Genomic DNA, 115,343 nt, shown 5'->3' on the forward strand with positions numbered 1-115,343 from the left:
TAACTGTCAAAACAACAGTTTGCCCAGGTAACAAGCCAGAAACCGTAAAACTAGTTGGTGCAGTTTGCGAACTAATAAAAGGCCCTAAACCATCAACGGTATAACTTAAATCAAATCTTGATTGTCCTACATTAGCAAAATCAAAACTTACTGAATTTTCAGTTGTATCATCACAAAACAACTGGAATTGTTTATTTACATTGACTGTAATTGCTCTACGAGGAGTACTTTCTATCCCTCCAACAGTTTGTGTTACATAATAAGTAGTAGTTCCTGCAGCTGAAGTAGAAGGTGTAGGAGCTGTTGCAGAACCTGCAGGACCTGCAGTTGCTGTAGTGTACCATAACAAATTTGTACCTCCAGCAGTTAGTGGACTTGCTGAATCACCAATGCAATAATAATATGTTGTATTACCCGTTGGTTGAGGAGTTTGTGCATAAACACTAAAGCTAAATAACAAATTAGCCAGGCAAACAAAGACAAGTAAAAGTAAACTTTTTTTCATTGTTTTAAATTTAAATAGATTGAGATTTGGGGAAATCTTATTACGAAGTAAATGTATTAAAAAACCAAGTTTATTTAAAATTTATTGCGAAATATAAAGCAATTTATAAAAATCAACGAATTAATTCTAAAAAAAAAGACCCAACAAAAGTTGGGTCTCAGTGATATAGAAAAAAGCTAAATTATGCTTCTTCGTGTGCTTTTTCAATAGCCGTTTTTTCTTCTCTAGAAATGGTGTCAACCAATACTGGTGTTGCAATAAACAATGAAGAATAAGTACCAACTACAATACCTACAAGCATTGCAAATATAAATCCTCTGATTGATTCTCCTCCAAAAAGGAACATCGTCAATAATACGATAATCATCGTGAATGAAGTATTCAATGTTCTTGATAAAGTAGTATTAATAGAAGCATTTACAATTTGTTCAAAACTTCCTTTACGTTTTCCTTGGATAAACTCTCTAATCCTGTCAAATACAATTACGGTATCATTCATAGAGTATCCAATAACGGTAAGAATAGCAGCAATAAAGTGCTGATCCATTTCCATGTGGAAAGGCATAAATTTATAACATAAAGAGTAAATTCCTAGTACAAAAATAACGTCATGCGCCACAGCAGCAACAGCTCCTAATGAATATTGCCATTTGCGGAATGAAATCATTAAGTATAAGAAAATAACAGCCATTGCTCCAATTACTGCCCAATATGAATTGGTTTTAATATCTTCAGAAATAGAAGCTCCAACTTTAGAAGCTTGCAATACTCCTACTTTTTTACCATCAAAAGTGTTGGTAAACTTATCATAAGAAGTATTTGGATAATATTTCGCTAAAGCGTTATATAACTTCTCATTTACCTCTTTATCAACCTCAATACCATCTTCTTTGATTTTGTATTTTGTTGTAATTTTCAGTTGATCATTATCTCCTAAAACTTTAGCCTCAACTGGAGTTCCAAAAGCAGCTGACAATTCTTCAGAAATAACAGCAGCATCAACTGGTTTTTCAAATTTTACCTGAAAAGTTCTTCCTCCAACAAAATCCACACCTTGATCCAATCCGTTAACAAAGAAAATTGAAATTAAACTTACAACAACAATAATTCCAGACAAACCATAAGTATATTTTTTGATTTTAATGAAATCATAGTTAAAATTAGTAAACCAATTTTTTGTAATGTTTGTACAGAAAGACAAATCTGCTTTTCCTAAGATGTTTTTATCGATAAAAATTCTAGCAATAAAAATAGATGTAAATAATGAAGTTGCAATACCAATAAGCAATGTTAAAGCAAAACCTTTAATAGGTCCTGTTCCAAAAATAAATAAGATTGCTCCAGTTAAAACGTGTGTTACGTTAGCATCAATAATAGAACGCATAGCACCTTGCCATCCGTAAGAAGATGCAACCGCTTCAGAAAGTGATTTACCGTCACGCAATTCTTCTTTTGCTCTTTCGAAAATAATAATATTTGCATCTACCGCTGTACCTAATGTCAATACGATACCCGCAATACCTGGTAATGTTAATACAAAACCAAAACTTGCCATAATACCAAATAAGAAAAGTAAGTTTAATAACAAGGCTAAGTTAGCATACCAACCTGCTTTACCATAATAGAATATCATCCATAAACATACTAATAAGAATCCCACGATAGAAGAAGTCATCCCTGCATCAATTGAAGCCTGACCCAATGATGGACCAACCACAGTGGATTGAACAATATCAGCAGAAGCTGGTAATTTACCTGCATTCAATACGTTTGCTAAATCTACAGTTTCAGTCACATCAAATGCGCCTGATATTTCTGATCTTCCTCCAGAAATAGGACCGCTAGAAACACCTGGTGCTGAATAAACTACATTATCTAAAACAATAGCTATGTTTGTTTTTTGAGTATAAGCTCTTCCTGTTAATTCTTCCCAAACTTTTGCTCCTTGACCACTCATTTGCATAGAAACAGAAGGCTTTCCTAATTGGTCAAAAGTATCTTTTGCATCAGTAACAACACTTCCTAACATATCAGGAGTATTATCTCTATTGCCTCTTAAAGCATATAATTCAACTACTTCAATTTCCTTTTGCTTGTCATCAGTTATTTTTGATGGTTTACCCCAAACAAATTTAACATAACGCAATTCTGCTGGTAATAAGATTTTAATATCAGCTCTTTTGAAATATCCGTTTATTGTAGCAGTATCTTTTGGAGAGAAAAGACCTAAAACAGGTCCACCACCTTGACCAACCATTTTGTCTAACAAAGGATTATTTCCTTTTTTAGAAGTAGCAGAATCTTTTGTATCTGTTAAAAGAGCACTCAATGAATCCTTAACTACAGCTTTTGTTTCTGTCTTTGCAACTTCTGTTTTCTTTAAAGCTTCGTTAGCAGCCATTAAATAATTACCCACTTCTTCAATTTTGTACGTTTCCCAAAATTCAAGTTGTGCCTTACCTCCTAATAACTTTTTAATTCTATCTACATCTTTAGCTCCTGGAAGTTCTACAAGAATTCTTCCAGTCTCTCCTAATTTTTGAATATTAGGTTGAGTAACACCAAATTTGTCAATACGCTCTCTAATTACTTTGTAAGCACTTTCAATAGACTCATCAACTTTTCTTTTGATTACTTTTTGAACATCAGCATCTGACATTTGAAAATCAACACCACCTTCACCTTGCAAAGATCGGTTTGCAAAAATATCTGGAGAAGCTAATTTTACAGTTCCTTTTGAATTCGCTTCAAAAGCATCAAAAAACTTATTAAGGTAGGTTTTATTACCTTCTAAGTTTGCAGAAGCATCAGCCAATGACTTATTAAAAACCGGGTTTTTTGAGTGGTTTGACAAGCCTTTTAAAACGTCTTTAATAGAAATTTGAAGAATTACGTTAATTCCACCTTCTAAATCAAGACCTTTATTAATTTGTTTGTTTTTTACTTCATCATAAGTAAAATCAGTAAAACCAAGATTCAATATCTTTTCTTTACCAATTGAGTCTAAATATTTCAGCTCTTTATCAGGATTATCTCCTGCAAAAACTTTAGCATCACTTTTAACGTTGTTTGCCACAAAAGTGAAAGAAAGTTGGTAAATACTTACCAATGCAAATAGAATTGCAAAAAATTTAATAAGTCCTTTATTCTGCATTATTACTAAAAATTAATTATTTTAAATTTATTATTTTATGTTAAATCCTTATATACAAGAAATTAGCCATCATTTATCTAAAAAACAGAAAAACAGATTAAGCCAACTATTTTTTAAACCGAGCAAATATATAATTCTGGTTAAGATTAACCAATTTATTTATTAATTAATCTCAAAAAAAAGACTGCAAAATTGCAGTCTCCAATTTATATGTAAAAAAAGTTAAGCTAAAATCGTTTTTAAAGCATCATTCATTATTCTAACTGCATCAGCACTTTTAGCAAATAATGCTTTTTCATTATCATCTAACCCGATCTCTAGAATTTCTTCTACTCCGTCCTTACCAATAATACACGGTACACCAATACAAATGTCATTTTGACCGTATTCGCCTTCTAAGTAAACAGAACAAGCAATCATTTTCTTTTGATCGTTTAAAATACTATCCACCATATAAGCTACCGAAGCTCCGGGTGCATACCATGCAGAAGTCCCTAAAAGACCCGTTAATGTAGCTCCACCAACCATAGTATCGGCAGCTACTTTTTGTAAAACATCTTCAGATAAAAACTGATTAACAGGAATACCATTATAAGACGCCAAACGTGTTAACGGAATCATCGTGGTATCACCATGACCACCAATTACCATTGCTGAAATATCATTTGCAGGTTTATCCATAGCCAATGATAAATAGGTTCTAAAACGAGAACTATCTAAAGCACCTCCCATACCTATTAATTTATTCTTTGGAATCCCTAACGATTTCAATGCTAAATAAGTCATTGTATCCATTGGGTTTGAAACCATCAAAATAATTGCTTCAGGAGAATATTTCAAAACATTTTCTACAACCGATTTAACGATTCCTGCATTAATCCCAATCAACTCTTCGCGTGTCATTCCTGGTTTTCTAGGAATTCCAGAAGTCACAACTACTACTTGACTGTTAGCTGTTTTTGAATAATCATTGGTAACTCCAGACACCTTCGTATTAAAACCAGTATTAGTAGCACATTGCATAATATCTAATGCTTTACCTTCGGCAAAACCTTCTTTAATATCTAACAAAACTACTTCACTAGCTATTCCTCGATAAGAAATAACGTCTGCACAGGTTGCTCCAACATTTCCTGCTCCTACAATAGTAACTTTCATATTTTAATGTTTATTCAGGTTTATAAAACGGGTTAACTCCTGCTAATCTACAATTTATTGCTCAAATTAACCACCCTATAAACTATTTTTTACGCATCAATATTAGCATAAACTGCATTTTTCTCGATAAACTCTCTTCTTGGTGGCACTTCATCCCCCATCAACATAGAAAAAACTCTATCGGCTTCTGCCAAACTATCAATCGTTACCTGACGTAAAGTTCTAAAACTAGGATCCATTGTAGTTTCCCACAATTGCTCTGCATTCATCTCTCCAAGACCTTTATAACGTTGAATTCCGGCACTTCCACCCATTCTTTCATTTGCCTGATCACGTTGCACGTCATTCCAGGCATATTCTTTCTTATTTCCTTTTTTAACTAAATATAAAGGCGGAGCAGCAATATAAACATGTCCTTCTTCAATTAATTCTTTCATAAATCGGAAGAAGAATGTCAAAATCAAAGTAGAAATGTGACTACCATCAACATCGGCATCACACATAATAATTACTTTATGGTAACGCAATTTCGAAATATTCAATGCTTTACTATCTTCCTCTGTTCCAATAGTTACACCAAGTGCTGTAAATATATTTCGAATCTCTTCGTTTTCAAAAACCTTGTGGTGCATGGCTTTTTCCACGTTCAAAATCTTACCACGCAATGGCAAAATAGCCTGAAAATTTCTATCACGACCCTGTTTTGCCGTTCCACCTGCCGAATCTCCCTCGACAAGATAAACCTCACATTTTGCCGGATCTTGTTCCGAACAATCAGACAGTTTTCCTGGCAATCCACCGCCACCCATTACGGTTTTACGTTGCACCATTTCACGCGCTTTTTTAGCCGCATGACGTGCCTGAGCTGCCAAGATTACTTTTTGAACAATGATTTTAGCATCATTTGGATTTTCTTCCAAATAATTCTCTACCATTTCACTTACCGCCTGACTTACAGGAGAAACTACCTCTCTGTTTCCAAGTTTGGTTTTAGTTTGTCCTTCAAATTGTGGTTCAGCCACTTTTACCGAAATAATCGCTGTTAAACCCTCACGGAAGTCATCTCCAGAAATATCGAATTTTAATTTATCCAACATTCCAGAAGCATCCGCATATTTCTTCAACGACCTGGTAAGACCCGTTCTAAAACCTTGTAAGTGTGTTCCTCCTTCGTGTGTATTGATATTATTTACATAAGAAAAAATATTCTCAGAATAACTTGTATTATAAATCAAAGCTACCTCAACTGGAATCTCTCCTTTTTCGTGATCCATAGAAATTACGTGCCCAATAATTGGCTCACGATTTCCATCTAAATAACGAATGTATTCTTTTAAACCTTCAGTTGAATGAAAAACTTCCGAAAGGAAATTTCCATCTTTATCTATTTCTCTTTTATCTGTAAAAGTGATTGTAATTCCTTTATTCAAAAAAGACAACTCACGCATACGAGCCGACAAAGTATCGTAAGAATACTCCGTGGTTTGCGTAAAAATAGTTGGATCAGGATAAAAAGTTACAATAGTACCTCTTTTAGTCGTCTCGCCTATTTGTTTTACTGGATAAAGTGCTTTTCCTTTTTCATACTCTTGTTGGTACACTTTTCCGTCACTACTATGAACTGTTGCAGTTAGGTGATTTGACAAAGCATTTACACAAGAAACACCTACACCGTGTAAACCTCCTGAAACCTTATAAGAATCTTTATCAAATTTTCCTCCGGCACCAATTTTAGTCATTACAACTTCCAATGCCGAAACGCCTTCTTTTTTGTGAATCCCTACAGGAATACCACGACCATTATCTTCTACTGTAATAGATCCATCTTCATTGATTGCAACACCTATAGTATCACAATGACCTCCCATAGCCTCATCAATGGAGTTGTCAACAACCTCATAAACTAAATGATGCAATCCACGAACACCAACATCTCCTATATACATGGAAGGACGCATTCTTACATGCTCCATTCCTTCTAATGCCTGAATACTATCTGCTGAATAATTTCCCTTATTGATTTCTTCGCTCATATATTTTATTCTAAAATGTAATTTTTTGTCTAACGAACAAATATATAAAAACTCAAACTATATACCGTTAAAAATAACCTCCTAAGCCTTTAAGTTATCAACAAAAAATGTGAATTACAACAATAAAAACAGCAGCAAAGATCCATTTCAAAAGGAATTAAAAAAACAAAGAAACAGCCATTTTATAATTTCTTAGTAAACCCAGTTGGGTCCTTATAATTAAACAAAGTAAAAACTTGACATTACTACTAACAGTTAGTATTTTTGCGACATGAATGATAATTTTACAACTGAATTTTTCGGTATAGGCATACAAAACGGGAAAACACCTGAAAACTTGGGGGTTTTATGGCGTTCGGCACAAAATCTGGGTGCTAGTTATATTTTTACTATTGGAAACCGCTATGCTAAACAAGCTTGCGACACCCACAATGCTGTAAAATCAATGCCCTATTTTCATTACGAAACCTTTGAGGATTTCTTTAAAAATCTACCTAAAGGCGCACGCTTAGTGGGAGTGGAATTAGACGAAAGAGCAGAAGATTTAGAAACATTCGAACACCCAAGACGTTGTGTTTACTTACTTGGCGCCGAAGACAACGGACTTTCAAAAAAAGCAATTGAAAAATGCCATCATTTAGTAAAATTCAAATCCGAGAAAAGTTTGAATGTATCGGTTGCAGGAACTATTGTTCTTTATGATAGAGGGCTTAATAAACCGAGATCTTGATGTAATAGCAATAGCAATTTCAAAAATCAATTTCAAAAATCAATTTCAATATCAATATCAATTTCAACGACAAAATTGAATTACAAGCCAAAAGGAATTTACAAATACAAACTAATCTAAAAACAAAAAATCCAAAACAAACATTTGAAATGCTGTTTTGGAAATTTAAAAATTGAATCATTTCAATTACCTCAATTAATCATTGCCATTGAAATTGATTTTTGAAATTGACATTGATATTACTATTTAATTATTCTAACATTCATTTCTTCCACTTTTTTATCGGATAAAAGTGACGGTGCACCAAATAATAAATCTTCGCTTGAACCTGTTTTCGGAAAAGCCATTACCTCTCTAATAGATGCTTTTTTCTCCAAAATCATCATCAAACGGTCAATTCCCCAAGCAATTCCTCCATGTGGCGGTGCGCCGTATTGGAAAGCTTTGTGCATCGTTCCAACGCTTTTTATCATTTCTTCTTTATTGTAACCCATATTTCTATAAGTCGCTTCCAGAATCTCTGATTTATGTGCACGAACAGATCCTCCACCAATTTCGTAACCGTTCAAGATAATATCATATTGCTGAGCGATAATTGTTCCAATTTCATTATCATCCCCTTTCATGTGCTTCTCTAAATCATAAATGGCAGGCATAGAGAACGGATTGTGTGTAAAAGTCCATCTTCCCTCATCTGTCCTTTCAAACATAGGAAAATCAACTACCCAAGCCGGACGTAATTCTTTTGGATTAATCAAGTTCAGCATTCGACCCATTTCCTGACGAACAGCATCCAAGGCTTTATTAGCCGTAGCATAATCTGCCGCGGAGAAGAATACAATATCCCCTACTTGTGCATCAGTCGCTTTTATAATTCCCGCTGCAATTTCTTCACCCAAAAACTTAATAATTGGCGATTGCAAATCTTCATCATTCACAATAATATAAGCCAATCCACCCAAACCGTGTTGTTGTGCAACAGCCGTTAAAGTTTCGATTTGACCTTTAGACATACGCTTGTTTCCTTGCTCTTGAGCCGAAACTTTGATGCATTTTACAATTCCGCCTTCTTCTATTGGTTTAGAAAACACCTGAAAAGTAGTATCTTTTACAATTTCGGTAATGTCTTGCATTTTCAAGCCGTAACGCAAATCTGGTCGGTCACAACCGTAGAAATCCATAGCGTTTTTATAGGTAATAACTTCAAACGGATGCAAAATCCATTTTTTACCGTATATTTTAGTTACTATTTCATTGAACATTTTGGTATTCAAATCAATAATTTGCTGCATACTGGCGTAAGCCATTTCGATATCCAATTGCGTAAATTCCGGCTGACGATCTCCACGAGAATCTTCATCCCTGAAACAACGTGCAATTTGGAAATACTTCTCATAACCACTAACCATCAACATCTGTTTGAACTGCTGAGGCGCTTGTGGCAAGGTATAAAACAACCCTGAGCCTTTGCGTGTTGGGACAATAAATTCACGTGCTCCTTCATCAGTTCCAGCACTTAAAATTGGCGTTTCTATTTCCAAGAATTCTTCTTCATCCAATATGTCACGCAATAACTTAATTACTTTATGACGGTTTACGATGGCTCGTCTAACCTCTTCGTTTCTGTGATCCAAAAACTTATATTGAAAACGAGTCGCTTCATTTGTTTTAGCCGCTCTCTTAATTTCGAAAGGCAGTGTTTTAGACAAGTTTAATATCTCTAAAACCGAAGTCTCTAATTCTATTTTACCCGTACGCAAACCTGCATTATAATCATCTTCATTACGTCCAACAACAATACCTTTTACCGAAATAACCGATTCCGGTTTCAATTTTACCAACTCATCGATATTTGGGAAAGACTCTCTACTGATACGAATTTGGAAAATCTCGTAACTTGAATCACGCAAATCGATAAACATTAATTCACCGTGGTCACGAACACTCGCAACCCAACCAGACAACAACACTTCTTCGCTTATGTTTGCTTCTGATAATTGTGAAATTTTATGTGTTCGATACGTATCCTTTATAATAATTGGAATTACAGGAAGTACTTCTTCTTGACTTTCTTTATTTTCTGCAACTGTTACTGCTGCAATTTTTTCTTGTGATGCTGCCTTTTCTAAAATAGCGTCAGCACCTAATTTGTCCAAAATAATTTGACGAATTACTTTTCCGTTCGCTCCTTTTCCAATAACACCTAAAACTTTTCCAACAAGAATACCAGCTTTTCCTTGGTCACCCCCTTTAATATCTTTGGCAACAGCCTCATTTTCTGAAATTACAGTCGCAATAACTTCTTGGATTTTATCTTCCGAAATAGTATTATCAGCGAAATATTTATTGTAATCAAAATTTTGATCTTTTAAATAACCTGCAATCGCATTTTGAACTAAAACTGCCGTGATTTTTTCCGCTTTAAATAACACAAAAATGGTAACTAAATCCTCAATGTTATGGATTTTAGCATAATCTTCAGCCTTAATATTATTCGCCAAAGTTTTAGCAACAAACGAAGGATCTTTAATTTCGTTATTTAAAGTCACAAATGTTCTCGAACGCAAAGCATCTGCCGTGAAAAATTTAGCATCTTGTGGCAAAACACCTCCGTTAATCAAAATAGATTCCACCGCATAAGGCAATGCACTTGTGTCTACTGTAATCGCTTCAATTTCTGCTTTGATATTTACAAAAGGCAAATCCGGTTCCGAAATAAAACGGTAATCCGCTTCAAATTCTTTTTTACGCATGGTTTTGGTTTGCTTCAAATCAGCATCCCATAGCACCGTGGTTTGATCCGGTCTAAACGCTTTATTTTCGATAAAATAATTGAATTGCTTCTCTACTTCTTCTTTCAAAGCTTCCACCATAAACTTAAACGAGTTCAAGTTTTTGATTTCTGTTCTTGGATTTAAAACATCCGAATTGATTTTACGTAAAGAAACCGAAACATCCGATTTGAATTCTCCTTTTTCCAAATTCGCTTCAGAGATTCCTAAATTTTGAACAATACGCTGAATGTATTGCGCGTAAGTAGAAGCGTCTTCAATATTACGAACACATGGTTCTGTAACAATTTCAATCAACGGAACCCCCGCTTTGTTAAAATCGACTAACGAAATTTTCTTTTCGTGCATCAATTTAGCAGCATCTTCTTCAATATGAACCTGAGTTAGATTCACCGTAAATTGAGAACCGTCATTACGATAACAAGAAACCTGACCGTCAGGAATTATTGGATTATGAAATTGCGTAATCTGAATATTTTTTGGATTATCAGGATATTCGTAATGCTTTCTATCCCAAGAAATCACTTCATTGCTAAATGTCGAATTGACCGCTTTTCCAAAATAAATCGCTTTAGTGATGGCTTCTCTGTTCAAAGCAGGCAAAACACCCATTTGTCCCGTACAAACCGAACATATATTTTGGTTCGCTGTTTCTATTTCTTGATTGGGACAAGAACAAAACAACTTGGTTTTGGTATTCAATCGAACGTGCGTTTCCAGTCCAATTACCAATTCTAAATCGTGGGCTTTTAAAGCCGCCGTTAATTGTTCCAATTCCATTATAGTGTATCTTTTAAGAAATTAGCAAATTGCATTACTAACTCATCATTATTTTTTGCTGCAGTAATTTGCAATCCAGTACTTGTTCCTTGCGGTACGGTTAAAGTTGGCAATTGCCCTAAACTAAAACCAACCGTATAGGCATCCGACAAATACATTGCCAACGGATCTTTTAAACTGTCTCCAATTTTAGGTGGCGTACTTGGTGTAACTGGTGATAAAATAACATCTACTTCTTCAAAATCCTTACTGAAGTTTTCCGAAATTTGATCTCTTACAGCCAATCCTTTTAAATAGATTTCATCAGAGAAACCTTGTGACAACACTTGGTTTCCACCTACGATTCTGCGTTTTGTCTCTTCTGAAAAATTTTCAGAACGGGTCACCGCATAGGTTTCAATTAGATTCTCCGCTTCAATACGATTCCCATAATTGGTTCCGTCTAAACGAGATAAATTCGAAGCCGTTTCTGCCATTGCCAAAGTATAATAAGTCGAAACTAAAACATCAGATTCAAAGAAATCCAATTCTTTTACTGCAATTCCTTTGGCTTTTATTTTTTCAATACTAGCCAAAAAATCTGCTTTTACTTGTGGATCAATAGCATCACTTTCGATAAAGTTTTTAAAATAACCGATTGTTTTTATAGTTGAAGTTGCAATTGCATCTTCACTAATTTCTGATGAAGGAATTGAGGTTTGATCTTTTGGATCTTTTCCACTCATTACATTCAGTACAATTCGGATATCTTCGATTGATTTTGCCAATGGACCAACACAATCTGTAGAAGATGCGTAAGCCATTAATCCAAATCGAGATATTCTCCCGTAAGTTGGTTTAAAACCATAAATATGATTGTATCCGGCAGGCTGACGAATTGAACCTCCCGTATCTCCACCAATAGAAAACACAGTGTAATCTTTAGCAACATTCACCGCAGATCCACCACTGGAACCTCCAGCAACTAATGCAGGATCGATAGCGTTTTTCACAGCGCCAAAAATCGTGTTTTCGCTTGAAGAACCATGACCAAAACTATCGCAATTTTCTTTCACCAATGGAATAGCACCCGCATCCAATAATTTTTGAATAGCAGTAGCTGTGTAAGGCGATTTATAATTTTTCAACAAATCAGAACTTGCAGTAGTGTAAGTTCCCTGCAACATATAGACATCTTTAATCCCAAACGGAATTCCTTCTAGCAAACCGATTGTTTCTCCGTTTGCAATTTTAGCATCCACTTTAGAAGCCAATTCCAAAGCCAAAGTATCCAATAATGAATTGACAGAGTTATACGTATTTTGTTTTAGCAAGTCTAATTTCTCTTGTACTAAAGCCGTACAAGTAATTTGTTTTGACACCAATTGTTGGTGTATTTTTTTTATCTGAGAATCCATGTTTATCCTTCTATAACTTTAGCAACAACTAAAAAACCATTTTTTTTGTTCGGGAAATTTTCTAAAATGAGTTGTTTCTCCATAGCCGAACTCTCTACCACAACATCTTCTCTTAAATCACTTACAGACACACAATTATGATTGACAGTATTTGCAGTATTATTATTTGATGGATGTGCATTCTTAATTACATCAAATAATTTGTTCACGCTCTCTGAAGGCTGTGCTCCTTTAATACTCGACAAGATGTCGACTGTCATTATTTTACTCATAATTTTAATTCGTTTTAAAGTCAAACTTTTAAGCTGGCGAATTTACGAAAGTTTTTTTTAGGGAATTCGATTTTTTTAAATGATTTCAATTGCATAAAAACCAAAGTCTATCTAAAGACAAGGCTAGCTTTTTTTTTATATATTTTTAATTATATTTGATTGAAATAGTAAAAAAAATCGTCTAAATAAAATCACAAGAAATTGATTTTTTTAGCTTTTTAGTTTTGAGTTCTATCCAGAATTAAACATTCTCAATAAATAATAACGTAACTATTTAATTTCAACAACTCGTATGAAAAAAGAAAAAGAAAGATTATTAGCATTAGATAAAATTTATCATAACATAAATCTTATTAGAAATCTTGAAGAACCTATTGATGAACGTCATTTAGGAAGTATAAGCTCCGTAATCATAGACTATTTAGACTCATACGAATATAACTCCAGAGGTTTATTGCTTTGGCTGTTAGGATATTTACACGGATTGGATTCCAGTTCAAAAACCATAAAAGAACAATTAGTATATGTCAAGCAACTACTTCATGATATAGATAATGATAGATTCCCACTAAAAGATATAAATGGAAATGATGACGATTTTACCAAGTATAACTACAAAAGCAGTGAAAATTTTAATCAACAAAATAATAGATATGACAACGATAAATATTATAATGAAAATTTAGATTTGGATCAACAAGACCCAGATTTTTATTCTTGAATTTATTAAAAAAAAGATTAAAAAATTAATACTATAAAGATGGATATTTCAATAGCAGTAATACTATTCCAAATAGGGATATTCTTGATTATGAGCTATGCTGGCTCAAAAGGGATTTGGTATTTGAATATATTGACGATAATAATTATTGTTTTTACATTGACCAATATTAAAACCTCTCCTTTAATGATTTTGCAATTTTTTACTATAATTATAAGTTATGTTTTTTGTTTAAACAGAATTGAAGCGAATAAATATCCAAAAACTCCACGAAAGAAGCACACTATCGAATTAATTTTGATCATATTACTTAATATCGCAATATTATGTCTAATGATATACGGATGGGGATGGTTTACTATTTCATATTTTAAAAATTACGGAAGTTGGAGTGAAGAATGGTTTTTAAATTCATTAGGTACAATTTCATATATTATAATGCTGGGTTTTGCATTTATGATTTCAGGTCTTCGTTATTTTAGTTTAAAGAAAAATTTTAAGGAATTTATTAATAGATTTTAAAGTAAAAAAATATGGGTTTAATAGTTTCAATAATTGTATTTGCCGTGATTTTCTATTTGCTTAAAAATACTAAAAACATTCTTGGCAAAATACTCACTTTTATAATAATTGTGATAGTATTAGCTGTTTTTATGGCAATGCTTAAAGGATAATTATTCTCAAAATCTTAAAACAACGATTATTACGGATTCTTATTCAACACTCTCAATCAAATATTTCGTTCCATTAATTTCGAAAGTAAAACCCACTGAATTTCCCATTAACTTACTTCCCAATGGCGATTGCGGAGACAAAGCAATTACATTTATCCCGTCAATAGCTATTTTTGGCAAAGCCAAAGACAGATACAAATAAATCCCATTGGCTTTTACCAAACTTCCTAAAACGATAGTTTTTGCAATTACCGAAACATCGATTTTGTCCAAAACTGCTTTTTGCTCTAAAACTTCTCTAAGTTTCGTATTGAATTTTTCCTGTTCCAAATGCATCATCGATAAAGCCGTTTCATGTTTATCGCCCGCTGAACCTTTTGCGTCATTTTTAGAATCCTCGGTTAAAGCGGAAATCATATCTCGGAAAGCATCGATCCGATCTTCTACTAATCGGGAATAATACTGATATATTTTTTGTTTAAAAGTCATTTTATTGAAGTACTCGTTTCTTAGATTACAAAGATGTTGTTTTTTTGAAGTGTAAAAAAGTAAATCTACTTTATTCTCTCAATCTCGCACTATTTTATAGGTATTTGAAATTATTAAGGCACAAACAACTATTTTTTTTTTAACTTCGTGAAGAATCATTACTAATCTTATTCTTTTAAAAATTATTATGAAAAAATTAAAATTCATTTCCGCAATTGCTTTTGGTTTACTGATGTTATTAGCTACCGACGTAAAAGCTCAAAAATTTTCTGGTTTAGACAAAAGTCCATTAGACCAAGCCTTTTTTCCTGCCGACTATAAAATTCCGGTTAAAGCAGCAAAAGTGGTTTACAGCCGTCCACAGCTTAAAGGACGCACATTAAGCGAACTAGCTCCTGCTGGAAAAGTATGGAGAACTGGAGCTAATGAAGCTACTGAAATCACTTTTTACAGTGATGTAAAATTAGGTAAAACTAAAATCCAAGCTGGAACTTATTCACTATACACCATTCCTGAAAAAGACAATTATACCGTTATTATCAACAGAAGCATCAACGTTTGGGGCGCTTATAATTATAAAGCTGAAAATGATGTTGCCAGATTAAGTGTTCCTGTTACACAAGATGAAGAATCTCTTGAAGCCCTTTCCATGGTTTTTACTCCAGCTGATAAAGGTATGGTGCTAAACATTGGATGGGATAAAACTCGTATTGCGATTCCTTTTACTGAATAAAGCTTTCTTAACCGCAAAGGGCGCTAAGATTTCGCAAGGAAACGCAAAGAATTATAAAACTCTGCGAACTTAGCGTAAAACTTAGCGCCCTTTGCGGTAAAAAACCTACCTCCTAAAAATCAAATTTATAATTAGCTCCTACCAACACCTGAAAACCTTGAACTGGATAATTCATCCATTTTTGGTAGGATTTACCCGTCATATTATTTAACTTAATAAATCCTGTAAGCTGCGAATTGTGCTTGTAACCTAGATGCGAATTGACATCAAAATAACTCCCTAACTTCACTGGAGAACCCACTGGCATTAAATCAGTATTGGTTTTTAAATCTTTCCGTTCACCCACATAAAACGCCTTTGCTCCAGCAAACCATTTCGGTGTAATATTAAAATCAATGGAAGAATTAACTTCTACAGCAGGCAAATTCCAAGCTTCTTGTTCGAAGCTATTTTTGTAACTACTAAAAGTTCCACCTATTGCAAAACTTACATTTTCTGAAAAATCAGCTTTCAAATCTCCCGAAAAACGAAAGGTTCGTACATCATCATAAACCACTTGAAATGAGTTTCCAAAAGCATAATTTTCATTTGCCGTATTTTCTGTGTAATCATTACTTCTAAATAAAGCTTTGTTTCGCTCATTGTTATAAGAACCACGAAGATTATAACTTACACTGGAAGCTAACTTTCCTTTTAATCCAGCAAAAATATCATATTGTCTATCTGTAGGCGCAATCAATAATGTAGGAGACAAAAACGGATTTTCTTTTACAAAATCCATATACGAATTTTGCTCCAAAGCTCCTTCGGCTCCTGCGTAGAAAATCATTAAATCGTCTACCACTGGATAAGAAACATTGATATTTGGATAAATTAAAAACTGATTATTGCTTCCTTCTCTATCGATACTATAAAACAACGAAGCTCCCAATTTTACATTCCAACCATTTTCCTGAATAACGAAACTTGGCGAAATTCCCAAATTAGTAAAACCGTATTTTACAGCTTCGGTATTTGTATTGGTATAATTTTTATCAAAACTACCATCTACATAATCCACAATAAAATCTGTTTTTACAAATTGATTTGCAACATCAAATTGTAATGATGGTTTAACATAAAACCTATTTTCAGAAGAACCATAACTATCAGAAAAATGACTAAATTTCATTGCTGCTTCTTTAAAAGCACCTTCATTAAAACGCATTTTTCCTCCTAATGAAATTCCGCTGTAGGCATGTTTTGTATCGATACCTGCAATCAATGAATTTCTATCTGAAGCACTCAATGTACTTCCAAAATCAGTTGGTAAACCAAACCAATTATAGACTTGGTTTTGATAGCCTAAATCAACATTCCATGACATCGTATCATAGTTCGCACCATAAGTAGCATCTAAAGACGTATCGTAAAACCAGCTATCCAACGGTACATCATTCACTCCTCCACTAGAAGAAAAATGCCTAAACATTCCACCTACATAATCATTGCTTCCTAATTCCTTATTAACAAATAATTCAGCATTTAGATTCCCATAATTTCCATATCCAAAAGTAGCGTAGTTATTATAGAATTTCTCTTGCGCTTCCTTATCAACGCCTTCTGCTTTTCCTTTAGCAGGAGCAAAAGTGGATGCTACAGGAAAAGAGAAAATAGAATAATTGATAGTTTCTTTTTTAGCATTTCCGTCGTCATCAAGAACTGGAGATTCCTGAATTTTTGAAGCATCAGAAATGGTTGGCGTGTACGGTTTTACAATATTTACCTCTTCTGATCCGATGTTGCTTTCTTTCTTTTGAGCGAAAGAAAACTGACTTAATAAAAGACAGAACGATAATAGACAAAAAGACAATAGATAACGAAACGGATAGATGATATATGATTGAGTATTTAACATAAATTATTGGTTTAATGTATTTTGAAATGACATTGTTGCTTTTTGAAATTCTTCTATTTTGTTTTCAATATGTTGAGACAAATCATCTGAAACATAACTTTGACTTTTAGCCAACAACAGTTGCGTTTGAAGTTCGAACGAGGAACCTAAAGAAATATCTAAAAAATGACTAAAGGATTTGTTCGTTCTGCTTGAACCTTCTGCAATATTAGAAGGCATAGAAACAGAACATCTATTCATTTGACTTATCAAACCAAATTTTTCTGAACTGGGAAAACTTGAGGTTAATTTGAAAATTTGCCCCGCCAATTCCATTGCCATTTGCCATATTTTTAGTTTTTTAAAATTATGTCTTTTAAATTCACTCATAATTATTTTTTCTATTATCTATTCGTCTATTATCCAACCGTCTAATTTTTAATTGATGAATTGGTTTTAGACTCTTCTGATTTAATTCGACCTAATTCCGTTTGAGCTTCTGCAACCACTTCTGGAAAATCAGAGAAATTTTGAATAACACTTTCTAAGATGTAGGTTGCCTGAAAACTATCTTTTAATCCGTAAAAGTTTTTAGCCATTAAAACTAATCCTTTGGCACCATAAAAACGGTAAGAAGCATAATTTTTAGCTAATTTTTGAACCACAGTATTTGATGCTTCAAATTGGGCTTCCTTATTTTTAAAATAAGCATCATAAAACAACGCTTCTGCTGCCAATTCTCCTTTTGCAATCAAAAGAACTTTTGCGTAAGCTGCTTTGGCCTTAGCTTCGTCTCCTGTTTGTATAGCCGAACGCCCGATGATAATTTGCGCATCACTTTTTACATTATCGTCTATTTTTGGATTATTCAACACCTTATCAGCATAAACTACTGCGTTCGAATACTCTTTATTTTCATAATAACTTTTCATCAAATTTGATTGTGCAAAAACTTTATTCTGGAACAAATCGGCTTCATTTTCTAAACGAAGTAAAACCGGAATTGCTTTGTCTTTTGAACCATTATCTAATAAAATTTGCCCCAATCTTGTTAAAGATTGTTCCGTAAATTCGTTTCTAGGCTGATTGACCACATATTCATAATTGGGTAAGGCTTTGTCTTTTTGACCTTCGGCATAATAGGCTTGCGCCAAATTAAAATTAGCTTTCAAAGCGTGAATGCCGTTTGGAAAACTCGAAATATAAGCTCTAAAACCAGATATCGCCTGAGAATTATTATTTTGTTCAAATTGTTTCATTGCCGATTCGTAAGTGTCGTTATCCAAATCAGCATCCGTAACTGCAACAAAATCTAATGTTCTAACCCAGATAGCATATTCACTGACTTTTCCGCTATCAACATAAATCAATCTTGCCGTAGCAACTGCCTCTAATGCTTCAGGAGTTTTAGGATATTCGGCAGCTACTTTTTTGAATTTCACTAAAGCATCTGAACTTCGGTCTGAATTATAATAAACCAATCCCTGACGCAAAATAGCTTTTGCAGTAAATACACTATTTTTATATTCGTTTATCAATCGATCATAGGTTTTTAAGGCTGAATCTTGTTTGTCAGTTGCCACATACGTATTGGCTAATTCGAACAAAGCATCATCACGATAATTTGTTTTAGGATAAGCCTGCACAAATGCATTCAATTCTTCAATTTTCTTGTCATTTCGAGACACAAAACCATAACAAAGTGCTTTTTGATAATAAGCATAATCCGCATCTACACTCTTCAATTCAATTACCTTATTATAGGCATCCATTGCTGGCCAATATTTAGAAGTCACAAAACGACAATCAGCTAAACGCAAATAAGCATCAGTCACTCTTGTTTTATCATTACTAACTTTGTCTATAAATTTCTGGAAGGCATCACCTGCTGCGTCATATTCTTTCAGCTTAAAATACGCATAAGCTACATTATAATTACTGTTTTTAAATTCAGGCGTTAAAGCCGCTGCCGACATTCCAATAAACTGTTTGAAACTCAACAGTGATTTGTTATATTCATTCAACACATACTCTGTTTCTCCTTTCCAGAAAGTGGCTCTTGCCGTAAATTCGGCATCAACTGTATTCCCTAAAGATTTTTGAAACATTGCTAAAGCTTCTTGATACTTTCTATTAGTGTAGGATTCTAAACCACTGTAAAAAGTCACTTTTTGATAAGCTGATTTGTTTTCTGGAGTTTTGTTTTTTTCCAATAAAACTAAAGCTTCTTTGTAATTTTTAGAAGAAATATAAGAATCAATCAATAATTTTTCAACAACCGAACGGCTGGAACTATTTGGATATTTATTGATAAAACCTAACAAAACTGAAGGTACACTTTGATAAGAATTCCCTAATTCATAACTTAATTTAGCATAATTCAAATAAGCATCTTCCTGAATTGCCGGATCAAATGGCATTTCGGAAGCATTTTTAAACGCATTCAATGCCTGTGGTTTTTTATCTAATTTAAGGTAACTTTCACCTAAATGATAATACGCATTTTGTGCTACACCGTCTTTTCCACCAACAATTTTATTGAATTGAGCAATGGCACTTTCAAAATTATTTTGTTTGTAATACGCATAACCCAACAGGTAATAATCGGTATTGTTCCATCGTCCAGCTTTCCCTTTGTAAGCCACTAAATACGGAATGGCTTCGTTGTATTGCTTTAAATTAAAGTAGCTTTCGCCAATAATTTTATTCAATTCTGATTTTTCAGCAGGAGTAGATTTTGCCATCGCTTTTTGTCCTAGCTCGATTGCTTTTTCAAAATTCCCTGATTTAAAATTCATGTCAGCTTGGTAGTACGACAATTTTTCTGCGTATTTTTCATCACCAGAAACAGCTTCAAAATATTTATTGGCTTCCTGATAATTATCACCCTCATAAGCCATAAACCCTAAATAATATTTGGCTTGAGGCCCATAAACTTCTGATTTTAATACTTTATTGAAATAAGTTGTTGCCTCTTTTTTGTTTTTGGAACTAAAAAAACTATAGCCTTTTTGGAAATTAAATCGGTCTTTATCGGCTGCACTTAATTGGCTTTCATCTACTTTTTCAAACCAGTTCAAAGCTTCCGAATAATTTTTCTGATTGAAATAATGGTGTGCTACTTCAACATAAGCTTGATTGCTTTTAGAACTTGTAGGATACTCTTCTAAGAACGATTCCATCAACACATCAGCATTGGCATGACCTAATCGAACAGCGCAACTAGCTTCATAGTACGCACAATCCGATTTGATTTCCTCCTCTTTCGTTGCTGCTTTTACTTTTTCGAAAATAAATTGAGCCGATGCATATTGATTGTCCTTGAACAATGAAACTGCTCTATTATAATCTTTTAAATCACTAGTATATATTGTTGATTTCTGTGCTGTAAGCGTATTGGTTTTAACAAAAACCAGCAAAAAAAAGAGCCAAGAAAGTTTGCGCATTTTATTTATTTTTTAATAGTCAAATATATCATATTATAGGGTCTATAACGTGACAATAATTGGTTTTATTATGAACAAATATTTTAACAAAGCATAAAAAACCTTGAATTGATATTGCTATTTCATAATTGATAATTACTTTTACGCCTTAAACAAACGCTAATTATGTCTCAAGCTATCCTGTCATTAAAAAACGCAACCATCTATCAAGAAGATAAAGTAATCTTATCGAATGTGAATCTGGAAGTCAACCGCGGAGAGTTTTTATACCTTATTGGAAAAACAGGTTCTGGAAAAAGTAGTTTTATGAAAACGCTTTATGCTGATTTACCCTTGACCGAAGGCACAGGACATATTGTAGATTTTGATTTAGACACACTTAAAGAAAATGACATTCCGTTTTTAAGACGTAAAATTGGAATTGTTTTTCAGGATTTCAAACTACTTCCCGATCGTTCTATTCAAGACAACATGCTTTTTGTTCTTAGAGCTACGGGTTGGTCTGACCAAAATGAAATGGAACGAAAAATAGAAGAAGTTTTAGACAAAGTAGGAATGAAAAACTACGCTCAAAAAATGCCGCACCAAATTTCTGGTGGAGAACAACAGCGTGTAGCTATCGCAAGAGCATTATTGAACGACCCTGAACTTATTCTTGCTGACGAACCTACAGGAAACTTAGACCCACAAACAAGCGTTGAAGTTTTGGATGTTTTGAAAAAAATTAATGCTAACGGAAAAACCATTATCATGGCAACACATGATTATGCTTTATTGATGAAATTCCCTTCGAAAACTTTAAAATGTGAGGACGCTAAAATTTTTGAAGTAGTGCAAAGAACCGTTTAATTCACAACTATTTACCACTTTCCAAAGCAGGTAAATGCCATTTGTACTTAACAGCTAACAATCGGATACTAATTACAATTGATACAGTTGTGATGTAAATAATCTCATCGTTAAGCTGAAAATATTTGAGCATAAAAAACAATATTCCACCAAGAATACAAATGGTAGCATAAATCTCTTTACGAAAAATAACCGGAATTTCATTGCATAAAATATCCCGAATAACACCACCAAAACAAGCGGTGATCGTTCCCAAAGCGATACAAATAATAGGATGCAGGCCAATTTCAATCCCTTTTCGCAATCCTGTCAAGGTGTAAACACCAAGACCAATGGTGTCAAAAAGAAACAAAGAAGTTCTTAATTTGTCGAATTTCTTTCGAAAAACAACTGCCAAGACAAAACCAATAATAATCATATAGACATATTCCAAATTCATCATCCAACCCACTGGAGTCTTTCCAATTAAAATATCTCGCAAAGTACCTCCTCCCACCGCAGTCACAAAAGCAATAATAAAAACGCCAAAAGGATCTAACTTCTTCTCCATTGCAGTCAAAACTCCCGACATCGCAAAAGCCATTGTACCCAAAATTTCTAATACACTAAACATACTTTTTTATTTAAATAGGAATTTTAAGCAAATTAACGCAAAACAACACAGTTAAATAATCAAAAACATATTATTCTACTCAATAGGAGAAAATTTTAAATAGCTATTTTACAAAACAATTATTGTCTGTGTATCTTTGCGTGTATTTAATCCTAAATTTTGCAACCCTTGAAACAAATTACATCCATTCAAAATCCATTGATAAAATCTTTAGTATTATTACAAGAAAAAGCCAAAAACCGCAAACAAACAGGTACTTTTTTAATTGAAGGAGTGCGCGAAATTTCATTAGCCGTAAAAGGAAAATACGAAATTGAAACTATACTTTTTTATCCTGAAATTTGTAACGAAACAACAGCTAGAAAATTAGCTCCAAATGCAGAATTAATCGAAATAAACAAAGATGTATTTCAAAAATTAAGCTACCGCGATACTACAGAAGGTGTATTGGCTGTAGCCAAATCAAAATCATTGCAACTTTCTGATTTAAAACTTTCAGCAACTCCATTGATTTTAGTTGCCGAAGCTCCCGAAAAACCAGGAAACATTGGCGCTCTTTTACGAACTGCCGATGCTGCTAATCTGGATGCTGTAATTATCGCTAACCCAAAAAGCGATTTATACAACCCAAATATTGTTCGCTCCAGCGTAGGTTGTTTGTTTACTAACCAAATTGCAACTGCCACTACATCTGAAATCATTTCTTTTTTAAAAGAGAAAAACATCAATTTTTACTGTGCGACTTTGCAAAATTCGACAAGTTACCACACCCAAGATTTCACAAAACCAACCGCATTAGTGGTTGGAACCGAGGCTACAGGATTGACTCAGGAATGGCGTGATGCCGCTACACAAAATATCATTATCCCAATGCAAGGAGAAATAGACAGCATGAATGTTTCGGTTGCCGCAGCCATATTAATATTCGAAGCTAAAAGACAAAGAGGTTTTTAGATTTTAGAATGCACATTTTACACTAAGGACTAAGGACTGAAAATTAAGGACTAAAAACTAAATTTCAAACTCTTGCATATATGCGAACTTATCGCTATTTTTAGAAAATGAACCTTGAAAGTATGACCGAAATAGATATCGAAAAAGAGAATAAAGCAATTGCTCAAGAATACAAAGAATTGCTTCGCATTAGTTACCAAACTTTAACCACAGAAGACAAAAAACTAATCCGAAAAGCCTTTGATGTTGCCGTAGAAGCACATAAAGATCAAAGACGAAAATCAGGCGAAGCTTATATTTTTCATCCTATTGCCGTGGCTAAAATTGTTGCTTCCGAGATTGGTCTTGGTGCCACTTCTATTGCCGCAGCTTTACTACATGATGTTGTAGAAGACACCCCAACTACAGTTAAAGATATTGAACGCATGTTCAATCCAAAAGTAGCCCAACTTGTAGAAGGTTTGACTAAAATATCTATCGTACAAAAAGACATGAATGTGTCTATGCAAGCCGAAAACTTCCGAAAGATGTTATTGACTTTGTATGATGATGTTCGTGTAATTCTAATAAAAATTGCCGACAGATTGCACAATATGCAAACCATGGAATCGATGGTGGATCATAAACAAGTCAAAATTGCCTCAGAAACCTTATATATTTATGCACCACTAGCACACCGATTAGGCCTATACAATATAAAAACCAAACTGGAAGATTTAGGTTTAAAATATACAGAACCTGCCATTTACAATGATATTATTAGCAAAATAAAGGAAACCAAAGAACAGCAAGACGCTTACATTAAAGACATCTCAGATGTTCTTAAAAACTCTTTAAACACCGAAGGTATTGATTACATTATAAAAGGACGTCCAAAATCCATTTATTCTATTCATCGAAAGATGAAAACACAAAACGTTACTTTTGATGAAGTTTACGACAAATTTGCACTTCGGATTATCTACAAATCAGCTCCTCACGATGAGAAATTTGTTGCCTGGAAAATATATTCCATTGTTACAGATCATTACAGACCGAGTCCGAGCCGTTTGAGAGATTGGATTTCGTCTCCTAAATCAACGGGATACGAAGCCTTGCATATTACGGTAATGGGACCAAAAGGACGCTGGGTGGAAATTCAGGTACGAAGTGAACGTATGGATGAAATTGCCGAAAAAGGATATGCTGCCCATTACAAATATAAAAATGGTGCTACCGAAGAAGGAGGATTAGATGTTTGGCTTAACTTACTGAGAGAAGCCTTAGAAAACCAGGAAACTAACGCTATCGACTTTGTAGAAGATTTCAAAATGAATCTATATTCAAAAGAAATCTATGTTTTTACACCAAAAGGAGACATCAAATCGTTGCCAAAAGGCGCTACTTCTCTTGATTTTGCGTTTAGCATCCACTCCGAAATTGGAATAAAAACCCGCGGAACCAGAGTCAATGGGAAATTAGTTCCCTTGAACTATGAATTAAAAAGTGGCGATCAGGTAGATATTATTACATCGCCCAATCAAAAACCTACAGCAAACTGGCTGGACTATGTAACCACATCCAGAGCAAAAAATAAAATTAGAAACGTTCTTAACGAAGACACTAAAAAAATTGCCGAAGACGGAAAAGAAGTATTAACCCGTAAATTAAAACACCTTAAGGTTACCCTAAACGAAGCGGTGATTAATGAATTAGTTAACTTTTTTCATCTTAAAACCAGTTTGGATTTGTTTTACAGAGTTGGAATTGGCACAATTGGCAACCAACAATTAAAAGATTTTGCTGCACAAAAAAGCAATACTTTAATTAATTTTTTCAAAAATAAAATTAAGCGTTCAGGCAATACTGCTGATACCGACATTCACAAGCAAGTGTTAAACAGTAATTATGATATGCTGGTTTTTGGTAAAGAGCAAGATAAATTAGATTACAAACTATCTACTTGTTGTAACCCGATTCCAGGTGACTTGGTTTTTGGATTTGTTACCATCAACGAAGGAATAAAAGTTCACAAAAAAGACTGTCCAAACGCCATTTCTTTGCAATCCAATTATGCTTATAGAATTATGCCTGCCAAATGGATTGATTCTTCACAACAAGAATTTAAAGCCATTTTGAATATTACTGGAATGGACACCATCGGTCTTACTAACGAATTGACAAAAGTAATTTCAAACAACATGAACGTAAACATTCAAAGTATTTCTTTGAGTGGTGATGCAGGACTTTTTAAAGGTCAGCTAACGGTAGTGGTGCAAAACATAACCATTTTGAAAAAACTAATAGACAACATCAAAAAAATTGATGGAATTGACAGAGTAACTCGAGTTTACAAAAACTAAGTGCTTTCTTAAGTAGTATACTATTTAATTCTTTTTTGAGTTTAAAAGTATTTCCAGACAAAAAAGAATAAAATTATTCTCTTATAAGCACTTAAACTTGAAAACTATTAAAATAAAAATTTATCTTTGCCAAATATGACACTCATTTCCACAAATAACAACAAAAACCAAGAAATTGTAAAAAACGTTTTTACAATGTATCTTGAAAAAAACGGGCATAGAAAAACACCTGAGCGTTACTCTATACTTCAGGAAATCTATGAAAGCGAAGAACATTTTGATATTGAAAACTTATATATCAAAATGAAAAATAAAAACTACCGTGTCAGTAGGGCTACGCTATACAATACGATAGAATTATTACTTGACTGTGCTTTGGTACGCAAGCACCAATTTGGGCAAAACCAAGCGCACTATGAAAAATCCTATTTTGATAAACAGCACGATCATATCATTATGACCGATACTGGCGAAGTGATTGAGTTTTGTGACCCAAGAATACAAACCATAAAAAAAACAATCGAAGAGATTTTTGATTTAGATATTACTAATCATTCGTTGTATTTCTATGGAACTAAGAAAAGTCCAAAAACCAGCGAACAACAAGAAGACGAAAATCAATAAAAAACATTTAGTTTAAATAAAGGCGGTACTAATTTACCTCCAAAACGAATTAACGAAAATAAATAAATTAAAAATGACCGTAGATTTATTACTAGGATTACAATGGGGAGATGAAGGAAAAGGAAAAATTGTTGACGTTCTTACCTCAAATTACGATATTATTGCGCGTTTTCAAGGAGGTCCAAATGCCGGACATACTTTAGAATTTGACGGAATAAAACATGTACTTAGAACCATTCCTTCTGGGATTTTCCATAAATCAGCGGTAAATGTTATTGGAAATGGTGTTGTAATTGATCCTGTTGTATTTCAAAAAGAAATTGAAGGATTGGCAAAATTCAACATCGATATCAAAAAGAAATTAATCATCTCTAGAAAAGCACACTTAATTTTACCTACGCACCGTTTATTAGACGCTGCTTCTGAAGCTTCTAAAGGAAAAGCTAAAATTGGTTCTACACTTAAAGGTATTGGACCAACTTACATGGACAAAACAGGTAGAAACGGCCTACGTGTAGGAGATATTGAATTAGTAGATTTTAAAGAAAGATACCGCGCTCTTGCTGACAAGCATGAAGCTATGATTGCTTTTTACGGAGTGGAATTACAATACAATCTAGAAGAATTAGAAACTGAATTTTTTGAATCTATCGAAGAAATTAAAAAATTAGATTTCATCGATAGCGAAGAATACATGTACCAAGCACAAAAAGCGGGTAAATCAATTTTATGCGAAGGAGCTCAAGGTTCATTATTAGATGTTGATTTTGGAACTTATCCTTTCGTAACATCTTCTAACACTACAGCTGCCGGAGCTTGTACAGGTCTAGGAATTGCTCCTAACAGAATCAAAGAAGTGTACGGAATTTTTAAAGCATACACTACTCGTGTAGGTAGCGGTCCTTTCCCTACTGAACTTTTTGACGAAGTAGGTGCTGCTATGGCAAAAGTGGGTAACGAATTTGGTTCGGTTACCGGAAGAGCAAGACGTTGTGGATGGTTAGACTTAGTAGCCTTGAAATACGCTGTTCAAGTAAACGGAGTAACTCAATTAATGATGATGAAAGGTGACGTACTTTCTGGTTTTGATACTTTGAAAATATGTACTGAATACAATTATAAAGGAAAAAACATTGCTCACTTTCCATACAATGTGGAAGAAGAAAATGTTACTCCAATTTACAAAGAATTCAAAGGATGGAAACAAGATTTAACAGGAATGACTACTTATGAGGAATTGCCTATTGAATTAAAAGAGTACATCGAGTTCATTGAAAAAGAATTGGAAGTGCCTATCAAAATTGTTTCTGTTGGTCCAGACAGAAAGCAAACCATTATGAAATAATAAGTAACGCTCTGATTTTTCAGGGCGTTTTTTTATATGTCTAAATAAAAAGTCAAATCGCAAATTCGCAAATTATTTTTTGCTATTACATTTTTAATTTGCGTTAATAAAAAACAACAAATGAACAACCCAAAAATAACTATACAAAAAACAGAATTACTTTCAGATAACTGGTACATTTTAAACAAAGTAACTTTTGATTACCAAAAAACAGACAATAGCATTATTACACAACAAAGAGAAGTCTACGATCGTGGTAACGGAGCTGCCATTTTACTTTATAACAAAACTAACAAAACTATTATTTTAACCCGTCAGTTTCGTTTACCAACCTACTTAAATGGAAATAAAAGCGGAATGATGGTAGAAGTTTGTGCTGGATTATTAGACCAGGACGAACCTGAACAATGTATTATTAGAGAAACAGAAGAAGAAACCGGTTACCGCGTTTCTAAGGTTAAAAAAATCATGGAAACCTATATGTCTCCAGGAGCCATAACCGAAATACTCTATTTATTTGTTGCCGAATATGATGCTTCTATGAAATTCAGCGAAGGCGGCGGATTAGAACACGAACAGGAAAATATTGAAGTGATAGAAATGCCATTCGACCAAGCTTTTGATAGGATTGAAACTGGTGAACTAAAAGATGCAAAAACGATTATGTTGTTGCAATATGCTAAGATTAATTTGGGCTTTTAAGCCGTTGCTTTTCACATGGCTATAAAGCATTATACTGCATTCACACAAAGTTAAAATATCCAATTTTTACTTTTTTTGACATTACAGCTCCTTTTTTTCATTCTGAAAAAGTATATATTTACAAATTAAAAAAAACAAATATCGGTTTGCTAAAAACGTATCTAGATGAAGATTTATATTAAAAACATGGCATGCGAAAGCTGCAAAGTAGTAGTCAAAGAAGCTCTTGAGGAACTAGATTTGCATCCTTTAAAAATAGAACTTGGAGAAGCTGATATCAAAGAAGAAATAAGCATTGAAAAAAAGAGAGAACTAAATTCAATTTTACAAAAAGTTGGACTCGAACTTATTGAAAGTAAAGGAGGGATTTTAATCGAAAAAATCAAAAACCATTGTCAAGAATACATCAACAGTGATAAGGCTGAAAAAATTAATCTATCAGATTATTTAGCTGAAAAAATAGACTTAGATTACAATTACCTATCAAACGCTTTTTCTGAAGTAACTTCGAATACAATAATCAATTACACCAACTTACTCAAAATGGAGAAAGCGAAAGAAATGATTTTGTTTGAAGAATATAATTTTTCTGAAATTGCAACTAAACTTCATTTCAGTAGCCTTTCGGCTTTTTCGACACAATTTAAAAAAATAACCGGTTTTAGTCCCACTCATTTTAAGAATTTAAAAGAAAAAAGAAGGAAAGCAATACAAGAACTTAACAAAGATATTAAAGAGAAAAAACAATAAAATTTATAAATTTCTACCAAAAAAGGTGAATTTTTATTGGCTTTTAAAAGATACATTTACATACTAAATTTGAAACAAAATGAGTAAAATAAGTATCTTTTATGCTGATGATGATGATGACGATTTAATTTTTTTTAATGATGCTGTAGAAAGCGCCACGGATAATTCTAATGAATTAGTAAAACTTCATATTCATAAAAACGGGGAAAACCTTCTAAATAGCATTAAAGAAAATAAACCTCAAAATGGAGTCGTTTTTTTAGATATAAACATGCCAAGAAAATCTGGATTTCAGTTTTTGCAAGAGATACGTAGCGAACCAAGTATCAATGAATTTCCAGTAATTATTTACTCTACGAGTTCGAACAAGTCAGACATTGATTTAAGTCTCAATCTTGGAGCTAACTTTTACGCTATTAAACCGCACACATTCGGTGACTTGATAAAAATGATTCAAAATGTAATGAATATCAATTGGAACAATCACAAGGTCGATGTGAATAATTTTCTGTTGATAAAGTAAATCAAAGTAAGTAAATACCATAAAAAAGGGAATTCAACAGTATTGAATTCCCTTTTTTATTTGAATCATAATTTCGCTTACTTATTAGGCTGTGGCGTCATTCTTAAATAATATTTAATGCGATTGAATCCTTTTGGAAACTTCGCTGGAATATCTTCATCTTTTATCGTTGGCGAAATAACCACGTCGTCACCATCTTTCCAGTTGGCTGGTGTAGCCACACTATAATTAGCCGTTAACTGCAAACTATCAATAACACGTAGCAATTCGTCAAAATTTCTACCTGTTGAAGCGGGATAGGTCAAGATTAATTTTACTTTTTTATCTGCCCCAATAATAAATACGGAACGAACTGTAAAAGTATCATTCGCATTTGGATGAATCATGTCATACAAATCTGCTACTTCTTTGCTCTCGTCAGCGATAATTGGGTATTGTAAAGTTACATTTTGCGTTTCCTCGATGTCTTTAATCCAGTTTAAATGCGATTCTAATCCATCCACACTTAATGCAATAACCTTGGTATTTCTTTTTTGGAATTCAGGAAAATAATTGGCTACAGTTCCTAGTTCTGTGGTACAAACTGGTGTAAAATCAGAAGGATGTGAAAATAAAACACCCCAGGAATCACCTAACCATTCGTGAAATTGTACTTTCCCTTGTGTCGTTTCTGCTTTGAAATCTGGAGCGATGTCTCCTAAACGTATTGTTGCCATTATATATCTTTTTTTAATTCCCAATAAAGTTAATCAAAAAAACACCTATAGACGTTTTTAATAAGAATAAAGATTTGTTAAAGGAAAAATAGCTTTACTTGGTACGTTTTATTTTGATAGGACTTTGGCGGGAATCAAATACATCAAAAACCTCAACAGTATTGCTATCTTCATTTATCCAATAAATAATCTTGTAATTATTGTAAACTAAATAACAATATTCATTCGAACTATTTTCTAAATATTCTTCTATTTGCCCAATTCATGGGTGCTTTTTTCATGATATTAGTTTTTTAATTATTAGCATAACACCAAAATAGATTTTACAAATATATTTTTAAATATTTGATAGTTTTTAATTATCAACATGCTTTCAATATAATTTATTTATAGAAAATATCTTTCTAAAAAAGTCCCTCTAAAAATAAAAACAACATAAATAGCCCTGATGGGAATGGAAATCCTCCCGATTTTTCATCGGGAGATTGCAATGAACAGCAGGAGAAAAAATTGTTTTGAAAATGTATCGTTCTGCTCCTAAAAAAGAACACTTCCCTTTAAATATACTGCAAAACAAAATACCAAAAAGCCAGTGTAATAAAAGAAATAGGAATCCCAAAACCAATCATCATACTACTCAATCTCGGTTTTAAACCGTGAGAAGTAGCTAAAATACTCGCCATAATCATAGGTGCCATGGCGGCTTCAATAATGGCAACTTGAATCATTAATCCGTGTTGCTTTAAGATAACAACGTACAATACAAACAAAATTGCTGGAGTAATGACTAATTTATATGCCAATCCGATCCAAAGAAATCTCCAATGCTGACTTCGGCTATCAAAATGCAATTGTAAGCCCACAGAAATCATAGCTAGTGGGGTAAGCAAACTGCCTAATTTTTGAAAAGCCAATTGGAGATAATCATGAAAATCCAAAGTCAATATATTAGCCATACATGCCAATAAAAAACAAATAAAAGGAGGAAACAACAAGACTTTTTGGGCAATTTTAGCACCGCTTGTGGCTTCTTTAGAATATAATGTTGCTACAACAACCGCTATAGTAGAAAGCACCACAAATGTTCCTGGCTGATCGACCAAGATGGCCATTTTTAATCCTTCGGAGCCGTACAACGCATTAACAATAGGATAGCCTAAAAACGATGTGTTTCCCAAACCCGCAGTTATAATCAAACAACCTACTAATTTTTTAGACCAACCGTACTTTTTCCCTAAAAAACGAAATAAAAAGAATGCTATGGTAAATCCTATCCAAGTAACGCCAATTAGATACAGTAATTCATTATCCCAACGAACTTTTGGGATATAATACAATGCCAAGGCCGGAAGACAGAAGTAAACAACAAACTTATTTATTAGCTTATAGCTATCAGAAGGAAACCATTTAATGCGTTGCAGTGCAACACCTATAAGCAAATAGACAAAAATTAGAATAATATTAATCATAATACCGCAAAGATATTTACTAATTTACTAGTATCATAAACATATCAATAATATCACAAGACAAATACAATAGTTAAAAAACGTTGAGAATATTTGTGGTTAAATTTTAGCCACAGATTCAACAGATTTCCACAGATTAACTTTAAAAAACTTAGCGTAACTATATTTTTACTTTGCGAATCTTTGCGGTAAAAAACTTTTCGGTTAAATTTTAGCCACAGATTCAAAAGATTTCCACAGATTAACTTTAAAAAAACTTAGCGTAACTTTGTTTTTACTTTGCGAATCTTTGCGGTAAAAAAACTTTTCGTTTAAATTTTCGCCACAGATTCGATAGATTTCCACAGAGTAACTTTAAAAAAACTTAGTGTAACTTTGTTTTTACTTTGCGAATCTTTGTGGTAAAACAAAAAACTTTGTGGTAAAAAACAAGCACTAAGTTTCCTCCGAATGTATTATTTTTACAAAAAGCATTCTGTATTTTGAAAAAAGATAAGCCCAACTCAGCCGAAAACCAAGACAGTCCTGAAATTTTCAATAAAACCGTCTTGAAAAAAATCCTGCAAGCACGAATGGCGCAACCCAGCACCGAAGAACTAATTTCAGGTATTCTAGCTGGAAAAATTAATGCGTTGAGCAGAGCTATTACCTTAATTGAAAGCAGCAATCCCAATCATTTTTCGAAAGCCAATGAAATTATCAATGCCTGTTTACCACATGCCAATCAATCCATTCGAATAGGAATTACAGGAGTTCCCGGAGTGGGAAAAAGTACATTTATAGAAGCTTTTGGAAAACATCTAAGCAATCAAGGCAAAAAAATAGCTGTACTAACGATTGACCCAAGCAGTTCAAATTCACATGGAAGTATCCTGGGAGACAAAACGCGGATGGAAGAATTAGTAAAAGATCCCAATGTTTATGTGCGTCCTTCGGCATCAGGTGAAACATTGGGCGGAGTAGCTCGCAAAACTAGAGAAACCATTATACTTTGCGAAGCCGCTGGATTTGATACTATTATCATCGAAACAGTAGGCGTTGGACAAAGTGAAACCGCTGTTCATAGTATGGTTGATTTCTTTTTGCTATTACAAATTACTGGAGCTGGTGATGAATTGCAAGGTATAAAAAGAGGCATTATGGAAATGGCAGATGCTATTGTAATCAACAAATCGGATGGAGATAATATTCAAAAAACAGCATTAGCAAAAACCGAATTGGGCCGTGCATTGCATCTTTTCCCTTCAAAAAAATCAGGATGGACTCCAATTGCTACAACTTGTAGTGCCAAAACAAATGAAGGAATTACTGCAATAGAGCAAATGATTTCAAAATACATAGAACAAACAAAAAACAATGGCTCATTCGACTCCAAAAGAGCGGAACAAAATGAATTTTGGCTTTTAGAAACCATTAACAATCAATTAAAACAAGACTTTTTCAATCATCCTGCTATCCAAAATGAATTAGAACAAACTAAAAAAGCGGTGCAAAACAATGAATTTTCACCGTTTGCAGCCGCTCAATTATTATTGGAAACTTATTTTAAATCAAAAACTTAATCGTCTTCGTAACGTTCCATTTCTCTATCATAAAAAGCATTGGCTTCTTCGATTAAACCTTCCATTTCGGCATTCAGTTCAGCTTCATCAAGATCTTCTGCTTCTTCCATAAATTCCACCTCATCATCTTTTAGATTAATGATAAATCTTGGATAATCTAAATGAATGATAAAAATATCATCAGGAAAATCGGTGTTGTCGCCAAGTAAAAATTTAGGTAATTCCATTCTATTTTTTAATTTAATTATTTTTTAAGTTGTTTTGTTTTATTCGAAAACAATCAACTAACTCTTATTTTTAATGTTTTTCTAAAATCAACTGTTTTGTTAATCTAATGAAGCGAATATACAAAAATAAAGCTGCTGTTGTTAATCCTGCCAAAAGTCCAATCCAAATTCCAACGGCTTTTAAATTAGTGTAAAAACCAAGATAAATAGAAACAGGAAAACCCACAACCCAATAGGCTACAAAAGTAATATACATGGGAATTTTAGCATCTTGCAAACCGCGTAATGCACCCAAAACCACTACCTGAATTCCATCAGAAATTTGGAAAACGGCTGCAACTAATAGCAATTGAGCCGCAATGGTAACTACTTCGGTATTGGCTACCAAATCGGCTGTATTATTCATATCAACAAACAAGGCTGGCATTTGTTTATGAAATATCACAAAAAACAAGGCAAAGAAAACTTCTAATAAAACCGCCAATAAAAAGATAGAAAAAGCAACAATTTTCATTTTTTTATAATCACCCAACCCTTTTTGATTTCCAACTCTAATGGTAGCTGCAACGCTCAATCCCATGGCGAACATAAAAGTAAACGAAGCCAGACTCAACGCAATTTGGTTAGCCGCCTGATTGGCAATCCCTAATCGACCAGAAAGCCAAACCGCTCCAGTAAACAATGCCACTTCAAAAAACATTTGCATCGAAGAAGGAGCGCCTAATCGAATGATTTTTAGATTAATTTCTCGCTGTATTTTTTTCACAGAAAATCCATCAAAAAAAGAATGAAACTTAGCGTTTTTTTTCATCTTATAATGCATGTAAGCTAACATTACAAAACGGGAAACGATAGTTCCAATGGCGGCACCAACAATTCCCAGTTCAGGAAAAATCCAAATTCCGTAAATGAAAATATAATTCAAAACCACATTAACCACATTTCCTAAAATAGTAGCCCACATGGAATATTTAGTTTCGCTCATCCCATCAGCAAATTGCTTGTAACCCTGAAAAATAATCAATGGCACTAATGAAAATGCCACAATATCCAGATAGGGCTTAGACAATTCGACCACATTTTCGGGTTGTCCCATAAATGCGATAAGCTGTTTCGCAAAAAAGACCAATACAAACAGGAAAAAGCCTAAAAAAGTACACAAATACAAACCATGATGAAAAACGCTTCTGCCTTTTTCAATGTTTTGTCCGCCATCAGCTTCAGCCGCCAAAGGTGTTATGGCAGTCGAAAAACCAATTCCTAATGACATAGCCACAAACACAAAACTATTAGCCAAAGAAACTGCTGCTAATTCAGTAGGACCTAATTTCCCTACCATCACATTATCTACAATTCCTACAATAGTATGCCCTAGCATTCCTAAAATAATAGGATAGGCCAATCGTAAATTATAGGAGAACTCTTTGGTATAAGTAGCTAAAGTCACTTTATTTTTTTTAAGGCGACAAAGGTAAGCAGAAGCAAATCGATATCAAGGTTTGAACAGCATAATATTTTGGAGTTAAATTATCAAATTCAGTAATAAAACCTCATCAGTCAAAAAAACAAAAAATCAGACACAAATTGCACAAATTAACACAGATTTAGATAAATTAAATTACACGAATCTGCCTTAGGCAGATAAAAATTTTGTGTAATTTATTTTTAAATTAATTACTATTTGTGCCAATTCGTGTTAATTCGTGTCTAAAAATTGCTGTGCCCTTTACTCTGTTTACTTCAAATATTTTTTATCGGTCAGGGTTTTCATAAAATCAACTAATTGTTTTTTTTCAAAGCAAAGAAAGCTTGGTAATTTTAAAATAGTATGAAGTAAACATTACCAAAACTTAAAGAATAATTCTACTTTTTGAATTAAAAACCAAAAAACGAGACTCCTATTTTATCAAAACATTGCTTTTAGATTAGCACACATTAATTACTACATTATTTTATAAAAAACAAGACTTTGCAGTACATTGACAGTCAATGATTCATACTATTTTAATGTAAAAAAGCAATAATTACCACAACATTTAAAAACAATTAACGTTTTTTAGCACTAGTACAACCTTTTATGGATGTGATTGAACAAACGATAATAAAAATTTAATTATTTAAAACCCTCAAATTATGAAAACTACAAAGAAAATAACCGCTGCCTTTTTATTTGCACTGGCATTATTTACTATTAATGGAGCAAAAGCTCAGGAAACTGCAAAATACAATCCAGGATTCCGACTTGGTTTTGGTTTAAACGCTGGTTATGCCACCGAAGATCCATACAAATTAGCCTTAGGTGCTGATGCTCGTTTGCAATATGATTTAACAAAAAGATATTCGATAACCTTAACTACAGGTTTCAATAACATTTTTGTGAGCGAAAATGATGGTGACGATTTAGGTTTCATTCCAGTAAAAGCAGGTGTAAAAGCTTTTGTGTGGAATGACCAATTTTATTTAACTGGAGAAGCTGGTGCTGCATTTGCTGTAACTAATAATTACAACGATACTTCTTTGCTATTAGCTCCAGGAATTGGATATGCAACTAAATACATTGATATTTCAGCCCGTTATGAACACTATTCTGATTTCCCTACTGTTAATAATGATGGAAGTGCAGGAAAAGGTTTTGGTCAGGTAGCCCTTAGACTGGCTTATGGTTTTAAATTGTAAAGCCAAAGTACCTGTTTAAAATTCATCAAAATTACATCCGCCGCGGCGGAATGGGGTAATTAATTTTGATGAATTTTAAAAAACCTAAAAAAGTATATTAAAAAAAAAGCTGACCGCTTTAAAAAGTAGTCAGCTATTTTTTTTTCATTCTTTACTCAATTGCTCTTTGTACATTGCAAAATTCATTTTGACCTTATCATCTAATTCTGGTTCCTTAATATCTGAAAATTGCTGCATGGTTTCCCATATAATTTTGGCTACTATATAACGACACATATCTTTATCATCAGCAGGAACTACAAACCAAGGCGCATTTTCGGTACTGGTTTTATTAATTGCTTCTTCATAATAGCTCATATAATCCTGCCAGCGTTCACGCTCTTTCAAATCTCCCGGCGAAAATTTCCAATGGTGTTCTTCCTCTTCTAAACGTCTTAACAAGCGCTTTCGTTGTTCTTCCTTACTCAAATGCAAATAAAACTTTAACACAATCGTTCCGTTTTGAGTAATGTGCTTTTCAAAATTTTTAATTTGCTCCATTCTATTTTCCCAAAACTGTGGCGTTACATCATCTACATTTTCTATTCCAGGCAAATTTTCGTTCAATAAATATTCAGGATGCACACGAGTAACCAAAACATTCTCATAATGCGTTCTATTAAAAACGGCAAATTTTCCTTTTTCGGGCAAAGCCAAATAATGTCGCCATAAATAATCGTGTTCTAATTCGGTAGAATTGGGCGTTTTAAAACTACTTACCACCACGCCTCGCGGATTAAATTCCTTAAAGACTTCCCGAATCAAACTGTCTTTTCCCGAAGTGTCCATGCCTTGTAAACAAATCAAAACGCCATATTTATTGTGAGCATACATCACATCTTGCAGCTCACTTAATTTCGCCTGAATCTTATCTAGCTTATCCCCCTTATCATCGTCACTGGCTTTATTAAATAAATTCGTTGGAATTTCAGACAAACTAATTGCCTTGATTACTTTAAAATCATCTGGATTAATCGACTTCATAAGGAATATTTTAACGTTACATTCTCAAATATAAGCAATAAATACTATAATTTTAGCCTTTTAAACCTCAATATTAGGAGCTATTTTCCGGTTATCCGCTATATCTTTAACTACTTAAAGAAAGTAGTTAAAGGATGTCGCTACTACCCGGGCTAGAAACCCGTTTTCAGAACAATATTTATGGAAAAATTCACACTCGAAATTCTATTTCACATCATCGGAATCGGTTCTGCTTCAGGACTTTTTTTCAAAGACAATTCCTTATTCGTTATTGGTGACAACAGCGGTTTTCTATACGAATACCTTATCGATTCGCAAGACTTAAAACGTCATCCGTTAATAGAAAATTCATCTGAAAACATACTCAAAAAAGACAAACCTGACTTTGAAGCCATGACTGCTTTTCAGGATACGCTTTACATATTTGGTTCAGGTTCTACCTCAAAAAGGAATTCGATGATCGAATTTGATTTGGCACAAAAAAAGAAATTCAAGACTAACAATCTAGTCAACTTGTATGAAGTAATGCAAAATTTTGCTTCCATCAAACCCGAAGAATTCAATCTCGAAGGTGCTGTTCACGATGGTGAAAACTGGTTTTTCTTTAATCGCGGAAACGGAATTTCAAACAAAAACATCCTTTTTAGTTTTCAAGCTAAAAAATTAGACCAAGAATTCAGTTTATTGTCAAATGATTACAAACTTCCAAAAATAAAAGGAGTCCGCACTAGTTTTACTGATGGCATATTGGTTGATAACAAACTCTATTTTTTGGCAGCAGCAGAAGATACGCAATCCACTTATGATGATGGCGAAGTACTGGGAAGCATCATTGGAAGAATTGATTTGGAAACCATGAAAATTGATTTTACCAAAAAAATCAGTGCAACTCACAAATTTGAAGGACTAACTCTTTACAAAAAAGACAATAAAAAAATTGAATTCTTACTTTGCGAAGACAAGGATACTGAGATACTCGAAACTACAATTTATAAATTATCACTCAATCTTAAATAATTATGACCGACTTAAAAAACAAAAATGCTCTGATTACGGGCGCAGGAAAAGGAATAGGAAAAGCCATTGCCATTGCATTAGCTAAAGAAGGTGTGAACATCATATTAGTAGCCAGAACGCAAGACGACATTGATGCTGTAGCATTAAAAATCAAATCTTTAAGAGTAAAAGTATTGGCTTTAACTGCTGATGTTTCCGATATTAATTCCATTAATGCAGCTGTGGAAAAAGCCTTAGCCGAATTTAAAACCATTGATATTTTAATCAATAATGCCGGAATTGCTGCTTTTGGAAAATTTATGGAACTGGAACCAACCGAATGGGAACGCATCATTAAGGTAAATTTAATGGGAACCTATTATACTACCCGTGCCGTTTTGCCTAATATGATTGAAAGCCAAACGGGTGATATTATCAATATTTCATCTACTGCTGGATTAGCAGGAAATGCTTTAACAAGTGCTTACAGTGCGTCTAAATTTGCTGTTCTGGGATTAACGGATTCGCTAATGCAGGAAGTTCGCAAACACAACATTCGAGTTACGGCTTTAACGCCAAGTACTGTGGCTACTGACATGGCTAAAGATTTAAAATTAACCGATGGAAATCCGGAGAAAGTAATGCAATCCGATGATATTGCCGAATTAATCATTGCTCAATTAAAACTCAACCGACGCGTATTTATTAAAAACAGTAGTATTTGGTCAACCAATCCTTAATTTTATAGAACACTTAAATAAACAAAACCATTAAGAAGTCCAATTGTATCAAGTATTACGCTTAATTTTATTGACTTCTTAATGGTTTAAAATGTTGAGAATCTGTCGTTCTTACTTTTTACCCTGAACCGTTTCTCTATTTTTTTGTTCTTTTAAAATAGTAGTAATATGAGGCTTTGTTTCTTTTTCGATATCACTTTTTGATATTTCCAAACTATTTGGGCTAGAAACTAACTGATACCAAGGTTTTGGTTGCCCAAATGGATAAGCACCAAAAACAATTACAGGAGTTCCCTTTACTTTTACGTTTTCATCATCCTGAAGTACCCATTCGTCAGCCCAGGTATATAACTTTTTAGCATCACTTTCCTGAAGTCTCAAACAAGAATGTGAAGCTGGATAACCCGGTAACTCATATTGATGCCATCCCACACCCAATTTATTTTCAATATTAAAGTTCCATTTTAAATCCCACTCGTCGTTAAAAGTACTAGTAGTCTCTTCGGCTTTCCAATTGCTAAAAAACAATCCTGTAGGCGTTTTATCTTTTTCCCTTCCCATGTTGGTTGGCCCAGTATAAATCAATTCTCCGTATTCATAAGCTCCAAATGTTTGTGTTGGATAGGAGAAGAAAATTATTTTACTGATATCTTTCAAATAAGGAACTTCAAGTGGAAAAGGCAAATAATACGCTAAATCTTCGGAAGTGTCATTTGGTACAACAATGGAATCTAATTTTTTAAGATTTGGCGCATCTGTTCTATTGATAGCATAAACAATATGCAATTGTGTGCTATCATTAGCTGTTTTTTCTAACCATTTTTGAGTGTTTTCAAAATGATACGAGATATTGTTTGGTTTCTTACGTTCAATTTTGACTACCTTTTCTTCATTTACTGTTTTATCATTCTCTTTACAAGAAAATAAAACAGAACAAACTAGTGCACTAAGTATAAATAATTTTGGCTTCATAATATTTCAATTTTAATAGTATAAAAGTACCTCATTTACACGGTTTCACCCTTATACAATTAATCTAAGAATTTATAAAATTTAAACTTTTGGAATTTAAAAAAAAGTTAAACCATGAAGAGATTTAAAAAAGTGAAAAACACTTCTAACCTTTTTTATCTTAATTTTTTTCATGGTTAAGAAAAGAAAAATGACTAATGTGGTAAAAAAGAAAAAACCATGAAGAGATTAAGTTTTACTAAGCTTTTACGCTTAATTTTCTTAATCTCTTAATGGTTTAAAAAATTATACGTTTAAACTAAAGCCGAAGCAAATTCCATTCTTACGCTTCCGTCTTCATCAATTTTAGTCAAATTGATTTGGTGCAAAGTATTCACCAATTCTGGATCCCAAGGCGTTTTTACTTTTACGTAATTCTCCGTAAAACCATGAATATAACCTTCTTTATTTTCACCTTCAAACAAAACTGTTCTGCTGGTTCCTAACTGACTTTCGTAAAAAGCACGACGTTTTTTAACCGATAATCCGCGTAACATTTTGCTGCGTTTTGCACGAACATTCGAAGCAACAACGCCTTCCATTTCGGCAGCTTCGGTATTATCACGCTCAGAATAGGTAAAAACGTGTAAATACGAAATATCCAAATCATTCAGAAAATGATAGGTTTCTAAGAAATGTTCATCGGTTTCTCCTGGAAAACCAACAATCACATCGACACCAATACAGGCATGCGGCATGACTTCGCGAATTTTATTCACTCTTTCAATATACACTTCACGCAAATAACGGCGTTTCATCAACTTCAGTATATCATTGCTTCCGGATTGCAACGGAATGTGAAAATGCGGTACAAACGTTCTGCTTTTCGAAACAAACTCAATTGTTTCATTCTTCAATAAATTCGGTTCAATAGACGAAATTCGCAAACGCTCAATTCCTTCCACTTCATCCAAAGCCTGCACCAATTCCAAGAACGTATGTTCGTGTTTTTTATTTCCGAATTCTCCTTTTCCGTAATCGCCAATATTCACTCCAGTAAGCACAATTTCTTTGATATTTTGCTTCGAAATTTCAGATGCATTTTTCAATACGTTCTGCAATTCGTCACTACGGGAAATTCCACGAGCCAGCGGAATCGTACAATAGGTGCATTTATAATCGCAACCATCTTGCACTTTCAGGAAAGCACGGGTACGGTCGCCAATGGAATAACTGCCTACATAAAAATCGGCTTCGGCAATCTCGCAGGAATGCACTTCGCCCATATCGTTTTTAGACAAATCGTTGATGTAATCGGCTAGTTTGAATTTTTCGGTAGCCCCCAGAACCAAATCAACGCCATCCACCGCCGCCAATTCTTCGGGTTTTAGTTGCGCATAACAACCCACCGCAGCAACAAAAGCTTTATCATTCAGCTTCATCGCTTTACGCACCACTTGTTTGAATTGTTTATCGGCATTTTCAGTCACCGAACAGGTATTGATGACATACATATCAGCCACTTCCTCAAAATCGACACGATCAAAACCTTCGTCTTGTAAGTTACGGGCAATTGTCGATGTTTCTGAGAAATTGAGTTTACAGCCTAAGGTATAAAAGGCTACTTTTTTGCGTTTTTCCATAAGTAAGCGCTATCTAATGAAATCGTTGTCAAAAAAATAGCGTGTGCAAATTTACAAACAAATGTGAGAATACCGTAATGAATTGAAATTTTATTGAAATCATCATTTGGGCGTGACCTCGTAGCTACAAAACCTCAATTTCAAATAACTCTCGTTTCTGCAACGAGGTCGGGCTATTCGCTCTATCTTTATGGCTTTGATAAAAAAGCCATAAAAGATGCCGGTACTATCCCTCACGCAAAACTGCTTTACGAGAATATTTTGACTACTCATTAACTTTTGTAGTTATTTATTGATATATTTGGAATGCAAAAAAAACATAACTCTTATTAAAAATTTGATTTTATGTGATTTTGTAACACTATATACATTAACTCAAGATTACGCCAATTGATATTTAAAGAAATCCAACTTGATTTAGATAAAATCAAAGAAAAAATTAATTCAGAAAGAAAAAATATAAATGAATATTCAAGCCTAGCTAATCTAAATAACCTTGTAGATTTCTTAGTTATCGGCGAAGATAGAAGATTTTATAAACATAGAGGGTTTGATATTATTGCAATCATTCGAGCAATCAGAAATAGATTGTTTTATAACAAAAAGGAAGGTGCAAGCACCATTGAGCAGCAATTAGTCAGAGTCTTAACCAATCAATATCGTAGAACTCTAAAAAGAAAAATTAAAGAAATAATTTTAGCAACTAAACTAAAAAAAATATTATCTAAAAAAGAGATTGCACTACTTTATTTAAAACTAGCATACTTCGGTACGGAAAAACAAGGTCTAGAAAATACTTTACGTTCATTAAATTTAAACTTAAATAGTGAATTAAGTGATTTGGTATGTGCATCAATAATAGCTCGTTTAAAATATCCTGAACCTAAATCTAATTCGACAATAAAACTATTATTCATAAAAAGAAGAACAGATTACATCATAGAAATACATAACAAACATGGTAAATATTATTAATTATCTTAATACTTCTCTAGAATGTGAAAAACCACTAGAACAAGTTGAAACAGCAAAGTTTTTAAAAGACAGTTATTTTAAATTGGACGAAACAGAACGTAAATCACTTCTAAATTTTTTAACAATAAGTAATTTTTGTCATGCTTTTAAAATAAAACCACTTGTTTACGAACAAACTACTCAATACATAGCAGATAAATTTTCATTAAATAAAACTCAAATAATTTTACTTGGTAGTGCTAGAACTGGTTTTGCAATTGACCCTAATAATTACGGAAGAAAATTCTCTGAGAATAGTGATCTTGATTTTGCTATAATAGATAAAATATTATTTGATAATTGTGTGGTAGATTTTAAACTTTGGAAAAGTAAAACAGAAAATAATGAATATGATGAAAAAGTAAAAAATAGATTTTGGAACGATAATCAAAATAACCTAAAATTTCAAATTAGAAAAGGCTTTATTGATACTTATAAAATTCCAAATTTCTCAGAATTTAAAACTACTCAACAAATAAACCAAAGTCTTTCTTTGGTTGTAGTTAATCTATCAAAGTATCAAAACATAAAAGTGAAAGAAGCATCCGCAAGAATTTATAAAGATTGGGATACTTTTCAGAAACAATTAAGAATAAATATAGAAAGCGTGCTTGAAAAAGTTTAAGAATAATTACCCTTATCAACAAAATGTAGCTCACTGCGCAAATGTCTCCGACTTTGCGCCAACAATAGTGAACAAATAACATACTTTAATGCTTTGTAGAGTTTCTTGCTGAGATTTCTCCTTCGTCGAAAAGACAAGATTGAGAAAAAAATTACACAAAAACCTTAACACAAAAAAACCATTAAAAAATTAAGTTTATTAAGAACAACTCTTAAATTCCTTCATTTCTTAATGGTTTAATTTATAATTTAAAAAATCTTAAGCTAAAATAAATCGTCTTACTACCTCAGCAACTCCGTGATTATTATTAGATGCTACAACTACATTTCCTTTGTCTCTTAAGTGATCATCCACATTGTCAACCCAAACACCAAGACCTGCATATTCAATCATCGTTAAATCGTTTCCGGCATTCCCCACCGCTATGACTTCTTCTTGTAAGATATTTAATTTTTCGGCTAGGAATTTCACGCTTGCTCCTTTATCGATTCCGTTTTGAGCGGCTTCTAGGAAAAAAGGTTTTGACATACATACGCTCAAATGCGGCATCGTAGCTTTTAAATCGGCTTCTACTTCTTTCAAATAACTAGGCTCTTCTAGCAAAATACATTTTATCGCCGCCGATTGAACGCGCTCTTTGAAATTAGGCACCACTTCATGTTCTAATCCCGTGATATCAATTTCGATATCAATGTATTCTGAACGGGTTTCGCTAATTACTTTTCCGTCCAGATACGTAATAATGTGCGTTTTCTTTTCTTGGCTATAATCATACAAAGCATGTATTTGCTCCTGAGTCAGGGTTTGTTCGAAAATTACTTCATTAGTTTTTAAATCGGTAATGACTGCTCCGTTAAACGAAATCATATACGAATCCATTAAACCCAAATCTCTAGCATATTCAATCATTGCTGGCGTTGGTCGCCCAGAAGCTAGAATAATTTGTACGCCTTTTTCTTTAGCTTTTTCTAACATCGTTCTGTTCTCAACTGATATTTCATGGTCATCATTCAACAAGGTATCATCCATGTCCAGAACCAACATTTTGTATTGCATCTTTTATTTTTTATTGTTCCGTAAAGTTTTCAACTTTACCGAGTAGTATATCTAGTATATTTTAAAGTTTCTTTCTCTAACAAATAAAGCTCTCCAAAATAACATCCTAACAAATAAAAAGAAGCTGAATCATCATTTTTGCAAATTTTAACTTCCAAATTATTCTTAACGATAATATTTTGTTCTAAAGCTATTGGATCACCTGTATAATGACCTGTTTCATATTCCCAAACAGAATTTAATCTAATTGGCATAAACAAAAATCTATCTCCAATAAACGATAGCAAAACAATCAAGATTATTTGTAATGATTTTTTCACTTTACCAATTTTCGATTTCTTTTTCTAAATCTTCAAGTGTAGTATAATTGCCTGATGTAATTCGTTCATCAGCCTCTTTAACCATATTGATATATTCTTCCTTATCTACCGGATAACCGCTAATAGTATGGGCAACAGTTTCTTTATCTAAAACTATTTTGAGCGCCATTATTTTTTTGAGTTTACTTTCATCGTTAATATGAAGCAACCAATCCAACAATTCTATTTTTTTTGCATCTATATCCATTTCGACGGTATAATTAGAATAACAAATATACAACTATTAAATATTCAATCGAAACTCCTCAATTACAGGATTGGCCTTTGCAAAATCAGTTTCCTGAATAAACAATTCTACTGCCGAACCTAGTCCCGACCTTTCGGGACCAAAACCCGCCAATCTAGCCGATTGAATATTGTCTTTCATGACCGTATCCACTCCTACCGCTTCAATTTTTTCTTTTAATGCCAAAGCTAAAATCTCACTTCCCGAAAACACTTTCATTAATCCCATGGTACTCTATTTTATATTTTTTTGTTCTTCTTCTCCGTCCTTTTCTTCGTCTTCCAAATCTTCTTCTAATCCTTCTTCCTCTTCATCTTCATCCTCATACTCCATATCATCTTCAAAATCAAAGATTTCAGGCTCTTCCATCATTTTTTCAGCCAAAATTTCGATTCTTTCTGAAAACTGATCTCCAAAAATAATACGCTGTGTTTTAGCAATACTATTCGAAATACGCATAATTTTAGTTTCGTGACGCAATTTCAAAATTGGATTTGCATCGTCCAATATGAACATTTTCAATCGATTTACATTATAACCTGCAGACGAGAAAGTATCATTCAATTTGTTGGGTGTGCCAATTAAAACGTCTATCCCTGTTGAAATGTAATTTTTGTCGTAGTCGGTATCGCCTTTGTCATGAATCCCATAAACCTCCAATCCGCTGTATTTTCCATACTTTTCAAAAAGCGCGACCATTTCCAGAACTTTAGCTTTGTCTTCCACAACAATCAAAGCTCTTGGTGATTCTTCAGTAGAGCCAATCAATCGCTGAATTACATTAATCACAATTGTCGTAGTTTTCCCCATTCCATCTGGAGCAATGATAATACAATCAACACCGCTTTTTATACTCGAAAAAGTCTCTTGTTGCAAGTCATTGGCTTCAGTTAAACCATTTTCAACTAAAGCTTCCTTTAAGGTTTCGTTTATTTTTTTTAGTTTCATTTATTTTATATTGAAAGATTTAATAATTGAAAAATTAAAAGATTGTTCCTCCTAATTTTTAAATCTTTAAATCTTTAAATTATTCAATTATTTGGATGCAAATAACTTCACGTCATTTTCAGAAATTTGGCTTCCGCCGAGGATAATCAAACGCTCCACCACATTGCGTAATTCGCGGATATTTCCCGTCCAATCATATTCTTGCAACAATTTGATCGCATCGTCAGAGAATTTCTTCACTGCATTTCCTTGTTCCGAAGCAATTTTATCTGCAAAATGTCTTATTAACAACGGAATATCTTCGCGTCTATCATTCAGCGAAGGTACTTTAATTAAAATTACTGCTAATCGGTGGTACAAATCCTCACGGAAACGACCTTCTTCGATTTCTTTTTTCAAATCTTTATTGGTCGCAGCCACTACACGTACATCGACTTTAATGTCCTTATCAGCACCCACTCTGGTAATGATATTTTCCTGTAAAGCACGTAATACTTTGGCCTGAGCCGAAAGACTCATATCGCCAATTTCATCCAGGAAAATAGTTCCTTTATCGGCCGCTTCAAACTTTCCTGCACGGTCTTTCACCGCCGATGTAAAAGCACCTTTCACGTGACCAAACAATTCGCTTTCTATCAATTCTGACGGAATGGCTGCACAGTTCACTTCGATTAATGGAAAACTGGCACGCTCACTTTTTTCATGCAATTGGTGTGCTACTAATTCCTTACCTGTTCCGTTAGGACCAGTAACTAACACACGAGCTTCCGTTTGAGCGACTTTATCAATCATTAATTTGATGTGATTAATCGCTTCACTTTCGCCAATCATTTCGTAGTTTTTGCTGACTTTCTTCTTTAGAATTTTATTCTCAACTACCAGTTGTTTCTTGTCTAAAGCATTTCGAACCGTATTCAGCAAACGATTCAAATCAGGTGGTTTTGAAATGTAATCAAAAGCTCCTAAACGCATTGCATTAATAGCCGTTTCCATATCTCCATGACCAGAAATCATCACCATTGGGATTTCAGGCTTTATCTTTTTGACTTCTTCTAGTAATTCGACACCATCCATTTTTGGCATCTTTATATCACATAAAACCAAGTCGTAATCGTTATTTTTTATTTTTTCGTAACCCGAAACGCCATCTTCAGCTTCTTCAACCTGATAAGTATCATTTTCTTCCGAAAGAATTTTAGTAAGCACTCTTCTAATAGCGGCTTCGTCTTCGATAATTAGTATTTTACTCATTTGTTTATTTGGTTATTTGATAATTCGGTAATTGGCTAAACAAATAACCAAATCCACGAATTAACGTATTAACAATCTTTAATATTTTAACCAACGGTATAATTCCTTCCAACTTGGTTTCTTTCCGTACATCAATATTCCTACGCGGTATATTTTGGCGGCAAACCAAACCACTAATAAGAATGTTGCAAATAATAAGGCGACTGAAATCGCTAACTGCCACCATGGAACTCCAAAAGGAATTCGCATTAACATAACAATTGGTGAAGTAAGCGGAATCATCGAAAAAGTAACTGCCATTGTACTATTGGGGTCATTCACTACACTAAAAAAACCAACATAAACGCTCAACATCAAAGGCATGATTACTGGCAAAAGAAATTGCTGTGAATCGGTTTGATTATCAACAGCGGCACCAATAGCGGCATAAAAAGAACTGTATAGAAAATAACCTCCAATGAAATAAACCACAAAACCAATTAGGATACTGGCAATAGGTAAATTCCATAATTCTTTGATGAATAGTTGGGCTGTTCCTGCAAATTCTGTTTGCGAATGTTCCATTAAAGCTGGAGATAAACTAGCCGATGGACCAACATTTACTCCAAAAAACACTGAAGCGGCAAACAACAACGAAAGTCCAATGATTACCCAAATGGTAAACTGTAAAATTCCCGCTAATGATGTACCAATAATTTTGCCAATCATCAACTGAAAAGGTTTTACTGAAGAAATAATAATTTCTACAATACGATTTGTTTTTTCTTCAATCACGCTACGCATTACCATATTTCCATAAATAATAATGAACATCATAATGAGATAACCAAAAGCGCCTCCAATAGCAATTTTAGCTTCGTTCAATCCTTTTAAACCTTGCTCTCCCGAAGTTTTAGCTATATTAATATTTACACTAGCCTGTGCTTTTTTTATCGCCAAAGTATCTAAATGAGCATTTTCCAGATTTATTTTGGTTAGTTTTTTAGCAATAATATCTTGGGCATTTTCGATAAAAGAAATACTAGGACTGGAGTTTGAAATAAATTCAATTTTGTTTTCTAAATCGTGTACATCAGTGGTTTTGGGAATAACCAATACACCTTCATAACCATTATTGGTAATGCTATCTTTTAAAAATTGATTGTCAATTTGGGAAAAATCAAAGTATTTGTATGCGTTGTCCTCGGTATTTTGAGCTATGAATTCGTTGACAAACAAGCCTGTTTCGTCATGAATAGCCACACGTTTTACATCGGCTTCCATCGAACTTAAATAACCCACAAATACCGCTATTCCCACAAACAATAACGGACTTAAAAAAGTCATTACAATAAAGGATTTGTTGCGCACCTTGGCAAAAAACTCTCTTTTTATAATTAGTGATATAATGCTCATACTTCGCAAATTTCAAATTTTAAAATCTCAAATTCCAAAGGATTGGAATTTGGAATTTATTTATTGTTTTTTATTTAGTTACCGTTTGTATAAAAATATCGTTTACACTCGGAATTTTTTCTACAAAATGAGTGACTTGTCCGCGCTGAGTTAAAAGATGCAATAATTCATTTGGAAGAGAATTTCCAATTTGAATCTCGAGTTTTAATTCTTTATTCAATGATTTAAAATGAGCGGGATTAACGGTGAATTTTTGCGTAATATCAAACATCAAGCCTTCTACATTTTCGGTTAAAACACCTACTTCAAAACTATTGGTTTTATGTTGTCTTTTAACATCTTCTAATTTTCCTTCGATTAATTTATTCGATTTATGAATCAAAGCAATATGATCGCACAATTCTTCGACACTTTCCATTCGATGCGTCGAAAATATAATGGTAGCACCTTCATCACGCAACGCCAGAATTTCGTCTTTAATTATATTGGCATTTACGGGATCAAAACCAGAGAAAGGTTCGTCAAAAATCAACAATTTAGGTTTGTGCAATACACAAACTACAAACTGGATTTTTTGTGCCATTCCTTTAGAAAGTTCTTGAATTTTCTTGTTCCACCAGCCTTGAATTCCCAATCGATCAAACCAATAATCCAATTGTTTTTTGGCTTCAGCCTTAGACAAACCTTTCATTTGCGCCAAATACAAACATTGTTCCCCCACTTTCATACTTTGGTACAAACCTCTTTCCTCAGGAAGATAACCTATATATTGTACGTGTTTGGGTTGCAATTTTTCACCATCCAGAATAATTTGACCACTATCGGGCATGGTAATTTGATTGATGATTCGAATAAGGGACGTTTTTCCGGCACCATTAGGACCTAAAAGTCCGTAAATACTGCCTTTAGGAACAGACAACGAAACTTCGTTAAGCGCTACATAATTGCCGTATTGCTTCACTACTTTATTGACTTCTAATAAGGTGTTCATGCTGATTTTTTGAATTTTCTTCTTCGGTTGGGTCTTTTTGACCTTGCGGTTGTAAAAGTAAATAATTACAAATTAAATAGCTTGAATTGTTTTATAAAAAAAGTCCATCTTCACTTTCATGGGATGGACTTCTTGCTATTTATATTTATTCGGAAAAATTAAGAAAACATATCTTTTACTTTTTCGAAAAATGATTTGTCTGATTTTTCAGGATTTGGTGAAAAATTATCATCTTCAAGGTTTTTCTCAAAGAATTGTTTTTGTTCTTTATTCAATGTTTTAGGTGTCCAAACATTAACGTGAACTAACAAATCTCCATTTCCATATCCGTTGATACTTGGGATACCTTTTCCTTTCAATCGAAGAATTTTTCCAGATTGGATTCCTTCTTCTAATTTGATTCTTACTTTACCATTAATGGCTTCGATATCTTTTGAAACTCCAAGAATAGCTTCTGGGAAACTAACATATAAATCATAATGTAAATTTTCGCCTTCACGCTTCAAGAATTCGTGTTCTAACTCTTCGATAGCTACAATTAAATCTCCAGGAATACTATTTCCTGGCGCATCATTTCCTTTGTTAGAAACTTTTAATTGCATTCCATCAACCACACCGGCTGGAATTTTAATAGAAACGGTTTCGTCTTCTACAATCATTCCTTGCGCATCAGCGTTAGCTGGCTTTTTATCTAAAATTTGACCAGATCCTCCACAAGCAGGACAAGTTGTCGCTGATTGCATTCTACCTAAAATAGTATTAGTCACTCGCATTACCTGTCCTTGACCATTACAAGTAGAACAAGTTTTATAAGAAACTCCAGGAGCCTGAACCTTACGTTTTACCTTTACTTTTTTCTCAACACCATTAGCAATTTCTTCCAAAGTCAGTTTTACTTTGATACGCAAATTACTTCCTTTAGCACGACGAACTCCACCTCGGCTTCCGCCTCCGCCAAATCCACCGAAACCACCGCCAAAGATATCACCAAACTGACTGAAGATATCATCCATATTCATGCCGCCATGACCTCCGCCAAATCCGCCAGAACCATCAAAAGCCTGATGTCCATATTGGTCGTACTTTGCTTTTTTGTCAGCATCTCCTAAAATTTCATAAGCTTCTGCCGCTTCCTTGAACTTTTCTTCTGCCGCTTTGTCTCCAGGATTTTTATCAGGATGAAACTCTATTGCTTTTTTTCTGTAGGCTTTTTTAATTGCCGCAGCATCAGCATTTTTAGGAACACCTAATATGTCGTAAAAATCTTTTTTCATTTGTATTTATTTTTTTCAAAAACACAGTAGTGTATATCTACCCTAATTTATTGCCCAATAACTACTTTTGGGAAACGAATAATTTTATCTCCTAGTTTGTATCCTTTTTCAAGAACATCTACTATTTTACCTTTTAATTTAGGTGATGGTGCAGGAATTTGTGTAATTGCTTCTGCAAAATCAGCATCAAAAGCATCTCCTGTTTTTACATCAACTAACTCTAAACCCTTAGAAGACAAAGTGTTTTTCAATTTTTCGTGAATCAACTCTACTCCTTTTGTCAAAGTTTCATCTTCTGATTTAGCAATTTCAATCATCGCTCTGTCAAAATCATCAAGAACAGGCAGCATAGCTAATAAAACCTCTTGATTGGCTGTTTTGAATAAATCAATACGCTCTTTTGAAGTTCTTCTTTTGTAGTTTTCAAATTCAGCAAATAATCGTAAATGTTTGTCTTTTTCATCTGCTAAGTCTTTTGTCAATTGCTCTTCAACGCTTAACTCCTCAGTAACTGCTGGCTCTTGGCTTGCTGTGTTTTCCATTGTTACCTCATCCATTTCTTTATCGATTTCTGTATTCTCAGTACTCATATTTCCCTTATTTTTAAAAATATTCTTAAACTTCATTTTTACACTTTCCTTTGGATAGCAAAAGTACTGCCAAAACGCTCTAAATGTCAAATTGTCACACTTTTTCCGAATAGCTATTTTTGTAGCAACTTTTTTCTTAAATTATTCTTTTTTCAAGTTAAAATTAAAATTTTAATAAATTTTTAAGACATAATCCAAATAGATTCTATATGTTTGTTATTAGGTAATAATCAATCTCTGATTTTCGATTTGAAATACCGAAAATTACAGTTGATTACAAAACAATTATTAATTCGCGATTACTTATACTAAAAAAAGCTTTGTCTACAGACAAAGCTTTTTTTGTTTTTATTTTTTTTTAATCTTATCCAATAAAAACACAAATAACTTTTGAGCCTAGTATTTATGATATAAAATAACAGGTCGCTCCGTTGGAGCTTTTTCAAATATTCATTTTTTTTCTACGAACAGTTTGTCCCGATGGGACTAAAATAGCTCCGTTAGGAGCGAAATGTTTGTAGAAAACAGTAATTATTAACCAATAAAGCTCCAGCGGAGCGACCTATCTTTATTTATAAGCTTTAATCGAATAATAAAATCCCTCTAGAATTAAACTAAAGCATTCTTTAATCCTTCAAAATCTAATGTTACTTGTTCACCCGAAACTAAATTCTTAAGCGAATAGGTATTCGAACTCATTTCTTCTCCTCCTACAATTACCGCAAAAGGAATATTGCGTTTGTCAGCATGCTGAAATTGTTTTGCAACCTTAGCTTTATCCGGATACAATTCTACTTTTATACCCGAAGCTCGTAATTTTTTAATGGCTTGCAAAGCATAAAAAGCTTCGGCATCGCCATAATTAATAAACAAAGCTTTAGAACTTGCGGTAACGGTTTCTGGGAACAATCCCAACTCTTCAATTACTAAATAAATACGGTCTAAGCCAAAGGAAATCCCCACACCGCTCATGTTTTTCAAACCGAAAATCCCGGTCAAGTCATCGTATCTTCCGCCGCCGCCAATAGATCCCATAGCGACTCCTTTTGGTGCTGCCACTTCAAAAATAGCTCCTGTATAATAATTTAAACCACGTGCCAGAGTTACATCCAAATCTAAAATTGCAGTTGCTAATCCTAATTTAGTCACATTGTCACAAATAAAACGCAACTCTTCCACTCCTTTCATTCCTTCTTCTGAAGCGGCTAAAAGCTGTGATAATTTTTCGATTTTCTCCGAAATGCTTCCCGTGAAATGAAATAAAGGCTGCACTTTTACAATGGCATCTTCAGAAATTCCTTTTTCAATCATTTCTTTTTTTACACCGTCTTCACCAATTTTGTCTAACTTATCCAAAGCCACTGTAAAATCAATCAACTTATCCGAAGCTCCAATTACCTCCGCAATTCCGGATAATATTTTTCGGTTATTGATTTTAACCGTAACTCCGTTTAAACCTAAAGTGCTAAAAACCGTATCGTATAATTGTACCAATTCTACTTCTTGCCACAAGGCTTTTGAACCTACCACATCGGCATCACATTGAAAAAATTCTCTAAAACGCCCTTTTTGCGGACGGTCGGCACGCCAAACGGGTTGGATTTGGTATCTTTTAAAAGGAAATTCAATTTCGTTTTGGTGTTGCACCACATATCTTGCAAACGGAACGGTCAAATCATAACGCAACGCTTTTTCAGAAATACTTGAAGTTAATTTCACGCTGTCTTTGCTTTCTAAATGAGCAGCATTGGCTTTCGCCAAATAATCCCCAGAATTCAATATTTTAAAAATCAATCGATCGCCTTCTTCTCCATATTTTCCCATCAAGGTTTCTGAATTTTCAAACGAAGGCGTTTCTATCGGTTGGAAACCAAATTTCTCAAAATTACTTTTTATAGTTTGGATAATATATTGACGTTTAGCCACCTCAGCAGGTGAAAAATCTCTTGTTCCTTTAGGAATACTTGGTTTTGATGCCATCTTAAAAAGTTAGAAGTTAGAGGTTAGAGGTTAGAGGTTAGAACCTTCAGTACTTCTACTTTCTAACCTCTAACTTCTATTTTGGCTGCAAATATCTTATTTTTAAAATAAATAACTCGCCTTGAAAACAAACTTCTCTCAAAAATTGTATTTTCGTATCAAACTATTACGATGAGCAATCTATTAAAGGAAAATATAAAAATAGCTTTTGGTTCGATTAAAACCCAAATTTTAAGAACTACACTTACCATATTAATTATTGCCATTGGGATTACTGCTCTAGTGGGAATTCTAACCGTTGTTTCAGCTTTAGAAAACACAATTTCTTCTGATTTTGCCTCAATGGGTGCCAATACCTTCAATATCAATAGATACGAAAATACCGTTAAAAAACAAGGAGGCGAAGAACGAGAAATCATCAATCCAATTATTTCTTATCCTGAAGCTGTCGCTTTTAAAAACAAATACAACTTTCCGCTTTCGCAAACCTCACTTTCTTTTAAAGCCACTTCAACCGCCGAAGTAAAATTTGAAGCTCAAAAAACTGATCCAGAAATTTCGGTTATAGGTGTCGACGAATATTTTGTAACCAATTCTGGATTAGAAACCAGTTCAGGACGCAATTTCAATAATTTCGACATTAGCAACAACAATTATGTGTGCGTAGTCGGTTCGGATTTCGAAAAAGGATTATTAAAAGAGGTCAATCCTATCAACAAAACCATTTCGATTCGTGGCGCACGATTTAAAGTAATTGGTGTTTTAAAAGAGAAAGGCTCTACATTTGGCAACAGTCAGGATTTAAGAGTTTTGATTCCTATACAAGTAGCTCGCTCGCTTTTTACGGCTCCTAATATCAATTACAACCTGAGTGTGATGGTAAATAATAAAGAGTTTCTGGAACAGGCCACCGATAATGCTATTAGCACGATGCGTAGCATTCGAAAATTAAGTCCCGTAAAAGATAATAATTTTGGCGTGGTTCGAAGTGATGATTTGATTAATCGCATCCAAAGCATCACACAATATTTAGGTTGGGCGGCTTGGGTTATCGGCATCATTACTATACTGGGTTCTTCCATCGCTTTGATGAATATTATGATTGTTTCGGTAACCGAACGTACTCGAGAAATTGGTGTCCGAAAAGCATTGGGTGCTAAACGTTCTACCGTTGCGATTCAGTTTTTTATTGAAACCATGATTATTGGACAATTTGGAGGTTTAATTGGTATTATTCTAGGGATTTTAATCGGTTACGGAATTGCCACTGCCTTGAGTTTTGCATTTGTTATTCCGTGGGGCGCTATTTTTGCTGCTTTCTTAACCAGTTTTATTGTAGCTATCGTTTCTGGATTGTATCCCGCTATTAAAGCCGCTGTGCTAGACCCTATTGAAGCGTTGCGTTATGAATAAGTAGTCAGTAATCAGCTTGTGAGTGGTCAGTCAATCCGGACACTAATGATTACTCATAAAAAACTGAATACTAAAAACTGCTTACTGAACACTTGACTTTGTCATCCTATCATTCCCATAAATATCTTTTCTCAATTCAACATTTTTGAAATTCATATTTTCAAGTAAATTAATCATTTCTTTTCCTAGATATTGATTGATTTCAAAAAATAATTGTCCGTTTTGAGATAGATTTTTCTGAGCTAATTCGGCAATTTTTTTATAAAAAATCAAGGCATTATTATCTTCAACAAAAAGAGCCAAATGCGGTTCGTTATCCAAAACATTTTTCTTGATTTCCTCTTTTTCTAAATTTCGAACATAAGGCGGATTGGAAACGATAATATCAAAATGAGCTGGAAGTTGGAAGTTAGAAGTTGGAAGTTCTTCTAAATCGTTAATATTTAAAATGTCAGTTTTTATAAAATGTACTTCAACTTGATTCATTACAGCATTTTTTTTGGCTGTCGCCAAAGCTTTTTCGGAAACATCAATCGCAAAAACCTGTGCATTCGGAATATTTTTGGCCAATGAAATCGCAATACAACCACTTCCTGTACCAATATCTAAAATCCGAAGTGGGTTTGTGGATTTGGTTATTTGGTTATTTGAAACGATCCAATCTACCAATTCTTCCGTTTCTGGTCTTGGAATCAATACGTTTTCATTGACTTCAAATTCCAAACCGTAAAAATGGGTTTTTCCAAGCAAATACTGAACTGGAACTTCTAATTTTAATTGTTCCAAAATCGAATTCCAAATCCCGATTTCTTCTTCAGAAAAAACCAAATCAGGCTGTAAAGCCAAGTCAATTCGTTTCAATTGCTTTTTTTCTTCTAATATCAAATAAAAAAAACTTTCAGCTTCGCCTTCATCATAAATTACTGAAAGCGCTTGAATAAATTGAGATCTATATTGTTTGATTTGCATAATTTTAAAATTTCTTGATGAAACAGGAAAAACTTAATTATTAACCTTTATCAGATTGAAAAATTAGAATCTTTCCTTTCACCATTAAGACATTTAGAAACATTAAGTTTAAATTCACTTAAATATCTTAATGGTTAAATTATTTTTTACTGTTAAGCTTCCAAAAAGCAAAAATAGCAATAGTTTATTGTTATTTTTAGTGGTTTCAAAAACTAAATCTTTAAACCAAACACGAATTGCACGAATTACCACAAACCATAGTAATTTTAAATTTAATTACACCAATTTCTTTTGTTTACGTCAATTTGTGCAATTGAAGCGACTTTACTTTCGTGTAAATAGGTGAAATTCGTGTCTTATTTTTTAAATGTTTTCACTAAATCATAAACTCAAAAATAACTACTTTTGCCTTGTGAAGATACATGAAAAATACCTGGCGCGCTGCATTGAACTAGCTCAAAACGGCTTAGGAACCACCTATCCTAACCCGATGGTGGGTAGCGTTATTGTTTATGAAGGGAAAATTATTGGCGAAGGCTGGCATAAAAAAGCAGGAGAACCGCATGCCGAAGTGAATGCCGTAAATTCAGTTAAAGACAAATCGCTTTTACAAAAAGCTACCATTTATGTTAGTTTAGAACCTTGCAGTCATTTTGGAAAAACGCCACCTTGTTGCGATTTAATTATTCGATATAAAATACCAAATGTAGTTATCGGAACGGTAGATCCTAACGAAAAAGTAGCTGGAAACGGAATCAAAAAATTACTTGAAGCGGGAATTAACGTTACTGTAGGTATTTTGGAAAACGAATGCAACGCACTCAACAAACGTTTTTTTACTTTTCATCAAAAAAAGAGACCGTATGTTATCCTGAAATGGGCTGAAAGTCAGGATGGTTTCATTGCGCCAAGCGAAAGAAACGAACAAAAACCCGTCTGGATTACCAATCAATATTCGAGACAACTAGTTCATAAATGGCGTAGCGAAGAACAAGCCATTCTTGTCGGGACACAAACTGCTATCGACGATAATCCGAAATTAGATGTTAGAGATTGGACTGGAACACATCCGGTAAGAGTGGTTTTAGACAAAAATAATCGGATTCCAAAGGAAAGTTTCTTGCTGGACAACCAAATCAAAACGATTGTTTTTTGCCAAACAGACACCAATACAAACCAAGAAAATTGTATCTTTGAAAGTATTGATTTTGAACAAGATATAGCTTCTCAAATTTTAGAAACCTTATTTAAACATCAAATTCAATCGGTAATCATTGAAGGTGGACGTCAAACAATACAAACTTTTATTGATGCAAATCTTTGGGACGAAGCACGCATTTTTAAAGGAAAAGCTACTTTTAAAAACGGAACAAAAGCGCCAATTATACAATCAAAAGCAAACCAAAAACAGTTCGTTATTGAAGATGAACTTATAATATATACCAATCATGATTAATGCTATAATTTTTGATTTTGGAGATGTCTTTATTAATTTAGACAAAAAAGCCACTATTGACGGACTTAAAAATTTAGGTTTAGAAAAATGGAATGCCGATTTAGATCAGTTGAATATTCAATTTGAAAAAGGGAATATTACAAAGGAGGAATTTATATCAGGATTTCAAAAACAACTGCCTGATGCTTCTATTGAAGAAATTCTTAAGGCCTGGAATGCTATTTTATTAGATTTTCCGCTATATCGTCTGGAATTTTTACAGATGCTTTCTCAAAAATACCGTTTGTTTCTATTAAGCAACACCGACTCGATTCATATTAACACATTCGAAAAAAGAGTTGGTACTTCTTTCTACAGCGATTTTTACCATTGTTTTGAAAAAGTATATTTCTCATTCGAAATGGGTATGCGCAAACCCGATAAGGAAATTTATCATTGGGTTTTGAACAACCACCAATTACAACCCAAACACACTTTATTTGTAGACGACAAAAAAGAAAATACAGATGCCGCACAAGCATTAGGCATTCATGTTTGGAACCTACAAGTAGGAAAAGAAGATGTGATAGATTTATTCGACAAAGAAATACTTTAAACAATTGCAATAACAATGGCAAAAGTCAATATCAATGAAAATTATAAATAACAATACAATCTTATTTTAATATCACTATTCATTTTTTTTTGATATTGATATTGGCATTGATTTTTGCCATTGTTATTGTTATTGCAATTGAAAAATGAACGACACTTACAATACTATTGCATTTCCATCTGAAGAAATTCTTTTTAAAGAAAAAGGAAGTAAATTCTTTGGTTACGCCTTTCCCATAATTTCTGATGAAGAAGTCAAACCCATACTTGAGGTTTTAAGAAAAAAACATCCCACCGCCTGTCATTATTGTTATGCTTACCAAATTGGCACTGAAAAAATAAATTACAGAGCCAATGATGATGGTGAACCTAGTAATTCGGCAGGAATACCCATTTATGGACAAATTCAGTCTTTTTCGGTAACAAACGTACTCATTGTTATTGTTCGCATTTTTGGCGGAACAAAATTAGGCGTGGGCGGATTAATTACTGCTTATAAAACTGCCGCACAACTCACTCTTGAAAATTGCTCCATTATAGAAAAAACAATTGATATTCATTATTTAATTTCTTTTGATTACAAAAACATGAATAAGGTAATGCGCATTATCAAAGAAAAAAACTTAGCCATTGTGCATCAAAAAATGGAAATGAGTTGCGAAATTGAGATTAAAATTCGAAAAAAACACGCCGAACAAATACTCGAAATTTTCGTTTCTCAATATGAAATAGACATTAAAATTATAGAATAATGAATATCCGATTCTTTGATTTCTATATTCGTAAAAGCCTCTCTTTGACATACTCAGGCGCAGCCATCGGACGACCCGTTTTCATGTTCACAAAAACCAAAATTGAGCCACCAATTGTTAATAACTCATTTTGTTCATTGTATATCTCATATTCAAATTCAATCTTCACCGAAGTCTGACTTTTAAAAATGGTTTTCACCGTCAATAAATCATCATAATGAGCAGGTTTTTTATAATTTATATTTAGAGAAACTACTGGAAGCATTACACCGTTTTCTTCCATCCATTTATAAGAAATCCCAATGTTTCTAAGCCATTCCACGCGTCCCATCTCAAAATACTGTGCGTAATTACCATGATAAACCACACCCATTTGATCGGTTTCTGAATAGCGTACTCTTACCTTAAACTCGTGTATTTTCATTCTTAAATTGCCTTTTTTATATATTAATTTGAAATCCTTTTCTTCTTACTTACAACAATATTTCTTCAAAATCAACCTCTATAAATTTTTTTTTAACGAAATTTGTTCACATATTTGTTACCCCGATAAATAACAACTTTTTTTGATGTTATTTACTCCAATAAACAGAATAAAAATATAATAATTTAACAGAATTTATGAACAAAACTGCTCAATCAGTATGGGATAACTGTTTGTCTTTTATAAAAGACAATATTCAAGACCAAGCATACAAAACTTGGTTTGAACCAATCAAGTCAGTTGAACTTACCGATAATGCGTTATACATTCAGGTTCCTAGTAAATTTTTCTACGAATGGTTAGAAGAACACTATGTTAAATTATTAAAAGTTGCCTTAACTAAAGAACTTGGTAAAAACGCAAAGTTACTTTATAAAATTAAAATGGAGAACACTTACGGCAACAAACAGCCGTTTACGGAACAATTGCCAAGTGCAAACCGTTCTCCAATGAAACCTCAAAACGTTGACGCTCCCTTAAAAAACCTAGATCCTGAATTAAAAAATCCGTTTGTGATTCCGGGTATTAGAAATTTAAAAATCGAATCGCAACTGAATGCGAATTACAGTTTTGACAATTTCTTAGAAGGAGATTCTAATAGATTAGCCCGTTCAGCAGGGATGGCGGTTGCCAATAAACCTGGAGGAACTTCATTCAATCCCTTGTTGATTTTTGGTGGTGTGGGATTGGGAAAAACCCATTTGGCCCACGCTATTGGAGTTGAAATTAAAGACAAATATCCTGAAAAAACCGTTTTATATATTTCTGCCGAAATTTTCACGCAGCAATATATTGATTCGGTAAAGAAAAATAATAGAAATGATTTTATTCATTTTTACCAATTAATCGATGTTTTAATCATTGATGATGTGCAATTCCTTTCTGGAAAATCAGGAACACAAGATGTATTTTTCCACATATTCAATTATTTGCACCAAAACGGAAAGCAAGTGATTTTGACCTCTGATAAAGCACCAGTTGACATGCAAGATATTGAGCAACGCTTATTATCTCGTTTCAAATGGGGACTATCTGCCGAATTGCACCAACCGGATTACGAAACTCGAATTTCTATCTTAAAAAACATTTTGTACCGTGATGGTGTAGAAATGCCTGATGAAATTATCGAATACGTAGCCCGTAACATCAAATCGAATGTTCGTGAACTCGAAGGCGCTATTATTTCGTTGATTGCTCAATCTTCTTTCAATAAAAAAGAAGTCACCATCGAACTGGCGAAAAGTGTGGTGGAGAAATTTGTAAAAAATGTAAAACGCGAAATATCGATTGATTACATCCAGAAAATTGTTTCAGATTATTTCCAATTGGATATCGAAACCCTACAATCTAAAACCAGAAAAAGACACGTAGTACAAGCCAGACAATTGGCCATGTTTTTTGCTAAGAAATTCACAAAATCCTCTTTGGCAAACATTGGTTCACAAATTGGCGATCGCGACCACGCCACCGTATTACACGCTTGCAAAACGGTAGATAACCTGGTAGCAACGGACAAACAATTCAAAAAATTTGTCGAAGACATCCACAAAAAACTAACGCTATAAATCCCTATGTCTGTCAAGATATTAATGGTTTGTTTGGGCAATATTTGTAGATCTCCTTTGGCCGAAGGCATCTTAAGTTCCAAATTACCTCAAGAAAAATTTACCGTCGACTCTGCCGGAACGGGTTCTTGGCACATTGGCCATCAGCCAGATGCGCGTTCGATAACTGTTGCTAAAAAGTACCAACTTGACATATCAAAACAAAGAGGCAGACAGTTTAAAACTTCCGATTTTGATGCTTTTGATTATATCTATGTAATGGATCAGTCCAATTACAACGCTGTCATTCAGTTAGCCAAAAACGAAATCCACAAGAGCAAAGTTCAAATGATTCTGAACGAGTTGTATCCCAACGAAAACGTCGATGTTCCAGATCCATATTTCGGAATGGAAAACGGATTTGAAACAGTCTATCAAATGCTGAATGAAACTTGCGATTCCATTGCTCAAAAGCTAATGGCCAAGCATCCTTAAATTCATTTAACTAAACCCATTACAATGAAATCAAATACTCCTTTTGGAAAACTCTACTTAATTCCCACCACCATGGGAGAATGTGACCCAATGGATGTTTTGCCACAAACGGTAAAAAGAACCATCGATTTCATTGACTATTATATTGTTGAAAACGAAAAAACAGCCAGAAAATCCATCAAAGGAGTCAATCCGGAGAAAAAACAAGCCGATTTAGTACTTTTTGCCCTAAACAAGCATACTGAAACCAAAGAACACTTAGACTTTATCAAACCTTTACTAGAAGGAAAAAATGTAGGTTTAATGAGCGAGGCAGGTTGTCCCGGAGTGGCCGATCCCGGTGCTGTAATTGTAAAATTAGCACACGACAGAGGCATTCAAGTGATTCCATTAGTAGGTCCTTCTTCTATTTTATTAGCAATGATGGCTTCGGGAATGAACGGACAAAGTTTTACGTTTCACGGTTATTTGCCTATCGAAAAAGACGAGAAAAAAGCAAGTTTTAAGAGTTTAGAAAGAACCTCTTTCGAGAAAAATCAATCCCAAATTTTTATTGAAACACCCTATCGCAACAATAAATTACTGGAAGATTTGATTCAGACCTTACATCCTGAAACGCATTTGTGTATTGCTACTGATATCACTTTACCAACAGAATACATTAAGACCAAGAAAATTGCGGCTTGGAAAAAAGAAACGATTGATTTGCACAAACGTCCTACAATTTTTATCATTCATAAAATGTAGTTTTTATTTTAAAAATCGGTATTATTTCATTCCGATTTTTATGATGTTACCCAAACCACATTATTTTAAAAAAATAAGTATTCCTGAACTTCCCTGCTAAAGAGTTCATTAAAATATAGTAAATTCTATTTTTTAATAATAACAACCCAAACTTCATTTCGTATATTTACAATAAAACCGATTCAAAATGAACTTTAGCCAAAAAATGTTACGAGATGACGCCCTAAAAGGAAAAGTAATTGTTGTTACTGGTGGCGGCAGCGGACTAGGAAAAGCGATGACTAAATATTTTCTGGAACTGGGTGCCAAAGTTGCTATAACCTCACGCGATTTAGACAAACTTAAAAATACGGCTGCCGAATTAGAATCGGAAACAGCAGGGATTTGTTTGCCTTTGCAATGCGATGTTCGAAATTACGAAGAAGTAGAAAACATGTTGCAACAAGTCATAAAAACTTTTGACAAAGTCGATATTTTACTCAACAACGCAGCGGGAAACTTCATCTCTCCTACTGAACGCTTATCGGCAAATGCCTTTGACACCATTATTGATATTGTTTTAAAAGGAACCAAAAACTGCACCTTGGCTTTTGGAAAACACTGGATTGACAGCAAGCAAACTTCGGCTACGGTTTTAAATATTGTGACCACTTATGCATGGACGGGTTCGGCTTATGTGGTGCCCAGTGCCACTGCTAAAGCGGGAGTTCTCGCCATGACCCGAAGTCTTGCCGTAGAATGGGCTAAATATGGTATCCGAACCAATGCCATTGCGCCTGGGCCATTTCCTACCAAAGGCGCTTGGGACAGATTACTTCCCGGAGATCTTGCCGAAAAATTTGACATGGCAAAAAAAGTCCCGCTTCAACGTGTGGGCGATCATCAGGAATTAGCCAACTTGGCAGCCTATTTGGTTTCTGATTTTTCGGCTTACATCAACGGCGAAGTAGTAGTAATTGATGGTGGCGAATGGCTCAAAGGCGCCGGACAATTCAATCTACTAGAAGCCATCCCCGAGGAACTTTGGGATCAACTGGAAATGATGATTAAAGCGAAGAAGAATAAATAATTTTACTTAAAATTGATTTTTTGCTATTGCAATTGTCATTGTTGTTGCTGAAAATAGCCCACAGATTTAACGGATAAAACGGATTGACACTGATTTACCCCCCACAGTTTGTCATTCCGACGAAGGAGGAAACTCCGCGCTATTTTTCAAAATCCAACTTAAATACATAGATTAGCAAAAACAAAATTTATAAATAATTATTTACATACTTGAGTAATTATAAAACGAAGTAAAATAGCGAAAATCTACCTGATTATACACGACCTCGGTGAAATTGCACATATAATTATAAAACTACAATGAAACACATTAAAAGAAAATTTTTAAAGGAGCATAAATTTACACAGGATGGATATGATTTTACAATTGAACAGGGAAAAGTAGCAAAAAAAATCAAAGGAAACTTGAACGATTTCGTGCCTTATATAATAACAACTGATCAAAAGTTTATTCAAGGTTTTTTTTACAATTTAGACGGAAAGAAAGTTATGATTGGAGAACCAAACCCTATCGTCATATATTTTTCTAATGCACAAGGATTTCTTTCGTCAATATTGGAATACCGAAATGATTTATTTGAAGGGTTAAAAAATGATAAGACAGATGTTGATGTAATTCTGAATGCAATGTTCGGGTTTTATAGTGTGGTAACGAGTTTTTCGTCTTCGCTATTTAATTCACTAGAAGCTATGATTAACTCTAAAATTCCAAAAGATTTTACGATGGCAAATTCTCGACGTCGAAATTCTACTATGAATAAATATGAAGTAATACGACATACAGGATTTGAAGATAAAATCAAAATTGTATTGAAACATATTACAGGTAATAACTTTGCAGAAAAGAAAAACTCTGACTACAACGAATTAATTAAGCTTAAAACATTAAGAGATAACATTACGCATGCAAAAGCAAATATTGATTATGAAGTTAATTATTACGAGAAACTTTATACTGAAGCTTTAGACTTCAATTATGAAAAATCTCTCGACAGCGCAAAAGAGTTCATAAATTTTTATGAAGATAATTTAATTGAGCCATGTGACTGCGGATTGACACACTAAGAAATACTCAACCAACAGATAACAACAGTTTTGCGAGGTTGCAAAATGTGTACAAACCAGCTCCGCTAAGTTTTCAACTTTGCGGTAGCGATTATCGGTTTTAAACCGATATTTTTAATGATTTATTTCTACATCTGTCACAGACAGATTAACACTTTCTCAAAGTCAAAGACTTTGCGGAGCGAGAATAGACATAACGTCCCTATGCTGCTGCACGAATCCTTTCATGTGGCAAAAAACTATATAGCTGGTATTAGAAAAACAAAAAAAACAGAAAAATTGCTAAATAGTAACTTTTAAGTTACCTTTGAAAAATGAAAGTACGCGAAGTTATAGCTTACAAAAACTACTTTGAGGAATTTCTCTTGGAACAGCCAAGGAAAGTTCAAGATAAAATATTTAAGATTATTGAAGCTATTGAAACTCTCGAACGCGTTCCTTCGAATTATTTAAAATCAATGGAAGGAACTAACGGTCTTTATGAAGCCAGAATACAATTGGCTTCAAATATTTGGAGAGTTTTTTGTTTTTTCGATAACGGTAAACTTGTAATTCTTCTCAATGGCTTTCAAAAGAAAACGCAAAAAACCCCAAAGAATGAGATTGAAAAAGCGTTACGTTTAATGAATCAGTATTATCAAGAAAAAATCAAATGAAAATGGAAACTAAAAGCTGGAAAGAAATTAAAGATACTGTTTACGGAGAAAAAGGAACAGAAAGACGTGATGAATTAGAAAGAGATTTTAGCGGCTTTAAAATTGGTTTACAATTAAAAAAAGCACGTGAAGAAAAGCATTTAACTCAAACCGAATTGGGCGAACTTGTGGATAAAAAACGAGAATACATTTCGCGAATAGAAAACAATGGAAGCAACTTAACTTTAAAAACCTTGTATGATATCGTCGAAAAAGGTTTAGGAGGAAAAGTTACCATTCAGATTGAAATATAAGACATTATTTTTCTCTCAAAACCCACCAACATTTCATCCCAAAACCAAAATATACTCCCAATTAAATTCCTATTTTTGTTGGATAACAACAACAAAACCATTTTATGCTGATTATAGGAATTGCAGGCGGAACAGGAAGTGGAAAAACAACGGTCGTGCAGCAAATCATGAATCAATTGCCTGATACCGAAGTGGGGGTTATTTCTCAGGATTCCTATTATAAAAAAACGACCAATTTAAGTTATGACGAACGCGCTTTAATCAATTTTGATCATCCCAGAGCTATCGATTTTGACTTATTAGTCACTCATTTAAAAGAACTCAAAGCTGGTAAAACCATCCAGCAACCCATATATTCTTTTGTCACACACAACCGAACCGAAGACAGTATAACAACACATCCCAGAAAAGTATTGATTGTTGAAGGCATTTTAATTCTGGCACATCCAGAATTAAGAGATTTATTTGACATCAAAATCTACGTTCATGCCGATGCCGATGAAAGACTTATTCGGAGGCTAAAAAGAGACATTGCTGAGCGTGGTCGCGATATGGAAGAAGTTTTAAATCGCTATCAGCAAACCTTAAAACCCATGCATGAACAATTTATAGAACCTACAAAAGCTTTTGCCGATGTTATTATCCCAAACAACAAATACAACACCGTAGCCATAGACATGCTACGCACGGTAATAAATCAAAAAATTCTATAATTTTATTGTATTTTTATAATAACACTTTAAAATACTAATGCCATTTTACTTTTATCTGAACCTGATTTGAGTTTAACCTGACATAAAAAAACAACTAATGAAGAACCCATATAAAGACAAAGGCTGGTTTAAATTTTTAAGTAACAAATACATGTGGTCCTTATCCTTTTTTGCCGCCTGGATGATCTTTTTAGACAATTATTCTTATTTTGATCATCGCATTTTAGACAATCAAATTGAAGAATTGGAAGACAACAAAACCTATTATCAGGAAGAAATTAAAAAAGACGAAGCGCAAATCAAGCAGCTTAAAAATCCTGAACAAATAGAAAAATATGCCCGCGAAAAATACTATATGAAAAAAGATAGTGAGGATATTTACATCATCGAATTTGAAGGCGACACTATCGAAAAGAAACAATAAATCCTGAATTATTAAAATCAAACTAAAAATGGCTACTAATTTATTCAAAGATTTCGACCCTGTTTCATCAAAGCAATGGAAGCAAAAAATCCAGTTCGAGCTTGATGGAGCGGATTATAATGAAACCTTGGTTTGGAATTCGCCAGAAGATATTAAAGTGAAACCCTTTTATCATCGGGATGATTTTAGCAAAACCACTACTGCTGCCACAAATGCATCGCAGTTTAAAATTTGCCAAAATATATTTGTTTTTGATGTCGAGAAATCCTTAGAAAGAGCCTTGGATTCTTTAAAAAGAGGAGCTGAAAGTTTACGATTCACCATCGAAAATGAATCCGTTGACATTCAAAAACTACTAGAAAAATTGCCGCTGGAAAACACAGCAATTCATTTTAACCTAAAGTTTTTATCAATTGATTTTATTTCGAAAATAAATACCATTGTTGAACAAAAGAAAGCCAGAGTATTTTATAATCTGGATCCTATTGGGCAATTAGCCAAAGAAGGAAATTGGTTTACTACCAAAGAAAAAAACAATTTCGAAACGTTACAGTTGCTTTCAAAAGTCACCAGAGAAAGTTCTTTGATTAGTATTAATTCTGCTTTATATCAAAATGCAGGAGCCAATATTGTCCAGCAAATCGCTTATAGTCTGGCTCACGCCAATGAATATTTGAACCGAATTCCAACGATTCATCAAGCCATTGTTTTTGAAGTTGCAGTTGGAACTAATTACTTTTTTGAAATTGCCAAATTGCGTGCGTTACGCTTATTATTTCAATTGATTGCCAAAGAATATTATCACGAAAGCGATTGCCATCTTTTGGTAACCCCAACAAAACGCAATAAAACGCTATATGATTACAATATCAATATGTTGCGAACCACGACAGAATGTATGTCGGGGATTCTAGGTGGAGCAGATACTATTACCAACTTGCCTTACGATTCCATTTACCATAAAAACAATGAATTTGGCGATCGAATAGCCCGCAATCAATTACTGATTCTTAAAAACGAAAGCTATTTTGATAAGGTAAACAATCCTGCTGACGGAAGTTATTATATCGAAACGTTAACGCAGCAATTAGCCGAAAAAGCCTTGACATTGTTTAAAGAAATTGAAGCCAACGGCGGGTTTTTAAAACAATTGAACGACGGAATCATCAAAAGAAAAATTCAAGAAAGCACTGACAAAGAACAACAACTTTTTGATTCTGAAAAAGAAATCCTTGTTGGAACCAATAAATATTCGAATCCAAAGGACAAAATAAAAGAGCAAATCGAATTGTATCCTTTTGTAAAAATAAAACCCCGAAAAACCTTGATTACTCCTATTATTGAAAAACGCCTGACGGAGAAACTAGAACAAGAACGACTGGCCGCAGAATAATAGTATTTCATAAAATCAATTGCAAAAAGCATATCAAATGATTCGAAAAGACCTTAAACACATTCAACTCGACAATCAAAAATCTGAAGCTAATTCTAGCTTCGAGCCTACTTTTGCAAAAGAAAAAACAGATGCTACCTCTAATAATTTTGTTACAGCCGAAGAAATCGAACTCCAACAAAATTATTCGGAAAAAGATATTGAAGATTTGGAACATCTGGATTTTGCTGCTGGATTTCCTCCTTATCTTCGTGGACCTTACACTACGATGTATGTTCAAAAACCCTGGACTATTCGTCAATATTCAGGTTTCTCCACTGCCGAAGAAAGCAATGCGTTTTATAGAAAAAACATCCACGCAGGACAAGAAGGACTTTCTATCGCTTTTGATTTAGCAACCCATCGCGGTTATGATTCGGATCACGAACGTGTAGCAGGCGATGTTGGAAAAGCAGGAGTTGCCATAGATACGGTAGAAGATTTCAAGATATTATTTGACCAAATTCCTTTAGATAAGATGTCGGTTTCCATGACTATGAATGGAGCGGTTTTACCCATTATGGCGTTTTATATTGTAGCTGCCGAAGAGCAAGGTGTCCAACCAGAACAACTTTTGGGAACCATTCAAAATGATATTCTTAAAGAATTCATGGTACGAAATACTTATATTTATCCACCTGAGGCTTCGATGAAAATAACGGCAGCAATTTTTGAATATACCAGCAAAAAAATGCCCAAATTTCATTCGATTTCTATTTCAGGCTATCACATGCAAGAAGCAGGAGCTACCGCCGATATTGAATTGGCTTACACACTTGCCGATGGATTAGAATATGTGAGAACTGGACTTTCAACAGGAATGAAAATCGATGAATTTGCTCCGAGATTGTCTTTTTTCTGGGGAATTGGAATGAATCATTTTATGGAAATTGCCAAAATGAGAGCGGCAAGGATGATTTGGACCAAACTAATTAAAACTTTCAATCCTAAAAATACCAAATCACTTACTTTAAGAACGCATTGTCAAACTAGCGGTTGGAGTTTAACCGCTCAGGATCCGTTTAACAACGTAGCCCGTACTTGTATTGAAGCTTCAGCGGCAATTTTTGGTGGAACACAATCACTTCATACTAATGCCTTAGATGAAGCCATGGCATTGCCTAGCGATTTTTCGGCAAGAATAGCCCGAAATACCCAATTGTTTTTATTGGAAGAAACGAAAATTAGCAAAACGGTTGATCCCTGGGCTGGAAGTTATTATGTGGAAAGTTTAACACATGAAATTGCCGAAAAAGCCTGGAAACTCATTGAAGAAATCGAAGCTCTTGGTGGAATGACTAAAGCATTAGCCACTGGAATTCCAAAATTGCGAATCGAAGAAGCCGCTGCCAGAAAACAAGCTCGCATAGACAGTGAACAAGATATCATTGTAGGCATCAATAAATTTCAATTAAAAAAAGAAGTACCTTTAAAAATCTTAGATATTGACATTGAAAAGGTTAGAAAACAACAACTCGAACGTCTGCATCAAGTAAAAGCCAATCGAAATGCTTTAAAAGTAAAAGAAGCTTTAGAAAAAATTACTGTTTGCGCCCAAACCGGAGCTGGAAATTTACTGGAATTAGCCATTGATGCTGCTCGAGAAAGGGCTACATTAGGCGAAATTAGTCAGGCATTAGAGACTATTTTTGGAAGACATAAAGCGCAAATTAAATCTTTTAGCGGTGTGTATAGTAAAGAAATCAAAGAGAACAAAAGTTTTGAAAAAGCGAGACAACTAGCAGATATTTTTGCCAAGCAAGAAGGTCGTCGTCCTAGAATTATGGTTGCAAAAATGGGACAAGACGGACACGATAGAGGTGCGAAAGTAGTTGCTACAGCATTTGCCGACATTGGTTTTGATGTTGACATTGGTCCACTATTTCAAACTCCAGTCGAAACTGCCAAACAAGCCATGGAAAATGATGTTCATATTTTAGGCATTTCCTCTCTTGCTGCTGGACATAAAACATTAGTTCCGCAGCTGATTAAGGAACTTAAAAAACTAGGTCGAGAGGATATAATGGTTGTAGTAGGTGGAGTAATTCCAACGCAAGATTATCAATACCTTTTTGATGCTGGCGTATCGGCTATTTTTGGCCCTGGAACCAACATAAGTAAAATTGCTTTGAAAATCTTAAATTTATTTATCAACGAAGAATAAAAAAAGAAGCCATTTGTTATGAAACAAATGGCTTCTCTATATAAATTAAAGCGTAACTACTGCATTAACATTGGGCTGGATAAATGAAGTATCATAACCCCCAAATGCTTTTAAATAACTCTGTATCGAGGTACCGTAAGCATCCTTAATATACCTTTTCCCATTACTTCTAAAGTATTTTTTTACAGAACCAGCACCACCAAGATGAGCTGCTGCTAAAATTCCCGATTCAGTTATTAAAATACCGTTTACGACCTTTCCGTCGTATTTTTCAATAACATCCCGTAAAATAGATTTATTTTTGGATAATAAAGCAACAAATGCTTTTTCTTGTAGTTTAGGACTTTTTAGGAATTTTTGAGTGTCATGAATTCCAATGGACCTTAATGTTTGATTCCCAAACTGGTACTTTCCTAAATACCCTAAGGAATTGACCTTTTTATACTTGTTTTCGGATTCTCTGAATCCTATTGCTTCTTTGAAAGCAATGAATAAATTTCCCGTATAAGGAATATTTAAACTCGTATAATCCTCTTGTTGGAGTGATGGAAATTGGTACTGTGCTCCATCATTATTTTTTCTCAAAAACCACTCTTTTGTATCTAACTTTAGTGGTTTAAAACTGTAACTTAAAAAGACAATAATTACAGTTAAGCTGGTGTAAAAATACCATTTTTTTCTCATAAATTGTTTTTCTTCTCAACCTGTCACGTTCAGAAATTTCTGCATGCAAAGATACAACTTTTTTCATAAAACTGTAAATCAACACGTTAAAGCTTTCTAAAAATACAAAATATGAGTTCTAAAACCCTCGTTAGCTGAGTACTCAAGCGCAGGAGCAGGAATTTTTAAAACCGAAAAAACAGAGAATAAAGTCCTCAAAAAATGAGAATTTGTTTCAATTTTAGTCAGATCCAGATCCAAACTCAGATAAAATTGTCGTGATCTGGGCCAATTTTCGTTCGAAATAAAAGCAGAATTTTCTCCTTTTCCACTCAACATTCCATCTGCTCCATAACCGATAGCGACATTTAAAATTTTAGGAATTTTTGAATCTTTAAAAAAGGATTTTAAATTAGCCGACAACCAATAGGTTTGACCATTGTAATCTTTTAGAATTTGTTCGGAAAAACTGCTTCCTAAAACTTCTGGTCGGTATTTTGAATATTGCGTAGTGTGAAAAGAAAACTTAGGTACAATGCGCTGCTCTTTCCAAAGCAATTCTTGAGAAATATACAAAGCTGTTCCAGTAGCATTTGCTATTACATCTCCTGTAGATGCCCCCCATTTCGCAGAGAATCCATCAAGCACTTCTACAGCAGTTAGAAATCCAAATCCTAAACTTGCGCCATAAATCAATTGTTTTTTAGAACTGGCGCCACTCCATTCTAACATTTCGCTTCCCAATCGTCCTAAATGGTAAGAAGAATAAACGTGTCCCGCTTTATCCATTTGCAACCAATCTTGGTTGTCATTAATAAAATGAAACTTTGATCTGGGATAATCAGCATACCATAATTGGTTTAAACCTACTAATGCTACCGCCGAAACTGCTATTTCTGAAATGATAACAGCCTTAGTTCTTTTCGAATTTAAAGTATCCGTAGGTTTTAAAAAACGCTGTAGTCCACCTTGAGCTATACAACTAGATATTGTAAGCAAAAAAAAGAAAAGTAAAATGGTTTTCTTCAAAACTACCTCTTAACTCCTTGGGAATTAATCCAATTAGAATATTTTTTGGCATTCACATTATGCTCTTCCAAAGTAGCTGCAAATTCATGGTAACCAAAACGATCTACACTAGCACAAAAATAAATAAAATCATTTTTTTCTGGACTTAAAACCGCTTCAAGCGCTGTAATATCTGGCATAGCAATAGGTCCAGGAGGAAGTCCAATCACTTTATAAGTGTTGTATGGTGAGTTTAAAAACAAATCTTTATAAAAAACTCGTTTTATAATCTGATTAAAATCATCATCCAGTTTCTTTTTAGCATAAATTACTGTAGGGTCTGCCTGAAGTGGCATTCCTAATCGGAGTCTATTCAAGTAAACTCCAGCAATTCTTGGTCTTTCGTCTTTTTTAATTGATTCTTTGTGTACAATAGAAGCCAATGTGGTTGCCTCTGTAGGTGTCAATCCTTGTTTTTTAGCATTCGCAACTCGTTCCTCATTCCAAAAATTACGGTATTCCTTGATCATTTTATCTCTAAACTTCTCAGCCGAAGTATCCCAGTACACTTCATAAGTATTGGCAATAAACATCGATAAAACGTTCTCCTCGGTAAAATCATTTTCTTTTAAAAAGATAGAATCTTTAAATGAATTCAGCAAAGACAAACTATCGGCTTCAATTTGAGAACCCACACGCCCCGCCAAATTTTCAATTCGCTCTTGGTTATTAAAAGCTAATTTTACAGGAACATTGTATCGCATGGCTTTTACCAATTTATAACTATTCATTCCGTTAGTTAATAAAAAACGACCTGATTTTACATTTTCAGGATAACTCATTTTATTAGCCACCATTTCAAAATGATCTATATTATCTACATAAAGAGCTAATGAATCCAGTGCTTGCTCGTAAGTAGCATCGGTCGGAATATGAATATAGATTTCTTTCTCAGTGAATTTTGTATTACTTGAAAATATTTGTCCAATTAAAACAAAACCATAAATAATCAATCCCGAGATAACAACAATGGAAACGATTGAAATAATTTTTTTTGTGCTCAAAGCTAAAAATTTAAAATTGTTGATTAATTAATTGATAGATGGCTTCGTCTTGATACGTTCCGTCGATAAGATTCCAATCCTTTTTGACACCTATACATTGAAAGCCAAATTTAGTAAAAAGTGCTTTACTTGCTTCATTTTGTGTACCAATATTTGCATACAATTGATGTAAATTTAAATGTCTAAAGGAATAGCGAATTAACAAATCCAAAGCTTCAGAACCTATCTTTTGATTTCTATAAGCATTGTCCTGAATTAAGATTCCCACGCCTGCTCTATTGTTTTTTGGATCAAAATCAAATAAATCAATCAATCCTATGGCTGGAAAATCTTCATCTTGACAAATGGCCAATCGCAATTGTTTGGCTTCATAAATATCCTGATGGGCATTTTCAAGATATTGGCGAACTAAAAAGCGGCTATAGGGTGTTTGAGTATTACTCACTTCCCAGATACTTTCATCGTTCTCCATTGCATACACAAACTCCAAATCATTAGGCTCGAGTGCGCGGAGATATATGTTTTCGCCTTTTAATGTTATCATGTAGAGTTGAGGAATTTTCTGGATATTAAATTTCGAATGTACCTTCAAAAACAAATTTTGCAGGACCATTCAGGAAGACATTTACATATTTATTACCTTGTTTTTCAAAAGAAACCGATAGTTTTCCTCCTTCAACATTCATATTGATATCAGTCAAATTAGTTTGTCCAATAGCATTCATTGCAATGGCTGCGGCGGTTGCCCCAGTTCCACAAGCTAAGGTTTCATCTTCTACTCCACGCTCATAGGTACGAAGTGCAAAAGTTGCCTCGTCAATTTTTTTTACAAAATTGATATTGCTTCCCGTTTTGCCGTACAATTCTCCATAACGAATAGCAGCTCCATTTTCTTTGACATTGTAATTTTCTAAATCGTCAACTAATTGTACGTGATGCGGCGAACCTGTATTTAAAAAACTATAATCGGCTGTAGTTTTTATTCCATCTACATCGATCATTTGTAAAGAAACAATTCCTTCTGGATCCACAGAAGCATGATGCAATCCGTCAATGGCATTGAAAGAGGTTGTATCCCCAATTACATCTAATTGTTTCGCAAAAGCCACTAAACATCTTCCACCATTCCCGCACATCGTACTTTGGTTTCCATCGGAGTTGTAATACACCATCTTAAAATCAGTAGTTGCATCGTTTTCGAGCAAAATAAGTCCATCTGCTCCAATTCCGAATCGTCTATCGCAAAGACGTTCAATAAGTTTTGTATTTTCTTTTGGAAAAAACCCAGAACGATTATCAATCATCACAAAATCATTTCCAGTACCTTGATATTTATAAAATTGTATTAACATTATTTCTAATTTTGTTGTACAAAAGTACGAACTATTAATGAAATGTTAATCATTGTTAAACAGCGTTAAAGTGTTTTTTAACATCCATTTTTCGCTTTAAATTTACTTTATAAATAACACAAAAACGATCTCTATTATGAAACGATTTTCTAATCTATTTTTAGTGTCTTTATTAAGTGGAGCCACAACATTAGGGGCTTACAAATTATTATTTGATAATGGCGGTTATTTTTCGAATGATAAAAAAACAATAACAACATTAGCGTCTGATAATTACACAAAAAGAGTAGGTTTATCTTCGGATGTACTCGATTTTACTGAGGCAGCAGATAAAACAATACACAGTGTTGTTCACGTAAAAAATGTATCGTATCACAAAGTGAACAATCCAATGCTTGAATTTTTCTACGGTTATAAGGGAGGACAATCTCAAGAACAAGTGGGTACGGGCTCTGGCGTTATTATTTCAGAAGATGGTTATATTGTAACCAATAATCACGTTGTAAAAGACGCATCAGAAATTGAAATTACCTTAAACAACCGAAAATCATACAAAGCAAAACTGATTGGAACTGATTCTAAAATGGATATTGCCTTGCTGAAAATTGATGCCGATGAAAAATTACCATACTCTGCTTTTGGAAATTCTGATGATGTAAAAGTGGGCGAATGGGTTTTGGCAGTAGGAAATCCGTATAACCTTACTTCTACGGTAACTGCAGGGATTGTTTCGGCAAAAGCTAGAAATCTTGGAACTGATGGTATCCAATCCTTCATTCAAACAGATGCAGCTGTAAATCCTGGAAATAGTGGTGGTGCATTAGTAAATACTCGTGGTGATTTAATTGGAATCAACACTATGATTACATCTATGACGGGTTCTTATGTAGGTTATTCTTTTGCTGTTCCTTCTAATATTACTCGAAAAATAATCGAAGATATTATGGAATTTGGTAATGTGCAACGAGGAATTTTAGGCGTTGAAGGAGGCGAATTGAATTCCAGTGTTTCTAAAGAATTAGGCGTAAAACAAACCCAAGGTTTCTATATCAATAATGTTAGAAAAAACACTGGCGCGGATAAATCTGGTTTGCGAAAAGGTGATATTATTGTAAAAATTGACAATCAAAACATTTCTACTTTTGCTGATCTTTCTGGATATATCAATACGAAAAGACCAAATGATAAAGTAGCCGTAAGCATTATTAGAGATGGTGACACTAAGATTATTCCAGTTACCTTAAGCAAAAACGAATTTTTTAGCACTGAATTTAAAGGAATGGAGCTAGAAAACATTTCGAGTGCAGATAAAAAGAAATTCAACGTTGATTATGGTGTAAAAATCAAGTCGATTAAAAATGAGAACTTAAGCCAATATGCTGACGAACTAACTGGAAATATTATACTAAGTATAGACAATGTAAAAGTGAACGATATTGAAAGCGCTTCTAAACTTTTAAACAGTAAAGATGAACGACAAAGCGTTCGAATTGAAATGATTAATAAAAACGGAGAAATTATTCGAATCATTATCTAATATTTTATCCATATCATCCAAAGCCAGTAAGACATTTGTTTTACTGGCTTTTTTTTATCTCAATTGAATACAATTACTTTCATCTACAAACTTCAAATACCAATAAAAGCAACTAAATGACTTCTCCTATTTTTTTATACAACTATACTTAAAAGTCTATCTGCTTTAAAAAATTTGAATTAGATTATGAGGTTAATTTAAATCACCTTCGAAGTTTTGAAAATCTTTTAATAATTTTCTATAAACCTAAAAACAAAAGAACCTTACAAAATAAAAAAACAGAACTTAACTTAGAAAATTCTCATCTTGCAATTAGTATTTATTATACAGAAACCCTATTAATTACCTAAAAATAGAACATAAAAAAGCGCCTTAAAGCACTTTACATCTTACTCTACAACCCACGAACTTTATAAAACCCGATTGATTTGAGTTACTCTTTTACTGTAATATTTCTCTTTTATTGACGAAATAATTACACCATTACCCACTGAAGCATGGATAAATTTAATCTCTCCATCAGGAGCAACTTCAACCACCATTCCTACATGATTAATTCGACTACGACCATTAGTTCTAAAAAAGATTAAATCCCCTTTTTGAGCTTTTTCAGTATCAATTTTCATCCCAAATTGGGATTGTTCAAAAGAAGTTCTAGGCAATTGTATATCATAAGCTCCGAAGGCAGAACACATTAACCCTGAACAATCAAAACCTTCCTTAGAAGTACCTCCTGTTCTATAACGTATTCCTATATTTTCTGATGCTGTAGAAATTAATTGATCTACAAAATCACCTCCCTGAAATCCGTTCACTTTATATTTTGTCTCTCCATTAGCACTCAAAGCCTCATTACTAAAATAATCTTTAGAAGTTGTTTTTATATTCGATTTTGAAGTTCGAATCGTTAGTTTCTCTCCTACTAAAAGCTTATTTACAATCTTAGGATTTTGGGTTTCCAATTCTTTCACGGTAAGTCCAAATTCTTTTGCAATTCCGTATTTTGTTTCTTTAGCAACGACTTCATGAATAACTTCTACTTGAATATCATCTACTAGCTTAACTTCAGTTGCTACAATTGCAGCTGCGCTAATTTTAGCGTCAACATTTAATTGCTCTTTATTAATTAAAACATCATTTCCTTCTATAAGCTGTTTATTGGTGACTGGAATTATAATTTTCTGACCAACTCTTAATGCTTGCGTTTCTAATATCGGATTGGCTTTTTCAATATCAGCAACTGAAAGACCATATTCTTTAGCAATACCATAAAGTGTTTCTTTTGCTAAGACCTCTTTAATAATATTTCTTTTAAAATCATTATCAGCAACAACTAAAGCATCTTTCTTTTCTGATTTTACTGGAGTAAATTCTTTTTGAGGAACATTCTCTACAACTAAATCATTCGATTCAACAACAGGAACATTAATAGTATTCCCAACTCGTAAACCTCTTTTTTCTAAAAAAGGATTTAAAACATACAATTCAGTTACTTTTATTCCGTATTGCTTTGCAATTCCATATATGGTTTCTTTTGCTAAAACTAGATGTTGTTTTTGTCTTACAGGAGGATTAGCTACTATTTTTTCAGTTTTAACCGAAGTGACTGGCACTAATAAAATTTCTTTAAACTTTATCCCTTTTTTGGCGTCAGGATTAATTTCGTAGATAGCTGCTGGCTTTACATTGTATTGTTCTGCAATTTTGGATATTGTTTCACCTTTAGCAACTGTGTGTTTAACGTATTTTTCCTGAGAAAAACCATTAAACTTACTAAATAGAACCAATAATAGAATCCAAAATTTACACCTCATAAAAATATTTTAAATTAAACCACAGCTTATTCATTTTCAACTCATTAGAAAACAACACTAAAAAAGAATTTTTCTAACAACAAAAATTTTATAAAAGCGAATTTAACATTTTAATACCAATAAACCCAACTTTACTAGCACTTTAAGCAATTTTTTAGTATATATTCAAAAAAAAAGCGCTCTGTTTACACAGAACGCATTTTATTATAATAAAAAGTAAATTATACTTGCGCAGCAATCAAATTTAATGCTGATCCAGCAACAAACCAACCAATTTGACTAGCATTATAGGTGTGATTAGCCAAAATAATATCTTTAGTACCATTAGCGTGAACAAATTCTATTGTTAATGGTTTTCCTGGAGCAAAATCAACTAAATCAATAAAATTAATCGTGTCATCCTCTTCGATTTTATCATAATCAGCTTCATTAGCAAAGGTCAGTCCTAATAAACCTTGTTTTTTAAGATTTGTTTCGTGAATGCGGGCAAAAGATTTTACCAATACTGCTTTCACACCTAAGAAACGTGGTTCCATTGCAGCATGCTCACGGGAAGAACCTTCCCCATAATTGTGATCTCCTATAACTACCGAAGGCACTCCAGCTGCTTTATAGGCACGAGCTACAGCCGGGACTGCTTCATACCCACCGGTTAATTGGTTTTTAACAGAGTTTGTCTTTTGGTTAAATGCGTTTACAGCACCAATCAACATATTATTAGAAATATTATCTAAGTGTCCACGGTAACGCAACCATGGCCCAGCCATTGAAATATGATCGGTAGTACATTTACCAAACGCTTTAATCAATAATTTAGCACCCGTAATATTTTTACCATCCCAGGCATCAAATGGAGCTAATAATTGCAAACGATCTGAAGTTTCACTTACTACTATTTTAACTGAAGACCCATCTTCAGCAGGTGCTTGAAAACCTGCATCCTCTACATCAAATCCTTTTGATGGTAATTCATCACCAAATGGAGCATTCAATTTCACTTCTTCGCCTTTATCATTTATTAAATTATCAGTCAAAGGATTAAAGTCCAATCTTCCTGAAATTGCTAATGCGGCCACCATTTCTGGTGACGTTACAAAGGCGTGCGTGTTTGGATTACCATCGGCACGTTTTGAAAAGTTACGGTTAAAGGAGTGAACGATTGTGTTTTTCTCTTGTTTGTCGGCTCCTGCTCTATCCCATTGTCCGATACATGGCCCACAAGCATTGGTAAATACTTTAGTTCCCATTTTTTCGAAAGTGGCAATAATTCCGTCTCTTTCGATAGTATATCTAATTTGCTCCGAACCTGGATTGATTCCGAATTCTGCTTTTGGAGTAATTCCGTGTTCTACAGCTTGGTTTACGATTGATGCGGCACGAGCCATATCTTCGTAAGAAGAGTTGGTACAAGAACCGATTAATCCCCATTCTACTTTAATAGGCCACCCGTTTGCAGCAGCTTCTGCTTTCATTTGAGAAACCGGAGTTCCTCTGTCTGGCGTAAAAGGGCCATTAATGTGTGGTTCTAACTCTGAAAGATTAATCTCAATTACTTGATCAAAATAAGTTGCCGGATCAGCATATACTTCAGGATCTCCTGTTAAGTAAGAAGCTACTTTATCAGCAGCATCAACCACATCTTGACGCCCTGTTGCAGAAAGGTATCTTCTCATTGAATCATCGTATCCGAATGTAGAAGTAGTCGCTCCAATTTCGGCTCCCATATTACAGATAGTTCCTTTTCCAGTACAAGACATTGAAGTTGCTCCTTCTCCAAAATATTCAACAATAGATCCTGTACCACCTTTTACGGTTAGAATATCAGCCACTTTTAAGATCACATCTTTTGGTGCAGTCCAACCCGATAATTTTCCAGTCAATTTTACACCTATTAATTTTGGAAATTTTAGTTCCCAAGACATTCCTGACATTACATCTACAGCATCAGCACCACCAACACCAATTGCCAACATACCTAATCCACCTGCATTTACAGTATGAGAATCGGTACCGATCATCATTCCTCCGGGAAATGCATAGTTTTCCAAGACGATTTGGTGAATAATTCCTGAACCTGGTTTCCAGAAACCAATTCCATATTTATCAGACACTGAAGAAAGGAAATCAAAAACCTCTTTGGATTGTTTATTGGCTGCCGCCAAATCAAATTCGGCTCCGTTCTTAGCCAAAATCAAGTGATCACAGTGTACTGTTGTAGGAACAGCAACTGTTTTCTTTCCAGCGTGCATAAATTGCAATAAAGCCATTTGAGCCGTTGCGTCTTGGCAAGCTACTCTATCTGGAGCAAAATCAACATAATCAACACCTCTTCCGTAAGCTTGCTTAGCAACACCGTCCCAAAGGTGACTGTATAAAATTTTCTCTGTTAAAGTAAGTGGTTTTCCAACTATTTTACGTGCAGCATCAACACGACTAGTCATGTTGTGATACACTTTTTTAATCATTTCGATATCAAATGCCATTTGTATATTGTTTTTATTATTTTTTTTGAACACACAAGATACAAAAATTTAAGAAGCTATAAAATAAAAGCCCAAGTCAATGACTCGGGCTTTTGATAATATTAACTAATTATGTTATTATTTTACTAACAACTTATGAGATGGAGCAAATTTAGTTAGATTAATTCCCTCAACAGCCGTTTTATATTCTTCAATTGTTGGAGTTCTACCTAGTACTGTTGACAAAACTACAACTGGCGTAGAAGAAAGTAAAGACTCTCCTTTTTTACCTTCTGTATCTTCCACAACTCTTCCTTGGAAAAGACGTGTAGAAGTTGCCATAACCGTATCTCCTTTTTCTGCTTTTTCTTGGTTACCCATACAAAGATTACAACCTGGACGCTCTAAATACAACATGTTTTCATACGAAGTACGAGCAGCTGCTTTAGGGGCATTATCGTCAAATTCAAAACCAGAATATTTTTGTAAAACTTCCCAATCACCTTCTGCTTTCAACTCATCTACGATATTATAAGTAGGTGGCGCAACAACAAGTGGTGCTTTAAACTCTACTTTACCATTTTGCGTTTCTATATTTTTAAGCATTTGAGCCAAGATTTTCATATCACCCTTATGAACCATACAAGATCCGATAAATCCAAGATCTACTTTTTTAACTCCTCCATAGAAAGATAAAGGTCTAATAGTATCGTGAGTATATCTTTTAGAAACATCTGCATTATTAACATCTGGATCTGCAATCATTGGTTCAGCAATCTGATCTAGATCTACAATAACTTCAGCGTAATACTTAGCATTTGCATCTGGTCTTAAGGCTGGTTTTTCACCTGAAATAATCTCAGCAATTCTCTTATCAGCAATAGCAATCAATCCTTTAAGAACTTGATTTTTATTGTCCATTCCTTTGTCGATCATGATTTGGATTCTACCTTTTGCCATCTCTAACGACTCAATCAAAGTAGCATCTTCAGAAATACAGATAGAAGCTTTCGCTTTCATCTCAGCAGTCCAATCCGTAAACGTAAAGGCTTGATCCGCATTAAGAGTTCCTAAGTGAACCTCTATAATTCTTCCTTGGAATACATTCTCTCCTCCAAATGTTTTAAGCATTTGAGCTTGTGTAGCATGAACTACATCACGGAAATCCATGTATCCTTTCATATCTCCTTTGAAAGTTACTTTCACAGATTCTGGAATTGGCATAGAAGCTTCTCCTGTAGCCAAAGCAAGAGCAACAGTTCCTGAGTCAGCACCAAAAGCAACACCTTTAGACATTCTTGTATGAGAGTCTCCACCGATGATGATAGCCCACTCATTTACAGTAATATCATTAAGTACTTTGTGAATTACATCAGTCATTGAATGGTAAACGCCTTTTGGGTCACGAGCCGTGATCAATCCGAAGTCATTCATAAATTTCATTAATCTAGGAATATTAGCCTTAGATTTATTATCCCAAACTGAAGCAGTATGACATCCTGATTGGTAAGCACCGTCAACAATTGGAGAAATCACAGTAGCAGCCATAGACTCTAATTCCTGAGAAGTCATCAAACCAGTTGTATCTTGCGAACCAACAATATTTACAGTAACACGAACATCAGAACCAGCATGTAAAACTTTACCTGGAGTTGTTCCAACCGCATTTTTATTAAAAATTTTCTCTACGGCTGTAAGACCTTGTCCTTCAACAGACACTTCTTTTGACGGAGCATATACAGGCAAAATAGGAATACCAAGAGTCTTTGAAGCAAATGTTTGCAATTTCTTTCCAAAAACAATAGCGTAAGACCCACCTGCTTTTATAAATTCAATTTTCTGAGGAGTGAATGCCTTAGAAATATCAATTAATTCTTTATCGCCGTTGTAAAGTTTCTTAGTTTTTGTATTAATTGTAAGAACAGTACCTGTAGCAACAGAGTAAACTTCCTCAAGAATAGGATCACCACTCTCATTAAGAAGAGGTTTTCCATTTTCATCCAATTTTTTTACCCAGTTTTTAAGGTCAAGACCAATACCACCAGTAACATCAACAGTTGTTAGGAAAATTGGAGAAATACCATTTGTTCCTGCAACGATTGGAGCAATATTAATAAATGGTACATAAGGACTTGCTTGTTTTCCTGTCCAAAGTGCCACGTTATTTACACCTGACATTCTGGATGAACCTACACCCATAGTTCCTTTTTCAGCAATTAACATTACGCTCTTATCAGGATTCGCAGTTGCTAATGCTTTTATTTCAGCTTGTGCTTCAGGAGAAATTAAACATTTTCCATGAAGTTCACGATCGGAACGTGAGTGCGCTTGGTTACCTGGAGAAAGTAAATCAGTTGAAATATCTCCTTCACCAGCAATATATGTAATTACCTTAATTTCTTCAGCAATTTCAGGTAATTTAGTAAAAAACTCTGCTTTGGCGTAGCTTTCTAGAATATCCTTAGCAATTTCATTTCCGCTTTTAAAAGCTGCTTCTAAACGATCTGTATCTGCTTCATAAAGATAAACTTGTGTTTTCAAAACTTCTGCAGCTTGTTTAGCAATAGCTACATCAGCACCTAAAGCTAAATCAAGTAAAACCTTTATAGAAGTCCCACCTTTCATGTGTGATAACAATTCTAAAGCAAAAGCTGGTGTGATTTCAGCAACTACTGATTGCCCTAAAACGATTTCTTTTAAAAAATTAGCTTTTACATTAGCAGCAGGAGTAGTTCCAGGAACAACATTGTAAATAAAGAAGTTAAGAGAGTCTTCTCTGTACTCATTATTCAAATCTTTAATTTGTGCAATGATTTCGCTTAGCAATTCAGCACCATCAATTGGTTTTGGGTTAAGCCCTTGACCTTTTCGTTCTTCAATCTCTTGGATATAATCCTTATAAGTATTCATAATAGAAGGCTTTTTCAATGTTAATAGCTGATTCCTTTGATTAATTCAAATTCAAAAGCCATAATTTTAGGTTTTTTTTTATTTGTGATGCAAATTTAGTTATTAAAGCTGAGATTTTAAAAAATTTTACCCCCTCTGGATTGACAAAAAATTGATTATTGAAAAATATGCACTAAGAAGACATAATATTAAGAAAAAACTAAATTTTACCTTCTTTTACAAACAATCAGCAAATACACAATCTGTTTTATAACAAACTTAAAACATGTTGTTACATAGAAGATTATTATTTACAACAAAACAACTACTTTAAGAAGCATTAAACCAGTTTGGCTATTATCATTTCCTCAGTAATTCCTTCGGCGTCAGCTTTATAATTTTTAATAATTCGGTGTCTTAAAACTGATGTTGCCACCGCAATAACATCCTCAATATCTGGAGAAAATTTTCCATTAAAAGCCGCGTGTGCTTTAGCAGCTAAAATCAAATTTTGAGACGCTCTTGGACCAGCTCCCCAATCTAAATAATTCTTAACAAAATCGGTTGCCAAATTACTATCAGGACGTGTTTTACTTACTAAAGTCACAGCATATTCCACCACATTATCCGCCACAGGAATTCGGCGAATTAAATGCTGAAAACCGATAATTTCCTGAGCTGTAAATAGTGGATTTATTTTCTGACTTACATCAGAAGTGGTTCTTTTTACCACCTGAACTTCTTCTTCAAAAGAAGGATATTCTAATTTTACAGCAAACATAAAACGATCCAACTGCGCTTCAGGCAAAGGATAAGTTCCTTCTTGCTCAATTGGGTTTTGAGTTGCCAATACAAAATAAGGTAAATCTAATTTATGATTTATTCCGGCAATCGTTACCGAACGCTCCTGCATAGCTTCCAATAAAGCTGCTTGAGTCTTTGGGGGTGTTCTATTAATTTCATCTGCCAAAATAATATTCGAAAAAACAGGCCCTTTTACAAATTTAAATTGGCGGTTTTCATCTAGAATTTCACTCCCTAAAATATCCGAAGGCATTAAATCTGGTGTAAACTGAATTCTTTTAAAATGAAGACCAAGTGCCTCTGAAATTGTATTTACCATCAATGTTTTTGCTAAACCCGGAACTCCAACTAAAAGCGCATGACCGCCTGAAAAAACACACAGCAACAACTGATCGATTACTTTTTCTTGACCAACAATAATTTTTGCTATTTCACTTTTTAATTCAGCATGTTTTTGAACTAAATTATGTATTGCCGCTACATCAGACATTTTAAAACTATTTTAAATTAAAAAAAGAGTCAACTTTATGAATTCATAAAACTAACTCTTTTTATTTATTTTGACCAAATTATTTTTTCAACCAGTTATTTGTAAATTTACAATCTCTGTATTCCCCAATAATTTTAATATAGGTCTCTTTAATTTTTTCATCAAACCATTTCCCTATGGCGTTGATTTGCTTTTCTTTTAAAGCCAATTCTTTAATTTTTACATAATCCTGAGCATAATCAGCAGTATGTTCATTAATTCTATTGGTAACAGTGATTAATTTATATTGTTTTTTTCCAGATGTTGTTTCATCTAAAATAGGCATCGAAATCTCATTATCCTTTAAATTAGAAACTTGAGAATATAAATTAGGATCCATTTTAGTCAATTCAAAACGAGTATCCTGTGTATTTGGATTAATCAAAACCCCACCATTTGCTCTTGTTTCTTTTTGGTCTGACAAACTTCTGGCTGCATCAGCAAAAGTAATCTCTTTATCTAAAATACGTTTTCTAACTAAATCAGCTTTTTGTTTTGCTTCTTCCAGCGCTTCTTTGCTTACGGTAGGACTTAATAATATGTGACGTAATTCTAATTCTTGCCCTTTTATTTTTTCTAAATAAATAATATGATAACCGTATTCTGTTTCAAATGGAGCAGATATTTCTCCTTCTTCTAAATCAAAGGCAACATCTTTAAACTCTTTAACAAAAGGGGTTTTTCGAGTCATTTTATAAAAACCTCCACTAGATCTTGATCCTGGATCCTGAGAATACAAAACTGCTTTGGTTGCAAAACTAGAGCCTTCCTGAATGTCTTTTTTAAACCCATTCAACTGATCAATTACTTTTTGTTTTTCAATTGCAGTTATTTTAGGCTCAATTATGATTTGAGAAACTTCCATTTCTGCACCAAAAACCGGCAACTCGTCTTTAGATAGTTTCTTGAAAAAATTACGAACTTCTTCAGGCGTAATTTCTACTTCGTCAACTATCTTTTTTTGCATTTCAGATGTTAGCTTGTTTTCTTTTAAAATATCAAAAAAATAACTTCTAAATTCTTCTTCGGTATCTTTTTTATAATATTTAATTACCTTTTCTAAGGAACCAATTTGTTGAATCATATAAGTTAGACGTTCATCCATCATAGACTTAACCTCTGCATCTGTAACCTTAACACTATCCTGAACAGCCTGATGTGCATATAATTTATCTTCCAATAATTTACCCAACATTTGGCATCTTGTAATGCCTTTTACAGAACCTCCCTGGCTAGAAATTTCTAAATAAGCCTTATCAATATCAGAATCCAAAACTATGTAATCCCCCACTGTAGCAATAACACCATCTATTTTTTGTCTTTGACTTGGAGTTGCTTTTTTGACTTCAGCAACAACAGTGTCTTTTATTATTTCCTGAGCATTAATTGCTGTATTGAACAAAAAAAGTACAAAAAACAAAAGTGCATTTTTAATATGTATGGATTTCATTAAAGAATATTATTTAAATTTTATTTCAGTAAAAACGAACAAAAATAACAATTCAATTACATTATACAAGTTTCCACCTGACTATTAACAAAAAATTATACTCGAAAAAAGCAAGTAATGACTTTTACAAAAAAACTTTTTTTAAAAAACAAACCATAGAACAGAAGTCTGACCAACAAATACTCTAAATCAACTGGAGACTTATTTATTTTCAAATCGCATATATAAATAGTACTTTTGCAAACTATTTATATTTAATATGAGCTTTTTAAAAGAAATACAACGTAGAAGAACCTTTGGAATTATATCGCATCCCGATGCTGGAAAAACAACTCTTACCGAAAAATTATTACTTTTTGGAGGAGCAATCCAGGAAGCAGGAGCTGTAAAAAACAACAAAATTAAAAAAGGAGCGACGAGTGATTTCATGGAAATTGAACGTCAGAGAGGAATCTCGGTATCTACTTCAGTTTTAGCATTCAATTATAAGGATAAAAAAATCAATATTCTAGACACCCCTGGGCACAAGGATTTTGCAGAAGATACTTTTAGAACCTTAACTGCAGTTGACAGCGTTATTGTAGTAATTGACGTAGCAAAAGGAGTTGAGGAACAAACTGAAAAATTAGTTGCGGTTTGTAGAATGCGTAAAATTCCAATTATTGTTTTTATCAATAAATTAGATCGGGAGGGTCATGACGCTTTTGATTTGATGGATGAAGTAGAACAAAAACTAGGTCTTACCGTTACTCCATTGAGTTTCCCTATTGGAATGGGTTACGATTTTCAAGGAATTTACAATCTTTGGGAACAAAACATCAACTTGTTTAGTGGAGACAGCCGAAAAAACATCGAAGAAACTATCGCTTTTTCGGATGTTCAAAATCCTGAATTGGAAAAAATAATTGGTCAAAAACCAGCTGATCGTTTACGTGAAGAATTAGAGTTAATTGACGAAGTCTATCCAAAATTCAATCAACAAGATTATCTGGACGGAAAATTACAACCCGTGTTTTTTGGTTCTGCTTTGAATAATTTTGGTGTTAGAGAGTTATTAGACTGTTTTGTTACAATAGCTCCTTCTCCAAGACCAAAAGAATCAGAAACCCGATTGGTAGATCCAAAAGAAGAAAAACTATCCGGTTTTGTATTTAAAATCCATGCTAATATGGATCCAAAACACCGTGACCGTTTGGCTTTTATCAAAATTGTTTCTGGAACTTTTGAAAGAAACAAACCTTATTATCATGTTAGACAAAAGAAAAATTTAAAATTTTCTAGTCCGAATGCTTTTTTTGCTGAGAAAAAAGAAATTGTAGACATCTCTTATCCTGGTGATATTGTGGGACTTCATGATACTGGAAATTTCAAAATTGGTGATACTTTAACCGAGGGTGAAATCATGAGTTTCAAAGGAATTCCAAGTTTCTCTCCAGAACATTTTAGATACATTAATAATGCAGACCCAATGAAAGCAAAACAGCTGGAAAAAGGAGTTGACCAATTAATGGATGAAGGTGTGGCCCAGTTGTTTACTTTAGAAATGAATAACAGAAAAGTAATTGGTACTGTTGGAGCACTTCAATATGAAGTAATTCAATACCGTTTAGAGCACGAATACGGTGCTAAATGTACTTATGAAAACTTCCCTGTACACAAAGCCTGTTGGGTAAAACCAGATGATGCTAAAAATGACGAGTTTAAAGAATTCAAACGAATCAAACAAAAATTCTTAGCCAAAGACAAATACGACCAATTGGTTTTTCTAGCAGATTCGGACTTTACAATCCAAATGACACAGAATAAATACCCAAGTGTTAAATTGTTTTTTACTTCTGAAATGGACTAAAAACAACACTTAATTCCATAAAAAAAGGGTCATATTTTAAAACGTGACCCTTTTTTTATGTTGAAATAGTATGACTAAGACAATGAATTTTCGTAATTCACTACTTTTTTCAAAAAAGCTTTAATTAACAAACGATTTGGTGCAATTCCAGAGGTAATGATTAATTTCTTAGCACTACCTTCTGTAGATAATGTAGAATTAGGATCTTGTTTTGTTCCCATAAACCAAAGTGCAAATTCCATATTAGAAGTCGCTCTTGAACTTTCTAATTTCACATTAGTCGTTTCTGATTTCTCAGTAAAACTCATATTAGATGCTGATTGAGACTGACTGAATACTGAAGAGGAAAACATAAAAAATAGCACAAATACAAATATCAATTGTATTAATTTAGAATTCGTGTTATTTGTTTTTAAGTTGTTCATGGCTTTGTTGCTACAGTTTTGATTTTATTATGAAACAAATCTATTGCAATACATAAACAGTAAAAAACATTTCCGATAAACTACCCCAAAACTCGTTTAGCTACTAAAAAAGACAAATTACATCCGGAAAACAAAGAAAAAAGGCTTTCAATAAATGAAAGCCTTTGTAATTTTATGCTTGTCCAGCAGGACCAAAATTAAGTGGAATAGGTGTTTGCTCCGTATCTTTGATTTCGCCATGAGCTACTTCAAAACGGTGAATATTTTCACCAATAGCCTTTAACAATCTCTTAGCGTGTTGTGGAGTTAAAACAATTCTAGACTTCACCTTAGCCTTAGGGACACCTGGCATGATGCTTACAAAATCCAAAACAAACTCTGAAGCCGAGTGATTAATTATAGCCAAATTAGAATAAATTCCTTCAGCTGTTTTTTCGTCTAATTCAATATTAATTTGTTCTTGTTGATCTTTCATATAAATGAGTTCTTAGTGATTAGTAACTAGTACTTAGTAACAAATAATTAGCAAAAAGTGATTAGCCATAAGACTAATCACTAATCACTAAGTACTAATCACTATAAACTAGTATATATATTCTTCTTTGTTTGCCATCATATCATTGTAATCTTCTTTCGAACCTACAATAGCATTATCATATTCTCTCATACCTGTACCAGCAGGGATTCTGTGACCTACAATTACATTTTCTTTCAATCCTTCTAAGTAATCCACTTTACCTGCTACAGCAGCTTCGTTTAATACTTTAGTAGTTTCCTGGAACGATGCCGCAGAAATGAATGATTTTGTTTGTAACGAAGCTCTTGTAATACCTTGTAATACTGGAGTTGCAGTTGCAGTAACTACATCACGAGCAACAACTAGGTTTTTATCAGTACGTTTCAATAAAGAATTCTCATCTCTCAATTGACGTGGAGTAACAATTTGACCTTCTTTTAAGTTAGAAGAATCTCCTGCATCCTCAACTACTTTCATTCCATATAATTTATCGTTTTCAACGATAAAATCTTTAGTGTGAATCAATTGATCTTCTAAGAATAAAGTATCTCCTGGATCCTGAACCCTTACTTTACGCATCATTTGACGAATAACTACCTCAAAGTGTTTGTCGTTGATTTTTACCCCTTGCAAACGGTAAACTTCTTGAATTTCGTTAACCAAGTACTGTTGAACAGCAGCTGGACCTTGAATTCTCAAGATATCGTCTGGAGTAATTGCTCCATCAGACAAAGGAATACCCGCTCTTACGAAGTCATTTTCCTGAACCAGAATTTGACTAGATAATTTCACTAAGTATTTCTTAATTTCTCCAAATTTAGATTCAATGATAATCTCACGGTTACCTCTTTTGATTTTTCCAAAAGAAACAACACCATCAATTTCAGAAACTACAGCTGGATTAGAAGGATTACGTGCTTCTAAAAGTTCAGTAATTCTAGGTAAACCTCCCGTAATATCTCCTGATTTAGAAGAACGACGTGGGATTTTAACCAATACTTTACCTGCTTTAATTTTCTCACCGTTTTCAACCATTAAGTGGGCTCCAACTGGTAAGTTGTAAGAACGAATCAATTCACCATCTTTACCGTAAACTAATAAGGTTGGGATTAATTTTTTGTTTCTAGATTCAGAAATCACTTTTTCTTGGAAACCAGTTTGCTCATCGATTTCAACCATGAATGATTGTCCTTGCTCTAAATCTTCGTAAGCAATTTTACCAGTAAACTCAGAAACAATAACTCCATTATATGGATCCCATTTACAGATTACATCTCCTTTTGCAATAGACTGACCGTCTTTAACAAAAATACTAGAACCGTAAGGAATATTATGTGTATTTAAAACAATACCTGTTTTTTCGTCAACTAATTTTAATTCTGTAGAACGTGAAACAACGATATCCACTTCGTTTCCTTCATTATCTTCACCTTTTACAGTTTTTAAATCTTCAACTTCAAGTTTTCCTGGGAATTTAGCAATAATACTAGACTCTTCAGAAATACCTCCTGCAACCCCTCCAACGTGGAAAGTACGAAGTGTTAACTGTGTACCTGGCTCTCCAATAGACTGTGCAGCAATAACACCTACAGCCTCACCTCTTTGAGTCATTTTTCCAGTTGCCAAGTTACGTCCGTAACATTTAGCACAAATACCTTTTAATGCCTCACATGTTAATGGAGAACGAACTTCAACACTTTCTAATGGAGAAGCTTCGATGGCTTTCATGATTACTTCCGTAATTTGTTGTCCTGAAGCTACTAATACTTCATTAGTCAAAGGATTAATTACGTCTTGTAATGCAACACGTCCTAAGATTCTTTCTCCTAATGATTCAACGATTTCTTCATTTTTCTTCAATGCTGAAACTTCAACACCTCTTAATGTTCCACAATCTTCGATGTTTACAATAACGTCTTGAGAAACATCATGTAATCTACGAGTCAAGTATCCAGCATCTGCCGTTTTAAGAGCCGTATCCGCAAGACCTTTACGAGCACCGTGAGTAGAGATAAAGTACTCAAGAATCGAAAGACCTTCCTTAAAGTTAGAAAGAATCGGGTTTTCAATAATTTCACCACCACCAGCAGTCGATTTTTTAGGCTTAGCCATCAAACCACGCATACCAGTTAACTGACGGATCTGTTCTTTAGATCCACGAGCTCCAGAGTCAAGCATCATATACACCGAGTTGAAACCTTGTTGGTCTTCTCTAATGTTTTTCATTGCTAATTCGGTCAATTGTGCATTCGCAGAAGTCCATACGTCAATAACTTGGTTGTAACGTTCGTTATTAGTAATAAGACCCATGTTATAGTTAGCAGAAATTCCTTCTACTTGCTCTCTTGCGTCAGCAATCAATTGTGTTTTTTGCTCAGGAATTCTAATATCACCTAATGAGAATGATAAACCTCCGCGGAATGCGAATTTATACCCCATATCTTTCATGTTATCCAAGAAGGCAGCCGTTTCCGGTACACTTGTTGAATTTAATACGTGACCGATAATATCTCTAAGGTTTTTCTTAGTCAATACATCATTGATATATCCTGCAGCTTCTGGTACTACTTCGTTAAATAATACACGACCCGCTGTTGTTTGGATAATTTTGTATACTAATTCTCCTTCATCATTAAAATCTTTTGCTCTAATTTTCACACGAGCATTTAATTCTAATCTTCCTTCGTTTAATGCGATATTTGTTTCTTCAGCAGAGTAAAAAGTAAGTCCTTCTCCTAAAATTTTCTTTTCTGGAGTAGACAAACGCTCTTTAGTCATATAATAAAGACCCAAAACCATGTCCTGAGAAGGTACCGTAATTGGAGCACCATTAGCAGGGTTCAAAATATTGTGAGAAGCTAACATTAATAATTGCGCTTCAAGGATTGCTTCTGGTCCTAATGGCAAGTGAACTGCCATCTGATCCCCATCAAAATCAGCGTTGAAAGCTGTACAAACTAATGGGTGTAATTGGATTGCTTTTCCTTCAATTAATTTTGGTTGGAAAGCTTGAATACCCAATCTGTGCAACGTAGGAGCACGATTCAGTAATACTGGGTGTCCTTTAATTACATTCTCAAGAATATCCCAAACTACAGGCTCTTTTTTGTCTATAATTTTCTTAGCAGATTTAACTGTTTTTACAATTCCTCTTTCTATCAATTTACGGATAACAAAAGGTTTGTATAATTCAGCTGCCATATCTTTTGGCAATCCACATTCGAATAATTTCAATTCAGGTCCAACAACAATTACCGAACGAGCAGAATAATCCACACGTTTTCCAAGTAAGTTTTGACGGAAACGTCCTTGCTTACCTTTTAACGAGTCAGAAAGTGATTTTAATGGTCTGTTAGATTCTGTTTTTACAGCAGATGCTTTACGTGTATTATCGAAAAGTGAATCTACTGATTCTTGCAACATACGTTTTTCGTTTCTCAAGATAACTTCTGGAGCTTTAATCTCCATTAATCTTTTCAAACGATTGTTACGGATGATTACACGACGGTATAAATCATTTAAATCTGAAGTTGCAAAACGACCTCCATCAAGTGGCACAAGAGGACGTAATTCTGGTGGAATAACAGGAACCACTTTCATAATCATCCATTCTGGACGGTTTTCACGGTTCAAATTAGACTCACGGAATGATTCAACAACTTGTAATCTTTTTAATGCTTCTGTTTTACGTTGTTTAGACGTTTCGTTATTAGCTGAGTGTCTTAATTGGTAAGACAATTGATCTAAATCAATACGAGCTAATAAATCCATAATACATTCTGCTCCCATTTTGGCAACAAATTTATTAGGATCAAAATCATCTAAATATTGGTTATCCTGAGGAAGGGTATCTAAAATATTCAAATATTCTTCTTCAGTTAAGAAATCTAATCTTTGTAATGATTCTCCTTCTGCATTTTTAGCAATACCTGCTTGGATTACTACGTATCTTTCGTAGTAAATAATCATATCTAATTTCTTAGATGGAAGACCAAGGATGTAACCAATTTTATTAGGAAGAGAACGGAAATACCAGATATGAGCAATAGGCACAACAAGGTTGATGTGTCCTACTCTGTCACGACGTACTTTTTTCTCAGTAACTTCAACACCACAACGGTCACAAATGATTCCTTTGTAACGGATTCTTTTGTATTTACCACAAGCACATTCGAAATCTTTTACTGGTCCGAAGATTCTTTCGCAGAAAAGACCATCACGTTCTGGTTTGTGTGTTCTATAGTTGATAGTTTCTGGCTTTAAAACTTCACCTCTTGATTCTTTCAAGATGGATTCAGGAGAAGCTAGTCCTATCGAAATTTTGTCAAACCTTTTTACTTGGGTTTTCTCTTTATTATTATTTCTATTATTCATCATAGTTTTTACTATTGATTTATTTGCAATTAAAATTATTTTAGTCAAGTGTCGAAAGTTTTAAAGTCGCTGGGGACTTTTGACTTTCCAACTTTTGACTTCTACATTACCTCGAATTACTTCTCTAAACCTCAAACGACTATTTGAAGTGCTAGTTATAAAACCATTAGTTCTATAAAAAATCGGAACGGTTTACGGGTATAAATCCTAAAAACTTAAAAAAAGTAATCAGTGCTCAGTTTTTAGTATTCAGATTATCACTGATTACTAAAAACTGAACACTGTTCACTGAATATTATTCTTCTAATCTAATGTCTAATCCAAGACCTTTCAATTCATGCATCAATACATTGAATGATTCTGGCAATCCTGGTTCTGGCATAGTTTCACCTTTTACGATAGCTTCGTAAGTTTTAGCTCTACCAATTACGTCATCAGATTTAACTGTTAATATTTCACGAAGTGTACTAGAAGCACCATAAGCCTCAAGTGCCCAAACCTCCATCTCTCCAAAACGCTGACCTCCAAATTGAGCTTTACCTCCAAGTGGTTGTTGTGTAATCAACGAGTATGGACCAATAGAACGTGCGTGCATCTTATCATCAACCATGTGTCCTAATTTAAGCATGTAAATTACACCTACAGTTGCAGCCTGATGGAAACGCTCTCCTGTACCACCATCATAAAGATAAGTATGTCCAAAACGTGGAATTCCAGCTTCGTCAGTCAATTCATTAATTTGATCAAGTGAAGCACCATCAAAAATTGGAGTAGCATATTTTCTACCTAATTTTTGTCCAGCCCATCCAAGAACAGTTTCATAAATTTGACCAATGTTCATACGAGAAGGTACCCCAAGTGGGTTCAACACGATATCAACTGGTGTTCCGTCTTCAAGGAAAGGCATATCTTCATGACGAACGATTCTTGCAACAATACCTTTGTTACCATGACGTCCAGCCATCTTATCCCCTACTTTCAACTTACGTTTCTTAGCGATATAAACTTTAGCTAATTTCAAAATTCCTGATGGCAATTCATCTCCAACAGTAATTGTGAATTTCTCTCTTCTTAACGCTCCTTGTAAATCGTTCAACTTAATTTTATAGTTATGAATTAAATCATTCACCATTTTATTAGTTGCATCATCAGCTACCCATTGACCTTTGCTTAAGTGAGCAAAATCTTCAACAGCGTAAAGCATTTTTTGAGTGTATTTTTTACCTTTTGGTAAAACTTCTTCACCCAAATCATTCATTACTCCTTGTGATGTTTTTCCGTTTACAATCAAGAAAAGTTTTTCAATTAACTTATCTTTTAATTCTGTAAATTTAACTTCAAACTCCATTTCAAGTGCTCCTAAAGCATCTTTGTCCTGAGTACGTTTGCGTTTATCTTTTACCGCTCTTGCAAATAATTTTTTATCTAAAACAACACCGTGTAAAGATGGAGATGCTTTTAACGAAGCATCTTTTACATCACCAGCTTTATCCCCGAAGATGGCGCGAAGCAATTTCTCTTCTGGAGTTGGATCAGATTCTCCTTTTGGTGTAATTTTTCCAATTAAAATGTCACCAGGTTTCACCTCTGCACCAATTCTAATCATACCGTTTTCATCTAAGTCTTTAGTAGCCTCTTCAGAAACGTTAGGAATATCATTCGTTAATTCTTCGTTACCTAATTTAGTATCTCTTACCTCTAATGAGTAATCGTCTACGTGGATTGAAGTAAAGATATCATCACGAACTACTTTTTCAGAAATCACAATCGCATCCTCAAAATTGTACCCTTTCCATGGCATGAACGCTACTTTTAGGTTTCTACCTAAAGCTAATTCACCATTTTCAGTAGCATATCCTTCTGATAATACTTGACCAGGAATCACTCTGTCACCTTTTCTTACGATAGGTTTCAAGTTGATACTTGTTCCTTGATTGGTTTTTCTAAATTTAATTAAGTTGTATGTCTTTTCATCAGTATCAAAACTTACCATTCTTTCTTCCTCAGAACGATCGTATTTAATAGTAATGATATTAGCATCTACATATTCTACAGTACCATGCCCTTCAGCATTAATCAACACTCTAGAGTCAGAAGCTACTTGACGCTCTAAACCAGTTCCAACAATTGGAGCTTCAGGGCGAATCAAAGGAACCGCCTGACGCATCATGTTAGATCCCATCAAGGCTCTATTCGCATCATCGTGTTCCAAGAAAGGAATCAAAGATGCAGAGATAGATGCAATTTGGTTAGGAGCAACGTCAGTATAATCAACTTTAGAAGGATCAACAACAGGGAAATCACCTTCTTCACGTGCAATTACGTTTTCAGCTGTGATTTTTCCAGTTTCATCCATCTCAATGTTTGCCTGAGCAATCAATTTTCCTTCTTCTTCTTCAGCACTTAAGTAAGTTGCTTCAGAAACTAAATCAACTACACCATTAGTTACTTTACGGTAAGGAGTTTCAATGAATCCCATTCCGTTTACTTTAGCATAAACACCAAGAGAAGAAATCAAACCAATGTTTGGTCCCTCTGGAGTTTCAATAGGACATAAACGTCCGTAATGCGTATAGTGAACGTCACGAACCTCAAATCCAGCTCTTTCTCTCGAAAGTCCACCAGGTCCAAGGGCAGATAATCTTCTTTTGTGTGTAATCTCTGCTAATGGATTCGTTTGATCCATAAATTGAGACAACTGGTTCGTACCAAAGAAAGAGTTGATAACTGATGATAATGTTTTAGCATTAATCAAATCAATTGGTGTAAACACCTCGTTATCTCTAACGTTCATTCTCTCACGAATAGTTCTGGCCATACGTGCTAAACCAACACCGAATTGTTGAGACAATTGTTCACCAACTGTTCTAACACGACGGTTTGATAAGTGATCAATATCATCAATATCTGCTTTCGCGTTTATCAACTCAATTAAATACTTCACGATAGTTATGATATCTTCTTTGGTAAGCACTTGCTTTTCCATTGGGATATCTAAACCAAGTTTTTTGTTCATTCTATAACGACCTACTTCACCTAAGTTGTAACGTTGGTCAGAAAAGAATAATTTATCTATAATACCACGAGCAGTTTCTTCATCAGGCGGTTCTGCGTTACGCAATTGTCTGTAGATATGCTCAACAGCTTCTTTTTCAGAGTTTGTTGGATCTTTTTGTAATGTATTATGAATGATGGCATAATCAGCTTGATTAGCATCTTCTTTATGTAACAAAATAGATTTAACGTTAGAATCGATGATCTCTTCTACATTATCTTTATCGATAATTGTATCACGATCAAGGATAATCTCGTTACGTTCGATAGAAACTACTTCACCAGTATCTTCATCTACGAAATCCTCATGCCATGTATTTAATACACGAGCAGCTAATTTTCTACCGATATATTTTTTAAGTCCTGTTTTAGATACTTTAATTTCTTCAGCAAGGTCAAAAATTTCTAAGATATCCTTATCTCTTTCGAAACCAATTGCACGGAATAAAGTTGTAACAGGTAATTTTTTCTTTCTATCGATATAAGCGTACATAACGCTGTTGATATCAGTAGAGAATTCTATCCAAGATCCTTTAAAAGGAATTACTCTGGCAGAATATAATTTTGTTCCATTAGCGTGGAATGATTGTCCGAAGAAAACACCTGGAGATCTGTGAAGTTGAGAAACAACAACACGTTCAGCACCGTTAATAACAAAAGTTCCACTAGGAGTCATGTAAGGAATTGTTCCTAAATAAACATCCTGAACAATAGTTTCAAAATCTTCGTGCTCTGGGTCAGTACAGTATAGTTTTAACCTTGCTTTTAAAGGTACACTATGCGTTAGACCTCTTTCTATACATTCTTGAATTGTATAACGTGGTGGATCTACAAAATAATCCAGGAATTCCAATACAAAGTTGTTTCTTGTATCTGTAATTGGAAAGTTTTCCATGAAGGTGTTGTATAGACCTTCGTTGCCTCTTTCGTCTGATTTAGTTTCCAATTGGAAAAAATCTTGAAAAGATTTAACCTGAACATCCAAGAAATCTGGATACTGAGGTATGTTTTTAGTAGAGGCAAAATTCAATCTTTCAGTCTGATTTGTTATCATCAATGGACAAAATTTTGATTAAAAAAAAGTAGTTTTTTGTGTAAAACACACTGTTTAAATTATACTTTCTTTTTTGTAATCAATACATCTTTAAAAATAAAACGAATTCAAATCGGTTCCATTTTTTTTCTTCGTATTGATCAAAAACTTTTTCGTATTTTAAACTTAAAATTATAATAAAATTGATCTATTTTATTATACGAAAAATGGTTTAGGCATTGAGTGTTAACTCAAGACCTAAACCTAGTTCTTAAAACCGAGTTGAATTATTTTAATTCAACAACAGCTCCAGCTTCTTCTAATGATTTTTTAAGACCTTCAGCCTCATCTTTAGATACACCTTCTTTGATGTTAGATGGAGCACTATCTACGATATCTTTAGCTTCTTTAAGACCTAAACCAGTTAATTCTTTAACCATTTTCACTACAGCTAATTTAGAAGCACCAGCTTCTTTTAATACAACTGTAAATTCAGTTTGAGCTTCTTCAGCAGCACCTTCACCACCTCCAGCAGCAACTACTACAGCTGCAGCAGCAGGCTCGATACCATACTCGTCTTTTAATATTGTTGCTAATTCGTTAACTTCTTTAACTGTTAAGTTAACTAATTGTTCTGCGAATTGTTTCAAATCTGCCATTTTTTCTATCTTTTAAAATGATTTGTAAAATATAATTTATTATTGTGCGCTAATTTAATTAACAAGAAAATAAACTTTCTTGTTTTGATTATTATGCTTCAACTTCCTCTTCGCTACCAGCGAATTTGTTTTGTAAAGCAGAAATAATTCTTTGTGCTGGAGATTGCAATAATCCAATAAGTTCTCCAATAAGCTCTTCTTTAGATTTAATAGTAGCTAATGCATCTAATTGATCATCACCAATATAAATCTCAGAGTTAATATAAGCTCCTTTTAAAACAGGTTTTGCAGCTTTCTTTCTAAAGTCTTTAATAACTTTTCCAGGCGCATTAGCAACATCTGCAATAAGAATAGCACTATTACCAGTCAATACTGAAGGTAAATCGCCATAATCATTATCAGAAGCTTCCATTGCTTTAGCAAGCAAAGTGTTTTTTACAACTTCTAATTTAATTCCAGCTTTGTAACAAGCTCTTCTTAAGTTTGAAGTTGCCTCTGCATCAAGTCCAGAAATATCAGATACATAAATAATATTTGTACCAGCTAACTGTGCAGTTAAATCTTCAATCGCGATTGATTTTTCTTCTCTAGTCATACTAAAAATTTTTAACTACCAATTATACTGCTTTTGGATCCAATGCGATAGCAGGACTCATTGTGCTTGTAAGGTGAATACCTTTAATATAGGTACCTTTAGCAGCAGTTGGCTTAAGTTTGATTAATGTTTGAATAATTTCGTGTGCATTGTCATAAATTTGCTCCGCTCCAAAAGAAACTTTACCAATTCCTGCATGTACGATACCAGTTTTATCAACTTTAAAGTCAATTTTACCAGCTTTCACCTCTGCGACAGCTTTAGCAACATCCATAGTTACTGTACCTGTTTTAGGGTTAGGCATTAAACCTCTAGGTCCTAAAATACGACCTAATGGACCTAATTTACCCATTACAGCTGGCATAGTGATAATTACATCAACATCTGTCCAACCGTCTTTAATTTTTTGTAAATATTCATCAAGACCTACATAGTCTGCACCAGCTGCTAAAGCTTCCGCTTCTTTATCTGGAGTAACTAATGCTAATACTTTTACATCTTTACCAGTTCCATGAGGCAATGTTACCACACCTCTCACCATTTGATTCGCTTTTCTTGGATCTACACCCAAACGTACTGCGATATCAACAGACTCATCAAATTTTGCAGAAGCAATAACTTTAATTAATGCAGCAGCATCTTTTAAAGAGTATAATTTGTTCTTTTCAATTTTTGAAGCAGCCTCTTTTTGCTTTTTTGTCAATTTTGCCATGTCTTTCTCTTAATTAAAAAGGAGCGTCTCCTGATACAGTTATACCCATAGATCTAGCTGTTCCAGCAACCATACTCATAGCTTTCTCAATTGTGAAAGCGTTTAAGTCTGGCATTTTGTCTTCAGCAATAGCTCTAATTTGTTCCCAAGTAACACTAGCTACTTTCTTACGATTAGGCTCACCTGAACCAGATTTTAGCTTTGCAGCTTCCAATAATTGAACTGCTGCAGGAGGAGTCTTAACAACAAAATCGAATGATTTGTCTTTATACACAGTAATTTGTACTGGGCATATTTTGCCAGGTTTATCTTGTGTTCTAGCATTAAATTGCTTACAGAACTCCATGATATTAACCCCAGCAGCTCCTAAAGCAGGTCCAACCGGTGGCGACGGATTCGCAGCACCTCCCTTAACTTGTAGTTTAACTACCTTACTAATTTCTTTAGCCATTTTTTAAAAAATTTAACACAACAATTTACGGAAGCAATTGAAGTGGTTATTATAGTGTAACGAAAATTATACTTTTTCTACTTGCATAAAACTTAATTCTAATGGTGTTTTTCTACCGAAAATCTTAACCATAACTTCAAGTTTACGCTTTTCTTCATTGATTTTTTCAACTGTACCATTAAAACCATTAAAAGGACCATCAATAACCTTAATAGTTTCACCCAAGTTGAATGGAATTGATTTTGTATCTGTATTAACAGCTAACTCATCAACCTTACCAAGCATTCTATTTACTTCTGAAAGTCTAAGTGGAACTGGCTCACCTCCTTTAGTTTCTCCTAAAAAACCAATAACACTGGTTATTGATTTAATGATATGAGGAATTTCTCCAACTAAATTTGCTTCGATCATAACATAGCCAGGAAAATATACTTTTTCCTTAACTAATTTCTTACCATCCTTTACAGACACAACTTTTTCAGTCGGAACAAGAACTTGAGACACATAATCAGCCATCCCTAATCTAGAGATTTCTGTTTCTATGTATGCCTTAACTTTATTTTCTTGCCCACTTACTGCTCGAACAACATACCACTTTTTAACATTACTATCTACCATAATAAAAACTACGCTTTTATCCAGTTAAAAAATCCTGCTAATGCTTTTGCAAAAAACTCATCAACTCCCCATGTTGCCAAAGCAAACAGTACTGAAAAAACAGCCACAACAATTGTTAGACGCTGCACCTCAGCCCATTCTGGCCAAGTTACATTTGACTTTAACTCTTCAAATGCTTCTGATATGTAATTAACAATTTTTGCCATTGTGATATATTTTTTATTGCACGGGCGGAGGGATTCGAACCCCCATCAACGGTTTTGGAGACCGCTATTCTACCCTTGAACTACGCCCGTAATTAAAGCCAGTGATTTCAGTTAAGAAAATCAACTGGCTTTATGTATTTTTTTATAGGATTATCCTACTATTTCAGTCACTTGACCTGCACCTACAGTTCTACCACCTTCACGGATAGCGAAACGTAAACCTACACTCATTGCGATTGGACTTAATAAAGATACATTGATAGTCAAGTTATCTCCTGGCATTACCATCTCTACTCCTTCTGGCAAAGTAATAACTCCTGTTACGTCAGTTGTACGTACGTAGAACTGCGGACGGTAGTTATTATGGAATGGAGTATGACGTCCACCTTCTTCTTTTTTCAAGATATAAACCTCAGCTTTGAAAGTCGCGTGTGGCTTAACAGATCCTGGCTTAATGATAACCATTCCTCTCTTGATATCTTCTTTAGCAACACCTCTCAATAACAAACCTACGTTATCTCCAGCTTCACCTCTATCAAGGATTTTACGGAACATCTCAACTCCTGTAATTGTAGAAGTTAACTTTTCAGCACCCATACCAATAATTTCAACAGCATCACCAGTATTAGCAATTCCAGTTTCGATACGACCTGTAGCAACAGTTCCACGACCTGTAATTGTGAATACATCTTCAACTGGCATCAAGAAAGGCTTTTCAGTATCACGTACTGGCTCTTCAATCCAAGCATCAACAGCAGCCATCAATTCAAGAATTTTAGGAACCCAAGCAGCGTCATTATTCAATCCACCTAAAGCAGAACCTTGAATAACTGGACAGTTGTCACCATCATACTCATAGAAAGACAATAAGTCTCTAATTTCCATTTCTACTAATTCCAACAACTCAGCGTCATCAACCATATCCACTTTATTCATGAATACAACCATTCTAGGAATACCTACCTGACGACCTAATAGGATGTGCTCACGAGTTTGTGGCATTGGACCATCTGTAGCAGCAACTACCAAGATAGCACCGTCCATTTGAGCAGCACCAGTAACCATGTTTTTTACGTAATCCGCGTGACCAGGACAGTCAACGTGAGCGTAGTGACGGTTAGCAGTTTCATACTCTACGTGAGATGTATTAATTGTAATACCTCTTTCTTTTTCTTCAGGAGCATTATCAATTTGATCAAAAGATTTTGCTTGACAGTAACCAGCATCAGATAACACTTTAGTTATTGCAGCAGTTAATGTAGTTTTTCCGTGATCTACGTGTCCGATTGTACCAATGTTTAAGTGCGGTTTCGAACGATTAAAGGTTTCTTTTGCCATTTTACTTAGATTTTAATCTTTATTAATTTATTAGTGTTCAAAATTTTTTAATTGAGCCAATGTCGGGAATTGAACCCGAGACCTCTTCCTTACCAAGGAAGCACTCTACCCCTGAGCTACACCGGCAGAGAGTTCTTTTTAGATTTATGATTTAGAATTCAAATTAAAACTTAAAAACCATTACACAAACCCAAACTTCTTTTTTCGTGGGGAGAGCAGGATTCGAACCTGCGAAGTTCACACAGCAGATTTACAGTCTGCCCTCGTTGGCCGCTTGAGTATCTCCCCCTTTTTTTATGATTGCAGATTTTTTTGATTGAGGATTAGTGATTTTTGATTTTCAAAGAATCTGAAATCTAAAATCGTTAATCTAAAATCTTATATCTATTGAGCCGGCGGAGGGACTCGAACCCACGACCTGCTGATTACAAATCAGCTGCTCTAGCCAACTGAGCTACGCTGGCAGTATCAATAAAAAAGTCCGCTATTTCTAACGGACTGCAAATGTATAGATTTTATCTTTCAATCAAAACATTTTTTGAAAAAAATTTCAATTATATATGCGTTCTTATCTTTTCTTTCCTTTTTACCAGCAAACGCTCTAATGATTCCGCCGATAACTCTACCGCCTCCTCAAAAGTTTTACACTGTTTTTTAACCACAAAATCATCTCCAGGTACATTTACCTTCATCTCAACGATTTTATTCTCTTTTTCACTTATATTTTCTACTTTCAAATAGACATCTGAAGAAACCACCTTATCGTAGTATTTTTCCAATTTATCCATTCTACCTTGAACAAAATCTACTAGTTTCCCATCAACCGTAAAGTTAACAGCGTGAACATTTACCTTCATAATCAATATTTTTTATGGTTAAACTTTAGAATCGTCATTACCTCTAGGATGCGCACCAACATAGATTTTTTTCAACTCTGATAAACTGTTGTGAGTATAAACCTGCGTCGAAGCCAAACTAGAATGCCCTAACAACTCCTTAACTGAATTCAAATCAGCTCCATTATTCAATAAATGAGTTGCAAACGTATGTCTTAACATGTGCGGACTTCTCTTTACCTTTTCGGAGACTTTACTAAAGTAAGAATTTATTAAACGATAGACAAAAGATTCACTCAATTTTAATCCTTTTTTTGTCAAAAAAAAATAAGCTTCATCCTTAACAATCTCTAAACCACTCCTCTCCTTAAGATACAAACGCATTTGTTCCATCACCACCGACAAAACGGGAATAATACGTTCTTTACTTCTTTTCCCTAAAACTTTAATCGTTCCATTAGAAAAATCAACCGCATCTAGCTTTAAATGAATCAATTCCGCCCTTCTGATTCCTGTAGAATACAATAATTCAACTAACAACCTGTCTCTAACTCCTTCAAATCCTTTTTCCAGCTCAAAACCCTCCAATACAAGATTCATTTCTTTTTCCGAAAAAGGAATTTGAATTTTCTTAGACACCTTCAAAGACCTATACTTCAATAAAGGATTGACTTCTATTTGTTTTATTTTTAAAAGAAATTTATAAAACGCTTTTAGCGAAGCTATTTTTCTGTTCACAGAAATTGTAGACAAACCATCTTCAACTAAAGACACAACCCAAGACCGGATTTGAACATACTCAACCGAAACAATATCCTGCTGATTAAAATTTGCCGCATTGTATTCCTGAAAATCAGACACGTCTTTCACATAAGCACAAAGTGTATGAGGAGAATACTTTTTCTCTTTTTGAAGATAATCTGTAAATGCTTCTAAATTTGTAGCCATAAAAAAACCGTTAGCATCAAATTTATAAAAAATCTGACCACTAACGGTTATATTTGTTTCAAAAAGAAAACTACTAACTCTCTAAACCATCTTTCATGTTTTGGATGTAAGCCGCTTTTTGGAATTTCATTCTATTTTTAACTGACGGCTTAATGAAAGCTGTACGAGCTCTTAATTGACGAACTGTTCCAGTTTTATCAAATTTTCTTTTATAGCGCTTTAATGCTCTATCGATATTTTCTCCGTCTTTAATTGGTATAATTAACATAATTTTGACACCTCCTCTCGTTAAGGCTGCAAAAGTAATTATTAATTATTAATTATGAGTTATGAATTTTGACTTATTTTTAAATTAAGATAAAAGAACATAGAATAAAGAAAATAGATTTCATCATTGTTGATTAAAAAACTTCTTTATTCTTTATTCTTTATTCTTTATTCTTTATTCTTTATTCTTTATTCTTTATTCTTTATTCTTTATTCTTTATTCTTTATTCTTTCAACAAATTTCTCGAAATCACTACTTTTTGAATCTCAGTAGTTCCTTCCCCAATGGTACACAACTTAGCATCTCTATAGAATTTTTCTACTGGAAAATCTTTGGTAAATCCATAACCTCCATGAATTTGGACTGCTTCATTAGCTACTTTTACACATACTTCAGAAGCATACATCTTAGCCATAGCTCCAGCAGTAGTCACAGGACGATGTTGCTGCTTTAAGAAAGCCGCTTTATGTAATAATAATTCTGAAGCTTCAATTTCTGTAGCCATATCCACTAATTTAAAAGAAATTCCCTGAAATTCAGAAATAGCTTTTCCAAACTGATACCTTTCTTTCGAATATTTTAAAGCCGCTTCATAAGCTCCTTTTGCAATTCCTAATGATAAGGCTCCAATAGAAATTCTTCCGCCATCTAATATTTTCATTGCCTGAATAAAACCTTCACCTACTTCTCCTAACCTATTCGCGTCTGGAATTCGACAATTATCAAAAACTAATTCGGCAGTTTCACTCGCACGCATGCCTAATTTATTCTCTTTTTTACCAGAAGAAAACCCGACCGTTCCTTTTTCGAACACAAAAGCAGTCATTCCCCTAGAATCTCCTTTTTCACCAGTACGAACAATTACTACCGAAATATCACCAGAAACGGCATGAGTAATAAAGTTTTTTGCTCCGTTTACAATCCAAAAATCACCATCTTTTTTTGCAGTAGTATTCATTCCCGCAGCATCCGATCCTGTATTGTGTTCCGTTAACCCCCAAGCACCTATGTGTTCTCCCGATGCTAATTTAGGAATCCATTTCTTTTTTTGTTCATCGTTACCAAAAGTCAAAATGTGATTTGTACACAAAGAATTATGTGCCGCAACCGATAAACCTATAGAAGGATCAACCTTAGAAAGCTCTTCAACAATGGTAATATATTCATGATAACCTAATCCTGAACCACCTAATTCTTCTGGAACTAAAATACCCATAAAACCCATTTGCCCCAATTGCTTAAACAAAGGAACTGGGAAAAACTGAGCTTCATCCCATTCCATTATATAAGGTCTTATGTTTTTTTCGGCAAAATCTCTAATGGATTGAGCAATCATATTTTGTGTCTCACTATTATCAAAATACATATTATAGTTTTTTTGTTTAAAAGTCCAAATATAAGGCTATAATAGTTGCATTCTCAATAGACATTCCTTTAATTTTTGTTAAATCGGTTGCATTTTTAATATCCCCATAACTACTTCGGTAAATAACAATTTCTCGTGCCAAACTGTATTTGAAATAAGGAAACTGAGTCAATTCCTTCACCGAAGCGTTATTAATATCTATTTTTTTTAAACTAGGAAGAGTTCCAACTTTAAAATTAGTATTCAATTGTTCAATAACTTCAGGTGACAATCCCCAGACATCTTTCATTTGATCCATAGAAACAAAACCGCCCAAACTCTCTTTGAACTTTAAAATTCGCTTCGAAATCACATCACCTATTCCATAAATTTTAATTAAATCTTCGTGAGTAGCCTGATTAATATCCTTAACAATCAATTTCTCTTTTTTTGAAAAATAGGCTGGATTTGTTTTCGAAAAAGCAGCCGACTTAGCCAATGATTTATTTTTAACCCAATCAGGAAATTTAAAATAAGGAGCTATAACCGCCAATAAAGAATCAGAAACACCCGTGATTAATTGAAATTCCTTGACTGAATTGACATACTTATTTTCTTTTCGAAAAGCCTGAAGTTTATCAATCTCCTCCACTGACATACCGAGTTGATAACCTTTGTAATCCGTGATAAAATTTGGATTAAAAGGATACAATTTAATCGTTTGCTGTTTTAGTTGGTTTTCAAGAACATTGATTTCAGAATGCATTGCAAGCCATTTTTGCTCTACTAAATCTACTTTTGGAGTAGTTTTAAAATCTACTAAGAAAGAAACAAACTGAATTACAATTATAATAAAAAACAGTCCCAGAATTCCTCTTTGCTGTTCTTTTGTAAATTGAAAACAATCCATACTCTTTTTAAAAATCATTGCTTTGAACATTAAATCTTACAAGATAAATTTACAAATAATTTTTAATCTAATTCAAAAACATAATTATTGTTTTTCCATAAAAAACTATACTTTTGAAACATTATAACCAAAAAAACACAATACCATGTCTATCTGGAGAAGAAAACCATTGAGCCAACTTTTAGCCGAAGCCGAAGATTCTGAAAAAGGATTAAAAAAAACACTAACAGCTCCTGGTCTTGTTGCATTAGGTATAGGAGCCATTATTGGTGCTGGATTATTTTCAATAACCGGTCTCGCCGCTTCGCTAAATGCAGGTCCAGCAATAACCATTTCTTTTCTTATTGCTGCTTTGGGTTGTATTTTTGCAGGTTTGTGCTATGCTGAATTTTCATCGATGATTCCTGTTGCAGGAAGTGCTTACACCTATTCCTTTGCAACAATGGGAGAATTTATAGCTTGGATAATTGGTTGGGATTTAGTGCTCGAATACGCTGTAGGAGCCGCAACGGTCTCTATTAGTTGGTCTCGCTATCTAGGTAAATTATTAGAAGGTTATGGAATTCACCTTAGTGATTCGTATATGCTTTCTCCTTTCGAAGGTGGAATAATTAATCTTCCGGCCGTATTTATTGTTATGGCTGTATCAATGATTTTAATAAGAGGAACTAAAGAATCCGCTTTATTTAACGGAATTATCGTTTTATTAAAAGTATCCATTGTATTAATTTTTATTGCCGTGGGATGGCAATATATCAAACCTGAAAACTACACGCCTTACATTCCTGAAAATACTGGAAAATTTGGAGAGTTTGGTTTCTCAGGAATTATTAGAGCTGCGGCTATTGTGTTTTTTGCTTATATTGGCTTTGATGCTGTTTCGACTGCTGCGCAAGAAGCTAAAAATCCAAAAAGAGACATGCCTATTGGTATTTTATTATCATTAGCAATTTGTACGGTGTTATATATCTTGTTTGCTCACGTTATGACAGGTGTTATCAATTACCAAGCTTTTGCAGGAAAAGACGGAATTGCCCCTGTTGCTATTGCAGTTGAAGCCATGGGGCCTACTGGAGCTAACGGAATGATTACCCCCGCTTATCCCTGGTTGAATAATGCTATTTTACTAGCTATTCTGGGCGGTTATTCTTCTGTTATATTAGTTCTTTTAATGGGGCAAAGTCGTGTATTTTTCTCGATGAGTAGAGATGGTTTAATTCCAAAAGTTTTTTCTGAAGTTCATGAAAAATTTAGAACTCCTGCTAAAAACAATTTATTGTTTATGTTAATTGTAAGTGTTTTTGCTGCTTTTGTTCCTGCAAGAGTAGTTGGCGAGATGACTAGTATCGGTACTTTGTTTGCTTTTATTTTAGTATGTCTCGGCGTATTGATTATGCGTAAAAAAATGCCTGAAGCACCAAGAGCTTTTAGAACTCCTCTTGTTCCTTTTGTTCCTATTGCGGGAGTTATCGTTTGTTTATTTATGATGGTATTTTTGCCATTAGACACCTGGATTAGACTTATCGTTTGGATGATGATTGGTTTTGATTTGTACCTATTCTACGGAATGAAAAATAGTGTTCTAAATAAAGGACAATACAGTTTAAAAAATCAAAAAACAGTTTCAGGATCTGGATTAGGAATGGTGTTCATACTTGTTGTCATTGCTTTCATACACCATAGCGACCCTAATTTAAATGACACTTATTTGTTTTATTTTTCATTATTTTTCTCTATAATTCATGCTTTTGTTTATGGCTACAGTTTCAAAAAAGCAAAATAATTAACTCATTATAATAAAAAAAGGGACTCTTAAAAATATTTTAGAGTCCCTTTTTTATTGCATTTTAAAATTACAAATCAAAAACAGAGGTCCTTTTAGCTCTAATTAAATCCTTCAAACGAATCCAAAAAGCCAAAGTTAAGTAAATCCCAAAACCTAGCCCTACAGTTACAAATGAAATGTAAATAAAAAACAATCGAACGCTGGTAACTCGCATTCCCAAACTATCTGCAAGTCGTGAAGAAACTTGAAATCCGTATTTTTCGAAAAAAAACTTAAGTTTTATGATTGCCGACATGATTTAAACTGTTTTAAGAATGAGGTAAAATTACAAAAATAATACACAATAGCAACCACTAACTTTTTTTCAACAACTCGGTTCCAATAGCACATTCCAAACATTTTCCTGCACTACAATACTCATTTCTCAATTGCAACAAAGACTGGGTCTCAAACGAATTATTGGCTTTTATTCCAAAAAAACTAAACTTATCTATAATACTATTTCTCTCGGGAGCAACGGAAACTAAGGTTGTCATCAAATCCTCTGCTATCTCCTTCCCTAGACTTTTAGCATAAGCAAACTGAATGGGGATAATGGTATTAATGAGTAATAAATCTACAAAAGATTTGGAGAGTTTTTTTAATTTCTTCGGACTCACTTTATCAAATTGGTAATGCGTTTCCCAATAAGTCGATGTACTTACTTGAAACAATTGATAAATGGTGTCAATGGAAAAATTATTATTAATTTTCGAAAATAAATTTTGATGCAAATGATACAAATGAGCCAATTGTGAAAGCCGAATGGTTGGGAAATTATCTGGACGATGTTTAAAAAACTGAACTTGCCCTTCGCTTTCTGGCTCTAATTGGTATTTATGTAGTAGATAAAAATACCTGAATTTTAAATCTTTGAAATAAGCATCTTCTTTCTCTGAATCCAACAAAGCTGCTTTTCCAAACAAAAGCGCCTCTAAATTCTCTACTTCAAAACTTTCTTTTCTTATTATGGTAAAAGAAATTGATTTGGCAACTTTGAAAAAAGTTTCGCCATTGGTATTCAATCCAAAATTTTTAGCCAGCATACAAAACAATACTGCTTCCCAATCCATATTAGTTTGTTCTAACAACTCATAAATTGCTTTTGATTTTCTTTCTAAACGCTCAAAAAACAAACGTTCCTGCCAATTTTTTAAAACAAAATCATCAAAATCTTGTAGTTGTTTTTCGCAAAAGATCCATGATTTTGGAGTCAATAGCTTTTGATAATTTACTAAAACCTCTTTTTCAACATAATTTTTAAGTTCTAAAACAGGGATTTCAGTATTATTTTTTCTAAAAACTTCGGTGTCGTGTTCCCAAACCACATGAAGGATCACATTTTCATAAGCAGTATCTTTTTCATGATGATGCACATACCAATCGGAAGATTTCAGATGGATTTCTACATTACCCGCCCATTTTTGGTTCCCAATAATAATTTGGGCATTAAAAAAATCTGGACCCGCTTGTTGTAAATATTGACCAACATTGATGATGGTAATTTCTTGATCGCTAGAAGTTTTTAAATTCAGTGCATCAAACTTCTTGAATTTCCATAAATAGTGTAAAAAATCTTCTTTCATCATAATGACTTAAAAAATAAATACACTAATTTAATGAAAAAGCCTACACGAAAAACTTTAGAATTGATTTTCTTACTGCATAAGATACAAACGGGCACAAGCTCTAGCATCAGACAATGCTTCGTGGTGATTCAACTGAATATTCATTGCACGGCAACAATCACTAAGTTTAGTAGGCTTTAAGCCTTTGGCTTTATAAATTTTTACGGTACATTCCCATCGTGAAGCAATATCCAAATCGGCGTAATCTAAACCGTAATACGCCATGGATTTAGCCAAAACATTTCGATCAAAACTCTCGTTGTGTGCTACAACCACTCTATTTTGAAGTCGTTTTTGAATTTCAGGAAATACTTGAAGGAAATTTTTCTCCCGCGCCGTATCACTTGGATAAATCCCATGCACTTGAATGGTAAATGGCGAATACAAATTATTAGGTGGTTTGATTAAAGTTACAAACTCATCTACAACAATTCCGTTCTCCACCGTAACAATCCCTACAGAACAGGGATGAAAAGCAGTAGCGGTTTCAAAATCTATGGCGGTAAAGGTCATAATAAAAAAACTAATTAAAGAAATTCCATATCAATCCAAAACGAATAGTCATATCGCGATACGGATTATTAGGTGCCGAATAATAATTATTTCCTGTATAAGCCGCATTAAAATGTTCCGCTTTTATATAAATTCTGGTGCGTTGTATTTTAGCGTTGATAAAGAAATCAAGGTTAGGGTAATTTCCAATTTCCTTTTTATTTTGAATAAAAAATTCTCCAATAACCGGATTGTAATCGTTAGCAAAATAATTGGTAAAATAATTCAAAGTGATTCCTGCTTGAAGAAACAAGGCTCTTTTAAAGAAATAATTAGTAAAATACAAGGTGTTGCGAGTAACTAATTCCGGCACATTCAATATGGCATCTTGCTGATCTACTTTTTGATACAAAACCGTATTATTCAACGCAAATTTCCCAAAAGTAATCTCCTTATTCAATTTAAGAGACAAATAATTAATGGTTCCACTATATTGATTTGGAGTAACTATTTGCTGCAATTCATCGGTTGCTACATTTTCAAAATACAAATGATCGGTGAGCGTCGACAACTCTAACGAAGCTTCAAACCAAGGTGTTACTGCATCTCCACTAATTACATTAATTTTTTCGTTTTTAAAATCATTCGACCAATTGTATCCTACATAATTACTTTGGTACAAATTATAATTATCGTTAGGCAATTTATTTAGATTTTGATATCCAAAAACAAACTGGAAATCATCATTCAAATTATAATCTAATTTGGCATCTAAATTAGACAAAGACTGATTTGTAATGGATCTTGACAGCAAAAACTTCCCATGCCATTTGTTTTTTTGATATTCATATTGCCCTCCAACACTGTTAATATTTCGAGATAAAGTCGAAGGAATTACTTTTGTTGATATAGTTGGTGTAGTAGAAGGATTTTCGGCATCGTCTCTAATTAATATTCGACTGTAATAATAATTACTACGAAAATCATCTATAAAAAATTGAAATTCTCCTAGTGTTCTGTTTTCGTACTTCAAAGCTGCTTTGTTGTACATCTTGTTGTAACGCGTTTGATCTTTAAGTTCCGAAGTTACAATAGCATCACCAAATCGTTGAACAGCTTGTGTTCCCACTGCCGAAAGTAATGTAGGCTGATAGTATTCGAAGAATTTATTTTCATAATTTAACTGATGCATTACATATAAATTATTATCTCCTTCCGTTGGATTGACTCTAAAAGCATGATCTACAAAAATACGTTTTGCTCTTATAAAAGATTCGGCATCCGTTAGAAAAACCTGCAAACGTTGTCTGTTTTCAAAGTCTGGATTTTCGCTTTCAAAATCTTCTACGGTTGTAATTCCGCCATTTTCTTCATTTAAAGCATCCTGAGAAACAAAATGTGCATTTAGAAGATAACGTTTACTTAGAGTATGATAACTTGACGTAAACCTAAAACTTCCAGTAGTAGTAAACTGATTGATGTATTTTCCTTCTGAACGCAAACCTTTGTAAGCAATAGAAAAATTAAGATTAGGCGCCAAATTTAATGTGAAAAATGAGTCTACCGAATGTCCTCTTCCCAAAGTAGATTTAAAAAACAATTCGGTAACAGGAGTAGCAACTGAACTATACCTAATTTGATTTGCCTCTAAAAAATTAAACTGTTTTCCTTTGAAACCAAATTCTGGATAAGGTGAATAATCAGTCAAACTGTACTGAAGTGTATTGTAAGGCTGTCCTTCATTTGGGAAAGCCAATAATCCAAAAAGATCTCTTCTAAGATAATTGTGACTGTATTCTCTTTGAATAGTAAGCGAAGTATCTAAATAAGTGGTATCTCTTTCTAAAGTAATAAAACGGTACAAATCAATTGATGCAACTTTGGCTGTATCTTTATCCTTATCATTTGCTCCTTTCAACCTGTCCGAAAAACTTCTTTTAGGCTCTTCTTCTCTTGAATCTACTTGAGAAAACACCAATGTGGGTACTACTAAAAAATATAAAAAAAAGAGAATTCTCATTCGGAATAGCTATATAATTTGGGTTCTATTTCAAAACTAATAATGAAGCAAAGGTAAACGATAAAAGCGTATAAAAAAACAACTTAATTCTACCTTCTTTTCAAGTAAACGTTAGAATAACGAACTATTATCTTAAAAATTTTATAATCTTTGCTTTTCAAAAAATCTTCTATATGCTTGCCTCTACTTTTTCTCAACTTATTCTTGAAGCAGGAACCGACGAAGCGGGTCGCGGTTGTCTTGCTGGGCCCGTAACTGCTGCTGCAATCATCCTACCTCAAACTTTCAACAATTCTATTCTAAACGACAGTAAACAACTTTCTGAAAAAGTTAGAGAACAATTACGCCCCATAATCGAAGAACAAGCCGTTACTTTTGCCGTTACCCATTTGCTTCCAAATGAAATTGACGAAATCAATATCCTAAACGCTTCTATGAAAGGCATGCAAGAATCGGTTTTGAAATTAAATCTTGTCCCTGAGTTTATTATTGTGGATGGTAATAGAGCTTTGAATGCCAAATTAGGTCTAAAAAATACCACAGGAAAACAATTCACAACTGAGGAAATCGAATTACTAAAATCAATTCCGAATCAAAGTATTATTAAAGGAGATTCGAAATATTTGAGCATTGCAGCCGCTTCCGTTTTGGCAAAAACCTATCGCGATGAATACATGAACAAGATTCACGAAGAATTCCCGATGTACAATTGGAAAAAAAACAAAGGCTATCCTACCAAAGAACATCGCGAAGCTATTCGGAAATATGGCACTACAAAATACCACAGAATGAGTTTTCGATTGTTGCCGGAACAGCTGGTTTTAGATTTATGATTGAAGATTAACGATTTTTGATTTCAGATTTACTACTGCGTGCAAAATTTACCGCAAAGTTCTCAAAGTTTTTTTGCTACGAAGACGCAAAGGGAAAAAGAAAAATCAGTGTAAATCTGCTAAAATCCGTTAGATCTGTGTTCCAAAAAACATGGAATTTAATTAAAATTCAGCTTCGAATAAATCTGTAAAATGTTTCAGGATTTTTGATTTTACTTCAGCTTCATCGACTTTTTCGACACCAAGTTCTACATTTAAAGTAGTCACTGCTTTTCCACGAATTCCACAAGGAATAATATTATCAAAATAACCCAAATCGGCATTGACGTTTAGCGCAAATCCGTGCATGGTTACCCAACGCGAAGCGCGCACACCCATAGCACAAATTTTACGGGCAAATGGCGTTCCTACTCCAAGCCAAACTCCTGTTTCACCATCACTACGTCCGGATGCTACACCATATTCGGCTAAAGTCAGAATAATAGCTTCTTCCAGAAAACGCAAATATTTATGAATATCTGTAAAAAAATTTTCTAAGTCCAAAATGGGATAACCTACAATTTGTCCCGGGCCGTGATAGGTAATATCACCACCACGATTGATTTTGTAGAAAGTAGCACCTTTAGCTTCGAGCTGTTTTTCGGACAACAATAAATTCTCTAAATCGCCGCTTTTCCCTAAAGTATAAACATGCGGATGTTCGACAAAAAGTAAATAATTTGGCGTTGGAATTTGCGTTTCTTCTCTACGGTTTTGAATTTTCAAGTCGACAATACCTTTGAACAATTCTTCCTGATATTCCCAAGTCGATTTGTAATCTTTAGTACCTAAATCTTGAAGTTGGATTTTTTTGTTCATGTCTCATTTGTGAACTGCAAAAATACAATTAATTATTTTCTTTTGCCACGAAGCCACAAAGTCACCAAAAACAAACGAAAAATATATCCTACCGCAAATTATTTTTTCCTTATTTCTAAAAAAAATAAAGAATTCAAACTCTGCCTTAATTAGTCACAACATTTCCCAAGAAACTCAAAGCATAAGGAGAAGTAAAAAATTTGCGAATTTGCGGTCATTTTTTTTTAATCTATTCAAAAACCACATTCAGATTCAACTTTTCCGGATTCTCTGAGTAATCAGTAAAAGGATATTCAACAGTAATGGTTTTTCTGTCGGCACTAAATAACGCATCGGGATTAGAAACCGATTTTACAGCTTTAGGAAAATGGTATTTCAAAGTATATTTGGACGAAGCAAAAATCATTTTAGCCATTCCCAGAGAATCATTTTTCACTTTATCCAAAGCTTCTTTATTCATTGTAGCGCTACGAGTAAATGTTTTGCCATTATAGGAATAATCTACTTTTGCATTACTCCCCAAACCATCTGTCAAAGGATTAGCCATTCCTCCATTATCTGATTTTCCTTTTAAATCATTTAATATTTTAAATCCATCCATCATGTTTTGCAAATCGGCTACACTTTTAAAAGGCGTATCCATAGAGAATAAAAACTGTTGTTTTTCAGCATTCATTTTTATACGCATCACAAAATTCTCCATTTTTTTCAATGCTGCTTGTTGCTCTGGTGACAATTTAGCAATACTATCCTTTTTAGCTTCAAAAATTTCTTTGAATGAAAAAGTAGAGTCAATAACCTTAGTGTCTTTTTTTTGATTTAAACCTTCCGACAATTTATCCCCAGCCATCGCCATCAATCCTGCTCCATCCATTTCTAATGCAAAAGTTCCGGTTCCGTCGTCTTTTACATTTAGGTTTTCGGTGAAGTTGCAGCTAGAAAATACCAATAAGAAAGTAAGAAAAAGTAGAAATTTTGATTTCATCGTGCTTTTGAATTTTTTTCCAAATATACAAAGGAGGTTTCAATTCTTTTATTCATAATTTGAAAAAAAGAATTTCTAGTATAGCCCCGATAGTAGTGAAAATCCTTTTTTGTCCGCTGCAGCGGACAAAAAAGATTGCAACGGATAGCGGGACAAATTATGATTAAAAACGGAGATTTTCAGCTCATAAAATTTCTAAAATCATTTTCAAATTTTCAAATTGCCACATTTTCAAATTTGACTATCTTTGCGGTCTTAAAAATCAGACTATAATGGCATTATCCGAACAAGAAATCATCCGAAGAGAAAAACTTCAATCTTTACGCAACTTAGGAATCAATCCTTATCCTGCTAATCTTTTTCCTGTAAATCATACTTCGAAGCAGATTAAGGAATCTTTCGAAGAAGGGAAAAAAGTGATTGTTGCTGGGCGTTTGATGAGTGTGAGAGATCAAGGAAAAGCTTGTTTTGCTGAATTGCAGGATAGCGAAGGACGTATTCAATTGTACGTGAATCGCGATGTTTTATGTGAAGGTGATGATAAAACTTTGTACAACCAAGTATTCAAAAAACTGACCGATTTAGGTGATTTTATTGGTATTGAAGGCGAATTGTTTACCACCAAAGTTGGTGCGCAATGTATTCGTGTGGACGAATTCACTTTTTTGAGTAAAACGTTGCGTCCGCTTCCTTTACCAAAAGTAGATGAAGATGGAAAAGTGCACGATGCTTTTAACGATGCCGAATTGCGTTACCGTATGCGTTATGTGGATTTAACGGTAAACCAAAACGTAAAAGATACTTTTATCAAACGTACTAAATTGTTCAACGCTATGCGTGGATTCTTTAATGATGCTGGATATCTAGAAGTGGAAACTCCTGTTTTACAAGCCATTCCGGGTGGTGCTGCAGCACGTCCGTTTATTACGCACCATAATTCATTGGACATTCCGTTGTACATGCGTATTGCGAATGAATTGTATTTAAAAAGACTAATTGTTGGTGGATTTGATGGTGTGTATGAGTTTTCGAAAAACTTCCGTAATGAAGGAATGGACAGAACACACAACCCAGAATTCACAGCAATGGAAATATATGTAGCCTACAAAGACTACAACTGGATGATGGAATTTACCGAGAAATTGTTAGAGCATTGTGCTATTGGCGTGAATGGAACTAGCGAAGCTACTTTTGGCGAACACCAAATTAGTTTCAAAGCGCCTTATGCGCGTGTAACGATGACCGATTCTATCAAACATTTTACCGGTTTTGATATTTCTGGAAAAAGCGAAGCTGAATTATATGAAGCAGCTAAAGGAATGGGAATCGAAGTAGATCAAACCATGGGAAAAGGAAAATTGATTGATGAGATTTTTGGAGCGAAATGCGAAGGGAATTATATTCAGCCAACGTTCATTACTGATTATCCAAAAGAAATGTCTCCGCTTTGTAAAGAACACCGCGACAATCCTGAATTGACGGAGCGTTTTGAGTTAATGGTTTGTGGTAAAGAAGTAGCAAATGCATA

Annotated in this window: 102 protein-coding genes and 4 tRNA genes (2 of these 106 only partly in view); 38 read left to right on the forward strand and 68 right to left on the reverse strand. The window is 33.9% G+C overall.

Annotation, left to right across the window (positions count from 1 at the left end):
- The 4 genes from AAGV28_RS02760 to gyrB form a co-directional block, all read right to left on the reverse strand.
- On the reverse strand, positions 1–505 hold the 5' end (the start) of the coding sequence (locus AAGV28_RS02760; RefSeq protein ID WP_373405295.1) for a T9SS type B sorting domain-containing protein. It extends 959 nt beyond the left edge of the window; 505 of the gene's 1,464 nt are visible here — the first part of the coding sequence; its start codon is at positions 503–505; the stop codon falls past the left edge of the window.
- A gap of 181 nt (positions 506–686) precedes the next feature.
- Complete coding sequence (gene secDF, locus AAGV28_RS02765) at positions 687–3,659, reverse strand: protein translocase subunit SecDF (RefSeq protein ID WP_373405296.1); 2,973 nt, start codon at positions 3,657–3,659, stop codon at positions 687–689.
- A 222-nt stretch (positions 3,660–3,881) separates the two neighbouring features.
- The gene (gene mdh, locus AAGV28_RS02770) at positions 3,882–4,817 is read right to left on the reverse strand and encodes a malate dehydrogenase (protein ID WP_373405297.1); all 936 of its coding nucleotides are present in this window, start codon (positions 4,815–4,817) and stop codon (positions 3,882–3,884) included.
- An 89-nt stretch (positions 4,818–4,906) separates the two neighbouring features.
- Complete coding sequence (gene gyrB, locus AAGV28_RS02775) at positions 4,907–6,850, reverse strand: DNA topoisomerase (ATP-hydrolyzing) subunit B (protein ID WP_373405298.1); 1,944 nt, start codon at positions 6,848–6,850, stop codon at positions 4,907–4,909.
- A gap of 271 nt (positions 6,851–7,121) precedes the next feature.
- Here gyrB and AAGV28_RS02780 point away from each other — a divergent pair, with 271 nt between their 5' ends.
- Entirely contained in the window at positions 7,122–7,580 is a 459-nt protein-coding gene (locus AAGV28_RS02780) for an RNA methyltransferase (RefSeq protein WP_373405299.1), read from the forward strand.
- Positions 7,581–7,822: 242 nt separating this feature from the next.
- Here AAGV28_RS02780 and gatB/aspS read toward each other — a convergent pair whose 3' ends face one another.
- From gatB/aspS to AAGV28_RS02795, 3 genes are read right to left on the reverse strand one after another with little or no spacing between them, the layout of a single operon-like run.
- Positions 7,823–11,152: a bifunctional amidotransferase subunit GatB/aspartate--tRNA ligase AspS gene (gene gatB/aspS, locus AAGV28_RS02785; protein ID WP_373405300.1), complete on the reverse strand. Its 3,330-nt coding sequence runs from the start codon at positions 11,150–11,152 to the stop codon at positions 7,823–7,825.
- The gene (locus tag AAGV28_RS02790; protein ID WP_373405301.1) at positions 11,152–12,549 is read right to left on the reverse strand and encodes an amidase; all 1,398 of its coding nucleotides are present in this window, start codon (positions 12,547–12,549) and stop codon (positions 11,152–11,154) included. The genes gatB/aspS and AAGV28_RS02790 overlap by 1 nt, the downstream gene beginning before the upstream one ends.
- Before the next feature lie 2 nt (positions 12,550–12,551).
- On the reverse strand, positions 12,552–12,821 hold the full coding sequence (locus AAGV28_RS02795) for an Asp-tRNA(Asn)/Glu-tRNA(Gln) amidotransferase subunit GatC (protein ID WP_373405302.1): 270 nt from the start codon (positions 12,819–12,821) through the stop codon (positions 12,552–12,554).
- Between the two features lie 292 nt (positions 12,822–13,113).
- On the opposite strand from AAGV28_RS02795, the gene AAGV28_RS02800 reads away from it, so the two are divergent.
- Entirely contained in the window at positions 13,114–13,542 is a 429-nt protein-coding gene (locus AAGV28_RS02800) for a hypothetical protein (RefSeq protein WP_373405303.1), read from the forward strand.
- Between the two features lie 39 nt (positions 13,543–13,581).
- Positions 13,582–14,064 (forward strand): hypothetical protein, encoded by a 483-nt coding sequence (locus tag AAGV28_RS02805; protein ID WP_373405304.1) that lies wholly within the window; start codon positions 13,582–13,584, stop codon positions 14,062–14,064.
- 191 nt (positions 14,065–14,255) lie between these two features.
- Here the strand turns inward: AAGV28_RS02805 and AAGV28_RS02810 are convergent, their stop codons facing one another.
- A complete protein-coding gene (locus tag AAGV28_RS02810) occupies positions 14,256–14,705 on the reverse strand; it encodes a hypothetical protein (protein ID WP_373405305.1) in 450 nt (149 codons plus the stop codon).
- Between the two features lie 187 nt (positions 14,706–14,892).
- Here AAGV28_RS02810 and AAGV28_RS02815 point away from each other — a divergent pair, with 187 nt between their 5' ends.
- Positions 14,893–15,438 carry a DUF2911 domain-containing protein gene (locus AAGV28_RS02815; RefSeq protein ID WP_373405306.1) on the forward strand — a complete coding sequence of 182 codons (546 nt, stop codon included), beginning with the start codon at positions 14,893–14,895 and terminating at the stop codon, positions 15,436–15,438.
- A gap of 112 nt (positions 15,439–15,550) precedes the next feature.
- Here AAGV28_RS02815 and AAGV28_RS02820 read toward each other — a convergent pair whose 3' ends face one another.
- From AAGV28_RS02820 to AAGV28_RS02830, 3 genes are read right to left on the reverse strand one after another with little or no spacing between them, the layout of a single operon-like run.
- Positions 15,551–17,335, reverse strand: a complete 1,785-nt coding sequence (locus AAGV28_RS02820) for a TonB-dependent receptor (RefSeq protein WP_373405307.1) — start codon at positions 17,333–17,335, stop codon at positions 15,551–15,553.
- Between the two features lie 3 nt (positions 17,336–17,338).
- On the reverse strand, positions 17,339–17,704 hold the full coding sequence (locus AAGV28_RS02825; RefSeq protein WP_373405308.1) for a four helix bundle protein: 366 nt from the start codon (positions 17,702–17,704) through the stop codon (positions 17,339–17,341).
- Between the two features lie 41 nt (positions 17,705–17,745).
- Positions 17,746–20,760 (reverse strand): tetratricopeptide repeat protein, encoded by a 3,015-nt coding sequence (locus tag AAGV28_RS02830; RefSeq protein ID WP_373405309.1) that lies wholly within the window; start codon positions 20,758–20,760, stop codon positions 17,746–17,748.
- 165 nt (positions 20,761–20,925) lie between these two features.
- On the opposite strand from AAGV28_RS02830, the gene AAGV28_RS02835 reads away from it, so the two are divergent.
- The gene (locus tag AAGV28_RS02835) at positions 20,926–21,609 is read left to right on the forward strand and encodes a cell division ATP-binding protein FtsE (RefSeq protein WP_373405310.1); all 684 of its coding nucleotides are present in this window, start codon (positions 20,926–20,928) and stop codon (positions 21,607–21,609) included.
- A 7-nt stretch (positions 21,610–21,616) separates the two neighbouring features.
- Here the strand turns inward: AAGV28_RS02835 and AAGV28_RS02840 are convergent, their stop codons facing one another.
- Complete coding sequence (locus tag AAGV28_RS02840) at positions 21,617–22,222, reverse strand: trimeric intracellular cation channel family protein (protein ID WP_373405311.1); 606 nt, start codon at positions 22,220–22,222, stop codon at positions 21,617–21,619.
- A gap of 168 nt (positions 22,223–22,390) precedes the next feature.
- On the opposite strand from AAGV28_RS02840, the gene AAGV28_RS02845 reads away from it, so the two are divergent.
- The 7 genes from AAGV28_RS02845 (at position 22,391) to AAGV28_RS02875 (ending at position 29,462) form a co-directional block, all read left to right on the forward strand.
- The gene (locus AAGV28_RS02845) at positions 22,391–23,176 is read left to right on the forward strand and encodes a TrmH family RNA methyltransferase (RefSeq protein ID WP_373405312.1); all 786 of its coding nucleotides are present in this window, start codon (positions 22,391–22,393) and stop codon (positions 23,174–23,176) included.
- Positions 23,177–23,298: 122 nt separating this feature from the next.
- Complete coding sequence (locus AAGV28_RS02850; RefSeq protein WP_373405397.1) at positions 23,299–25,518, forward strand: RelA/SpoT family protein; 2,220 nt, start codon at positions 23,299–23,301, stop codon at positions 25,516–25,518.
- A gap of 135 nt (positions 25,519–25,653) precedes the next feature.
- Positions 25,654–26,142 (forward strand): Fur family transcriptional regulator, encoded by a 489-nt coding sequence (locus tag AAGV28_RS02855; protein WP_373405313.1) that lies wholly within the window; start codon positions 25,654–25,656, stop codon positions 26,140–26,142.
- Between the two features lie 73 nt (positions 26,143–26,215).
- Positions 26,216–27,487 carry an adenylosuccinate synthase gene (locus tag AAGV28_RS02860; protein ID WP_373405314.1) on the forward strand — a complete coding sequence of 424 codons (1,272 nt, stop codon included), beginning with the start codon at positions 26,216–26,218 and terminating at the stop codon, positions 27,485–27,487.
- A gap of 120 nt (positions 27,488–27,607) precedes the next feature.
- A complete protein-coding gene (gene nudK / locus AAGV28_RS02865) occupies positions 27,608–28,189 on the forward strand; it encodes a GDP-mannose pyrophosphatase NudK (protein WP_373405315.1) in 582 nt (193 codons plus the stop codon).
- Positions 28,190–28,354: 165 nt separating this feature from the next.
- Entirely contained in the window at positions 28,355–28,939 is a 585-nt protein-coding gene (locus AAGV28_RS02870; protein ID WP_373405316.1) for a helix-turn-helix domain-containing protein, read from the forward strand.
- A 79-nt stretch (positions 28,940–29,018) separates the two neighbouring features.
- Positions 29,019–29,462, forward strand: coding sequence for a response regulator (locus tag AAGV28_RS02875; protein ID WP_373405317.1), 444 nt, complete (start codon positions 29,019–29,021; stop codon positions 29,460–29,462).
- A 77-nt stretch (positions 29,463–29,539) separates the two neighbouring features.
- Here AAGV28_RS02875 and AAGV28_RS02880 read toward each other — a convergent pair whose 3' ends face one another.
- Positions 29,540–30,178 carry a peroxiredoxin gene (locus AAGV28_RS02880; protein ID WP_373405318.1) on the reverse strand — a complete coding sequence of 213 codons (639 nt, stop codon included), beginning with the start codon at positions 30,176–30,178 and terminating at the stop codon, positions 29,540–29,542.
- A 557-nt stretch (positions 30,179–30,735) separates the two neighbouring features.
- Entirely contained in the window at positions 30,736–31,647 is a 912-nt protein-coding gene (locus tag AAGV28_RS02885) for an AEC family transporter (protein ID WP_373405319.1), read from the reverse strand.
- Positions 31,648–32,129: 482 nt separating this feature from the next.
- On the opposite strand from AAGV28_RS02885, the gene meaB reads away from it, so the two are divergent.
- On the forward strand, positions 32,130–33,209 hold the full coding sequence (gene meaB, locus AAGV28_RS02890) for a methylmalonyl Co-A mutase-associated GTPase MeaB (protein WP_373405320.1): 1,080 nt from the start codon (positions 32,130–32,132) through the stop codon (positions 33,207–33,209).
- Here the strand turns inward: meaB and AAGV28_RS02895 are convergent.
- Positions 33,206–33,436: a hypothetical protein gene (locus tag AAGV28_RS02895; protein WP_373405321.1), complete on the reverse strand. Its 231-nt coding sequence runs from the start codon at positions 33,434–33,436 to the stop codon at positions 33,206–33,208. The two genes, meaB and AAGV28_RS02895, sit on opposite strands and share 4 nt — an antisense overlap.
- Before the next feature lie 70 nt (positions 33,437–33,506).
- Positions 33,507–34,883: an MATE family efflux transporter gene (locus tag AAGV28_RS02900; RefSeq protein WP_373405322.1), complete on the reverse strand. Its 1,377-nt coding sequence runs from the start codon at positions 34,881–34,883 to the stop codon at positions 33,507–33,509.
- A gap of 686 nt (positions 34,884–35,569) precedes the next feature.
- Here AAGV28_RS02900 and AAGV28_RS02905 point away from each other — a divergent pair.
- Positions 35,570–36,112 carry a hypothetical protein gene (locus AAGV28_RS02905; protein ID WP_373405323.1) on the forward strand — a complete coding sequence of 181 codons (543 nt, stop codon included), beginning with the start codon at positions 35,570–35,572 and terminating at the stop codon, positions 36,110–36,112.
- 144 nt (positions 36,113–36,256) lie between these two features.
- On the opposite strand, the gene AAGV28_RS02910 is transcribed toward AAGV28_RS02905, so the two are convergent.
- A complete protein-coding gene (locus AAGV28_RS02910) occupies positions 36,257–37,135 on the reverse strand; it encodes a PPK2 family polyphosphate kinase (protein WP_373405324.1) in 879 nt (292 codons plus the stop codon).
- A gap of 180 nt (positions 37,136–37,315) precedes the next feature.
- Here AAGV28_RS02910 and AAGV28_RS02915 point away from each other — a divergent pair, with 180 nt between their 5' ends.
- Positions 37,316–38,152: a DUF6929 family protein gene (locus tag AAGV28_RS02915; protein ID WP_373405325.1), complete on the forward strand. Its 837-nt coding sequence runs from the start codon at positions 37,316–37,318 to the stop codon at positions 38,150–38,152.
- Between the two features lie 2 nt (positions 38,153–38,154).
- Positions 38,155–38,871 (forward strand): 3-ketoacyl-ACP reductase, encoded by a 717-nt coding sequence (locus tag AAGV28_RS02920; RefSeq protein WP_373405326.1) that lies wholly within the window; start codon positions 38,155–38,157, stop codon positions 38,869–38,871.
- A 111-nt stretch (positions 38,872–38,982) separates the two neighbouring features.
- Here the strand turns inward: AAGV28_RS02920 and AAGV28_RS02925 are convergent, their stop codons facing one another.
- Positions 38,983–39,843 carry a L,D-transpeptidase gene (locus AAGV28_RS02925; protein WP_373405327.1) on the reverse strand — a complete coding sequence of 287 codons (861 nt, stop codon included), beginning with the start codon at positions 39,841–39,843 and terminating at the stop codon, positions 38,983–38,985.
- A gap of 293 nt (positions 39,844–40,136) precedes the next feature.
- On the reverse strand, positions 40,137–41,465 hold the full coding sequence (mtaB, locus tag AAGV28_RS02930) for a tRNA (N(6)-L-threonylcarbamoyladenosine(37)-C(2))-methylthiotransferase MtaB (protein WP_373405328.1): 1,329 nt from the start codon (positions 41,463–41,465) through the stop codon (positions 40,137–40,139).
- A gap of 390 nt (positions 41,466–41,855) precedes the next feature.
- Between mtaB and AAGV28_RS02935 the strand changes: the two genes are divergently transcribed.
- Both AAGV28_RS02935 and AAGV28_RS02940 read left to right on the forward strand, forming a co-directional pair.
- Positions 41,856–42,440 (forward strand): transglycosylase domain-containing protein, encoded by a 585-nt coding sequence (locus AAGV28_RS02935; RefSeq protein WP_373405329.1) that lies wholly within the window; start codon positions 41,856–41,858, stop codon positions 42,438–42,440.
- Complete coding sequence (locus AAGV28_RS02940) at positions 42,424–43,104, forward strand: hypothetical protein (protein ID WP_373405330.1); 681 nt, start codon at positions 42,424–42,426, stop codon at positions 43,102–43,104. Before AAGV28_RS02935 ends, AAGV28_RS02940 begins: the two co-directional genes overlap by 17 nt.
- Positions 43,105–43,362: 258 nt before the next feature.
- Here the strand turns inward: AAGV28_RS02940 and AAGV28_RS02945 are convergent, their stop codons facing one another.
- The 11 genes from AAGV28_RS02945 to hisS all read right to left on the reverse strand — a co-directional run bounded on the left by AAGV28_RS02945 (position 43,363) and on the right by hisS (position 53,195).
- Positions 43,363–44,160 carry a Cof-type HAD-IIB family hydrolase gene (locus AAGV28_RS02945; RefSeq protein ID WP_373405331.1) on the reverse strand — a complete coding sequence of 266 codons (798 nt, stop codon included), beginning with the start codon at positions 44,158–44,160 and terminating at the stop codon, positions 43,363–43,365.
- A gap of 35 nt (positions 44,161–44,195) precedes the next feature.
- Positions 44,196–44,480 carry a hypothetical protein gene (locus tag AAGV28_RS02950; protein WP_373405332.1) on the reverse strand — a complete coding sequence of 95 codons (285 nt, stop codon included), beginning with the start codon at positions 44,478–44,480 and terminating at the stop codon, positions 44,196–44,198.
- Position 44,481: 1 nt separating this feature from the next.
- Complete coding sequence (locus AAGV28_RS02955) at positions 44,482–44,727, reverse strand: hypothetical protein (protein ID WP_140485065.1); 246 nt, start codon at positions 44,725–44,727, stop codon at positions 44,482–44,484.
- A gap of 36 nt (positions 44,728–44,763) precedes the next feature.
- Positions 44,764–44,994 carry a putative signal transducing protein gene (locus AAGV28_RS02960; RefSeq protein WP_373405333.1) on the reverse strand — a complete coding sequence of 77 codons (231 nt, stop codon included), beginning with the start codon at positions 44,992–44,994 and terminating at the stop codon, positions 44,764–44,766.
- Positions 44,995–45,000: 6 nt separating this feature from the next.
- A complete protein-coding gene (locus AAGV28_RS02965) occupies positions 45,001–45,714 on the reverse strand; it encodes a DEAD/DEAH box helicase (RefSeq protein WP_373405334.1) in 714 nt (237 codons plus the stop codon).
- Positions 45,715–45,801: 87 nt separating this feature from the next.
- A complete protein-coding gene (locus AAGV28_RS02970) occupies positions 45,802–46,965 on the reverse strand; it encodes a sigma-54-dependent transcriptional regulator (RefSeq protein ID WP_373405335.1) in 1,164 nt (387 codons plus the stop codon).
- A gap of 78 nt (positions 46,966–47,043) precedes the next feature.
- The gene (locus AAGV28_RS02975) at positions 47,044–48,360 is read right to left on the reverse strand and encodes an ABC transporter permease (RefSeq protein WP_373405336.1); all 1,317 of its coding nucleotides are present in this window, start codon (positions 48,358–48,360) and stop codon (positions 47,044–47,046) included.
- Between the two features lie 70 nt (positions 48,361–48,430).
- Positions 48,431–49,351 (reverse strand): ABC transporter ATP-binding protein, encoded by a 921-nt coding sequence (locus AAGV28_RS02980; RefSeq protein ID WP_373405337.1) that lies wholly within the window; start codon positions 49,349–49,351, stop codon positions 48,431–48,433.
- Positions 49,352–49,509: 158 nt separating this feature from the next.
- Complete coding sequence (gene dnaJ / locus AAGV28_RS02985) at positions 49,510–50,625, reverse strand: molecular chaperone DnaJ (RefSeq protein ID WP_373405338.1); 1,116 nt, start codon at positions 50,623–50,625, stop codon at positions 49,510–49,512.
- 47 nt (positions 50,626–50,672) lie between these two features.
- Complete coding sequence (locus AAGV28_RS02990) at positions 50,673–51,251, reverse strand: nucleotide exchange factor GrpE (protein ID WP_373405339.1); 579 nt, start codon at positions 51,249–51,251, stop codon at positions 50,673–50,675.
- A 573-nt stretch (positions 51,252–51,824) separates the two neighbouring features.
- On the reverse strand, positions 51,825–53,195 hold the full coding sequence (gene hisS / locus AAGV28_RS02995) for a histidine--tRNA ligase (RefSeq protein ID WP_373405340.1): 1,371 nt from the start codon (positions 53,193–53,195) through the stop codon (positions 51,825–51,827).
- Between the two features lie 171 nt (positions 53,196–53,366).
- Here hisS and AAGV28_RS03000 point away from each other — a divergent pair, with 171 nt between their 5' ends.
- Positions 53,367–54,608 (forward strand): ABC transporter permease, encoded by a 1,242-nt coding sequence (locus AAGV28_RS03000; protein ID WP_373405341.1) that lies wholly within the window; start codon positions 53,367–53,369, stop codon positions 54,606–54,608.
- A gap of 81 nt (positions 54,609–54,689) precedes the next feature.
- Here AAGV28_RS03000 and prmC read toward each other — a convergent pair whose 3' ends face one another.
- On the reverse strand, positions 54,690–55,577 hold the full coding sequence (gene prmC, locus AAGV28_RS03005; RefSeq protein ID WP_373405342.1) for a peptide chain release factor N(5)-glutamine methyltransferase: 888 nt from the start codon (positions 55,575–55,577) through the stop codon (positions 54,690–54,692).
- A 412-nt stretch (positions 55,578–55,989) separates the two neighbouring features.
- On the opposite strand from prmC, the gene ribD reads away from it, so the two are divergent.
- The 3 genes from ribD to AAGV28_RS03020 all read left to right on the forward strand — a co-directional run bounded on the left by ribD (position 55,990) and on the right by AAGV28_RS03020 (position 58,379).
- On the forward strand, positions 55,990–57,033 hold the full coding sequence (gene ribD / locus AAGV28_RS03010; protein ID WP_373405343.1) for a bifunctional diaminohydroxyphosphoribosylaminopyrimidine deaminase/5-amino-6-(5-phosphoribosylamino)uracil reductase RibD: 1,044 nt from the start codon (positions 55,990–55,992) through the stop codon (positions 57,031–57,033).
- The gene (locus AAGV28_RS03015) at positions 57,026–57,628 is read left to right on the forward strand and encodes an HAD family hydrolase (protein WP_373405344.1); all 603 of its coding nucleotides are present in this window, start codon (positions 57,026–57,028) and stop codon (positions 57,626–57,628) included. The genes ribD and AAGV28_RS03015 overlap by 8 nt, the downstream gene beginning before the upstream one ends.
- 145 nt (positions 57,629–57,773) lie before the next feature.
- Entirely contained in the window at positions 57,774–58,379 is a 606-nt protein-coding gene (locus AAGV28_RS03020; protein WP_373405345.1) for an IMPACT family protein, read from the forward strand.
- 22 nt (positions 58,380–58,401) lie between these two features.
- Here AAGV28_RS03020 and AAGV28_RS03025 read toward each other — a convergent pair whose 3' ends face one another.
- Positions 58,402–58,803 carry an acyl-CoA thioesterase gene (locus AAGV28_RS03025; RefSeq protein WP_373405346.1) on the reverse strand — a complete coding sequence of 134 codons (402 nt, stop codon included), beginning with the start codon at positions 58,801–58,803 and terminating at the stop codon, positions 58,402–58,404.
- A gap of 197 nt (positions 58,804–59,000) precedes the next feature.
- Between AAGV28_RS03025 and dnaA the strand changes: the two genes are divergently transcribed.
- The 11 genes from dnaA to scpA all read left to right on the forward strand — a co-directional run bounded on the left by dnaA (position 59,001) and on the right by scpA (position 69,464).
- Positions 59,001–60,428, forward strand: a complete 1,428-nt coding sequence (gene dnaA, locus AAGV28_RS03030; protein WP_373405347.1) for a chromosomal replication initiator protein DnaA — start codon at positions 59,001–59,003, stop codon at positions 60,426–60,428.
- Between the two features lie 6 nt (positions 60,429–60,434).
- On the forward strand, positions 60,435–60,902 hold the full coding sequence (locus AAGV28_RS03035) for a low molecular weight protein-tyrosine-phosphatase (protein ID WP_373405348.1): 468 nt from the start codon (positions 60,435–60,437) through the stop codon (positions 60,900–60,902).
- 24 nt (positions 60,903–60,926) lie between these two features.
- Entirely contained in the window at positions 60,927–61,649 is a 723-nt protein-coding gene (locus AAGV28_RS03040) for an SAM-dependent methyltransferase (RefSeq protein ID WP_373405349.1), read from the forward strand.
- A 187-nt stretch (positions 61,650–61,836) separates the two neighbouring features.
- Positions 61,837–62,718 carry an SDR family oxidoreductase gene (locus tag AAGV28_RS03045; RefSeq protein ID WP_373405350.1) on the forward strand — a complete coding sequence of 294 codons (882 nt, stop codon included), beginning with the start codon at positions 61,837–61,839 and terminating at the stop codon, positions 62,716–62,718.
- 299 nt (positions 62,719–63,017) lie between these two features.
- Positions 63,018–63,782, forward strand: coding sequence for a hypothetical protein (locus AAGV28_RS03050; RefSeq protein WP_373405351.1), 765 nt, complete (start codon positions 63,018–63,020; stop codon positions 63,780–63,782).
- A gap of 314 nt (positions 63,783–64,096) precedes the next feature.
- Positions 64,097–64,438, forward strand: coding sequence for a type II toxin-antitoxin system RelE/ParE family toxin (locus tag AAGV28_RS03055; RefSeq protein ID WP_373405352.1), 342 nt, complete (start codon positions 64,097–64,099; stop codon positions 64,436–64,438).
- Between the two features lie 2 nt (positions 64,439–64,440).
- On the forward strand, positions 64,441–64,731 hold the full coding sequence (locus tag AAGV28_RS03060) for a helix-turn-helix transcriptional regulator (protein ID WP_373392052.1): 291 nt from the start codon (positions 64,441–64,443) through the stop codon (positions 64,729–64,731).
- 104 nt (positions 64,732–64,835) lie between these two features.
- Positions 64,836–65,444: a uridine kinase gene (udk, locus tag AAGV28_RS03065; RefSeq protein WP_373405353.1), complete on the forward strand. Its 609-nt coding sequence runs from the start codon at positions 64,836–64,838 to the stop codon at positions 65,442–65,444.
- Positions 65,445–65,541: 97 nt separating this feature from the next.
- On the forward strand, positions 65,542–65,868 hold the full coding sequence (locus AAGV28_RS03070) for an FtsB family cell division protein (RefSeq protein WP_373405354.1): 327 nt from the start codon (positions 65,542–65,544) through the stop codon (positions 65,866–65,868).
- A 28-nt stretch (positions 65,869–65,896) separates the two neighbouring features.
- A complete protein-coding gene (locus AAGV28_RS03075) occupies positions 65,897–67,261 on the forward strand; it encodes a methylmalonyl-CoA mutase subunit beta (protein ID WP_373405355.1) in 1,365 nt (454 codons plus the stop codon).
- 37 nt (positions 67,262–67,298) lie between these two features.
- Complete coding sequence (gene scpA / locus AAGV28_RS03080) at positions 67,299–69,464, forward strand: methylmalonyl-CoA mutase (RefSeq protein ID WP_373405356.1); 2,166 nt, start codon at positions 67,299–67,301, stop codon at positions 69,462–69,464.
- 45 nt (positions 69,465–69,509) lie between these two features.
- Here scpA and AAGV28_RS03085 read toward each other — a convergent pair whose 3' ends face one another.
- From AAGV28_RS03085 to dapF, 5 genes are all read right to left on the reverse strand, one after another.
- Positions 69,510–70,148, reverse strand: coding sequence for a peptidoglycan-binding protein LysM (locus AAGV28_RS03085; RefSeq protein WP_373405357.1), 639 nt, complete (start codon positions 70,146–70,148; stop codon positions 69,510–69,512).
- 96 nt (positions 70,149–70,244) lie between these two features.
- Positions 70,245–71,126 (reverse strand): DUF2279 domain-containing protein, encoded by an 882-nt coding sequence (locus tag AAGV28_RS03090; protein ID WP_373405358.1) that lies wholly within the window; start codon positions 71,124–71,126, stop codon positions 70,245–70,247.
- A gap of 32 nt (positions 71,127–71,158) precedes the next feature.
- Positions 71,159–72,199, reverse strand: coding sequence for an endolytic transglycosylase MltG (gene mltG, locus AAGV28_RS03095; protein WP_373405359.1), 1,041 nt, complete (start codon positions 72,197–72,199; stop codon positions 71,159–71,161).
- Between the two features lie 10 nt (positions 72,200–72,209).
- On the reverse strand, positions 72,210–72,743 hold the full coding sequence (locus AAGV28_RS03100) for a GNAT family N-acetyltransferase (RefSeq protein WP_373405360.1): 534 nt from the start codon (positions 72,741–72,743) through the stop codon (positions 72,210–72,212).
- 25 nt (positions 72,744–72,768) lie between these two features.
- Positions 72,769–73,551 carry a diaminopimelate epimerase gene (gene dapF / locus AAGV28_RS03105; protein ID WP_373405361.1) on the reverse strand — a complete coding sequence of 261 codons (783 nt, stop codon included), beginning with the start codon at positions 73,549–73,551 and terminating at the stop codon, positions 72,769–72,771.
- 136 nt (positions 73,552–73,687) lie between these two features.
- On the opposite strand from dapF, the gene AAGV28_RS03110 reads away from it, so the two are divergent.
- Entirely contained in the window at positions 73,688–75,088 is a 1,401-nt protein-coding gene (locus AAGV28_RS03110; protein WP_373405362.1) for a Do family serine endopeptidase, read from the forward strand.
- Between the two features lie 410 nt (positions 75,089–75,498).
- Here AAGV28_RS03110 and AAGV28_RS03115 read toward each other — a convergent pair whose 3' ends face one another.
- From AAGV28_RS03115 to AAGV28_RS03135, 5 genes are all read right to left on the reverse strand, one after another.
- Positions 75,499–76,902: a peptidoglycan endopeptidase gene (locus tag AAGV28_RS03115; protein ID WP_373405363.1), complete on the reverse strand. Its 1,404-nt coding sequence runs from the start codon at positions 76,900–76,902 to the stop codon at positions 75,499–75,501.
- Between the two features lie 221 nt (positions 76,903–77,123).
- Positions 77,124–79,385, reverse strand: coding sequence for an aconitate hydratase (locus AAGV28_RS03120; RefSeq protein WP_373405364.1), 2,262 nt, complete (start codon positions 79,383–79,385; stop codon positions 77,124–77,126).
- A gap of 117 nt (positions 79,386–79,502) precedes the next feature.
- Complete coding sequence (locus tag AAGV28_RS03125; RefSeq protein WP_373405365.1) at positions 79,503–82,274, reverse strand: bifunctional aconitate hydratase 2/2-methylisocitrate dehydratase; 2,772 nt, start codon at positions 82,272–82,274, stop codon at positions 79,503–79,505.
- 319 nt (positions 82,275–82,593) lie between these two features.
- Entirely contained in the window at positions 82,594–83,547 is a 954-nt protein-coding gene (locus AAGV28_RS03130) for an AAA family ATPase (protein WP_373405366.1), read from the reverse strand.
- A 79-nt stretch (positions 83,548–83,626) separates the two neighbouring features.
- Positions 83,627–85,036 carry a peptidylprolyl isomerase gene (locus AAGV28_RS03135; protein WP_373405367.1) on the reverse strand — a complete coding sequence of 470 codons (1,410 nt, stop codon included), beginning with the start codon at positions 85,034–85,036 and terminating at the stop codon, positions 83,627–83,629.
- A gap of 259 nt (positions 85,037–85,295) precedes the next feature.
- On the opposite strand from AAGV28_RS03135, the gene AAGV28_RS03140 reads away from it, so the two are divergent.
- Positions 85,296–86,885 carry a peptide chain release factor 3 gene (locus AAGV28_RS03140; RefSeq protein ID WP_373405368.1) on the forward strand — a complete coding sequence of 530 codons (1,590 nt, stop codon included), beginning with the start codon at positions 85,296–85,298 and terminating at the stop codon, positions 86,883–86,885.
- 74 nt (positions 86,886–86,959) lie between these two features.
- On the opposite strand, the gene AAGV28_RS03145 is transcribed toward AAGV28_RS03140, so the two are convergent.
- From AAGV28_RS03145 to AAGV28_RS03240, 20 genes are all read right to left on the reverse strand, one after another.
- Positions 86,960–87,238 (reverse strand): hypothetical protein, encoded by a 279-nt coding sequence (locus AAGV28_RS03145; RefSeq protein ID WP_373405369.1) that lies wholly within the window; start codon positions 87,236–87,238, stop codon positions 86,960–86,962.
- A 244-nt stretch (positions 87,239–87,482) separates the two neighbouring features.
- Positions 87,483–87,785 (reverse strand): DUF3467 domain-containing protein, encoded by a 303-nt coding sequence (locus AAGV28_RS03150; RefSeq protein ID WP_373405370.1) that lies wholly within the window; start codon positions 87,783–87,785, stop codon positions 87,483–87,485.
- 108 nt (positions 87,786–87,893) lie between these two features.
- Entirely contained in the window at positions 87,894–92,204 is a 4,311-nt protein-coding gene (rpoC, locus tag AAGV28_RS03155) for a DNA-directed RNA polymerase subunit beta' (protein ID WP_373405371.1), read from the reverse strand.
- Between the two features lie 292 nt (positions 92,205–92,496).
- Positions 92,497–96,309, reverse strand: a complete 3,813-nt coding sequence (rpoB, locus tag AAGV28_RS03160) for a DNA-directed RNA polymerase subunit beta (protein ID WP_373405372.1) — start codon at positions 96,307–96,309, stop codon at positions 92,497–92,499.
- A gap of 266 nt (positions 96,310–96,575) precedes the next feature.
- A complete protein-coding gene (rplL, locus tag AAGV28_RS03165) occupies positions 96,576–96,947 on the reverse strand; it encodes a 50S ribosomal protein L7/L12 (protein WP_373405373.1) in 372 nt (123 codons plus the stop codon).
- Positions 96,948–97,038: 91 nt separating this feature from the next.
- On the reverse strand, positions 97,039–97,542 hold the full coding sequence (rplJ, locus tag AAGV28_RS03170) for a 50S ribosomal protein L10 (RefSeq protein WP_373405374.1): 504 nt from the start codon (positions 97,540–97,542) through the stop codon (positions 97,039–97,041).
- 22 nt (positions 97,543–97,564) lie between these two features.
- Positions 97,565–98,254 carry a 50S ribosomal protein L1 gene (rplA, locus tag AAGV28_RS03175; protein WP_373405375.1) on the reverse strand — a complete coding sequence of 230 codons (690 nt, stop codon included), beginning with the start codon at positions 98,252–98,254 and terminating at the stop codon, positions 97,565–97,567.
- 13 nt (positions 98,255–98,267) lie between these two features.
- Positions 98,268–98,705: a 50S ribosomal protein L11 gene (gene rplK, locus AAGV28_RS03180; protein WP_066324992.1), complete on the reverse strand. Its 438-nt coding sequence runs from the start codon at positions 98,703–98,705 to the stop codon at positions 98,268–98,270.
- A 66-nt stretch (positions 98,706–98,771) separates the two neighbouring features.
- The gene (nusG, locus tag AAGV28_RS03185) at positions 98,772–99,323 is read right to left on the reverse strand and encodes a transcription termination/antitermination protein NusG (RefSeq protein WP_373405376.1); all 552 of its coding nucleotides are present in this window, start codon (positions 99,321–99,323) and stop codon (positions 98,772–98,774) included.
- A gap of 8 nt (positions 99,324–99,331) precedes the next feature.
- Positions 99,332–99,529 (reverse strand): preprotein translocase subunit SecE, encoded by a 198-nt coding sequence (secE, locus tag AAGV28_RS03190; protein WP_373392027.1) that lies wholly within the window; start codon positions 99,527–99,529, stop codon positions 99,332–99,334.
- A 19-nt stretch (positions 99,530–99,548) separates the two neighbouring features.
- Positions 99,549–99,619 (reverse strand) — tRNA-Trp (locus AAGV28_RS03195).
- 60 nt (positions 99,620–99,679) lie between these two features.
- On the reverse strand, positions 99,680–100,867 hold the full coding sequence (gene tuf / locus AAGV28_RS03200; protein WP_373405377.1) for an elongation factor Tu: 1,188 nt from the start codon (positions 100,865–100,867) through the stop codon (positions 99,680–99,682).
- A 54-nt stretch (positions 100,868–100,921) separates the two neighbouring features.
- Positions 100,922–100,993 (reverse strand) — tRNA-Thr (locus AAGV28_RS03205).
- An 81-nt stretch (positions 100,994–101,074) separates the two neighbouring features.
- Positions 101,075–101,155, reverse strand: a tRNA-Tyr gene (locus tag AAGV28_RS03210).
- A gap of 102 nt (positions 101,156–101,257) precedes the next feature.
- A tRNA-Thr gene (locus AAGV28_RS03215) sits at positions 101,258–101,331 on the reverse strand.
- Positions 101,332–101,421: 90 nt separating this feature from the next.
- Positions 101,422–101,724, reverse strand: coding sequence for a ribosome hibernation-promoting factor, HPF/YfiA family (gene hpf / locus AAGV28_RS03220; protein WP_373405378.1), 303 nt, complete (start codon positions 101,722–101,724; stop codon positions 101,422–101,424).
- A gap of 18 nt (positions 101,725–101,742) precedes the next feature.
- Positions 101,743–102,651, reverse strand: coding sequence for a tyrosine-type recombinase/integrase (locus AAGV28_RS03225; RefSeq protein WP_373405379.1), 909 nt, complete (start codon positions 102,649–102,651; stop codon positions 101,743–101,745).
- A 73-nt stretch (positions 102,652–102,724) separates the two neighbouring features.
- Positions 102,725–102,919, reverse strand: a complete 195-nt coding sequence (gene rpsU, locus AAGV28_RS03230; RefSeq protein WP_373405380.1) for a 30S ribosomal protein S21 — start codon at positions 102,917–102,919, stop codon at positions 102,725–102,727.
- A 223-nt stretch (positions 102,920–103,142) separates the two neighbouring features.
- Positions 103,143–104,285 carry an acyl-CoA dehydrogenase family protein gene (locus AAGV28_RS03235; RefSeq protein ID WP_373405381.1) on the reverse strand — a complete coding sequence of 381 codons (1,143 nt, stop codon included), beginning with the start codon at positions 104,283–104,285 and terminating at the stop codon, positions 103,143–103,145.
- Positions 104,286–104,301: 16 nt separating this feature from the next.
- Positions 104,302–105,192 (reverse strand): ComEA family DNA-binding protein, encoded by an 891-nt coding sequence (locus AAGV28_RS03240; protein ID WP_373405382.1) that lies wholly within the window; start codon positions 105,190–105,192, stop codon positions 104,302–104,304.
- Positions 105,193–105,319: 127 nt separating this feature from the next.
- Between AAGV28_RS03240 and AAGV28_RS03245 the strand changes: the two genes are divergently transcribed.
- Complete coding sequence (locus tag AAGV28_RS03245; protein WP_373405383.1) at positions 105,320–106,957, forward strand: amino acid permease; 1,638 nt, start codon at positions 105,320–105,322, stop codon at positions 106,955–106,957.
- A 70-nt stretch (positions 106,958–107,027) separates the two neighbouring features.
- Here AAGV28_RS03245 and AAGV28_RS03250 read toward each other — a convergent pair whose 3' ends face one another.
- From AAGV28_RS03250 to AAGV28_RS03265, 4 genes are all read right to left on the reverse strand, one after another.
- Complete coding sequence (locus AAGV28_RS03250) at positions 107,028–107,255, reverse strand: PspC domain-containing protein (protein ID WP_373405384.1); 228 nt, start codon at positions 107,253–107,255, stop codon at positions 107,028–107,030.
- Positions 107,256–107,313: 58 nt separating this feature from the next.
- On the reverse strand, positions 107,314–108,585 hold the full coding sequence (locus AAGV28_RS03255; RefSeq protein WP_373405385.1) for a DUF2851 family protein: 1,272 nt from the start codon (positions 108,583–108,585) through the stop codon (positions 107,314–107,316).
- A 72-nt stretch (positions 108,586–108,657) separates the two neighbouring features.
- Positions 108,658–109,140 (reverse strand): 3'-5' exonuclease, encoded by a 483-nt coding sequence (locus tag AAGV28_RS03260; protein WP_373405386.1) that lies wholly within the window; start codon positions 109,138–109,140, stop codon positions 108,658–108,660.
- 10 nt (positions 109,141–109,150) lie between these two features.
- A complete protein-coding gene (locus tag AAGV28_RS03265; RefSeq protein ID WP_373405387.1) occupies positions 109,151–111,139 on the reverse strand; it encodes a putative porin in 1,989 nt (662 codons plus the stop codon).
- A gap of 173 nt (positions 111,140–111,312) precedes the next feature.
- On the opposite strand from AAGV28_RS03265, the gene AAGV28_RS03270 reads away from it, so the two are divergent.
- Positions 111,313–111,972: a ribonuclease HII gene (locus AAGV28_RS03270; protein WP_373405388.1), complete on the forward strand. Its 660-nt coding sequence runs from the start codon at positions 111,313–111,315 to the stop codon at positions 111,970–111,972.
- 162 nt (positions 111,973–112,134) lie between these two features.
- Here the strand turns inward: AAGV28_RS03270 and lipB are convergent, their stop codons facing one another.
- Positions 112,135–112,830, reverse strand: coding sequence for a lipoyl(octanoyl) transferase LipB (gene lipB, locus AAGV28_RS03275; protein ID WP_373405389.1), 696 nt, complete (start codon positions 112,828–112,830; stop codon positions 112,135–112,137).
- A gap of 229 nt (positions 112,831–113,059) precedes the next feature.
- Positions 113,060–113,815 (reverse strand): hypothetical protein, encoded by a 756-nt coding sequence (locus AAGV28_RS03280; RefSeq protein ID WP_373405390.1) that lies wholly within the window; start codon positions 113,813–113,815, stop codon positions 113,060–113,062.
- A gap of 272 nt (positions 113,816–114,087) precedes the next feature.
- Between AAGV28_RS03280 and lysS the strand changes: the two genes are divergently transcribed.
- On the forward strand, positions 114,088–115,343 hold the 5' portion of the coding sequence (gene lysS / locus AAGV28_RS03285) for a lysine--tRNA ligase (protein ID WP_373405391.1). The gene runs 499 nt beyond the window's last position; 1,256 of the gene's 1,755 nt are visible here — the first part of the coding sequence; the start codon lies at positions 114,088–114,090; the stop codon falls past the right edge of the window.

This window comes from Flavobacterium zubiriense (assembly GCF_041729725.1).
GTDB lineage: Bacteria > Bacteroidota > Bacteroidia > Flavobacteriales > Flavobacteriaceae > Flavobacterium > Flavobacterium zubiriense.

Bases quoted from the DNA above. Each gene is read 5' to 3' on its own strand.
- secDF (WP_373405296.1), bottom strand. From the start codon at position 3,659: ATGCAGAATAAAGGACTTATTAAATTTTTTGCAATTCTATTTGCATTG.
- mdh (WP_373405297.1), bottom strand. From the start codon at position 4,817: ATGAAAGTTACTATTGTAGGAGCAGGAAATGTTGGAGCAACCTGTGCA.
- gyrB (WP_373405298.1), bottom strand. From the start codon at position 6,850: ATGAGCGAAGAAATCAATAAGGGAAATTATTCAGCAGATAGTATTCAG.
- AAGV28_RS02780 (WP_373405299.1), top strand. From the start codon at position 7,122: ATGAATGATAATTTTACAACTGAATTTTTCGGTATAGGCATACAAAAC.
- gatB/aspS (WP_373405300.1), bottom strand. From the start codon at position 11,152: ATGGAATTGGAACAATTAACGGCGGCTTTAAAAGCCCACGATTTAGAA.
- AAGV28_RS02790 (WP_373405301.1), bottom strand. From the start codon at position 12,549: ATGGATTCTCAGATAAAAAAAATACACCAACAATTGGTGTCAAAACAA.
- AAGV28_RS02795 (WP_373405302.1), bottom strand. From the start codon at position 12,821: ATGAGTAAAATAATGACAGTCGACATCTTGTCGAGTATTAAAGGAGCA.
- AAGV28_RS02800 (WP_373405303.1), top strand. From the start codon at position 13,114: ATGAAAAAAGAAAAAGAAAGATTATTAGCATTAGATAAAATTTATCAT.
- AAGV28_RS02805 (WP_373405304.1), top strand. From the start codon at position 13,582: ATGGATATTTCAATAGCAGTAATACTATTCCAAATAGGGATATTCTTG.
- AAGV28_RS02810 (WP_373405305.1), bottom strand. From the start codon at position 14,705: ATGACTTTTAAACAAAAAATATATCAGTATTATTCCCGATTAGTAGAA.
- AAGV28_RS02815 (WP_373405306.1), top strand. From the start codon at position 14,893: ATGAAAAAATTAAAATTCATTTCCGCAATTGCTTTTGGTTTACTGATG.
- AAGV28_RS02820 (WP_373405307.1), bottom strand. From the start codon at position 17,335: ATGTTAAATACTCAATCATATATCATCTATCCGTTTCGTTATCTATTG.
- AAGV28_RS02825 (WP_373405308.1), bottom strand. From the start codon at position 17,704: ATGAGTGAATTTAAAAGACATAATTTTAAAAAACTAAAAATATGGCAA.
- AAGV28_RS02830 (WP_373405309.1), bottom strand. From the start codon at position 20,760: ATGCGCAAACTTTCTTGGCTCTTTTTTTTGCTGGTTTTTGTTAAAACC.
- AAGV28_RS02835 (WP_373405310.1), top strand. From the start codon at position 20,926: ATGTCTCAAGCTATCCTGTCATTAAAAAACGCAACCATCTATCAAGAA.
- AAGV28_RS02840 (WP_373405311.1), bottom strand. From the start codon at position 22,222: ATGTTTAGTGTATTAGAAATTTTGGGTACAATGGCTTTTGCGATGTCG.
- AAGV28_RS02850 (WP_373405397.1), top strand. From the start codon at position 23,299: ATGACCGAAATAGATATCGAAAAAGAGAATAAAGCAATTGCTCAAGAA.
- AAGV28_RS02855 (WP_373405313.1), top strand. From the start codon at position 25,654: ATGACACTCATTTCCACAAATAACAACAAAAACCAAGAAATTGTAAAA.
- AAGV28_RS02860 (WP_373405314.1), top strand. From the start codon at position 26,216: ATGACCGTAGATTTATTACTAGGATTACAATGGGGAGATGAAGGAAAA.
- nudK (WP_373405315.1), top strand. From the start codon at position 27,608: ATGAACAACCCAAAAATAACTATACAAAAAACAGAATTACTTTCAGAT.
- AAGV28_RS02870 (WP_373405316.1), top strand. From the start codon at position 28,355: ATGAAGATTTATATTAAAAACATGGCATGCGAAAGCTGCAAAGTAGTA.
- AAGV28_RS02875 (WP_373405317.1), top strand. From the start codon at position 29,019: ATGAGTAAAATAAGTATCTTTTATGCTGATGATGATGATGACGATTTA.
- AAGV28_RS02880 (WP_373405318.1), bottom strand. From the start codon at position 30,178: ATGGCAACAATACGTTTAGGAGACATCGCTCCAGATTTCAAAGCAGAA.
- AAGV28_RS02885 (WP_373405319.1), bottom strand. From the start codon at position 31,647: ATGATTAATATTATTCTAATTTTTGTCTATTTGCTTATAGGTGTTGCA.
- AAGV28_RS02895 (WP_373405321.1), bottom strand. From the start codon at position 33,436: ATGGAATTACCTAAATTTTTACTTGGCGACAACACCGATTTTCCTGAT.
- AAGV28_RS02905 (WP_373405323.1), top strand. From the start codon at position 35,570: ATGAAAACTACAAAGAAAATAACCGCTGCCTTTTTATTTGCACTGGCA.
- AAGV28_RS02910 (WP_373405324.1), bottom strand. From the start codon at position 37,135: ATGAAGTCGATTAATCCAGATGATTTTAAAGTAATCAAGGCAATTAGT.
- AAGV28_RS02915 (WP_373405325.1), top strand. From the start codon at position 37,316: ATGGAAAAATTCACACTCGAAATTCTATTTCACATCATCGGAATCGGT.
- AAGV28_RS02920 (WP_373405326.1), top strand. From the start codon at position 38,155: ATGACCGACTTAAAAAACAAAAATGCTCTGATTACGGGCGCAGGAAAA.
- AAGV28_RS02925 (WP_373405327.1), bottom strand. From the start codon at position 39,843: ATGAAGCCAAAATTATTTATACTTAGTGCACTAGTTTGTTCTGTTTTA.
- mtaB (WP_373405328.1), bottom strand. From the start codon at position 41,465: ATGGAAAAACGCAAAAAAGTAGCCTTTTATACCTTAGGCTGTAAACTC.
- AAGV28_RS02940 (WP_373405330.1), top strand. From the start codon at position 42,424: ATGGTAAATATTATTAATTATCTTAATACTTCTCTAGAATGTGAAAAA.
- AAGV28_RS02945 (WP_373405331.1), bottom strand. From the start codon at position 44,160: ATGCAATACAAAATGTTGGTTCTGGACATGGATGATACCTTGTTGAAT.
- AAGV28_RS02955 (WP_140485065.1), bottom strand. From the start codon at position 44,727: ATGGATATAGATGCAAAAAAAATAGAATTGTTGGATTGGTTGCTTCAT.
- AAGV28_RS02960 (WP_373405333.1), bottom strand. From the start codon at position 44,994: ATGGGATTAATGAAAGTGTTTTCGGGAAGTGAGATTTTAGCTTTGGCA.
- AAGV28_RS02965 (WP_373405334.1), bottom strand. From the start codon at position 45,714: ATGAAACTAAAAAAAATAAACGAAACCTTAAAGGAAGCTTTAGTTGAA.
- AAGV28_RS02970 (WP_373405335.1), bottom strand. From the start codon at position 46,965: ATGAGTAAAATACTAATTATCGAAGACGAAGCCGCTATTAGAAGAGTG.
- AAGV28_RS02975 (WP_373405336.1), bottom strand. From the start codon at position 48,360: ATGAGCATTATATCACTAATTATAAAAAGAGAGTTTTTTGCCAAGGTG.
- AAGV28_RS02980 (WP_373405337.1), bottom strand. From the start codon at position 49,351: ATGAACACCTTATTAGAAGTCAATAAAGTAGTGAAGCAATACGGCAAT.
- dnaJ (WP_373405338.1), bottom strand. From the start codon at position 50,625: ATGAAAAAAGATTTTTACGACATATTAGGTGTTCCTAAAAATGCTGAT.
- AAGV28_RS02990 (WP_373405339.1), bottom strand. From the start codon at position 51,251: ATGAAGTTTAAGAATATTTTTAAAAATAAGGGAAATATGAGTACTGAG.
- hisS (WP_373405340.1), bottom strand. From the start codon at position 53,195: ATGGCATCAAAACCAAGTATTCCTAAAGGAACAAGAGATTTTTCACCT.
- AAGV28_RS03000 (WP_373405341.1), top strand. From the start codon at position 53,367: ATGAGCAATCTATTAAAGGAAAATATAAAAATAGCTTTTGGTTCGATT.
- prmC (WP_373405342.1), bottom strand. From the start codon at position 55,577: ATGCAAATCAAACAATATAGATCTCAATTTATTCAAGCGCTTTCAGTA.
- AAGV28_RS03015 (WP_373405344.1), top strand. From the start codon at position 57,026: ATGATTAATGCTATAATTTTTGATTTTGGAGATGTCTTTATTAATTTA.
- AAGV28_RS03020 (WP_373405345.1), top strand. From the start codon at position 57,774: ATGAACGACACTTACAATACTATTGCATTTCCATCTGAAGAAATTCTT.
- AAGV28_RS03025 (WP_373405346.1), bottom strand. From the start codon at position 58,803: ATGAAAATACACGAGTTTAAGGTAAGAGTACGCTATTCAGAAACCGAT.
- dnaA (WP_373405347.1), top strand. From the start codon at position 59,001: ATGAACAAAACTGCTCAATCAGTATGGGATAACTGTTTGTCTTTTATA.
- AAGV28_RS03035 (WP_373405348.1), top strand. From the start codon at position 60,435: ATGTCTGTCAAGATATTAATGGTTTGTTTGGGCAATATTTGTAGATCT.
- AAGV28_RS03040 (WP_373405349.1), top strand. From the start codon at position 60,927: ATGAAATCAAATACTCCTTTTGGAAAACTCTACTTAATTCCCACCACC.
- AAGV28_RS03045 (WP_373405350.1), top strand. From the start codon at position 61,837: ATGAACTTTAGCCAAAAAATGTTACGAGATGACGCCCTAAAAGGAAAA.
- AAGV28_RS03050 (WP_373405351.1), top strand. From the start codon at position 63,018: ATGAAACACATTAAAAGAAAATTTTTAAAGGAGCATAAATTTACACAG.
- AAGV28_RS03055 (WP_373405352.1), top strand. From the start codon at position 64,097: ATGAAAGTACGCGAAGTTATAGCTTACAAAAACTACTTTGAGGAATTT.
- AAGV28_RS03060 (WP_373392052.1), top strand. From the start codon at position 64,441: ATGGAAACTAAAAGCTGGAAAGAAATTAAAGATACTGTTTACGGAGAA.
- udk (WP_373405353.1), top strand. From the start codon at position 64,836: ATGCTGATTATAGGAATTGCAGGCGGAACAGGAAGTGGAAAAACAACG.
- AAGV28_RS03070 (WP_373405354.1), top strand. From the start codon at position 65,542: ATGAAGAACCCATATAAAGACAAAGGCTGGTTTAAATTTTTAAGTAAC.
- AAGV28_RS03075 (WP_373405355.1), top strand. From the start codon at position 65,897: ATGGCTACTAATTTATTCAAAGATTTCGACCCTGTTTCATCAAAGCAA.
- scpA (WP_373405356.1), top strand. From the start codon at position 67,299: ATGATTCGAAAAGACCTTAAACACATTCAACTCGACAATCAAAAATCT.
- AAGV28_RS03085 (WP_373405357.1), bottom strand. From the start codon at position 70,148: ATGAGAAAAAAATGGTATTTTTACACCAGCTTAACTGTAATTATTGTC.
- AAGV28_RS03100 (WP_373405360.1), bottom strand. From the start codon at position 72,743: ATGATAACATTAAAAGGCGAAAACATATATCTCCGCGCACTCGAGCCT.
- dapF (WP_373405361.1), bottom strand. From the start codon at position 73,551: ATGTTAATACAATTTTATAAATATCAAGGTACTGGAAATGATTTTGTG.
- AAGV28_RS03110 (WP_373405362.1), top strand. From the start codon at position 73,688: ATGAAACGATTTTCTAATCTATTTTTAGTGTCTTTATTAAGTGGAGCC.
- AAGV28_RS03115 (WP_373405363.1), bottom strand. From the start codon at position 76,902: ATGAGGTGTAAATTTTGGATTCTATTATTGGTTCTATTTAGTAAGTTT.
- AAGV28_RS03120 (WP_373405364.1), bottom strand. From the start codon at position 79,385: ATGGCATTTGATATCGAAATGATTAAAAAAGTGTATCACAACATGACT.
- AAGV28_RS03125 (WP_373405365.1), bottom strand. From the start codon at position 82,274: ATGAATACTTATAAGGATTATATCCAAGAGATTGAAGAACGAAAAGGT.
- AAGV28_RS03130 (WP_373405366.1), bottom strand. From the start codon at position 83,547: ATGTCTGATGTAGCGGCAATACATAATTTAGTTCAAAAACATGCTGAA.
- AAGV28_RS03135 (WP_373405367.1), bottom strand. From the start codon at position 85,036: ATGAAATCCATACATATTAAAAATGCACTTTTGTTTTTTGTACTTTTT.
- AAGV28_RS03140 (WP_373405368.1), top strand. From the start codon at position 85,296: ATGAGCTTTTTAAAAGAAATACAACGTAGAAGAACCTTTGGAATTATA.
- AAGV28_RS03145 (WP_373405369.1), bottom strand. From the start codon at position 87,238: ATGTTTTCCTCTTCAGTATTCAGTCAGTCTCAATCAGCATCTAATATG.
- AAGV28_RS03150 (WP_373405370.1), bottom strand. From the start codon at position 87,785: ATGAAAGATCAACAAGAACAAATTAATATTGAATTAGACGAAAAAACA.
- rpoC (WP_373405371.1), bottom strand. From the start codon at position 92,204: ATGATGAATAATAGAAATAATAATAAAGAGAAAACCCAAGTAAAAAGG.
- rpoB (WP_373405372.1), bottom strand. From the start codon at position 96,309: ATGATAACAAATCAGACTGAAAGATTGAATTTTGCCTCTACTAAAAAC.
- rplL (WP_373405373.1), bottom strand. From the start codon at position 96,947: ATGGCAGATTTGAAACAATTCGCAGAACAATTAGTTAACTTAACAGTT.
- rplJ (WP_373405374.1), bottom strand. From the start codon at position 97,542: ATGACTAGAGAAGAAAAATCAATCGCGATTGAAGATTTAACTGCACAG.
- rplA (WP_373405375.1), bottom strand. From the start codon at position 98,254: ATGGCAAAATTGACAAAAAAGCAAAAAGAGGCTGCTTCAAAAATTGAA.
- rplK (WP_066324992.1), bottom strand. From the start codon at position 98,705: ATGGCTAAAGAAATTAGTAAGGTAGTTAAACTACAAGTTAAGGGAGGT.
- nusG (WP_373405376.1), bottom strand. From the start codon at position 99,323: ATGGTAGATAGTAATGTTAAAAAGTGGTATGTTGTTCGAGCAGTAAGT.
- secE (WP_373392027.1), bottom strand. From the start codon at position 99,529: ATGGCAAAAATTGTTAATTACATATCAGAAGCATTTGAAGAGTTAAAG.
- tuf (WP_373405377.1), bottom strand. From the start codon at position 100,867: ATGGCAAAAGAAACCTTTAATCGTTCGAAACCGCACTTAAACATTGGT.
- hpf (WP_373405378.1), bottom strand. From the start codon at position 101,724: ATGAAGGTAAATGTTCACGCTGTTAACTTTACGGTTGATGGGAAACTA.
- AAGV28_RS03225 (WP_373405379.1), bottom strand. From the start codon at position 102,651: ATGGCTACAAATTTAGAAGCATTTACAGATTATCTTCAAAAAGAGAAA.
- rpsU (WP_373405380.1), bottom strand. From the start codon at position 102,919: ATGTTAATTATACCAATTAAAGACGGAGAAAATATCGATAGAGCATTA.
- AAGV28_RS03235 (WP_373405381.1), bottom strand. From the start codon at position 104,285: ATGTATTTTGATAATAGTGAGACACAAAATATGATTGCTCAATCCATT.
- AAGV28_RS03240 (WP_373405382.1), bottom strand. From the start codon at position 105,192: ATGATTTTTAAAAAGAGTATGGATTGTTTTCAATTTACAAAAGAACAG.
- AAGV28_RS03245 (WP_373405383.1), top strand. From the start codon at position 105,320: ATGTCTATCTGGAGAAGAAAACCATTGAGCCAACTTTTAGCCGAAGCC.
- AAGV28_RS03250 (WP_373405384.1), bottom strand. From the start codon at position 107,255: ATGTCGGCAATCATAAAACTTAAGTTTTTTTTCGAAAAATACGGATTT.
- AAGV28_RS03255 (WP_373405385.1), bottom strand. From the start codon at position 108,585: ATGAAAGAAGATTTTTTACACTATTTATGGAAATTCAAGAAGTTTGAT.
- AAGV28_RS03260 (WP_373405386.1), bottom strand. From the start codon at position 109,140: ATGACCTTTACCGCCATAGATTTTGAAACCGCTACTGCTTTTCATCCC.
- AAGV28_RS03265 (WP_373405387.1), bottom strand. From the start codon at position 111,139: ATGAGAATTCTCTTTTTTTTATATTTTTTAGTAGTACCCACATTGGTG.
- AAGV28_RS03270 (WP_373405388.1), top strand. From the start codon at position 111,313: ATGCTTGCCTCTACTTTTTCTCAACTTATTCTTGAAGCAGGAACCGAC.
- lipB (WP_373405389.1), bottom strand. From the start codon at position 112,830: ATGAACAAAAAAATCCAACTTCAAGATTTAGGTACTAAAGATTACAAA.
- AAGV28_RS03280 (WP_373405390.1), bottom strand. From the start codon at position 113,815: ATGAAATCAAAATTTCTACTTTTTCTTACTTTCTTATTGGTATTTTCT.